This window comes from Phenylobacterium sp. GW821-FHT12F10 (genome assembly GCF_058806695.1).
Map to the genome: position 1 here is coordinate 218906 of NZ_JBXAPY010000004.1, position 110940 is coordinate 329845.

At 69.4% G+C, this 110940-nt stretch carries 104 protein-coding genes and 1 tRNA gene (2 of these 105 only partly in view); 50 read left to right on the top strand and 55 right to left on the bottom strand.

Annotated elements, in window-relative coordinates; genetic code table 11:
• On the bottom strand, nt 1–355 hold the start of the coding sequence (locus AC1RN5_RS20365) for an acyl-CoA dehydrogenase family protein (RefSeq protein WP_493043399.1). Its footprint begins 812 nt before the window's first position; only the first 355 of its 1167 coding nucleotides appear in the window; it begins with the start codon at nt 353–355; its stop codon lies beyond the left edge, outside the window.
• A 172-nt stretch (nt 356–527) separates the two neighbouring features.
• On the opposite strand from AC1RN5_RS20365, the gene AC1RN5_RS20370 reads away from it, so the two are divergent.
• Nucleotides 528–1745 carry a CaiB/BaiF CoA transferase family protein gene (locus AC1RN5_RS20370; protein WP_493043401.1) on the top strand — a complete coding sequence of 406 codons (1218 nt, stop codon included), beginning with the start codon at nt 528–530 and terminating at the stop codon, nt 1743–1745.
• A gap of 32 nt (nt 1746–1777) precedes the next feature.
• On the opposite strand, the gene AC1RN5_RS20375 is transcribed toward AC1RN5_RS20370, so the two are convergent.
• From AC1RN5_RS20375 to AC1RN5_RS20385, 3 genes are all read right to left on the bottom strand, one after another.
• A complete protein-coding gene (locus tag AC1RN5_RS20375) occupies nt 1778–2191 on the bottom strand; it encodes a Zn-ribbon domain-containing OB-fold protein (protein ID WP_421933369.1) in 414 nt (137 codons plus the stop codon).
• Nucleotide 2192: 1 nt separating this feature from the next.
• Nucleotides 2193–3377 carry a thiolase family protein gene (locus AC1RN5_RS20380; protein WP_421933368.1) on the bottom strand — a complete coding sequence of 395 codons (1185 nt, stop codon included), beginning with the start codon at nt 3375–3377 and terminating at the stop codon, nt 2193–2195.
• A gap of 190 nt (nt 3378–3567) precedes the next feature.
• On the bottom strand, nt 3568–5049 hold the full coding sequence (locus AC1RN5_RS20385) for an AMP-binding protein (RefSeq protein WP_493043404.1): 1482 nt from the start codon (nt 5047–5049) through the stop codon (nt 3568–3570).
• Between the two features lie 206 nt (nt 5050–5255).
• On the opposite strand from AC1RN5_RS20385, the gene AC1RN5_RS20390 reads away from it, so the two are divergent.
• From AC1RN5_RS20390 to AC1RN5_RS20400, 3 genes are all read left to right on the top strand, one after another.
• Entirely contained in the window at nt 5256–6806 is a 1551-nt protein-coding gene (locus AC1RN5_RS20390) for a class I adenylate-forming enzyme family protein (protein ID WP_493043405.1), read from the top strand.
• Nucleotides 6803–7300: a ribonuclease E activity regulator RraA gene (gene rraA, locus AC1RN5_RS20395; RefSeq protein WP_493043407.1), complete on the top strand. Its 498-nt coding sequence runs from the start codon at nt 6803–6805 to the stop codon at nt 7298–7300. The genes AC1RN5_RS20390 and rraA overlap by 4 nt, the downstream gene beginning before the upstream one ends.
• Nucleotides 7301–7386: 86 nt before the next feature.
• Nucleotides 7387–7476, top strand: a tRNA-Ser gene (locus AC1RN5_RS20400).
• 284 nt (nt 7477–7760) lie between these two features.
• Here the strand turns inward: AC1RN5_RS20400 and AC1RN5_RS20405 are convergent.
• The 5 genes from AC1RN5_RS20405 to AC1RN5_RS20425 form a co-directional block, all read right to left on the bottom strand.
• Nucleotides 7761–8138 carry a hypothetical protein gene (locus AC1RN5_RS20405; protein ID WP_493043409.1) on the bottom strand — a complete coding sequence of 126 codons (378 nt, stop codon included), beginning with the start codon at nt 8136–8138 and terminating at the stop codon, nt 7761–7763.
• 130 nt (nt 8139–8268) lie between these two features.
• Nucleotides 8269–9138, bottom strand: coding sequence for a hypothetical protein (locus tag AC1RN5_RS20410; RefSeq protein WP_493043412.1), 870 nt, complete (start codon nt 9136–9138; stop codon nt 8269–8271).
• 1414 nt (nt 9139–10552) lie between these two features.
• A complete protein-coding gene (locus AC1RN5_RS20415) occupies nt 10553–10993 on the bottom strand; it encodes a hypothetical protein (protein ID WP_493043415.1) in 441 nt (146 codons plus the stop codon).
• A 392-nt stretch (nt 10994–11385) separates the two neighbouring features.
• Entirely contained in the window at nt 11386–11835 is a 450-nt protein-coding gene (locus AC1RN5_RS20420; protein WP_493043417.1) for a hypothetical protein, read from the bottom strand.
• Complete coding sequence (locus tag AC1RN5_RS20425; protein ID WP_493043419.1) at nt 11825–12361, bottom strand: hypothetical protein; 537 nt, start codon at nt 12359–12361, stop codon at nt 11825–11827. Before AC1RN5_RS20425 ends, AC1RN5_RS20420 begins: the two co-directional genes overlap by 11 nt.
• Nucleotides 12362–12474: 113 nt before the next feature.
• Here AC1RN5_RS20425 and AC1RN5_RS20430 point away from each other — a divergent pair, with 113 nt between their 5' ends.
• From AC1RN5_RS20430 to AC1RN5_RS20445, 4 genes are all read left to right on the top strand, one after another.
• Entirely contained in the window at nt 12475–12966 is a 492-nt protein-coding gene (locus tag AC1RN5_RS20430) for a hypothetical protein (RefSeq protein WP_493043421.1), read from the top strand.
• Between the two features lie 53 nt (nt 12967–13019).
• Nucleotides 13020–13970 (top strand): DUF6454 family protein, encoded by a 951-nt coding sequence (locus AC1RN5_RS20435; protein WP_493043423.1) that lies wholly within the window; start codon nt 13020–13022, stop codon nt 13968–13970.
• 44 nt (nt 13971–14014) lie between these two features.
• Complete coding sequence (locus AC1RN5_RS20440; RefSeq protein WP_421933359.1) at nt 14015–14209, top strand: hypothetical protein; 195 nt, start codon at nt 14015–14017, stop codon at nt 14207–14209.
• A 100-nt stretch (nt 14210–14309) separates the two neighbouring features.
• Nucleotides 14310–14693, top strand: coding sequence for a hypothetical protein (locus AC1RN5_RS20445; protein ID WP_493043425.1), 384 nt, complete (start codon nt 14310–14312; stop codon nt 14691–14693).
• Nucleotides 14694–14776: 83 nt separating this feature from the next.
• On the opposite strand, the gene AC1RN5_RS20450 is transcribed toward AC1RN5_RS20445, so the two are convergent.
• From AC1RN5_RS20450 to AC1RN5_RS20465, 4 genes are all read right to left on the bottom strand, one after another.
• On the bottom strand, nt 14777–14950 hold the full coding sequence (locus AC1RN5_RS20450; RefSeq protein ID WP_421933357.1) for a hypothetical protein: 174 nt from the start codon (nt 14948–14950) through the stop codon (nt 14777–14779).
• 89 nt (nt 14951–15039) lie between these two features.
• Nucleotides 15040–15168: a hypothetical protein gene (locus tag AC1RN5_RS20455; RefSeq protein ID WP_421933356.1), complete on the bottom strand. Its 129-nt coding sequence runs from the start codon at nt 15166–15168 to the stop codon at nt 15040–15042.
• Nucleotides 15169–15221: 53 nt separating this feature from the next.
• Nucleotides 15222–16286 carry a sensor histidine kinase gene (locus AC1RN5_RS20460; RefSeq protein ID WP_493043427.1) on the bottom strand — a complete coding sequence of 355 codons (1065 nt, stop codon included), beginning with the start codon at nt 16284–16286 and terminating at the stop codon, nt 15222–15224.
• 215 nt (nt 16287–16501) lie between these two features.
• Nucleotides 16502–17128 carry an FMN-dependent NADH-azoreductase gene (locus tag AC1RN5_RS20465; protein WP_493043429.1) on the bottom strand — a complete coding sequence of 209 codons (627 nt, stop codon included), beginning with the start codon at nt 17126–17128 and terminating at the stop codon, nt 16502–16504.
• Between the two features lie 103 nt (nt 17129–17231).
• Here AC1RN5_RS20465 and AC1RN5_RS20470 point away from each other — a divergent pair, with 103 nt between their 5' ends.
• Nucleotides 17232–18170, top strand: coding sequence for a LysR family transcriptional regulator (locus AC1RN5_RS20470; protein WP_493043431.1), 939 nt, complete (start codon nt 17232–17234; stop codon nt 18168–18170).
• Here the strand turns inward: AC1RN5_RS20470 and AC1RN5_RS20475 are convergent.
• Nucleotides 18167–18529, bottom strand: a complete 363-nt coding sequence (locus AC1RN5_RS20475; RefSeq protein WP_421933352.1) for a hypothetical protein — start codon at nt 18527–18529, stop codon at nt 18167–18169. The genes AC1RN5_RS20470 and AC1RN5_RS20475 overlap by 4 nt on opposite strands.
• Nucleotides 18530–18646: 117 nt before the next feature.
• Here AC1RN5_RS20475 and AC1RN5_RS20480 point away from each other — a divergent pair, with 117 nt between their 5' ends.
• Both AC1RN5_RS20480 and AC1RN5_RS20485 read left to right on the top strand, forming a co-directional pair.
• Nucleotides 18647–19162 carry an RNase H family protein gene (locus AC1RN5_RS20480; protein WP_493043432.1) on the top strand — a complete coding sequence of 172 codons (516 nt, stop codon included), beginning with the start codon at nt 18647–18649 and terminating at the stop codon, nt 19160–19162.
• Nucleotides 19163–19252: 90 nt separating this feature from the next.
• Entirely contained in the window at nt 19253–22039 is a 2787-nt protein-coding gene (locus AC1RN5_RS20485; protein WP_493043434.1) for a hybrid sensor histidine kinase/response regulator, read from the top strand.
• 67 nt (nt 22040–22106) lie between these two features.
• On the opposite strand, the gene AC1RN5_RS20490 is transcribed toward AC1RN5_RS20485, so the two are convergent.
• Nucleotides 22107–22796, bottom strand: coding sequence for a hypothetical protein (locus tag AC1RN5_RS20490; protein ID WP_493043436.1), 690 nt, complete (start codon nt 22794–22796; stop codon nt 22107–22109).
• A gap of 58 nt (nt 22797–22854) precedes the next feature.
• Nucleotides 22855–23493: a hypothetical protein gene (locus AC1RN5_RS20495; protein ID WP_493043438.1), complete on the bottom strand. Its 639-nt coding sequence runs from the start codon at nt 23491–23493 to the stop codon at nt 22855–22857.
• A gap of 51 nt (nt 23494–23544) precedes the next feature.
• On the opposite strand from AC1RN5_RS20495, the gene ybaK reads away from it, so the two are divergent.
• From ybaK to AC1RN5_RS20555, 12 genes are all read left to right on the top strand, one after another.
• Nucleotides 23545–24015, top strand: a complete 471-nt coding sequence (gene ybaK, locus AC1RN5_RS20500; protein ID WP_493043440.1) for a Cys-tRNA(Pro) deacylase — start codon at nt 23545–23547, stop codon at nt 24013–24015.
• Nucleotides 24016–24106: 91 nt separating this feature from the next.
• A complete protein-coding gene (locus AC1RN5_RS20505; protein ID WP_493043442.1) occupies nt 24107–25801 on the top strand; it encodes a hypothetical protein in 1695 nt (564 codons plus the stop codon).
• Between the two features lie 378 nt (nt 25802–26179).
• Complete coding sequence (locus AC1RN5_RS20510) at nt 26180–28477, top strand: TonB-dependent receptor (RefSeq protein ID WP_493043444.1); 2298 nt, start codon at nt 26180–26182, stop codon at nt 28475–28477.
• Between the two features lie 172 nt (nt 28478–28649).
• Complete coding sequence (locus AC1RN5_RS20515) at nt 28650–30086, top strand: autotransporter domain-containing protein (protein ID WP_493043446.1); 1437 nt, start codon at nt 28650–28652, stop codon at nt 30084–30086.
• Between the two features lie 13 nt (nt 30087–30099).
• The gene (locus AC1RN5_RS20520; protein WP_493043448.1) at nt 30100–30873 is read left to right on the top strand and encodes an alpha/beta hydrolase family protein; all 774 of its coding nucleotides are present in this window, start codon (nt 30100–30102) and stop codon (nt 30871–30873) included.
• 26 nt (nt 30874–30899) lie between these two features.
• Nucleotides 30900–31583: a GDSL-type esterase/lipase family protein gene (locus AC1RN5_RS20525; protein ID WP_493043450.1), complete on the top strand. Its 684-nt coding sequence runs from the start codon at nt 30900–30902 to the stop codon at nt 31581–31583.
• Between the two features lie 87 nt (nt 31584–31670).
• A complete protein-coding gene (locus tag AC1RN5_RS20530) occupies nt 31671–32942 on the top strand; it encodes an LLM class flavin-dependent oxidoreductase (protein ID WP_493043452.1) in 1272 nt (423 codons plus the stop codon).
• A gap of 11 nt (nt 32943–32953) precedes the next feature.
• Nucleotides 32954–33730, top strand: a complete 777-nt coding sequence (locus AC1RN5_RS20535; protein WP_493043454.1) for an alpha/beta fold hydrolase — start codon at nt 32954–32956, stop codon at nt 33728–33730.
• Between the two features lie 65 nt (nt 33731–33795).
• A complete protein-coding gene (locus AC1RN5_RS20540; protein ID WP_493043456.1) occupies nt 33796–35268 on the top strand; it encodes a hypothetical protein in 1473 nt (490 codons plus the stop codon).
• Nucleotides 35265–36035 carry a hypothetical protein gene (locus AC1RN5_RS20545; protein ID WP_493043458.1) on the top strand — a complete coding sequence of 257 codons (771 nt, stop codon included), beginning with the start codon at nt 35265–35267 and terminating at the stop codon, nt 36033–36035. Before AC1RN5_RS20540 ends, AC1RN5_RS20545 begins: the two co-directional genes overlap by 4 nt.
• 196 nt (nt 36036–36231) lie before the next feature.
• Entirely contained in the window at nt 36232–36579 is a 348-nt protein-coding gene (locus tag AC1RN5_RS20550; protein WP_493043460.1) for a c-type cytochrome, read from the top strand.
• Nucleotides 36576–37970 carry a D-arabinono-1,4-lactone oxidase gene (locus AC1RN5_RS20555; RefSeq protein WP_493043462.1) on the top strand — a complete coding sequence of 465 codons (1395 nt, stop codon included), beginning with the start codon at nt 36576–36578 and terminating at the stop codon, nt 37968–37970. The genes AC1RN5_RS20550 and AC1RN5_RS20555 overlap by 4 nt, the downstream gene beginning before the upstream one ends.
• Nucleotides 37971–38096: 126 nt before the next feature.
• Here the strand turns inward: AC1RN5_RS20555 and AC1RN5_RS20560 are convergent, their stop codons facing one another.
• The 3 genes from AC1RN5_RS20560 to AC1RN5_RS20570 all read right to left on the bottom strand — a co-directional run bounded on the left by AC1RN5_RS20560 (nt 38097) and on the right by AC1RN5_RS20570 (nt 42926).
• Nucleotides 38097–39158, bottom strand: coding sequence for a GDSL-type esterase/lipase family protein (locus AC1RN5_RS20560; protein ID WP_493043464.1), 1062 nt, complete (start codon nt 39156–39158; stop codon nt 38097–38099).
• A gap of 370 nt (nt 39159–39528) precedes the next feature.
• Complete coding sequence (locus AC1RN5_RS20565; protein ID WP_493043466.1) at nt 39529–40731, bottom strand: acetyl-CoA C-acyltransferase; 1203 nt, start codon at nt 40729–40731, stop codon at nt 39529–39531.
• Nucleotides 40732–40844: 113 nt separating this feature from the next.
• The gene (locus tag AC1RN5_RS20570; RefSeq protein ID WP_493043468.1) at nt 40845–42926 is read right to left on the bottom strand and encodes a 3-hydroxyacyl-CoA dehydrogenase NAD-binding domain-containing protein; all 2082 of its coding nucleotides are present in this window, start codon (nt 42924–42926) and stop codon (nt 40845–40847) included.
• Nucleotides 42927–43099: 173 nt separating this feature from the next.
• Between AC1RN5_RS20570 and AC1RN5_RS20575 the strand changes: the two genes are divergently transcribed.
• From AC1RN5_RS20575 to AC1RN5_RS20595, 5 genes are all read left to right on the top strand, one after another.
• A complete protein-coding gene (locus tag AC1RN5_RS20575) occupies nt 43100–43876 on the top strand; it encodes an SDR family oxidoreductase (protein WP_304697379.1) in 777 nt (258 codons plus the stop codon).
• 189 nt (nt 43877–44065) lie between these two features.
• A complete protein-coding gene (locus AC1RN5_RS20580) occupies nt 44066–47107 on the top strand; it encodes an intermembrane phospholipid transport protein YdbH family protein (RefSeq protein ID WP_493043470.1) in 3042 nt (1013 codons plus the stop codon).
• Between the two features lie 19 nt (nt 47108–47126).
• Nucleotides 47127–47309 (top strand): YnbE family lipoprotein, encoded by a 183-nt coding sequence (locus AC1RN5_RS20585; RefSeq protein ID WP_421933331.1) that lies wholly within the window; start codon nt 47127–47129, stop codon nt 47307–47309.
• 11 nt (nt 47310–47320) lie between these two features.
• Nucleotides 47321–47674: a YdbL family probable chaperone protein gene (locus tag AC1RN5_RS20590; protein WP_421933330.1), complete on the top strand. Its 354-nt coding sequence runs from the start codon at nt 47321–47323 to the stop codon at nt 47672–47674.
• Nucleotides 47675–47911: 237 nt separating this feature from the next.
• Nucleotides 47912–49141, top strand: coding sequence for a TetR/AcrR family transcriptional regulator (locus AC1RN5_RS20595; protein ID WP_493043473.1), 1230 nt, complete (start codon nt 47912–47914; stop codon nt 49139–49141).
• Between the two features lie 4 nt (nt 49142–49145).
• Here AC1RN5_RS20595 and AC1RN5_RS20600 read toward each other — a convergent pair whose 3' ends face one another.
• The 4 genes from AC1RN5_RS20600 to AC1RN5_RS20615 all read right to left on the bottom strand — a co-directional run bounded on the left by AC1RN5_RS20600 (nt 49146) and on the right by AC1RN5_RS20615 (nt 56686).
• The gene (locus AC1RN5_RS20600; RefSeq protein ID WP_493043475.1) at nt 49146–50633 is read right to left on the bottom strand and encodes an MFS transporter; all 1488 of its coding nucleotides are present in this window, start codon (nt 50631–50633) and stop codon (nt 49146–49148) included.
• A gap of 59 nt (nt 50634–50692) precedes the next feature.
• On the bottom strand, nt 50693–52186 hold the full coding sequence (locus tag AC1RN5_RS20605; protein WP_493043477.1) for an MFS transporter: 1494 nt from the start codon (nt 52184–52186) through the stop codon (nt 50693–50695).
• Between the two features lie 94 nt (nt 52187–52280).
• Complete coding sequence (locus tag AC1RN5_RS20610; protein WP_493043479.1) at nt 52281–53804, bottom strand: MFS transporter; 1524 nt, start codon at nt 53802–53804, stop codon at nt 52281–52283.
• Between the two features lie 272 nt (nt 53805–54076).
• Nucleotides 54077–56686: a TonB-dependent receptor gene (locus AC1RN5_RS20615; RefSeq protein WP_493043481.1), complete on the bottom strand. Its 2610-nt coding sequence runs from the start codon at nt 56684–56686 to the stop codon at nt 54077–54079.
• Between the two features lie 439 nt (nt 56687–57125).
• On the opposite strand from AC1RN5_RS20615, the gene AC1RN5_RS20620 reads away from it, so the two are divergent.
• The 5 genes from AC1RN5_RS20620 (at nt 57126) to AC1RN5_RS20640 (ending at nt 62754) form a co-directional block, all read left to right on the top strand.
• Nucleotides 57126–58004 (top strand): SDR family NAD(P)-dependent oxidoreductase, encoded by an 879-nt coding sequence (locus tag AC1RN5_RS20620; protein ID WP_493043483.1) that lies wholly within the window; start codon nt 57126–57128, stop codon nt 58002–58004.
• Nucleotides 58005–58407: 403 nt separating this feature from the next.
• Entirely contained in the window at nt 58408–59775 is a 1368-nt protein-coding gene (locus AC1RN5_RS20625; RefSeq protein ID WP_493043485.1) for an alginate export family protein, read from the top strand.
• Nucleotides 59776–59789: 14 nt separating this feature from the next.
• Entirely contained in the window at nt 59790–61070 is a 1281-nt protein-coding gene (locus AC1RN5_RS20630; RefSeq protein WP_493043487.1) for a CmpA/NrtA family ABC transporter substrate-binding protein, read from the top strand.
• A gap of 11 nt (nt 61071–61081) precedes the next feature.
• The gene (gene ntrB, locus AC1RN5_RS20635) at nt 61082–61957 is read left to right on the top strand and encodes a nitrate ABC transporter permease (protein WP_493043489.1); all 876 of its coding nucleotides are present in this window, start codon (nt 61082–61084) and stop codon (nt 61955–61957) included.
• 11 nt (nt 61958–61968) lie between these two features.
• The gene (locus tag AC1RN5_RS20640; protein ID WP_493043491.1) at nt 61969–62754 is read left to right on the top strand and encodes an ABC transporter ATP-binding protein; all 786 of its coding nucleotides are present in this window, start codon (nt 61969–61971) and stop codon (nt 62752–62754) included.
• A 6-nt stretch (nt 62755–62760) separates the two neighbouring features.
• Here the strand turns inward: AC1RN5_RS20640 and AC1RN5_RS20645 are convergent, their stop codons facing one another.
• Nucleotides 62761–63738: an NAD(P)H-quinone oxidoreductase gene (locus AC1RN5_RS20645; protein WP_493043493.1), complete on the bottom strand. Its 978-nt coding sequence runs from the start codon at nt 63736–63738 to the stop codon at nt 62761–62763.
• 84 nt (nt 63739–63822) lie between these two features.
• Between AC1RN5_RS20645 and AC1RN5_RS20650 the strand changes: the two genes are divergently transcribed.
• On the top strand, nt 63823–64029 hold the full coding sequence (locus AC1RN5_RS20650) for a DUF1192 domain-containing protein (protein ID WP_493043495.1): 207 nt from the start codon (nt 63823–63825) through the stop codon (nt 64027–64029).
• Nucleotides 64030–64148: 119 nt separating this feature from the next.
• Entirely contained in the window at nt 64149–64661 is a 513-nt protein-coding gene (gene rcdA, locus AC1RN5_RS20655; protein ID WP_421933317.1) for a protease adaptor protein RcdA, read from the top strand.
• Between the two features lie 128 nt (nt 64662–64789).
• On the opposite strand, the gene rpmE is transcribed toward rcdA, so the two are convergent.
• Nucleotides 64790–65014 carry a 50S ribosomal protein L31 gene (gene rpmE, locus AC1RN5_RS20660; protein ID WP_293495507.1) on the bottom strand — a complete coding sequence of 75 codons (225 nt, stop codon included), beginning with the start codon at nt 65012–65014 and terminating at the stop codon, nt 64790–64792.
• A gap of 118 nt (nt 65015–65132) precedes the next feature.
• Between rpmE and AC1RN5_RS20665 the strand changes: the two genes are divergently transcribed.
• The gene (locus tag AC1RN5_RS20665; RefSeq protein WP_493043498.1) at nt 65133–66983 is read left to right on the top strand and encodes an ABC transporter transmembrane domain-containing protein; all 1851 of its coding nucleotides are present in this window, start codon (nt 65133–65135) and stop codon (nt 66981–66983) included.
• On the opposite strand, the gene AC1RN5_RS20670 is transcribed toward AC1RN5_RS20665, so the two are convergent.
• The 5 genes from AC1RN5_RS20670 to AC1RN5_RS20690 form a co-directional block, all read right to left on the bottom strand.
• Nucleotides 66980–67999 (bottom strand): glycerophosphodiester phosphodiesterase, encoded by a 1020-nt coding sequence (locus AC1RN5_RS20670; RefSeq protein ID WP_493043500.1) that lies wholly within the window; start codon nt 67997–67999, stop codon nt 66980–66982. The genes AC1RN5_RS20665 and AC1RN5_RS20670 overlap by 4 nt on opposite strands.
• A gap of 66 nt (nt 68000–68065) precedes the next feature.
• Nucleotides 68066–68860, bottom strand: a complete 795-nt coding sequence (locus AC1RN5_RS20675; RefSeq protein ID WP_493043501.1) for an inositol monophosphatase family protein — start codon at nt 68858–68860, stop codon at nt 68066–68068.
• On the bottom strand, nt 68860–69429 hold the full coding sequence (efp, locus tag AC1RN5_RS20680) for an elongation factor P (RefSeq protein ID WP_493043503.1): 570 nt from the start codon (nt 69427–69429) through the stop codon (nt 68860–68862). Before efp ends, AC1RN5_RS20675 begins: the two co-directional genes overlap by 1 nt.
• Before the next feature lie 67 nt (nt 69430–69496).
• The gene (gene thiE, locus AC1RN5_RS20685) at nt 69497–70144 is read right to left on the bottom strand and encodes a thiamine phosphate synthase (protein ID WP_493043505.1); all 648 of its coding nucleotides are present in this window, start codon (nt 70142–70144) and stop codon (nt 69497–69499) included.
• A 67-nt stretch (nt 70145–70211) separates the two neighbouring features.
• Nucleotides 70212–71330 carry a cytochrome ubiquinol oxidase subunit I gene (locus AC1RN5_RS20690; protein WP_493043507.1) on the bottom strand — a complete coding sequence of 373 codons (1119 nt, stop codon included), beginning with the start codon at nt 71328–71330 and terminating at the stop codon, nt 70212–70214.
• A 208-nt stretch (nt 71331–71538) separates the two neighbouring features.
• Here AC1RN5_RS20690 and AC1RN5_RS20695 point away from each other — a divergent pair, with 208 nt between their 5' ends.
• From AC1RN5_RS20695 to AC1RN5_RS20705, 3 genes are all read left to right on the top strand, one after another.
• The gene (locus tag AC1RN5_RS20695) at nt 71539–71724 is read left to right on the top strand and encodes a (2Fe-2S)-binding protein (protein ID WP_493043509.1); all 186 of its coding nucleotides are present in this window, start codon (nt 71539–71541) and stop codon (nt 71722–71724) included.
• Between the two features lie 111 nt (nt 71725–71835).
• On the top strand, nt 71836–72327 hold the full coding sequence (gene bfr / locus AC1RN5_RS20700) for a bacterioferritin (RefSeq protein ID WP_304697356.1): 492 nt from the start codon (nt 71836–71838) through the stop codon (nt 72325–72327).
• 82 nt (nt 72328–72409) lie between these two features.
• Nucleotides 72410–74047: an MFS transporter gene (locus AC1RN5_RS20705; protein ID WP_493043511.1), complete on the top strand. Its 1638-nt coding sequence runs from the start codon at nt 72410–72412 to the stop codon at nt 74045–74047.
• Between the two features lie 143 nt (nt 74048–74190).
• Here AC1RN5_RS20705 and fba read toward each other — a convergent pair whose 3' ends face one another.
• The 5 genes from fba to tkt form a co-directional block, all read right to left on the bottom strand.
• Nucleotides 74191–75276 (bottom strand): class II fructose-bisphosphate aldolase, encoded by a 1086-nt coding sequence (fba, locus tag AC1RN5_RS20710; protein WP_304697354.1) that lies wholly within the window; start codon nt 75274–75276, stop codon nt 74191–74193.
• 30 nt (nt 75277–75306) lie between these two features.
• Entirely contained in the window at nt 75307–76497 is a 1191-nt protein-coding gene (locus tag AC1RN5_RS20715; RefSeq protein WP_493043513.1) for a phosphoglycerate kinase, read from the bottom strand.
• An 11-nt stretch (nt 76498–76508) separates the two neighbouring features.
• On the bottom strand, nt 76509–77519 hold the full coding sequence (gap, locus tag AC1RN5_RS20720) for a type I glyceraldehyde-3-phosphate dehydrogenase (protein WP_493043515.1): 1011 nt from the start codon (nt 77517–77519) through the stop codon (nt 76509–76511).
• 216 nt (nt 77520–77735) lie between these two features.
• Complete coding sequence (gene purT, locus AC1RN5_RS20725; RefSeq protein ID WP_493043517.1) at nt 77736–78935, bottom strand: formate-dependent phosphoribosylglycinamide formyltransferase; 1200 nt, start codon at nt 78933–78935, stop codon at nt 77736–77738.
• A gap of 178 nt (nt 78936–79113) precedes the next feature.
• Nucleotides 79114–81087: a transketolase gene (gene tkt / locus AC1RN5_RS20730; protein WP_493043519.1), complete on the bottom strand. Its 1974-nt coding sequence runs from the start codon at nt 81085–81087 to the stop codon at nt 79114–79116.
• Nucleotides 81088–81113: 26 nt separating this feature from the next.
• On the opposite strand from tkt, the gene AC1RN5_RS20735 reads away from it, so the two are divergent.
• Nucleotides 81114–81533 (top strand): DUF4164 family protein, encoded by a 420-nt coding sequence (locus AC1RN5_RS20735; protein WP_493043650.1) that lies wholly within the window; start codon nt 81114–81116, stop codon nt 81531–81533.
• Between the two features lie 2 nt (nt 81534–81535).
• Nucleotides 81536–81862 (top strand): cell division protein ZapA, encoded by a 327-nt coding sequence (locus AC1RN5_RS20740; RefSeq protein WP_304697349.1) that lies wholly within the window; start codon nt 81536–81538, stop codon nt 81860–81862.
• A 28-nt stretch (nt 81863–81890) separates the two neighbouring features.
• On the opposite strand, the gene AC1RN5_RS20745 is transcribed toward AC1RN5_RS20740, so the two are convergent.
• Both AC1RN5_RS20745 and mutL read right to left on the bottom strand, forming a co-directional pair.
• Nucleotides 81891–82373: a hypothetical protein gene (locus AC1RN5_RS20745; RefSeq protein WP_493043521.1), complete on the bottom strand. Its 483-nt coding sequence runs from the start codon at nt 82371–82373 to the stop codon at nt 81891–81893.
• 9 nt (nt 82374–82382) lie between these two features.
• Complete coding sequence (gene mutL, locus AC1RN5_RS20750) at nt 82383–84227, bottom strand: DNA mismatch repair endonuclease MutL (RefSeq protein ID WP_493043522.1); 1845 nt, start codon at nt 84225–84227, stop codon at nt 82383–82385.
• A 58-nt stretch (nt 84228–84285) separates the two neighbouring features.
• Here mutL and AC1RN5_RS20755 point away from each other — a divergent pair, with 58 nt between their 5' ends.
• Complete coding sequence (locus AC1RN5_RS20755) at nt 84286–85221, top strand: TraB/GumN family protein (RefSeq protein ID WP_493043524.1); 936 nt, start codon at nt 84286–84288, stop codon at nt 85219–85221.
• 74 nt (nt 85222–85295) lie between these two features.
• Entirely contained in the window at nt 85296–85670 is a 375-nt protein-coding gene (locus tag AC1RN5_RS20760; RefSeq protein ID WP_493043525.1) for a hypothetical protein, read from the top strand.
• Here AC1RN5_RS20760 and AC1RN5_RS20765 read toward each other — a convergent pair.
• From AC1RN5_RS20765 to AC1RN5_RS20790, 6 genes are all read right to left on the bottom strand, one after another.
• The gene (locus AC1RN5_RS20765; RefSeq protein WP_421933291.1) at nt 85651–86208 is read right to left on the bottom strand and encodes a DUF3035 domain-containing protein; all 558 of its coding nucleotides are present in this window, start codon (nt 86206–86208) and stop codon (nt 85651–85653) included. The genes AC1RN5_RS20760 and AC1RN5_RS20765 overlap by 20 nt on opposite strands.
• Before the next feature lie 81 nt (nt 86209–86289).
• Nucleotides 86290–86775: a signal peptidase II gene (gene lspA / locus AC1RN5_RS20770; protein WP_493043527.1), complete on the bottom strand. Its 486-nt coding sequence runs from the start codon at nt 86773–86775 to the stop codon at nt 86290–86292.
• A gap of 5 nt (nt 86776–86780) precedes the next feature.
• The gene (ileS, locus tag AC1RN5_RS20775) at nt 86781–89699 is read right to left on the bottom strand and encodes an isoleucine--tRNA ligase (protein ID WP_493043529.1); all 2919 of its coding nucleotides are present in this window, start codon (nt 89697–89699) and stop codon (nt 86781–86783) included.
• 172 nt (nt 89700–89871) lie between these two features.
• Nucleotides 89872–90963, bottom strand: a complete 1092-nt coding sequence (locus tag AC1RN5_RS20780) for a S1C family serine protease (RefSeq protein WP_493043531.1) — start codon at nt 90961–90963, stop codon at nt 89872–89874.
• Between the two features lie 265 nt (nt 90964–91228).
• The gene (locus AC1RN5_RS20785; protein ID WP_493043533.1) at nt 91229–92164 is read right to left on the bottom strand and encodes a bifunctional riboflavin kinase/FAD synthetase; all 936 of its coding nucleotides are present in this window, start codon (nt 92162–92164) and stop codon (nt 91229–91231) included.
• Nucleotides 92165–92169: 5 nt separating this feature from the next.
• Nucleotides 92170–92592, bottom strand: a complete 423-nt coding sequence (locus AC1RN5_RS20790; protein ID WP_493043534.1) for a MaoC family dehydratase — start codon at nt 92590–92592, stop codon at nt 92170–92172.
• A gap of 109 nt (nt 92593–92701) precedes the next feature.
• Here AC1RN5_RS20790 and AC1RN5_RS20795 point away from each other — a divergent pair, with 109 nt between their 5' ends.
• Complete coding sequence (locus AC1RN5_RS20795) at nt 92702–93181, top strand: copper resistance protein NlpE (protein WP_493043536.1); 480 nt, start codon at nt 92702–92704, stop codon at nt 93179–93181.
• A 6-nt stretch (nt 93182–93187) separates the two neighbouring features.
• On the opposite strand, the gene AC1RN5_RS20800 is transcribed toward AC1RN5_RS20795, so the two are convergent.
• The 6 genes from AC1RN5_RS20800 to AC1RN5_RS20825 all read right to left on the bottom strand — a co-directional run bounded on the left by AC1RN5_RS20800 (nt 93188) and on the right by AC1RN5_RS20825 (nt 100177).
• Entirely contained in the window at nt 93188–94048 is an 861-nt protein-coding gene (locus tag AC1RN5_RS20800; RefSeq protein ID WP_493043538.1) for a TIGR01459 family HAD-type hydrolase, read from the bottom strand.
• 46 nt (nt 94049–94094) lie between these two features.
• Nucleotides 94095–95357: a flagella assembly cyclic-di-GMP phosphodiesterase TipF gene (tipF, locus tag AC1RN5_RS20805; RefSeq protein WP_421933284.1), complete on the bottom strand. Its 1263-nt coding sequence runs from the start codon at nt 95355–95357 to the stop codon at nt 94095–94097.
• Nucleotides 95358–95443: 86 nt separating this feature from the next.
• Nucleotides 95444–97102, bottom strand: a complete 1659-nt coding sequence (locus AC1RN5_RS20810; RefSeq protein ID WP_493043540.1) for a GMC family oxidoreductase — start codon at nt 97100–97102, stop codon at nt 95444–95446.
• A 277-nt stretch (nt 97103–97379) separates the two neighbouring features.
• On the bottom strand, nt 97380–98258 hold the full coding sequence (locus AC1RN5_RS20815; RefSeq protein ID WP_493043542.1) for a 3-hydroxybutyryl-CoA dehydrogenase: 879 nt from the start codon (nt 98256–98258) through the stop codon (nt 97380–97382).
• Between the two features lie 228 nt (nt 98259–98486).
• Nucleotides 98487–99431: an electron transfer flavoprotein subunit alpha/FixB family protein gene (locus tag AC1RN5_RS20820; protein ID WP_493043544.1), complete on the bottom strand. Its 945-nt coding sequence runs from the start codon at nt 99429–99431 to the stop codon at nt 98487–98489.
• A complete protein-coding gene (locus tag AC1RN5_RS20825) occupies nt 99431–100177 on the bottom strand; it encodes an electron transfer flavoprotein subunit beta/FixA family protein (RefSeq protein ID WP_493043546.1) in 747 nt (248 codons plus the stop codon). Before AC1RN5_RS20825 ends, AC1RN5_RS20820 begins: the two co-directional genes overlap by 1 nt.
• A gap of 151 nt (nt 100178–100328) precedes the next feature.
• On the opposite strand from AC1RN5_RS20825, the gene AC1RN5_RS20830 reads away from it, so the two are divergent.
• A complete protein-coding gene (locus AC1RN5_RS20830; RefSeq protein WP_493043548.1) occupies nt 100329–100610 on the top strand; it encodes a hypothetical protein in 282 nt (93 codons plus the stop codon).
• On the opposite strand, the gene AC1RN5_RS20835 is transcribed toward AC1RN5_RS20830, so the two are convergent.
• Together AC1RN5_RS20835 and AC1RN5_RS20840 are read right to left on the bottom strand one after the other, a co-directional pair.
• Complete coding sequence (locus AC1RN5_RS20835) at nt 100607–101179, bottom strand: cob(I)yrinic acid a,c-diamide adenosyltransferase (RefSeq protein WP_493043550.1); 573 nt, start codon at nt 101177–101179, stop codon at nt 100607–100609. The two genes, AC1RN5_RS20830 and AC1RN5_RS20835, sit on opposite strands and share 4 nt — an antisense overlap.
• Nucleotides 101180–101181: 2 nt before the next feature.
• The gene (locus AC1RN5_RS20840; RefSeq protein WP_304697315.1) at nt 101182–101382 is read right to left on the bottom strand and encodes a twin transmembrane helix small protein; all 201 of its coding nucleotides are present in this window, start codon (nt 101380–101382) and stop codon (nt 101182–101184) included.
• A 555-nt stretch (nt 101383–101937) separates the two neighbouring features.
• Between AC1RN5_RS20840 and AC1RN5_RS20845 the strand changes: the two genes are divergently transcribed.
• Together AC1RN5_RS20845 and AC1RN5_RS20850 are read left to right on the top strand one after the other, a co-directional pair.
• A complete protein-coding gene (locus tag AC1RN5_RS20845) occupies nt 101938–102546 on the top strand; it encodes a TetR/AcrR family transcriptional regulator (RefSeq protein WP_421933276.1) in 609 nt (202 codons plus the stop codon).
• Between the two features lie 114 nt (nt 102547–102660).
• Nucleotides 102661–103263 (top strand): TetR/AcrR family transcriptional regulator, encoded by a 603-nt coding sequence (locus AC1RN5_RS20850; RefSeq protein ID WP_493043552.1) that lies wholly within the window; start codon nt 102661–102663, stop codon nt 103261–103263.
• On the opposite strand, the gene AC1RN5_RS20855 is transcribed toward AC1RN5_RS20850, so the two are convergent.
• Entirely contained in the window at nt 103260–104909 is a 1650-nt protein-coding gene (locus tag AC1RN5_RS20855; protein ID WP_493043554.1) for an acyl-CoA dehydrogenase family protein, read from the bottom strand. The two genes, AC1RN5_RS20850 and AC1RN5_RS20855, sit on opposite strands and share 4 nt — an antisense overlap.
• A 67-nt stretch (nt 104910–104976) precedes the next feature.
• On the opposite strand from AC1RN5_RS20855, the gene AC1RN5_RS20860 reads away from it, so the two are divergent.
• Complete coding sequence (locus tag AC1RN5_RS20860) at nt 104977–105615, top strand: glutathione S-transferase family protein (RefSeq protein WP_493043556.1); 639 nt, start codon at nt 104977–104979, stop codon at nt 105613–105615.
• A 152-nt stretch (nt 105616–105767) separates the two neighbouring features.
• On the opposite strand, the gene AC1RN5_RS20865 is transcribed toward AC1RN5_RS20860, so the two are convergent.
• The gene (locus tag AC1RN5_RS20865; protein ID WP_493043558.1) at nt 105768–106553 is read right to left on the bottom strand and encodes an alpha/beta fold hydrolase; all 786 of its coding nucleotides are present in this window, start codon (nt 106551–106553) and stop codon (nt 105768–105770) included.
• A gap of 52 nt (nt 106554–106605) precedes the next feature.
• Nucleotides 106606–107487 carry a D-alanyl-D-alanine carboxypeptidase family protein gene (locus AC1RN5_RS20870; RefSeq protein WP_493043560.1) on the bottom strand — a complete coding sequence of 294 codons (882 nt, stop codon included), beginning with the start codon at nt 107485–107487 and terminating at the stop codon, nt 106606–106608.
• Between the two features lie 38 nt (nt 107488–107525).
• Between AC1RN5_RS20870 and AC1RN5_RS20875 the strand changes: the two genes are divergently transcribed.
• A complete protein-coding gene (locus tag AC1RN5_RS20875) occupies nt 107526–108620 on the top strand; it encodes a L,D-transpeptidase family protein (protein ID WP_493043562.1) in 1095 nt (364 codons plus the stop codon).
• A 138-nt stretch (nt 108621–108758) separates the two neighbouring features.
• Nucleotides 108759–109736: a hypothetical protein gene (locus AC1RN5_RS20880; RefSeq protein ID WP_493043564.1), complete on the top strand. Its 978-nt coding sequence runs from the start codon at nt 108759–108761 to the stop codon at nt 109734–109736.
• Nucleotides 109737–109853: 117 nt separating this feature from the next.
• On the opposite strand, the gene AC1RN5_RS20885 is transcribed toward AC1RN5_RS20880, so the two are convergent.
• A protein-coding gene (locus AC1RN5_RS20885) for a DUF2272 domain-containing protein (protein ID WP_493043565.1) crosses the window boundary here: on the bottom strand, nt 109854–110940 show its 3' portion. 230 nt of this gene lie beyond the right edge of the window; only the last 1087 of its 1317 coding nucleotides appear in the window; its start codon lies beyond the right edge, outside the window; it ends in the stop codon at nt 109854–109856.

A 110940-nucleotide genomic window follows, 5' to 3' on the forward strand; every position in this document is an offset into this window, starting at 1 on the left:
CGAGATAGGCCTCCCGCTGGCGCTCGGTCACCGTGGCCATCAGCATCCGCAGGTTCGGACTGTCCGGCGGCAGGGTGTAGGGGGTCACCGTCGAGCCGAGAGCCTCGTTCACCGCCACCAGGGCCACCTGGGGCAAGTCCGAGCCGCCGACGTCCTCGGGCGCGTCCAGTCCCCAGAGGCCCAGGCGCTTGGAGACCACGTCGATCTTCTCGCGCTCCTCGGTGGTCAGGCCCACGCCCTTGCCCTCGGCCTCACGGGCCAGGACCCGGGGCTCCAGGGGCATCAGTTCGTCACGGACGAATTTCTGCACCAGGTCCTTGAGCATCCGGTGCTCTTCGGAAAGTTCGAAGTCCATAGGTCCGCCCTCGACGCCTGTTGATCTCGCCTTGCGGGGAATTAGCCGGGTTGCCGCTCCGGACGGCAAGCTTCCGCTGAAAATTCCTCAAGGCGGCGCCCCGGCGTGACCTCTTGCGCGCACCCCGGCTTCAATGGTCTTCCAGGGGCAAGAGACGACGGGGAGCTTCGACGTGACCGACACCAAGCAACTGGCGACCAAGGCCACCGGGCCCCTGGCCGGCGTGCGGATCCTGGACCTCACCAGCGTGGTGTTCGGCGCCTACGCCACCCAGATGCTGGGGGACCAGGGCGCCGAGGTCATCAAGCTGGAGGACCCGGGCTCCGGCCGCGGCGACGGCGGCGACATCATGCGCTGGGCTGGCCACGTACCGGAGGACTGTCCCCGCGACCTCGGCCCCATCTTCCTGACCATCAACCGCAACAAGCGCTCGGTGCTGATGGACATGCGCGATCCCGCCTCCCGCCCGCTGCTGGAGGCTCTGATCAAGAGCTGCGACGTCTTCGCCACCTCGGTCCGCTACGACGGGCTCAAGCGTCTGGGCCTGGCCTATGAGGACGTGAAGGCCCTGCGCCCCGATGTGGTCTATGCCCATGCCGCCGGCTACGGCTCGGACGGCCCCTATGCCGGGGAGCCGGCCTATGATGATTTGATCCAGTCGGCCTCGGGCCTGGCCGACCTGCTGCCCCGCACCGATGGCGACCCCACCCCGCGCATCCTGCCGACCCTGGTGGCCGACAAGGTCTCGGGGCTGTTCATGTGTCAGGCGATCACGGCGGGGCTGCTGCACAAGGAGCGCACCGGCCAGGGCCAGTTCATCGAGGTGCCGATGCTGGAATGCGTCACCAGCTTCAACCTGGTGGAGCACCTCTACGACCACACCTTCGAGCCGCCCACCGGCCAGTGGGCCTACCAGCGGGTGGCCAATCCCAACCGCAAGCCCTACCAGACCAAGGACGGCTACATCGGCCTGCTGCCCTACACCGACAAGCAGTGGGACCAGTTCTTCGCCGCCGCCGGCATGGGCGAGACCTTCGGCAAGGACCCGCGCTTCTCCGACTACGCCACCCGCGCCAAGCATATTGGCGAGCTCTATGGCCTGGTGGGGGAGGTGACCCAGACCAAGACCACCCAGGAGTGGCTGGACCTGCTGAAACCGCTGTCGATCCCCATCGTCAAGACCGCCCGCCTGGACGACCTGCCCGAGGATCCGCACCTCAAGGCCGTGGGTTTCTTCGAGCGCTACGACCACCCGCACGCCGGGCCCTACAACGCCATGAAGCCGCCGGTGAAGTTCACCGGCTCGCCCAGCAACATCCGCCGCCACGCGCCACGGCTCGGCGAGGACACGGCCGAGGTGACGGCGGAGATGGGGCTGAAGGCGGACTGACCGGAGGGGCGAACCCCTCCGGTCATCGCGGTCTAGACCGGCGAGAACACCGGGACGGGCGGGCCGCCCTCGGTGGCCTGGAACTTCACCTTCACCTTCTGGCCGATGGCCAGCTTGGACAGGTCGCAGTCCACGAAGTTGGTCAGCACCGCCGGGCCCTCGTTGAGGGTGACGTAGCCGATGGCGTAGGGGCCGGTCGGCGAGCGGTGCATGGTGGAGTAGGTGTAGATCACCCCTTCGCCCGGGCTCTCTTCCCAGACGGTGTCGTCGGAGAAGCAGAAGGGGCAGAGCGCGCGCGGATACCAGTGCGGCTCCTTGCAGGCGTTGCAGCGCTTGATCAGGAACTTGCCCTGTTCGGCCGCGTCCCAGAAGGGCTTGCTCTCGATGGTCACGGCCGGGGCCGGGATCTTGCGGCCCTCGGCCGGCTTGTCTTGAACGTCGCTCATCCTAGGCCTCCCGTTCCATGATGACGGTGCCCGCGCCGTGGCGGGTGCCCAGAGATCCGCCCGTGCCGTGGGCCAGGGCCAGGTCGCAGTTGGGAACCTGGACCTTGGGGTGGGCTTCGCCGCGCAGTTGGCGCACCGCCTCGATCACCTTGGTGATCCCGCCCCGGTTGGTGGGGTGGTTGTTGCACAGCCCGCCGCCGTCGGTGTTGAAGGGCAGCTTGCCGACGCCGGAGATCAGGTTGCCGTCGGAGACGAACTTGCCGCCCTCGCCCTTCTTGCAGAAGCCCAGGTCCTCGAGCTGCATCAGCACCGTGATGGTGAAGCTGTCGTAGATCGAGGCGTACTTCATGTCCTGCGGGGTGACCCCGGCCTCCTCGAAGGCGATGGGGCCGGACCACAGGGCGCCGGAGTGGGTCAGGTCCAGGTCCTTGCCGCCGCGCGGGCCCTTGGGGGACTCGCCGGCGCCGATGACCTTCACCAGGGGCCGCTTCAGGCTCTTGGCGACTTCCGGGCTGGTGACGATCAGGGCGCCGCCGCCGTCGGTGACGACGCAGCAGTCCAGCAGGTGCAGCGGATCGGAGATCATGCGGGAGTTCACCACCTGCTCGACGGTGACCACGTCCTTCAGGAAGGCGTGCTCGTTCCACTGGGCGTGATGGCTGGCGGCCACCTTGATCCAGGCCAGCTGCTCGCTGGTGGTGCCGTACTCGTACATGTGGCGCATGGCGCACATGCCGTAGGTGTTGTGGGTCGAGCCGCCGTAGATGTTCTCGAAGCCGGCTTCCGGCGGTCCGTCGGTGAGCTGGCCCGGTCGGCCGCCGCCGCCGGGGAAGAACTTGTTCTGGCGCGGACGGCCGGCCAGGGTGATGAGCGCCACGGTGCACTTGCCCGCCGCGATCGCCTGGGCCGCGTGACCGACGTGCAGCAGATAGGACGAACCGCCGGTCTCGGTGGAGTCCATGTGGCGGACGTTCTTCAGGCCCATATAGTCGACCATGGACATGCCGCCGAAGCCCGGGGCGTCGCCGGCGCAGAAGTAGCCGTCGATGTCGTCCTTGGTGAGGCCCGCGTCGGCCAGGGCGCCCTTGGCGCACTCGGCGTGCAGCTGCGGCGTGGATTTGTCGGGAGCGTCCCGGGTGGGGTGCTCATAGGCCCCCATGATGTAGGCCTTGCCCTTAATACTCATCGATCCCCTTCCTCGAAATTCGTCTCTAAATGAATGGCGGTTGGCTTAGCCCGCCCCACCCTGGGTGTCATCCCGCATGCAGCGCCGCAGGCGCGGAAGTGCGGGACCCATAGACACCGATCTCTCCGGCAAGACCGGTGCGTCTGGGTCCCGGACAAGCGCTGCGCGCTTTCCGGGATGACAGCTTGAGCTAGGCCGGCTGGCCTTCCTTCAGCTTGGCGATGCGGGCGTCGCGCAGCGCCGTGCGGCGCACCTTGCCGGCGTCGTCGCGCAGGGGCTCGTCCACGAACTCGTAGGTGCGCGGCTGCTTGTAGGTGACGAGTTTGGTCTTCAGGTACTCGCGAAGCGCCGCCTCGTCTCCCGCGCCCTTGGTCTGGACGATGGCGTGGATCTTGTTGCCCAGGTCGTCGTCGGGGATGCCGATGACCGCGACGGACTGGACGCTGTCATGCTCCTCCAGGGCCGCCTCGATCTCGGCGGGATAGACGTTGGAGCCCCCCACCAGGATCATGTCGGTGCGGCGGTCGGCCAGGTAGAGATAGCCGTCCTCGTCGAACCAGCCGATGTCCCCCAGGCTCTCCCAGCCGCCCGGCAGGACCTTGGCCGTGGCGCCCAGGTACTTGTAGCTGGGGGGCATGCCCTCGGGCCGGCGCATGTAGATCTCGCCGATCTCGCGGGGCGGCAGCGGATTGCCGTTGTCGTCGAAGGCGACCATCTCGCCCATGCGGACCTTGCCCACCGAGCCCCGGTGCTCCAGCCACTCGGTCCCGGAGATCACCGTCGAGGCCTGGGCCTCGGTGCCGGCATAGAGCTCCTGGATCACCTCGCCCCCCAGCCAATGGATGAAGGCCTCCTTCAGCCAGGGCGGGCAGGGCGCGGCCAGGTGCCAGAGGGTCTTCAGCGAACTCAGGTCGTACTTGGTGCGAACCTCCTCCGGCAGGTGCCAGATGCGGTTCATCATGGTGGGCACCAGGTAGATCCAGGTCGCCTTGCGCTTCTCGATCTCCGCGAGGGTCGCCTCGGGATCGAAGCGGGGCATGACGATCAGGTGCGCCCCCAGGTTCAGCACGCTCATCATCATGCCGAAGCCGGCGTTGTGGTAGAGTGGCGCCGGCAGGACGGCGACGGATTGCGAGGTCAGCTGCCAGCCGCCGACGGCCGGCGTCTCCTTCGTCGTCACGCCGGGCTGGCCGGCCAGGATCAGCTTGGGACGTCCCGTGGAGCCCCCGGACGTCGGCGCCTTCGAGACGGGCGCGGTGGCGTCGGGCAGGTCGCTCTCGTCGTCGCTCTTGGCCAGCAGGTCGGAAACCTTCAGCAGCGGCCGGTCGATCTTGGCCTCGAACTCGGCGATCACCACCGGGGTCTTGGCCAGCTCCATGATGGCCTCCAGCTCGGCCTGGGGCAGGCGGAAGGCCACCGGCTGCGGCGTCGCGCCGATCTTCCACATGGCCCAGCAGGCCACGGCGAAGTCGGTGGAGTTGGGCAGGCCGAGCGTCACCAGGTCGCCGTGCTTGACCCCATAGGCCAGCAGGCCGCGGGCGGCGCGGTTGGTGAGCCGGTGAAACTCGCCATAGGACAGGGTGGCGTCGCCGCAGCTGACCGCCGGGGCGTCGGGCTGCGATTGGGCGAAGGCTCTCAGCTTCGCGCCGAGGGAAATCATCTCGTCGGCCATAATATCGTCTCGTCCCAAATGGATGCCCGATTGCAGGTTCGGGCGGTTCTGAAAGGCGTCCAGGGCCCCCGCCTATGCTGCGGGGTTGGCCGCCAGTTTCCCTCGCGGAAGACGGGGTCGGCAAGCGGCATATTCGGTTGTCGGGCCCAGCGCCTTGCGGCTAAGACGGCGCGATAAAATTTGAACATTTGGTAGGGAGTGACGCGATGTCCGTCGAACAGATGCTGACCCAGGACTTCGGAACCCTGGCCGAGGTGATCGGCGAGCAGGCCAAGGCGCGCCCGGACAAGCCCGCCCTGGTGGACGCCCGCTCCAGCCTCACCTACCGCCAGCTCGACGCCTTCATGGACCGCATGGCCACGGCCCTGCAGCGGGAGGGTGTGGAGAACGCCGATGTCGCGGCCATCTGCGCCACCTCCTCGGTGGAGTACGGGGCGACCTTCTTCGGCATCCTGCGGGCCGGCGGGGTCGTCGCGCCGCTCGCGCCGTCCTCGACGCCCGAGAGCCTCATCGGCATGCTCAAGGACTGCGGCGCCAAGGTCTTCTTCCTGGACAAGGGCGTCTCCGACGCCCTGGCCGGCGTCGCCGACCAGATCACCGCCCAGCGGGTGGCCCTCGACGGCTCCGACGCCGGAATCCCGCTGCTGGACTGGCTGGCCCCGGAGGGCTCCAAGCCGCGGCCGGTGACCGTGACCCCGCAGCAGGGCTTCAACATCATCTATTCCTCGGGCACCACCGGGACCCCCAAGGGCATCGTCCAGCCTCACGCCATGCGCTGGGGCCAGATCCGCCGCGGGGTCTATCCCGAGAGCGCGGTGACCATGATCTCCACCCCACTCTATTCGAACACCACGCTCGTCTCCTACCTGCCCACCATCTCCAACGGCGGCACGGCGGTGCTGATGCCCAAGTTCGACGCCGAGCAGTTCCTGAAGCTGTCGGAAAAGCACCGCGCCACCCACGCCATGCTGGTGCCGGTGCAGTACCGCCGCCTGATGGAGCGCCCGGACTTCGACTCCTACGACCTCTCCAGCTACGTGATGAAGTTCTCCACCAGCGCCCCCTTCGCCGCGGCCCTGAAGGCCGACGTGCTCAAGCGCTGGCCCGGCGGCCTGATCGAATATTACGGCATGACCGAGGGCGGCGGCTCCTGCGGCCTGCTGGCCCATGAGTTTCCCGACAAGCTGCACACCGTCGGCCGGCCCCTGCCGGGCCACGACATCCGGCTGATCGACGAGGACCTCAAGGAGGTGCCCCAGGGCAAGATCGGCGAGGTGGTGGGCCGCTCGGGCGCCATGATGGTCGGCTACCACAACCAGCCGGGCAAGACCTCCGAGGCCGAGTGGTACAGCCCCGAGGGCCTCCGCTACATCCGCACCGGGGACGTGGGCGTGTTCGACGCCGACGGCTTCCTCACCCTCATGGACCGCAAGAAGGACATGATCATCTCCGGCGGCTTCAACATCTATCCCTCCGACCTCGAGGCCGAGATCATCCAGCATCCGGAGGTGCTGGAGGCCGCGGTGGTCGGCGTGGCCTCGGACAAGTGGGGCGAGACTCCGGTGGCCTTCGTGGCCCTGAAGAAGGACGCCAAGGTCACGGCCGGGGAGCTCAGGGCCTGGACCAACGCCAAGCTCGGCAAGACCCAGCGCCTGGCCGACCTGATCCTGTTGGACAGCTTGCCCCGCAGCCACATCGGCAAGGTTCTGAAGCGCGAACTGCGCGACGATTACAAAGGCATAGCGCTGACCGCATGAGCCATCCCGCCCAAACCCCCGCCAAGAGCGTCGCCGACCTGTGCGACGACCACGAGGACGAGGTCGAGGTCTGCCTCGTCCAGTTCCGCGACTACGGCGCCCGCAAGGCCTTCTCCGGCCCCATCCGCACGGTCCGCTGCCGGGAGGACAACTCCCTCGTCAAGGCCACGCTCGCCGAACCCGGCGAAGGCTGCGTCCTGGTCGTCGACGGCGGCGGCTCCCTGGCCAAGGCCCTGGTGGGCGACGTTCTCGCCGCCGACGGGGTGAAGAACGGCTGGGCCGGGATCGTCGTCTACGGCGCGGTGCGGGACACGCCCATCCTGGCGACCCTGGATATCGGCATCAAGGCCCTGGGCTCGGTGCCGATCCGCAGCGTCAAGCGCGGCGAGGGCGTGGCCGACATGCCGGTGGCCTTCGGCGGGGTGGTCTTCCTGCCCGGCGACATGCTGCACGCCGACGAGGACGGCGTCGTGGTCCTGCCCGCCGAAGACTGAAAGCCCGGGCTTGCGCCGCGAGGGCGCGATGAGTAGGTTCCGCCCTCGCTCGGCGGGCCCCCCTTGGGGAGCCTCCAGACGGCTCCGGAGAGGTGGCTGAGTGGTCGAAAGCACCGCACTCGAAATGCGGCGTACCTTTACCGGTACCGTGGGTTCGAATCCCACCCTCTCCGCCAGCCATAATTACTTGTTTTCATTCAACATTCATGAAGCCGGGAAACCTCCGACATTCCGGGCGGTTGGCATGGATTGCCGATGGTGGCTCCGCGTTCTCTGGCCCGATTTGTGGCGGTCAGCGGTGCTTTCTAGGAGCCCATTCTCCGCCAGTTAGGACCGGAGTGCCCCTGTTCGAGTTCTTTGACCGCAGAGAGCAGTTCGAATCTACCCTGCTTAGCCGCCATATAGGTTTTCCGGGTATCCGACCGCCCCGCAATATTCTGAGCACCTTAGGCGCAGAGGCTCAGTAATACTCCCGCACGTAGCCGTACGCTCTCTCGAAGAGGTCGGCATCCTGGTGCAGCTTGTAGCGGAAGAGGGTCTGCCTCAGCGCCTTCTTCACCTCGCGCTCCCCGGCATGCGTCGCCTGCCAGCCATCGAACCGAACCGCTCGAACGATCTCGTCGATGTCATCGACAATGCGCTTCACCATTACTGGCGTGTCGCCGCTACGTGCTTCTTCGAATAGGTCCGTGAGGGCCGCCTTGCCACGGTCGATCTCTTCTTCGGGCGGTGTCTCGCGCTCAGTCCTCACCACCTCCTGTGCGAGGGCGAGCAGCTCCTTCAGGAACTCGACGGAGAGGAGCAAGCCCTGCTGGTGGCGGTTCTTCAGATCCTCCAACCGCTCGCCAAGCGCCTTGAATTTGGGATTGCCCAGGTGCTTCCGAAGGTGCCCCGTGAGCTTGATCGGGCGCGCTTGCAGCGAAGCTCGGCCAATTCTGAGACAAGCTGCGATTGAATTCCTACTATCCCTATTTCGCCCGAACTTCCGCCTCGCGACGCCGCTCGACCTTGAGCGCCGCACGGGCCGCCAAGCCCATCAGAATGGCGTCCAAGGACTCTTCAAAGGGGTGGCCCTTTCGCTGGGAGTAGGTTCGCCTCAGCCCTGAATAGTCGTTCTCCTCGATGATCAGAGCCAAGCGCCCCGAAGGGCTCAGATCCCAGGTCCGCCAGGGCTGGCTGTCACCGCCCCAGCGGTCGCGGTCCCTCTTGAGCGCGAGCTCCTTAGCGGTCGGCTCATGAGGCGTCTTCGTCGGTTGCTCTTCGAGGCGAGACGCGACCGGCTCGCCTTCGACCATCATGCGCGCTCTGTCCGGCGTGGATTGAAGGCTCCATCCGCGCGCCTCAGCCGCGGATGTCAGCGCGGTGAGGAACGCGAGAGCCGACAGGTGCGATGCCAACCCTGCCTTTATCGGGACGATGCCCTGACCGGAAACGGAGGCGAATCCATCGCCGTCGGGACGGGCTCGCGACAGAGCCCGGCGGGTCGCGGCCAGGTCCTTGTGGTCCGGCGATGCGGTCTTGGCCTCGGCGGCCTTGCGCCGGTCCGTCCTCGAGAGGCGCGACGCTCGGATGGCCGCGGCGACAGCGGGGGGCAAGGGCCGCGCCCCGAGGATCCGGACTTCTTCCAAACGCGGATCGTTGCCGGGGCGAAGCGCCGGACGGGGGAATGTCTTGCCGGCCCGCACTTGGGCCCAATAACCCCGACCGGGCGTGGGAATATCGTGCCGATCACAGATCTTCTTCAGGCCCGTCGAGGTGATGCCGAGGTCATCGGCGATCTCTGTCAGAGGTCGCTTCCAGGCTGCCTCGAACATGGCCTGACGAGACATGACGGTCATGACGAAGGTCCCTGGGTGCGGTTCGTAGCCACATTTCGCGGCCTGCAGACTATGAATTACCCACTCGAACTTCGCCGGCTGTCTAGCGATCGAGTGCGGATCCCACCGGCAGGCATCCAGCCGTGTCTCCGGACCGGTGCGACAGCCAGAGGGCTATTCAGCGAATAACTGCGGCCAGGGTCAGCCTGAAGACAGCTCAAATGTTCCCTTTTTGTTCTTGACGCCCGGGCCGTGCTGTGGGATGATCAACGAGCGTCGATCACTGCGCCGCCACCCGCCGTTTGGCGGACAAGGTTCCGCACCAAGAGCCACGCCCTCCACACCCTAATCGCCGCGCTAGCGCCTATCAGCCCGTGCGCGCACAGCCGTTCAAGGAGAGCAGCATGGCCTTTGGCCAGATCGATCCCGCGCGCCTGGAAGGTGACGCGTTGAAGCAGTGGTATCTTCGATCGCCAGCCCAAATCGAGGAGGAGCGACGCCAGGCAGCCGCCGGCGCGTACGACTCATTCTCCCGACGAACCAAAGGAGGTCAGTCCCCAAGGGCGCCTGCGCAGCAGCAAGAGGACAAGTTTGACGACTATTCACCGGCTTCCTGGGAGGGACGACCGACTGCAGGTCAGTATCAGCTAGCCGCCGCGCCACCTCGGGGCTTTTGGGACTACTGGGGCATTCGAGGGTGCCAGAATTGTCACGGATATACTCCAGGTACGCTGCCTCCCTATGGCGGCGGCTTCCCGTCCGGCTACAGTCCGCGTTCCGGCGGCGGCTCCGGTGGCTCGGCACGACCGGGTGATAAATGGAGTGACAGGCCTCAATGCAATCAACAGTTCGAAGCTGACCGAAAGATATGTCAGACGGCGAAGAGTTCGGAGTGCTGGCAAAACCAAAACAAGCGGCTATGGCACTGCAGCACGACCGGGGAAGTCGGTACGCCCCCGTTGAAGTTTGGCCCGCCCAGAAGGTAGTGGGCCATCATCAACGAGGAGGCAGGCCGTCCGATGAGAATGAGAAGTCTACGAGCCGCATACTTGGACCGTCACCATCGGCTCCCGTCAGCCTGAGATGGCGCCAGACTGTGCTAAGGCAAATAGTGGCTGTGAGCCACGCATCCTTGGGAATGTAGAGCGTGGTCTCCAGGCCGCCCCCTGGAAGCTCTCCCGCCCGATCATAGATGTCACCGATCTGGGGCGGCTCACTTCGGCTGAAGTGCCAGCTCTCCAGTTGGTCTAGCCAGATGCGCATCCGGCGGCCGGCCAAACCTTCAGGCGCAACCACACGACCCTCGATTTCGATCGTTCGAGAGTAGATCAGACCACCTTGAAAACGGTGCGCCTTGGGGACCGATGGCGGGCAAGGCATAAGGCCGAGCCCGCCGTCGTAGCCACGCAGCTCGATGAGAAAGTCTAGCCGCGCTTCAGTCAGCATTTGCCCAGGCATCAAGATTTGGGTGAATGCTGCCGTGGAAGTGGTAGGCGACGATGCTCGTGCTCCCGAGACCGCCGTCGCCGACTCGAATCTGCAGATGCTTCCATGCCAACCCCAAGGACGTCGCGGTGGAGGCGATCGCCTCTTCAGGCAACATGAGCATCGCCTCAAAGTCGAAGTCGGAGCCTGAGGGCAATTCTGCCAGGGCGCCCACCTGCTGCAGACCTCCCTGTCCAAAGCGTACCCTCGGGCCAAACGGCGACAGCGTCACTTTCATCTCCTTGCCGCGAAGTTCGCGGGGTGCGCGGACGCGGCCGTGGATAGTGAAGTCGCGACCGTAGTCCAGGCCTAGGGATCGCCCCTTCGAGCGAGTCACCGGCTGGTTAGTCGCAACGCGCAGGTTCCAATTCCAAGCAAGTATGTCGATCATCAGCCGGCCGTCGAAGAAGCCCGGATCGGAGGCCGCGTTGGGAGGATCTGCGTTTGACACAACGAATCCGTACGCCCTTTGTTCTTGTGCGGCAAGCTTCGCGCCCAGTGGCTGCGCCTCGGCGGCGGGTTGTCGGGGCGGTCGCAGATGTTCTTCTGACTGGTCGAGATGAAGCCCTGCTCTTCCGCCGAAAGATCCCTGTTCCGCGAGCCGAGATTCCCTGTTCTTGGAGCGCTATTTCACCTGTCCCGACGTGGATCCCGACGAGAAAGCGCCATTCTCCGGGGCGAGCGCGGCGAGGCAGCGTCATCCGCGGATAGATAAAATATCAAAACAGGGAAAAGAGAGAATATTTGGCGGCGCACTGCGCCCACCGCCACCGATATTGTCGTCTAGGGACGCGTCGGCTCGCCTGATGAGAACGAGAAATCGACAAGCCTCATCCTCCCGCCGTCATCGTCTGCTCCCGTCATCCTTAGGCGGCGCCAGACTGTGCTCAGGCAACTCATGGCTGTCAGCCAAGCGTCCTTCGGAATGTAGAGCCTAGCTTCCAGTCCGCCGCCGGGAAGCTCTCCGGTGCGGTCGTGGATGTCGCCGATGTGGGGCGGCTCATGTCGGCTGAAGCGCCAGCGCTCCAGTTGATCCAGCCAGATCCGCATCCGTCGGCCCGCCAACGCTTGAGGTGCAAGCACGCGAGCCTCGATTTCAATCATTCGAGAGTAGATCAGGCCGCCTTGAAAGCGGTGCGCCTTCGGGACAGATGGCGGGCAAGGCATGAGGCCGAGCCCGCCGTCGTAGCCCCGCAGCTCGACGAGAAAGTCTTGTCGGGCCTCAGTCGGCATTCGCCCAAGCTTCAAGGTTAGGAGGGATGCGAGCTTGGAAGAAATACGCAGACGCTTTCGCGCCGCCCGGCCCCTCGTCATGGGTTTTGATCTGGAGATGCTTCCAAGTCGACGCCAGAGATGCGGCGGTGGAAGCGATAGCCGCCTCCGGCAACATCAGCACCGCCTCAAGATCGAAGTCGGAGCCTTCCGGACATGCCGTGAGTTTGCCCACCTGCTGGAGGCCTCCGCGTCCGAAACGGACCTTCGGCCCAAACGGCGACAAGGTCACCTTGATGTCCTTGCCGCGGTGCTCGCGGGGCGCGCGCACGCGGCCGTGGATGGTGAAGTCGCGGCCATAGTCCAGGACTAGGGATCGCGCCTTCGACCGAGTCACGGCCTGGTTCGTCGCAACGCGCAGGTTCCAGTCCCAAGCAAGGATGTCGATCATCAACCGGCCGTCGAAGAAGCTCGGATTTGAGGTCGCGTTGGGAGGCTCTAGATCGGACACAACATGATGCGCACCTGATTTGTTCTCTTCCGGCAAGCTCGCGCCGGACGCGTTCACCCCCGCAAATTGGCCTCATCGCCTCTCACGGCCGGGCGTCTCGCCCGGCTAGTCACCGCTCCCGGCCCAATCCAGGGCCCAGGAGAAGATGCATGAAGACGTTTGTTTGGGCCGTGGGGCTCATGTCCCTGTTCGCCGTCGGCGGCGCCACCGCCGGGGTGGCGGCCAATCCGCTGGTGGAGCAGGTCCGCGCCGCCAATGAGCGGTTCAAGGATGTGAAGGTCGCCGTCGCCGAGGGCTATGCGCCGATCCCCTGCACCAGCGGGATCGATGGCGGGGCCATGGGGGTCCACTATGTGAACGCCGAATACCTGAAGGACGAGACGCCGAACGTGAAGCGTCCCCAGGCGGTGATGTATGAGCCCGGCCCCGGCGGCAAGATGAGCCTGGTGGCGGTGGAGTACATCTCCTTCAAGGGCCCGGCCTCCCTGGACGGACACCTGTTCGCCTTCAACGGCGCCCCCAACCGCTACGGGCTCAATCCCTTCTATGAGCTGCACGTCTGGGCCTGGAAGCCCAATCCCAAGGGCGCCTTCGCCGACATGAATCCCAATGTCAGCTGCGAGCACATGCACGGCGGCTAGGATCCGGGGGTCGGCCCGCGGATTTCGGTTGCGGGCGGACCGGAAGGTCGGGCGTGGTGGACGTGACCGCCACCCAGAGGCCCCGGATGATCAAGACCCTCACCCTGCTGATCCTCTCGGGTTTCGGACTGCTCGGGGCGCCGGCCCTCGCCGCCCCGTCCCTGGCCGACCGGCTGATGCAGGTGGACCGCGCCACGGTCTGGACCCAGGCCGCCGCGGTCGCGGTGGTCGGACCGGCCTACCATCCCCAGGGCATGGTCAGGATCGGCCAGGATTTCTTCGTCTCCTCCGTCGAGATCAAGGCCTATCCCTCGCGTCTGGCCGGGGCGCCGGGCGGCCGGAGCCCCGGGGCGGGCGTGGGCCACTTGCTGCGGATCGGGCCCGGCGGTGAGCGCCTGGGGGACCTGGTCCTCGGCGACGGCGACGCCTACCACCCCGGCGGGATCGACTTCGACGGCCGGGATATCTGGGTCCCGGTGGCGGAGTACCGTCCCGACAGCCGCGCGGTCATCTACCGGGTCGATCCGAAGACGCTGCGGTCGGTGGAGATGCTGCGGATCGCCGACCACATCGGGGCGGTGGCCTATGACCGCCAGACGCGGACCCTGCATGGGGTCTCCTGGGGCGGGCGGCGGTTCTACAGCTGGTCGATATCGCGCGCAGGCCGCGCCGGTCCGCCGAAGGTGAGCGCCAATCCCACCAGCTACATCGACTACCAGGACTGCCACGCCCTCGGCGGCGCGAAGATGCTGTGCTCGGGCCTGGCGGACTATCGCAGCCCCAAGGGCGGGAGCCTCGCCCTCGGCGGGCTGGAGATCGTCGACCTGCGCGACCACCGGCCGGTCTGGCAGGCGCCGGTTCCCCTATGGGCGCCGTCGGGCCGGCCCATGACCCAGAACCCGGTCTTCGTCGAGGCGAGCGCCGGGGGGCTGCGCGCCTGGTTCATGCCCGACGACGACCGCGCCACCCTCTTCGCCTACGATGCGGCCCCGCCCCGGAATTGACGCAGCGCATGGCGCGCGGCCAGCGGGGAGCGTAGTTTGCTCCTATGCATCAGAATCTCACCGGCCCCGATCGTGTCCTGCTGGACCGCTATATCGAAAGCGTCCTGCTGCGCTTCAGCGACGGCAAGTACAACCTGCTGGAAGCCACCCAGGAACTGGGCCAGGCCTTCACCCAGGCCTCCCGCGAGGAATTCCTCGCCCATCTGCGGGGCGTGGTGGAAGCCGGCGACGACGCCTGAAGCCCTGACCTCCCGCCGCACTCGGTGACAAGTCCGGAGCGGGCTGCGAAGCTGGCGGCGAGGCCGCGAGGCGCGGCGGACCTGTTGCGGGAGGCGTGGCATGCAGAGGTCATATCGCTGGAGCGCCGCTTGCGCGCTCGGTCTGGCCCTGGTTGGGGCTGAGGCGCCGGCGCGGGCCGAGACCTGGCTGCAGGTCTCCGATTCCCCGATCGAAGGGCTGGAGAGCTGCGTGGACACCGACAGTGTCCACCTCGGTCCCGACGGAAAGACGGCGTTCCGGTTCCGGTTCTGCGGCGTTCCCAAGGGCGTCCGCGATCATCGGGTGGACTGCGCTCAGAACACCTCTGGATGGTCGTCCTATGATCCCGACAAATCCACCTGGGCGGTGATCGAGGAGATGAAGGACGGGGTCTTTCGTGAGACACGCGTGGCCGGCGGCAGCCCCCTTGTCGAGGCCGCCAAGTGGGTGTGCGACCACCGTTAGGATCAGGGTCCGCCGGGCTCCAGATCTTTGAACTTGGAGCCCTTTGGAACGGGTCGGATGAGTCCGTCCGTCCCCAGGGGCCCCTAGCGCGACATCCAGGGCTTGGACTTGGCCGAGGACGAGGCCGCCGCCGCGCGCTCGCGCTGGAAACGGCCGCCGCGGGGCGGCTTGGGCTTGGCGTCCAGGGCCGCCTGTTTCAGGCGCAGAGCCTTCTGGATCGGGGTCTCGGCGGGCGGGTCATCTGTCGGGTCAGCCAAGGGATCGTCCTCCGGAAGCCTTATCCTAGCACGTCACCCCGCCCGGCGGCCCGCGGTAAAGCTTGGCCAGCGGGCCTTTGGCGTGACGATCAGCGCCGCTGCTGTCCATTGGGCAGGGCGGCCTGGACGAGCTTGGGCCGCTCGGCGGTGGGGCCGGTGGAGCGGGGGTCGTTCAGGCCCTTGGGGGCGGTGGGTCGCGTGCTGGGGTAGGTTCGCATGAGAGAGGGTCCTTGCGGCTTGGCCTGGCGGTCCGGGGCGGATCGTCAGTCGTCTAGACCGCCTGCGTCGTCGCCGGGGCGACGCCGTCGAGGACGGGGATGGCCGTGTGCACGATCGAGATCCGCGTCCCGGGATGGGCCTGCGTGGTCTCGACCCCGGCGCTGAGCTGGTTGGCCAGGGCCTCGACGATGCTGGTGCCGAGGCCTGGTTTGGCGGCCTCCAGGTTCGTGGGGATGCCGACCCCGTCATCCTGCACGCAAAGGGTCCAGTTGTCGCCGTCGCGTTGGTAGTCCACCACGATCTTGCCGCGCCGATGGCCGGGGAAGCCGTGTTTCAGGGCGTTGATCACCAGTTCGGTGACGATCAGGCCCAGGCTCACCGACACATTGGCCTCGATGAAGCTGTCGTCGCAGGTCACCGCCAGGGTGATCTGGTTCGGGTCGCGGATCATCGAGGCGCCCAGGCTTTCGCACAGCCGGACCAGATAGGGGCCCAGCCGGACGGCGTCGAGGCTGGTGGCGGAGAGCTGCTGCTGCACCGTGGCGATGGACATCACCCGGTTGTGGGCGTCCTTCAGATAGGCGCGGGTCTCCTCGGACGGAACCTTGCGGGCGGTCTGCAGCAGCACGCTGGCGATGATCTGCAGGCTGTTGGCGACCCGGTGCTGGACCTCCCGCAGCAGGATGGCCTTCTCCCGCAGCAGGTCGTCCTTCTCCTTCAGGGCGTCGGCCCCTTGGCGGTCCCGCAGGCGGACGCCGGTGATGTCGGTGACGGTGAGCAGCAGGCGCGGGGCCTCGGCCTGGCCGTAGTCGAGGCGCCGGGCGTTGAGGATCAGGGTCTGGGGGCCGTCCGGCGCCCCGAGGTCCATCTCGTAGGCGTCGATCTCGGCCCCCGACAGGCTGGCGGCGAGCAGGGACCGAAGCTGCGGCACGTCCCACTCGCCGGCGCCCAGGGCGAAGATCGGACGTCCCGCCACGGCGGGCGGTTCGACCTGGAAGGCGGTCAGGAACGAGGCGCTGGCCGCGATGACCGCGAATTCGCCGTCCAGCAGCAGCAACGGGGCGGTGGAGGACGCCACCATGGCCAGGGCGAGGCTCTGATCCGCGGGGCTGGGCAAGATGGAAGCTCCTTCGCGCGCGGCGGGAGCACGGGCTGTCGCCCAGATCTCTCTGCCGCCGGCGCCAAGAACTCTACCAACGGTAAGTTCATTATTTCACATAACTTGTCGCGTGTCCGACATAATGGGAGATGTCTGAGGCAGTTGGCCGCGAGTACAGTTTAATGCGCCCGGGGAATCTTCCTCCCGGCGAGGGGGGGAGGAAGATTCAAGCGTCAGGCCGCCTGGGGCAGGTCGGCCGCGACGACCTGGGCCAGCCGGACCTTGGCGCCGGCGATGGCGGCGTCGCGAGCGTCGGGGCCATAGCCGATCTTCTCGGCGTGGACGAAGGTGACGTCGGTCAGGCCGATGAAGCCCAGAAGCTGGCGCAGATAGGGCTCCTGGAAGTCCATCGCCTGGGCCGGGCCCTCGCTGTAGAGGCCGCCGCGGCTCTCCACCACGATCACCTTCTTGCCCTCCAGCAGGCCCTTGGGACCGGCCTCGGAATAGCTGAAGGTCTCGCCCGCCCGCAGGACGTGGTCGAACCAGGCTCGCAGGGTGGTGGGAATCGAGAAATTGTACATCGGCGCCCCGATCACGATGGTGTCGGCGGCGCGCAGTTCGGCGATCAGCGCGTCCGACAGCGCCCGGGCCGCGATCTCGGCCGGGGTCGTGGCGGTGGCGCGCACCCCGGCGACGGTCTGGGGCGTCAGGTGCGGAACCGCGGCCTCCGCCAGGTCGCGGATCACCACCTTGGCGGCGGGGTCACGGGCGGTGAGCTGGGCCACGGTTTCGGCCACCAGAATCCGGGAGACCGAGGCTTCGCCGCTGAGGCTGGAATTGAGAACGAGAACTTGGGACATGTCGCCCTCCGGGGCGCTGAGTGATTGACCCGTCCAAGCTGGTGGTTCCAAACTCGCAACAATAGTGAGGGTTGCGGCCCCAGACTGTTGCGGAAACGGGAACATGTTCGATCTCGAGGATATCCAGGCCTTCGTCACCGTGGCCGACGCCGGCGGCTTCGGGCGCGCGGGCCAGAGGCTGGGCCTGTCGAAGTCCATGGTCAGCCGGCGGGTGGCCCGCCTGGAGTCCGAGCTGGGCGCCCAGCTGCTCAGCCGCACCACCCGCGGGGTGGCCATCACCGAGGCGGGGCTGGAGTTCAAGGGCCGGGCCGACCAGGTCCTGGCCGACCTGGAGGCCGCCCGCGACGCCCTGGCTCAGCGTGGCGACGAGGTGGTCGGGACCCTGCGCATCGCCGCGCCGCTGTCCTTCGGCATGACCCACCTGGCGCCGGTCCTGGCCGAACTGGCCATGCGTCATCCCCGGCTGCAGGTGGAGGCGTCCTACAGCGACCGGTTCGTGGACTTGATCGGCGAGCGGTTCGACGTGGCTGTCCGCCTGGGAACCCTGTCGGACTCCAGCCTGATCGCCCGCAAGATCGCGCCGATCCACGGGGTGATGGTGGCCAGCCCCGACTATCTGGCCCGCCGCGGCGAACCCAGGACCCCGGCCGAGCTGGCCGGCCACGACGCGGTGCTGCAGATCAACGAGGTCTGGCGCTTCCGGGACGGCCGGCGCGAGATCACCGTCCAGGGCCACGCCCGCTTCCGGGCCGACAACGGCCAGGCCCTGGTCTATGCGGCGGAGGCCGGGGTCGGGATCGCCATGCTGCCCACCTTCCTCAGCGGCCAGTCCATCGAGAAGGGGACCCTGGTCCCGATCCTGCGCGACTATCCGACCCCGGAGGCCGGCCTCTATGTCGTGCGTCCGCCCCCGGCCAGCCACATGGCCGGCAAGGTTCGGGCGCTCACCGAGCTGCTCCTGGAGCGGTTCGGCGGCGAGCCCTACTGGGACGCCTGCTACGCCCACCGCAAGGCGGCGAAAGCGGCCGACCTCGCGATCTAGTCGTCGTCGAACTCGCCCAGCATCTCGGCCTTGGTGGCCTCCCAGCGGGCGGCGCCCTCACGCAGGGAGGCGCGGATGGTGGCGATGTCCACCGGGGCGTAGGCCTCCTGGTGCACCCCCAGCGCCACCAGGAAGGCGGTGACGAAGTCGCGGTAGTCGACCCAGGTCTTGCCGGCCAACTCCATGGGCCAGGCCAGAAGGCTCTCGTCGGCGCCCTGCCAGCCCTCGCTCAGGCGGATGGCGGCGATCTCATAGGGAAAGGGATCCCCCAGGGTCTCCAGGCCAAAGTCGGTGACGATCCACTGGCGGCCGCGCCAGACGATCTCGCTGGCGCGATCGCCGATCTCTTCTTTACGCATTTCGATATTCCGGCAGGGCCGCGAACGGCCGCGTGAGCCCAGCAGATGATCGCTTTGCGGCGGGCCCGCAAGGCTTAGGGCTTGCGGGTTGGCGCGCGCGCGGGGCAAGAGGCGGCCATGACCGACATCATCACCCTGTGGACCGACGGCGTCTGCACCGACAGCCGTGGCTTTGGCGGCTGGGCCTATGTGCGGACCTGGCGCGGCGAGGCCCGCGGCGCCGCCGGCGGCGAGCGCCAGGCGGTCACCCCGCGCATGGAGCTGACGGCGGTGGTCCGCGCCCTGGCCGAGCTGGAGGGCGCCCCTGCCGCCGCGCCGGTCACCGTCTGTTCCGACAGCGCCCTGGTGATCACGGGCGCCGCCAGCCTCGCCGCCTGGAAGGCCGCCGGCTGGGTTACCGATACGGGCGAGCCGGTCGCCCATCGCGACCTGTGGGAGAAGGTCGCAGCCGTCGCCCTGGCCCGCCCGGTCACCTTCACCCGCGTCACCGCTGCGCCCAGCGGCAAGGAGCCTGCCGGCTTCGTCGCCGCCTGGTCGGACTTCGCCCGGGAGAAGTGCAAGGCCGCGGGCGCCTTCACCTCGCCGATCCCCAAGCCCAACCTCGCCAAGTTCCCCGGGCTTTCGGACGCCTGAATTCCGGCCCGGCGTGCAGCCAATGTGAAGGTTGCGCGTTTAGGGCCGCGAGGGGGCGCCCATCTTGCCAGACAGTCGGCCGCCGCGCGCATGAGCCTGCGGGAAGCACCTGAGTTCCAGTGGCCAAGGGGCGGCGGCGAGACCGGCGCCCTGATCCGCACGTTCGACTGGGCGGCCACCGGCCTCGGCCCCATCGACCTCTGGCCCCAGAGCCTGAAGACCGCCACCGACATCCTGCTGCAGACCCCGGTCCCCATCGTCATGCTGTGGGGCCCCGACGGGGTGATGATCTACAACGACGCCTACTCCATCTTCGCCGGCAAGCGTCACCCCCAGCTCCTGGGCTCCAAGGTGCTGGAGGGCTGGCCAGAGGTGGCCGACTTCAACGCCAATGTCATGAAGGTGGGCCTGGCCGGCGGCACCCTGGCCTATCGCAAGACCCAGCTGGTGCTGTTCCGCAACGGCGCGCCCGAGGAGGTCTTCCTCGACCTCGACTACAGCCCGGTGCTCGACGAGCACGGCGTTCCGGCCGGAGTCCTGGCCATCGTCTTCGACATCACCGAACGGGTCCGCGCCGACGAACGCCTGCAGATCGCCCAGCGGGCCGGCCGGGTCGGCGCCTTCGAATGGTATCCCGACACCGGGCGGGTGGAGGTCTCCGAGGAGTACCGCCGGATCTGGGGCATCGCCCCCGATGTGGAGGTGACCGACAAGCTGCTGGTCAGCCTGGTGGACCCCGTCGACCGGGCGGTCACCGGACCCCACCGCATCCAGTCCGACAAGCCCCTGGAATATGCCGAGTACCGCATCACCCGGCCCGACACCGGCGAGGTCCGCTGGATCGGCCGCCGCGGCGAGGTGCTGCCCGCCGACGAGAACGCGCCTCGCCGCTTCCTGGGGGTCAGCTTCGACATCACCGACATGAAGGCCGCCCAGGCCGCCCTGCGCGAAAGCGAGCAGCGGTTCCGGACCCTGACCGAGGCCATGCCGGGCTTCGCCTGGAGCGCCGGTCCCGACGGGGGGCTCGACTACGCCACCCAGCAGTGGCTGACCTATTCCGGCCTGACCCTGGAGCAGACCATCAGCGACGGTTGGTTCGACGCCATCCATCCCGACGACCTGGCGCGGGTGGGCGGAGTCTGGAGCGCCTGCGTCGCCTCCGGAGAGCCCTACAATGTCGAGTTCCGCCTGCGGCGCCACGACGGCGCCTATCGCTGGTTCCTGGTCCGCGGCCTGCCCCTGCGCGACGAGGCCGGCGCGGTCACCAAGTGGGTCGGCGCCGCGGCCGAGGTGGAGGACATGGTGCTGGCTCGCGAGGCCCAGGCCAGCCACCAGCAGGCCCTGGAGGAGGAGGTCGAGACCCGCACCCGTGAGCGCGACCGCATCTGGAACGTCAGCCGCGACCTGCTGATGGTCACCGACAAGGCCGGTATCGTGCTCAGCGCCAACCCGGCCTGGACCGCCACCCTCGGCTGGCCCGAGGACGAGATGGCCGGCCGCACCACCGGGTGGCTGGAACACCCCGAGGACCGGGCGCGCACCCGCGAGGAGGTCCGCAAGCTGTCGGCGGGCGAGCCCACCCAGCGCTTCGAGAACCGCTTCCAGCACCGCGACGGCGGCTATCGCTGGCTCTCCTGGACCGCCGTCTCCGACGAGGGGCTGAACTACTGCGTGGCCCGCGACGTCACCGCCGACAAGGAGGCCCAGGCCCGGCTGCGGGAGACCGAGGACGCCCTGCGCCAGGCCCAGAAGATGGAGGCCGTCGGCCAGCTCACCGGCGGCATCGCCCACGACTTCAACAACCTGCTCACCGGGATCATCGGCTCCCTGGACCTGATCAAGCGGCGCATCGAGACCGGACGGCTCTCGGAGATCTCGCGGTTCATGGAGGCGGCCTCGACCTCCGCCAGCCGCGCCGCGGCCCTGACCCATCGCCTGCTGGCCTTCGCCCGGCGCCAGTCGCTGGATCCCACCGCCATCGACGTCAACGCCCTGGTGGCCTCCATGGGCGACCTGCTGCAGCGGACCCTCGGCGAGCAGGTGGCGCTGGAGATCGCCCTGGATCCTGGCGTCTGGCCGGCCTTCGGCGACGCCGGCCAGTTGGAGAACGCCGTCCTCAACCTGGCCATCAACGCCCGCGACGCCATGCCGGCCGGCGGCAAGCTGACCATCGAGACCGCCAACACCCATCTGGACGCCCGCTATGTCGCCCGCCACGATGACCTGCAGGTGGGCGACTACACCGTGCTCTCGGTCACCGACACCGGGACCGGCATGACCCCGGAGGTGATCGCCAAGGCCTTCGACCCCTTCTTCACCACCAAGCCCATCGGCCAGGGCACCGGCCTGGGCCTGTCCATGATCTACGGCTTCGCCCGCCAGTCCGGCGGCCATGTCCGCATCTACAGCGAGGTGGGCCAGGGCTCGAGCGTGAAGCTCTTCCTGCCGCGCTTCACCGGCGAGGCCGGCGAGGGCGAGGCCGAGCCCGTCCGCCCCGAGGCGCCCCGCGGGGCCGGCGAGACCGTGCTGGTGGTGGAGGACGACGACGCCGTGCGCCTGCTGGTGGTGGAGGTGCTCTCGGAGCTGGGCTACGCGGCCATCGAGGCCCATGACGGCCAGGCCGCCATCCCGATCCTGCAGTCGGACCAGCGCATCGACCTGATGGTCTCCGACGTCGGCCTGCCCGGACTGAACGGCCGCCAGGTGGCCGAGATCGGGCGCCAGCACCGGCCGGGCCTCAAGGTGCTGTTCGTCACCGGCTACGCCGAGAACGCCGCCGTCCGCTCGGGCTTCCTGGACCCCGAGATGGAGATGATCACCAAGCCCTTCGCCCTCGACCAGCTCGCCGCCAAGATCCGCGAGATGATCGAGCGCTGAGCGGGATGAGGAAAGGGGGCGACCGGTTTTCGGCCCGCACCCCGCGCCAACTCAAGGCCGAGCGGGGTCAGCGGGTCTGGGCGCCCGGGTCGGTGAAGAAGAACAGGGCCAGCGCCATGGCCGCGGCGGCGTCGCGGTCGGGAGACCCCTGGACCGGCAGATAGACCGTCCCCTTGAAGGGGGTGCGGACCATGCCGCCGACCTCCTGGTCGCCCTTCAGGATCACGTAGGACATGGTGCTTCCGCCCCCCAGGGGCATGGAGCCGGGCATCTTCCTGGTCTTGGCCCGCAGGGTGACGCCGCCATAGCGGATCTCCGCGGCCCGCTGCGGCTGGTACAGCTTGTCCATGAACTTGCCGTCGCTCAGCACCAGGGCGAAGGAGGCGTCCGGGGGGCCACCCTCGAAGTTGCAGACATAGGCCAGGTCGTTGCGCTTGAAGTCGATCCAGCTGAAGCCGAAGCGGTTCTGGCCGCCTTCGCAATTGACGGTCATCGGCGCCTTGAGGCGCGGCGAGGCGACGGTGAAGCTGGTCTTCGCATAGTCGCTGGAGAACATGCCGAGCGCCCGGGTCTGCTTGTTCACCGCCTTCACCTGGCCGGAATATTCCCCCAGCTCATAGCCGAACCCCAGCAGCAGGCCCTTCACCCGCTTGGGCTGCAGGCTCAGCTTCTCGGTATGGCTCATGTCCTGGGCCAGGGCGGGCGCTGCGCCCGCCAGGACCGCCGCGGCGAGAACGCTCAAAGCCACTCGTTTCATGGTCGCCACTCCCCGTTGTGGGCGCCACCCTAGGACAACGAGCTTGGCCTTGGAAGACTCAGGGCGGCGCGACCAGGACCTGGTCGGTATAGGTCTCCACCACCAGGCTGAAGGGCGTCCCGTCCGGCGTCGTCAGCACCGCGCGGTGGCGCAGGATCTCGTGCGGCACGGTCAGGGCGCCCGGCCCGGCCGCGGGTAGGGGGCGGCCCTCCCATCCGGCCGGCAGGGGCTGGAACAGCGCCTCGGCCGCCAGGGTCCGGCGGCGGAAGTCCAGCGGCCGCACCACCACCCCGAAGGGGGTCTGGGTGGTGTTCAGGGCGGTGTTCATGGCCGGGGTCAGGCGGGCCGGCAGGTACCAGTTGTCAGCTTCCGACAGCACCTTGTCGCCACAGGCCAGCTCGACCCGCCGATAGGCGACGGGCGCCTCGGCCGAGACCCGCAGGTCGCGCCGTTCGGCCTCGCCCGCGGGCTTGTCGGCCCCGGTGATCCGCCGGGCGACGATCTTCGCCCCGCCGCCGGGCCCGTGGGCGTCGCACCAGCGCTGCAGGGTGGCCGTGGCGCTGTCGCGGCTCAGCAGCTCGGCGTTCAGGCCCTGGACCTGGGCCTGGGCCGACAGGCGGGCCAGGGGCGTGTCGGGCCAGTCGGCCGCCGCGGCGGGACCGGCCAGGAGGACGAGGAGCAGGGGAAGGACGCGCATGGCCCTCGTCTCGCATTCTCAAGCCCGCCGCGTCCAGCTAGCTTGCCGGCCATGGCCAAGACCACTCCCGCGACCCTGGCGCTGCGCAAGGCCGGCGTCGCCTTCACCCTGCACACCTATGACTACGATCCGGAGGCGGGTCGCGTTGGTCTCCAGGCCGCCGAGAGCCTGGGCGCCGATCCCGCCCGGGTGCTCAAGACCCTGATGGGCCAGGTGGACGGCAAGCCGGTCTGCGCCGTCCTGGCCTCCGACCAGGAGGTGGCCATGAAGAAGCTGGCCGCGGCGTTCGGTGGCAAGGCCGCGGCGATGATGAAGCCCGCCGACGCCGAGCGGATCACCGGCTACCGGGTCGGCGGGGTCAGCCCCTTCGGCCAGAAGCGCCCGGCCCCCACCGTGGTGGACGAGGCCGCGCTCGCCCACGCCCAGGTCTTCGTCAACGGCGGCCAGCGGGGCCTGCAGGCGCAGCTCGCGCCCGCCGACCTGGTGGCGGCCCTGGGCGCCAAGGTGGCGGCCATCACCTGACCTGATCCCGCCGCGCCGGGGAGGAAAGGGGATCGACTTGCGCGGGCGCGGTGTAAGCTGGTCCTCCCGGTCTCCTCCCCCAAAGGCCCGAATGTCCGCCGCCCAGTCCAAGGCCAACATCGCCCTCGTCATCGAGACCATGTACGCCGTCGCCGCCGATCCCGAGCGTTGGGAGGAGGTGATCGCGGCCCTGGACGTCCCCGCCCAGGAGGGCGAGCCGCTCCAGGAGACCCGGGGCATGGCCAGCCTGGCGCGGGCCGCGGCGGGCGGCGGGGACCGGGCCGACGTGGGGGTGATCGTGGTCTCCGGCGCCGGCGGCGCGGTGGCCTGCAACCCGGCCGGCGAGAGCCTGTTCAAGCACCGCCTGGGGCGGATCGAGGCGCGCGGCCTCTCCTTCCTCAATCCCTCCAATCACGAGGCCCTGACCCAGGCCCGCAAGCGGCTGCGCGAGACCCGCGGCCGCCAGGTCATCGTCAAGTTCCTCGACGAGGCGGATGAGGGTCCGCACTTCGCCTATGTGACCCCCGCCGTCGCCCTGCCGCCGGGTCTCGCCGCCACCCTTCCGCAGCCCTCGCCGCGGGGGGAGGGAGACATCGCCATCGTCTTCCCGGCCCTGGAGACCACCGACCGGCTGTGGGCCAGCGTGCGGGAAAGCTTCGGCCTGACCCCGGCCGAGACCCGGTTGGCGGCGCGGCTGAAGGACGGCCTCAGCCTGAAGGAAGCCGCCGACGACCTGGCGGTCAGCCTCAACACCGTGCGCAACCAGCTGCGCGCCGTGTTCGACAAGATGGGCCTGAACCGGCAGAGTGAACTGGTCCGGGCCCTGACCCAGCTCGGAACCCTGGCCCAGGCCTTTGAGGACCCCGGCGCCTCGCGCGCCTCCCCCACCATCTTCGCCACCGAGCGCGGCGCCGCCGAGACCGCCCCGCCGGTGCAGCTGTTCAAGCTCGCCGACGGCCGCCGCCTGGCCTGGCGCGACTATGGCGACCCCGCCGGCCGCCCCGTCCTGGTGATCACCCAGGACCTGGCCTCCAGCCTGCTGCCCCGCGGCACCAATGCGCTCGCCCGCGACATGGGCCTTCGGCTCATCGCCACCGAGCGGGCGGGCTCGGGGCGGTCCGATCCGCATCCGGACTTCACCTACGCCAATGTCGCGGCCGACTCCGTGGCGCTCATCCGCCACCTGGGCATCGACGGTCTGCAGATCACCACCAACACCGACGGCGCGGCCTACGCCATGGAGGCGGCGGTGCAGCTGGGGGACTCGGCCACTCGCATCCTGCTGGCGTCCGGGCGGCCGCCGGGCCTGCAGGCCGAGCGGGAGCGCGACAAGGGCCACACGCTGACCCTGTTCTGGCGGCGCATCTACCGGAACCCCTGGCTGTCGGACATGATCTTCGAGATGATGCGGCTCAGCCTAAGCCGCGCCCAGTTCGAGCGCTACGCCCGCGCCGCGGCCTCGGCGCCCGGCGACGCGGCCTATCTGAAGTCCCATCCGGAACTGCTGGAATTCATCATCGACTACACCCGCGAGTCGGTGGCCCTCAGCGCCCGGGGCGCCGCCGACGCCATCCGGTGCGCGGCCAGGCCCGGTGGCCCCGACATCTCCGACCTCGCCTGCCCCGTCACCCTCTGGCACGGCGACCAGGACCCCATGAACGGCGTTGAGGAGGTCCAGGCCTGGTTAGGGGACCATGTGGAGGCGGTGCGGGTGTTCCCCGGCATCGGCCGCTTCCTGGCCCACAAGCACTGGGCCGAGGCCCTGGCCTGGCTGGCCCGCGTCTAATCCCTGGGCTTGAGGGTCAGCTGGACCAGGCCGAACACTAGCGGGATCGGCACCCAGGCGAACGGGGCCGGGCGTGGGCCGCCGAGCTTCAGGGCGATCAGGCCGCGCCGAAGGCCAGGCCCGGGGTCGCCGCCCGCCCGACTCGATACAGCCTCTGGCGGGGGCTCATCCCGCCCGTCAGCCGCCCGCCCCCGCGCCTGGATCCCCGCGACCCGAGGTCTTCCGGGGAACCTCGATCAATATTAGTTTGGCGCCAAACTATTGCGTACGGAACCTTACGATCTACCTAACCAACTGTTTGTTGGACGTTATATTTCTGTTGCCACATCTCATCGACCCGTGTTTTGTAAGCTTAACAAACAATATGGGGAGGACATTATGTTGCATCAGACTGGCGGGACTCGCGCCCGCTTGATGGCCGCCGGCGCGGCCCTCGGCGCCGCGGGATCCCTGTTCGGAGTCGCGCCGCCGGCGTTCGCCCAGGGCGCCGAGGCCGCCCCCGCCCAGGTGGAGGAGGTGGTGGTCACCGCCCGCCGGCGCGAGGAGCGGCTGCAGGACGCCCCTGTCGCCGTCACCGCCTTCGGCGCCGAGGCCCTGGCCGACCGGGGCGTGGACAACGTCGCCGAGATTTCCAAGTTCGCGCCGAACGTCCGCTTCGATGGGGCCGCCCAACTCTCGGGCGGCAACTACAACGCCACCGTCTTCATCCGCGGCGTCGGCCAGAACGACTTCGCGATCTTCTCCGATCCGGGGGTCGGCATCTATGTGGACGGGGTCTATTTCGCCCGCTCCATCGGCGGCATGCTCGACGCCTTCGACGTCGGCCGGATCGAGGTGCTGCGCGGGCCCCAGGGCACCCTGTTTGGCAAGAACACCATCGGCGGCGCGGTGCTGATCACCTCCCAGGCGCCCGGGACCGAGCTGGCCGGGCGGCTGGAGGGAACCGTCGGCAGCTTCAAGCGGCGCGACCTGAAGGGCTATCTCGACCTCCCCCTGGGGGAGAACCTCTACGCCCGTATCTCCGGGGGCAGCCTCAATCGCGACGGCTACGCCCATCGCCTCTCCGACGGCCAGGACCTGGGCAACCGCAACGCCGACGCCGGCCGCGTGCAACTGCGCTGGGCGGCCACCCCCGACCTGACCGTCGACCTCTCGGCCGACTACACCCGGGCCCGGGAGCATTCCGCGCCCCAGACCCTGATCGCGGTGGGCAACCGCCCCGGCTTCACCGGCGCGCCCTTCCTGACCAACTTCAACACCTTCGTGGCGCCGGGTCTCGGGATCACCGCGCCCAACGGCCAGAAGACCCTGAACACCTCCTTCATCACCGGCGACCCCTATACGACCTGGGGCTCGGGCCCCAACGTCAACGATCTCGACCTCTGGGGCGTGTCGGGGACCGTGAACTGGGATCTGGGGGCGATCCAGGCCAAGTCGATCACCGCCTATCGTCATCTGAAGGCTCAGTTCGCCCGCGACGGGGACAACAGTCCCTTCACCTTCCGCGAAACCCGGAACTGGGACAAGCAGCGCCAGTTCAGCCAGGAGTTCCAGTTCAACGGCGAGGGCTTCGACGGCCGGCTGACCTGGGTGGCCGGACTCTACTACTTCAACGAACACGGCTCGGATCGCGGCTACGCCCACCTGGCCCTGGGCCTCCGCCCGCCCGCCACCCCGCCGCCCATCTCGCCCTCGGCCAATGTCTATACGGTGGTGGACGCCACCACCTACGCGGCCTTCGCCCAGGGCTCCTTCAACCTCACCGACCGCCTGAGCCTCACCCTGGGCGGGCGCGCCAACAAGGACGAGAAGACCTACTATCTCGACCATCGGCGCATCGCCGACGGCTTCATCGTGGCCAACACCACGGTGTCGGACTCCTGGTCGGCCTTCACGCCGAAGGTGGGGATCGAGTTCAAGCCCACCTCCGACGTCCTGCTCTACGCCTCGGCCGGAAAGGGCTTCAAGAGCGGCGGCTTCAACGCCCGTCCCCTGGCCGACATCACCGAGGTCACCGCCTATCAGCCGGAGACCATCCGCACCTATGAGCTGGGCGCCAAGACCGCCTGGTTCGACCGCCGGCTGGTGCTCAACGGGGCGGCCTATTTCAGCCAGTACGACGACATCCAGGTCACGGTGAACCAGACGCCGCGCAACTTCGTGGCCAACGCCGCGGCCGGCGAGATCAAGGGCTTCGAGATCGAGGCCGTCGCCCGTCCGGCCCCCGGCTGGGACGTCAACCTGGCCGTCGGCCACACCAAGACCAAGTACACCGAGGTCGGTCAGGGCCTGGGCCCCACCCAGATCCTGCCCATCAAGCTGTCCACCAAGTTCGTGAAGTCGCCGGAATGGACGGTCAACGCCGGGCTGCAGCACCGCGTCGAGCTGGGCGAGCTCGGCTCCCTCACCCTGCGCGGCGACGTCAGCTATTTCGGCAAGTACTACAACGACATCGCCAACGACGAGGACCTGGCCCAGAAGGCCTACAGCCTGGTGGGGGCGCGGATCACCTGGGCCTCGACCGACGAGACCTGGCGGATCGAGGCCTTCGGGACCAACCTCACCGACGAGCAGGTCAAGGTTAGCGGCAACGCCTCGAGCGCCGCCTTCGGCCTGAAAGAGGCCAGCTACGGCCCGCCCATGGAGTGGGGGGTGTCCCTGGCGCACGACTTCTAGGGCGCGACAGCCTGGGGTGGGGCCGGGTTCGGACGCCCCACCTCAAGTGGTGCGCTGAAAGCACAGGCGCGAGCGCGCCGCGCCGCATAGTCCGGATGGATCATGCGGCGCGGCGGGTCCCCGTGGTCGAGGAGACGCGACAGTACGTCATGCCTCCTTGGGGATATTCCACATGCGCTTTCTCGCGGCCGCCTTCGCGGCCTTCCTGCTGACCCTCGGCCTTGGAGCGGGTTCCGCCTGGGCCCAGGCCGCCGGCAGCACGGTCACCCTTCCCGACGGCACCACCATCGTCACCACCGTGGCCGGCCTGAACAATATCACCGTCAGCATCTCGGGCGGGCCCTATACGGCCAACCCGGCCACGGTGCGCTTCACCAGCGTCGTCCCCAGCGCCACCAGCATCTCCTATGCCGGCACCATCAGCGTCGGCGGGACCACCGAGGCCTTCAACTGCGTGGTCAACACCGTGACCCAGGCGGTCACCGGCTCGGGCGCCTGCGCGGTCGCCTTCGGCCAGGCGCCGACGACCACGCCCACGACGCCCACAACATCGACGACGCCGACGACCTCCACGACGCCGACGGCTCCCACAACCACGACGACCACCACCACGACGCCGACCGGAACCACCACCACGATCACCTCCTCCAACGGCACGGTCGTCACCCTGACGGTCCCCGAGCAGGCCCTGATCACCCAGGCGGAGGCCGACCAGCTGTTCCTGGCCCTGGTGGGCACGCGGGTGAACGCCACCAGCATGCAGAGCTTCGTCGCCAGCCGCCTGCAGGGCCTGGCGCTGTCGGGCCTGGCCTCCGGCGTCGGTCCCCAGACCCGCAATGGCCACGTCTACAAGGGCCTGAATGCGGGGTCGTTCGAGCCGCAGACGGGCGTCTGGGTCAACGCCTCGGGCGCCTATCTCGACGACAGCCGCGCGGGGTCGGGCCAGGACGGCTGGGGCGGATCGGCGGCCATCGGCGCCGACGTGATCTTCGACAACACCGTGCTCGGCGGCTATGTGGGCTACGGCTCCATGAGCCTGGACGGCGCGGCGGTGGACTACGAGTCCAAGGGCTGGACGGTCGGCGGCTACGCCAGCTGGTCGGCGAGCCCGGCCTTCCAGATCACCGGCACGATCGGCTACGCCAACGACAAGGTCGAATACGGCCGCACCGCGGGACCCTTGCGCTCCTTCGGCGAGACCGACCGCAACCAGCTGTTCGGGTCGGTGACGATCGGAACCACCCTGGAACTGGGATCCGACTGGGTCCTGACCCCCAGCCTCGGCGTGATCGAGAGCACGTCGGACACCGACGCCTATCTGGACAACGCCGGACGTCCGATCGCCGGCAATTCCACCGACCTGACCATCGCCCAGGCCGGGACGGCGCTGTTCTACACCGGCAGCGCCTGGCTCCCCTATGTCAGCGCCAGCTTCAACAGCCAGACCAACGGCCCGGCCGGCGTGGACAAGGAATATGGCTACGTCGGCGCCGGCTTCGCGGCTCCGCTGTCGGACGACCTGGCCCTGGCCTTCAACATCCAGACCCTGGTCGGCAAGAAGAACGAGGGGGAGACCAGTTTCGGCTTCACCCTCCGCAGGGCGTTCTGAGGAGAGCGTGCTGATGCGGTGGAGAACGGCGCCGGCCCTCGGCCTGGCGCTGCTCTCCCTGCTGACGGCTCCTGCCGGCGCCAGCCCCGCCGGCCGGGGTTGGACATCCTTCGAGGCGGCCTCCCTCGCCGCCGCCTCGAAGGATGATCCGTCGGCCGGCGACCTGCTCACCGTGGTGATCGAGGGGGACGGCGACGCCCATGACAGCCGGGGGCGTCCGTCCGCCGATCCGACCCCCAAGGACCCCCTGGGATTCAAGATCGCCCAAGGCTGGCCGCAGGGTCCGGTGGCCTGGCTCGGCCGCCCCTGCCAGTATGTGAGGGAGCCGGCCTGCACCCCGGCGAGCTGGACGACGGCCCGCTACTCGGAGCATGCGGTGGCCGCCTCCAGCCTCGCCATCGATGAGCTCAAGCGCCGCGCCGGCGCCACGCGGCTGCGGCTGGTGGGCTGGTCCGGCGGCGGCGCCATGGCGACCCTGGTGGCCGCCCGCCGCACCGATGTCGTGGCCCTGATCACCCTGGCCGCGCCCCTGGACCTCGACGCCTGGGCGGAATGGCATGGGGCGAGCCCGCTGACCGGCTCCCTCGACCCCGCCGCCATCACGCTGCCACCAAGGGTGGCTCAGCTCCATGTGCTCGGCCGCTTCGACCAGGTCGTGCCGCCGGCCCTGGGCGAGCCCGCCGCCCGCCGCCTGGGCGGAACGGTCCTGGTCTGGCCCGAGAAGCACACCTGCTGCTGGGCGGCGCGCACCGGGCGTCTCCTGGCGCTTAGTCCACCCGCTGAGTAGTCTCTTCCGAAATCGGGGAGTAGCTTATGTCCAGGACCCTCGCGGCGCTGCTGTCGCTCGCGCTGCTGTCACTCACCGCCGCCGCCGCGCCGCCGGAGACCCGATTCTCGCCCGAGATCGCCCGCTTCGCCGAACTGGACGCCGCGACCCCGCCCAAGCCCTGCGGCTTGCTGTTCACCGGCTCCTCCAGCGTGCGGTTCTGGAAGACCCTGGACCAGGACATGGCGCCCTACCCAGTCATCAACCGCGGCTTCGGCGGCTCGCAGATCGCCGACGTCACCCTCTATTTCGACCAGGTGGTGACCCCCTATCGCCCGCGCGCGATCTTCTTCTATGCCGGCGACAACGACATCCATGCGGGCCGCACCCCCGCCCAGGTGACAGCCGACTTCCAGGCCTTCCTCGACCGCAAGGACAAGGCTCTGGACAAGACCAAGGTCTACTTCATCTCGCTCAAGCCCTCGAAGGCCCGCTGGGCCGAACGGGCCGCGCAAGGACAGGCCAACGCCCAGATCAAGGCCATCGCCGACAGGCGCGCCGACCTCGACTATGTCGACGTGGTCCCCGCCATGCTGGAGAACGGCCAGCCCAAGGAGATCTTCGTCTCCGATGGTCTGCACATGACCCCGGCCGGCTACGTCCTCTGGACCCAGGTCGTCCGCCCGGTGCTGGAACACGAGGCGAAAACCGGCGCGGCCTGCAAGGGCTAGCGCCGCGCAAAGCCCTTGGCGCCGGGCCTCATGGGGTTATCGTCGTTCACATGACCGCCCGAAAGAGGCGGCGCGGAGGAGACCCCGATGAAGTTCACCTGGTTCAACCTGATGCCGTGGCCCTATCTGCCGGACGATTTCCGGGAGAAGAACCGATCCGTCTGGGTCGATATCGACCAGAAGCTGTTCGATCCGGCCAGGAGCCATGAGGTCTACAACACCTATATGGACCTGCTGGAATACGCCGACACCCTGGGGTTCGACGGCGTCGGGGTGAACGAGCACCACCAGAACGGCTACGGCATCATGCCCAGCCCCAACATCATCGCCGCCGGCCTGGCGCGCCGCACCAAGGACGCGGCCATCGTCGTCCTGGGCAACTCCATCGCCCTCTACAACCCGCCGATCCGCGTGGCCGAGGAGTTCGCCATGCTGGACTGCATCTCCGGCGGGCGTCTGGTGGCCGGGTTCCCGGTGGGGACCTCCATGGACACCAACTACTGCTACGGCCAGATCCCGTCCCTGACGCGGGAGAAGTACCAGGAGGCTCATGACCTGATCATCAAGGCCTGGACCACGCGCGAGCCCTTCGCCTGGAACGGCCGCTACAACAAGCTGCGGCACGTCAACATCTGGCCGCGCCCGATCCAGGACGCCCCGCATCCGCCCGTCCATATCCCCGGCGGCGGCTCGGTGGAGACCTACGACTTCTGCATCGACAACACCTACTCCTACTCGTACCTCAGCTTCTCCGGCTACCTGCGGGCCCAGGCCCTGATGGACGGCTACTGGCGCCGGGTCGACGAGCGCGGCGTGGACAAGAGCCCCTACCGGGCGGGCTTCGCCCAGACCATCCTGGTGGCCGACACCGACGAAGAGGCCGAGCGGCTCTATTCCGAGCACGTCAGCTACTTCTACAATCGCTGCCTGCACGTCTATCCGGGCTTCGCCGACGCGCCGGGCTACCGGACCATCAAGACCATCCAGACCGGCGCCCTGTCGCAGTACGCCCCGCCGCGCGGCGGCTACACCCAGCTGACCTGGAAGGAGCTCACCGAGCAGGGCCACGTGATCGCGGGTTCGCCGGAGACCGTGCGCCAGCGGATGGAGGAGCTGATCAAGGGCCTGAACGTCGGCAACATCTTCTGCCTGATGCACGTGGGGAACATGCCCGCCGACAAGTGCATGTATTCCACCAAGCTGTTCGCCGAGAAGGTGATGCCCAAGCTTCGGAACATGTTCCCCGACTGGGACCACGACAACCGCTTCTGGACCAGTCCCCTGGCCAAGCGGGTCACCTCGGGCAGCCTGCCCAAGGAGGCGCCCACCAGCGCCGAACTCGCCAAGACCTACGCGTGAGGGGGATGAGCATGGACCTCAAGACCGTTTCCACCCAGCACGTCCCCGTCCGCTATCTGGAGGGCGGCTCCGGCCCCGACCTCGTCTTCCTGCACGGCGCGGGGGGCGTCACCGCCGAGGATCCCTTCCTCAAGGCGCTGGCGGAAAAGCACCATGTCTACGCTCCGCTGATCCCCGGCTACGGCGACAGCGAGGAGTGCCCCGAGATCCGCGACATGCTGGATTTCACCCTTCACACCTGGGACGTGGTCGAGGCGCTCGGCCTCAAGGATCCGATCCTGGTGGGCCATTCCATGGGGGGCATGATCGCCGCCGAGATGGCCGCCCTCGCCCCCAACGATGTCACCCGCCTGGGACTGATCTGTCCGGCCGGCCTGTGGAACGACGACCACCCGGTGGCCGACATGTTCTCCCTGATGCCCTACGAGATGCCGCAGTACCTGTTCCATGACGCGGCGGCCGGGGCGGCGATCCTGACGGCGGGGCGCAATGTCGAGGACCCCAACTTCCTGCAGACCTATCTGGTGACCAACGCCCGCCAGCTGGGCATGGCCGGCCGCATCCTGTTCCCGATCCCCGAGCGGGGCCTGGCCCAGCGGCTGTACCGGATCAAGGCCAGGACCGTCGTGGTCTGGGGCGACAGCGACCGCATGGTCCCGCCCTTCTACGCCCACGGCTTCAAGAAGGGGATCAAGGGCGCCGAACTGGTCTCCATCCCCGAGGCCGGCCACATGGTGATCCTGGAGAAGACCGCCCAGGTGGTGGACGCCATCGATAGGTTAGGCTGATTATTTAGGAGTCACCCCTTTTCCTGGCCCCCGGCTCATGCTGAGTTGGGGCCAGGGAGAGCGGCATGAGGTGGCGAGGCTTGGCGGGCTTGGGGATGGCGCTGGCGCTCGCCCTGCCGCTCGCCGCCCAGACCCCCGACCGTATCGATGTTCCAGCCAACCGGTCCTGGTGGACCGCCGGCGACGGCCGCCGCATGGCCGCGGCGGCCACCTACGCCAATCCCTACGGCCGGCTTGAGGTGCTGAACGCCGGCGGCGGGTTCGAGACCGCGGGCCATCCCTTCTTCACCCCGCTGGGCGTCAACGGCCGGGCCTGCGTCACCTGCCACCAGCCGGCCGACGGGATGAGCGTCTCCGCGGCCGCCCTGCGCCAGCGCTGGAAGGCCACCCAGGGCAAGGACCCCGTCTTCGCCGCCATCGACGGGTCCAACTGCCCGAGCCTGCCGCAGGCCAGGCGGTCCTCCCATAGCCTGCTGCTGGACCACGGCCTGTTCCGCATCTTCCTGCCCTGGCCCATCAAGGGGGCGGAATTCTCGATCGAGGTGGTTCGCGACCCCACCGGCTGCAACACCGACCCGATCCATGGGCTCTCCAGCCCCAGGCCGACGATCTCGGTCTTCCGCCGTCCGCGCCCGGCGGCCAACCTGAAGTACGTCACGACGCCCGACCCCATCGGCTTCAACGTCAAGACCGGCATGCCCCTGGCCCGTGACCCCGAGACCGGCGCCCCGGTCTCCATGCAGCTGATGGCCGACGCCCGCCAGCCGACCCTGAGGACCCAGGCCGTGGACGCCGCCCTCACCCACCTGCAGGCCGAGGCGCCGCCCACCCGCGACCAGCTCGACCAGATCCTCGCCTTCGAGACCCAGGTCTATGCGGCCCAGTCCGTCCCCGCCGGTTCGCCCCCGGGCCTTGGCGCGCAGGCCCTGGCCCGCGCCCGTCCCGGCCTGCTGGGCAACGACCTGAAGACCCCGGTCTTCCAGCCCTTCGACCTCTGGCGCGCCAAGGCTGGGGAGACGTTGAAGGGGGAGGCGGCCTTCCGCGCCTCGGTGGCCCGGGGCGCCGACGTCTTCCTGACGCGGCCCTTCTGGATCTCCGACACCAGCCACCTCAATACGGTGGGCCTGGGCAACCCGATCAAGCGCACCTGCTCCACCTGCCACAACGCCCAGATGACCGGCATGGACGTGGCCCCGGGCTGGATGGACATCGGGACCAGCAACCAGCCCACCGCCGACCCCCTGCGCCACCTGCCGCTGTTCAAGGTCACCTGCCGCCCGGACGCGCCGCCGCATCCGTTCCTGGGCCGCGTGATCTACACCCACGATCCAGGCCGGGCCCTGATCTCCGGCCTCTGCCGCGATGTGGGCGCCATCACCATGCAGTCGTTCCGGGGCCTGGCGGCGCGGGCCCCCTATTTCGCCAACGGCTCGGCCAAGGACCTGAAGGCCCTGGTCGACTATTACGACCGCCGCTACGCCATCCATTTCACGGCCCAGGAAAAGCGTGACCTGGTCAATTTCATGAGCGTGCTGTGAGGCGCCTGGCCCTGCTCGCCTGTCTGGCGCTCACCGCCGGCGCCCCGCCCCCGGCCCAGCGGAACTTCGTCGCCTGCCCGATGATCCGCGACACCGAGCCGGTGCCCTGCTGGCTCGCCGAGTCTGGGGGCGAGCTCTACTACCTCGGCGTCCAGGGCGACATCAGTGAGGCCTTCCACCCGCCCCAGCTGCGCCACCGCGCCCTGGTGGAGGGAACGGTCCTCGACGGCTCGCGGATCTGCGGCGGCATCGTGCTCAAGCCCGTCACCGTCTCGGCCCTGCCGGAGATCGACGCGGCCTGCGCCAAGGTCCTGCCTCCCGAGGGCTTCAGGATCACCGACTTCCCCCGCGGCCCCGGCCCCGCCAACCGCGGCCGCCAACTGGCCACCGGCCCGGAGGTCCCACGCCCGGTTCCGCCCGCGCCCCAGCCGCCCTATGGCGTGAAGACCTGGGACGTCCGTTTCGGCTTCGAGGGCCTCTACATCAATGTCCACCAGTTCCGCGGCGTGCTCGACGCCGCCGCCTACGCCAAGGCCTCCAGCGGCAAGGTCACCGTCGACGGCTGGCGCGGCGCGACCCTGCTCTCCAACGGCGAGACCCTCGCCGAACCGGCGGGCCTCGCCCAGGCGCGGACCGAGAAGGTGGCCCAGGCGCTGACCGAACTCGGCGCCGCGCCGGTGGCGACGGTCGCCCATGCGGACCTCGAAGCCCCCGACGGCGTCACCGATCCGGAGCGCCGCCGGGTGCGGATCACGGTGCGGCCCTAGGTCGTCCGCCGACAATCGGCCTCATCTCATGTGTCATCCCGCACTTCCGCGCTGCGCGCTCCATGCGGGATGACACTCAGGGGAGCACCACCGCGCGCTTGTTCGTGACGTTCGTGAGGTTCGTGGTTCCAATCTTCCCTGAACCCCGGCTAGGTTCGGCTTCGACAAGAGGGCGATCGCGCCCCGGGGAGGACGCTTGAGACACCTGTTGATCCTGGCCGCATTGCTGAGCCTCGCCGCCTGCGCCAAGCCGGCCGGCCCGCCCGCCGATTTCGCCAGCCTCAAGCCCGCCGATCCGCGCCTGGCCGCTCTCTACGAGGGCGCCTGCAAGACCTGCCACACCAACCCGGCCGCCGGCGCGCCCCTGACCCACGACGCGCGGGCCTGGCTGCCCCGCTGGCATCAGGGCCAGGACGTGCTGTTGGACCACGTGGTCCAGGGCTACCGGGCCATGCCGGCCGGAGGTCAGTGCGCCGCCTGCACCCCGGACGACTACCGGGCGCTCATCGCCTTCCTGGCCGGCCACGAGGGAGACAGGTCATGATCAGCCGCCGCAAGGCCCTGCTGGCCGGCGCCGCCGGCGTGGTCGCCGTGGGCGGCGGGGGCGTCTTCCTGGCCACCCGCGAGAAGCCCGAGCCGGCCGCGCCCCCCAGCGTGAACCCGCAGGGCCGGATGCTCTGGCGCAACTGGTCGGGGATCGAGAGCGCCTATCCCGCGATCCGCAGCGCCCCCAGTTCCGAGGCCGAGGTCGCCCAGACCTTGAAGATCACTCCCGCCCCCGTCCGCCCGGTCGGCGCCGGCCACTCCTTCACCGGCCTGGTCCCCACCTCCGGGACCCTGATGACCCTGGACCAGGTGGCCGGGATCGACCGCTGGGAGGGCGACGAGGCGGTAGTCTGGACCGGCACGCGTCTCGGCGCGCTCGGCCCCGCCCTGGCCGCCAAGGGCCGGGCCATGCCCAACCTGCCCGACATCAACAAGCAGTCCCTGGGGGGCGCCATCGGCACCGGCACCCACGGCACGGGGACCGCCTTCAAGGCCATCCATGGCGACATCACCGCCCTGCGCCTGGCCACGGTGGGCGGCGAGATCCTCGACTGCGACGCGACCCACAACCCCGATGTCTTCAACGCCGCCCGGGTGTCCCTGGGCGGGCTGGGGGTCATCACCCAGGTGCGGCTGAAGACCTCGGCCAATGCGCGCCTGCACCGCCATGTCTGGATCGAGCCCCTGGAACAGACCCTGGCCCAGGCCGAGGCCCGCTGGGCCAAGCACCGCAACTACGAGTTCTACGCCGTCCCCTTCACCGATCTCGCCGCCAACATCACCCACGACGAGACCAACCTGCCGGCGACCCCGCGCACGGCCTCCAGCGACGACGCCTTCCTCGAGGCCTTGAAGCAGCTGCGCAACCTGCTGGGGTTCTCCACCCCCCTGCGCAAGGCCGCGGCCAAGGCGCTCTTGGGCTCCACCAAGCCGGAGGAGGCCGTCGACGAAGGCTGGAAGCTGCTCTCCACCGAGCGTCCGGTGCGCTTCAACGAGATGGAGTTCCACCTGCCGCCGGAGAACCAGTTGGCGGCCCTGAAGGCGGTGGTCGCGGCCCTGGAGACCCATCGCAAGGACGTCTTCTTCCCCATCGAGGCGCGCCGGATCGCCGGCGACGACGCCTGGCTCTCGCCCTTCAATGGCGGGCCGCGCGGCTCGGTGGCCGTCCACTGCTACTACAAGGACGACTACAGGTTCCTGTTCGACCTGATCCAGCCGATCTTCCTGGCCCACGGCGGCCGCCCCCACTGGGGCAAGCTCCACAGCCTCAAGGCGCCGCAGCTCTCCAAGCTCTATCCCGACTGGGCGGCCTTCCAGACGGTCCGCCGTCGGCTGGACCCGCAGGGGAAGATGCTGAACCCCTATCTGCGCGACCTGTTCGGGGCCTGACAAACACCGCTCATCCCGACGAAGACCGGGACCCAGGTCATAGGTCGCGGTCTTGCGCCAAGAAGCCTGACAGCAGCCGATGCATCTGGGTCCCGGCCTTCGCCGGGAGGAGCGGATTTCGGGAAGCTAGACTTTCACCAGCGCCCCATCCCCACTCAGCGCCAGCGCGTGGAACCGCTCCCCCATGAGCCGGTAGCCCTCGGTGTTGGGGTGCAGGTCGTCGGGCAGCAGGGCGGCGTCGGCGGGGCCGAACAGCTCCAGGCCGTCGAGATAGCGGATGGCGGCGTCCCCGCTCTGCACCCGGGCGGCCACCACCGCCTGCAGCAGCTGGCGCATCCGCTGCAGGCTCGGCCCCTCGCCGGTGGTTTCCCGGGGCGGCGACCAGATCGGCGAGACCACGGCGATCGGGGTCGTGGGGTGCTTCTCGCGGATGATGGAGATCATGGCGTGGGCGGCGTCGAGGAAGTTGCGCTCCTTCAGCTGGCCGTCGGTGTGGACGTTGATCCCCAGCTTCAGGACGATGGCGTCGGCCCGCTGGTCGCGGATGATCCGCGCGGCTAGGCCGCTCAGCAGGCAGGAGCCGGCCCAGCCCAGGTTCAGGTGATCGAGGTTCGCCAGCCCGCTGGCCACGGCGGGCCAGTTGGCCGTGGCCCCCTCGGCCTCCATGCCGTGGGTGATGGAGCTGCCGTGGAACAGGATGCGCTTGCGCCATTCGGCGGCGGGCTCCAGGGCCGCGCCGTCGTCGATGAAGAGGCCGGTGATCGCCACCGTCGCCGCCTGGGGTAGCCACAGCTCCACGGTCTTGGTCCTGGCCGGCAGGCCGGTGAATTCGAGGGTGAGGGCCTCGTCCCCGCTCAGCGTGCCGTCGGCCTCCATCACCGCGCCCCCCTCGCCCCAGCCGCGGCCGAAGAACTTCCCGTCCACATAGAGGTCGTAGGCGCCGCGCTTCTCCCCGTCATTGGCCTGGGCCAGCAGGTGCTGGGTGGCGGTCAGCCGCACCGTGGTGCTGTTGGTGGAGAACCTTAGGCGGCAGCCGGTGGCGCAGGAGGCCACCCAGCGGGTGAAGGGGTCGTAGAAGGCCAGCTCCTTCACCGGCAGCCGCATCGGCTGCAGCGATCCCTCGCGGCGGCGGATGTCGATCTGGCCGTCCATCAGGGTCTCGATGGCGGTGAGGGGGACGGCTTGCATGGAGCGCTCCTGGTTGTTGGCGCACCTTAGGACATTCGTCGGGCGTGGGGAGGGCGGGGCGCTCCAAGATTGAACCACGAACGGCACGAACAGACGACGGTGCTCCCCAGGTGTCATCCCGGTTTCCGCGCCAGCGGAAGACCGGGACCCAGAAGCACCGATCTATCCGGCACGCCCCGCGCGTCTGGGTCCCGGACAAGCCCTGCGGGCTTTCCGGGATGACACCTCAGGAGCGCGCTCTTGTTCGTGAGGTTCGTGAGGTTCGTGGTCCGACGTCTTCAACCTCGCCGGCGCACGGCGTCGAAGGACGCGCCCACGAAAAAGGGCCGCCCTCGAGGACGGCCCTTCGTCAGTTCAAAGTCTTTGGGACCTAGAAGATTTCGAACAGGCCCGCGGCGCCCATGCCGCCGCCGACGCACATGGTCACCACGCCGTACTTGTAACCGCGACGCTTGCCCTCGTGCAGGATGTGGCCGGTCGCCCGGGCGCCGGTCATGCCGTAGGGGTGGCCGATGGAGATGGCGCCGCCGGAGATGTTGTACTTGGCCGGGTCGATGCCCAGCTTGTCGCGGCAGTAGAGGCACTGCGAGGCGAAGGCCTCGTTGAGCTCCCACATGTCGATGTCGTCGATCTTCAGGCCGTTACGCTCCAGCAGCTTGGGGATGGCGAAGACCGGGCCGATGCCCATTTCCTCCGGGCCGCAGCCGGCCACGGCCATGCCGCGATAGGCGCCCAGCGGGGTGAGGCCGAGCCGCTCGGCTTCCTTCCGCTCCATCAGCACCACGGCGGCGGCGCCGTCGGAGAGCTGGGAGGCGTTGCCGGCGGTGACGTACTTGCCTTCCTTGACATAGATGCCGCCCTTGAAGACCGGGGCCAGCTTCTGCAGGTCGGCCAGGGTGGTCGACGGACGGTTGCCCTCGTCCTGGGTGAGGGTGACCTCCTTTTCGGAGAACTCGCCGGTCTCCTTGTTCTGGACCATCATGATCGAGGTCAGCGGCGCGATCTCGGCGTTGAACACCCCGGCGGCCTGGGCCGCGGCGGTGCGCTGCTGCGACTGGAAGGCGTATTCGTCCTGGGCTTCGCGGCTGACGCCGTAGCGCTCGGCCACGATCTCGGCGGTCTCCAGCATCGAGGTGTGGATTTCCGGCACGTGCTCGTTGAGCCACTTATCGCTGGTGCGGTAGCGGTTCATCTTGTCGTTCTGGACGAGGGAGATCGACTCCAGCCCGCCGCCGACCGCGACATTGGCGCCGTCGTTGATGATGTACTTGGCGGCCGTGGCGATGCCCATCAGGCCCGAGGAGCACTGGCGGTCCAGGGTCATGCCCGAGACGGTGTTGGGCAGGCCCGCGCGCAGGGCGGCCTGGCGGGCGATGTTGTTGCCGGTGGAGCCCTGCTGCAGGGCCGCGCCCATCACCACGTCGTCGATGGTGGCCGGATCGATGCCGGCGCGCTTGACGGCCTCGGCGATCACGTGGCCGCCCAGCTCGGCGCCGGAGGTGTTGTTGAACGCGCCGCGATAGGCCTTGCCGATCGGCGTGCGGGCGGTGGAGACGATGACGGCTTCACGCATGAAGAGGTCCTTAGATTAAGGGGAGGGTCGAAAATTTGAGCGAGTGGAATGTCACAGGTCGCCGAAGAACCCCACCGAAATAGTGACTTTCCGGTGGGGTTTCGAGAGGCGGTCTAGAGGTCGGAGAACTTCTTGCCCTCGGCCACCAGCTTTTCCAGCAGCGGCGCGGGCTTGAAGGTATCGCCCATGGTGGCCTGGAATTCCTTCATCTTGGCCAGCACCTTGGCCGGGCCGACCTGGTCGCCGTACCACATGGGGCCGCCGCGATAGACCGGCCAGCCGTAGCCGTTCTGCCAGACCACATCGATGTCGGAGGACCGAATGGCCTTGCCCTCCTCGAGGATCTTCACGCCTTCGTTGATCATCGGGAAGATGCAGCGCTCCAGGATCTCCTCGTCGCTGATCTTGCGGGGATTGGCGCCCGACTTGACGATGAAGTCGTGGATCACCTTCTCGGTGAAGGGGCTCGGCTTGGCGTTGCGGTTCTCGTCGTAGTCGTAATAGCCGGCGCCGGTCTTCTGGCCACGGCGGTCGGCTTCGCAGAGCACGTCGCGGATGCTCTCGCCGTTGGACTTCTCCTTCACCCAGCCGATGTCGAGGCCGGCCAGGTCGCTCATGGCGAACGGGCCCATCGGGAAGCCGAAGTCGTAGAGCACGCGGTCGATGTCCCAGGGCATCGCCCCTTCCATCACCAGCTTCTGGGCCTCGCGCTGGCGCTGGCCGAGGATGCGGTTGCCCACGAATCCGGGGCAGACCCCCACCAGGACCGCGACCTTGCCGATCTGCTTGGCCAGCTTCATCGAGGTGGCGATGACGCTGTCGGAGGTGTGGTCGGCGCGGACGATCTCCAGCAGCTTCATGACGTTGGCCGGCGAGAAGAAGTGCAGGCCGATGACGCTCTCGGGACGCTTGGTCACCGAGGCGATCTCGTCGATGTTCAGGCCCGAGGTGTTGGTGGCCAGGATCGCGCCGGGTTTGCAGATGGCGTCCAGCTTGGCGAAGATGTCCTTCTTGATGTCCATCCGCTCGAACACCGCCTCGATCACCAGGTCGACGTCCTTGAAGCTGTCCTCCATCGACAGCGAGCCGGTGATCAGGCCGCAGCGCTCCTCGACCTGGGCCGGGGTGATGCCGCCGCGCGAGGCGGTCCGCTCATAGTTCTTGCGGATGATGGCCAGGCCCTTGTCCAGGGGCTCCTGCTTCTGCTCGACGATCACCACCGGGATGCCGGCGTTGGCGAAGTTCATGGCGATGCCGCCGCCCATGGTGCCGGCGCCGATCACGCCCACCTTCTTGATGGGGATCAGCGGGACATCGTCGGCGATGCCGGGAATCTTCTGGGCCTGACGCTCGGCGAAGAAGGAATAGCGCTGGGCGGCCGACTGGCTGCCGCTCATCAGTTCGCCAAACAGCTTGCGTTCGACGGCCAGCCCCTCCTCGAAGGGCAGGTTCACCGCGGCCTCGATGGTCTGGATGTTGTATTCCGGGGCCAGGAAGCCGCGGAACTTGCGCGCATTGGCCTTGCGGAAGTCGGCGAAGATCTCGGGCTTGCCGCGGGCGGCCTCGACCTTGGCGTTCTGGTCGCGGATGCGGGTCAGGGGCCGGCCCTCGGCCACCACCTTGCGGGCGAAGGCCAGCGCGCCCTCGCGCAGCTTGCCCTCTTCCACCAGCTCGTCGGCCAGGCCGCCGGCCAGGGCCTCCTTGGCCGGCACGTGACGGCCGCTAGTCATCATCTCCAGGGCGCGCTCGGGACCCACCACGCGGGGCAGGCGCTGGGTGCCGCCGGCGCCGGGCAGCAGGCCCAGGTTCACTTCGGGCAGACCGAACTTCGCCGAGGGGACCGCGACGCGGAAGTGGGCGCAGAGCGCCACTTCCAGGCCGCCGCCCAGGACCGTGCCGTGGATGGCGGCGATCACCGGCTTGGGCGAGTTCTCCATCATGTCCTGCACGTCGGTCAGGCTGGGGCCGGCCATGGCGCCGCCGAACTCGGTGATGTCGGCGCCGGCGATGAAGGTGCGGCCTTCGCAGATCAGCACGATGGCCTTGGCGGCCGGATCGGCGCCGGCGGCCTTGAAGCCCTCGAACAGGCCCTCGCGCACCTTGGCCGACAGGGCGTTCACCGGCGGCGAATTCAGGGTGATGACGGCGATGTCGCCATCGAGCGTGAGGTCGGTCACGGAGTTGACGGCGGTCATGGGCGCATCCTCGGCTTGTCGTTTCAGGGCCGCTTCTAGGCAGGGCGGCTGGAGAGATTCAAACGGGTGTTACAGGCCACGCCGACCCGGTGCGAGTCAAATGTGCGTAGGGTTTTCGTGACGGAAACACGGGTCTATGACCCAGCTTCAACGCTGAAAAAGGGACGCGCCTGATGGCTCTGGATCTGTTCTCTCTGAAGGGCCGCGTGGCCCTGGTCACCGGCGGCTCGCGCGGGATCGGCAAGATGATCGCCGCCGGCTTCATCGAGCAAGGCGCCAAGGTTTATATCTCCTCGCGCAAGCCCGGCGCCTGCGACGAGACCGCCGCCGAGCTCGGCCCCAACTGCATCTCCCTGCCGCAGGACGTCTCGACGGTGGAGGGCTGCCAGGCGCTGGCCAAGCGCTTCGGCGAGCATGAGGCCAAGCTCGACATCCTGGTGAACAACGCCGGCGCCGCCTGGGGCGCGCCCTTCGACGAGTTCCCCGAGAGCGGTTGGGACAAGGTGATGAACCTGAACCTGAAGTCGCCCTTCTTCCTCACCCAGGCCCTGCACGGCGCGCTCAAGGCCGCCGCCAGCCACGAGCAGCCCGCCAAGGTGATCAACATCTGCTCGATCGACGGCATCCGCCTCAATCCGCAGGAGACCTATTCCTACCATGCGAGCAAGTCGGGCCTGATCTACCTGACCCGCCGGATGGCCGCGACGCTGATCGAGGACAGCATCAACGTCACCGGCATCGCGCCCGGCGCCTTCGCCTCGGAGATGAACCGGGTGGCCCGCGACCAGGGCGACGAGATCGCCAAGCGCATCCCCTCGCGGCGCATCGGCCGCGACGAGGACATGGCCGCGGCCGCCATCTACCTGGCCTCGCGAGCTGGTGACTACGTGGTGGGCGAAACCATCGCCGTCGATGGGGGCGTGGCGCTCGCCAGTCTCGGCGGCCTGTGAAGGAGAGAGGCTAGTAAAATCATATAGTTACGAGATTTGTTCGCCCCGACGGTCGCAGGACTCGTCGGGGCGGCGCCCGTCAAATAGGGGGTTTGGTCTCTCACGGCCGACCGACATGTTGACGGAACGGCCCTGCCCGCGCCGCTTTTGCGCTAGAGTTTTCGCTTCCCGCGGCAGCAACGGCGCCCCTTGACCGACCCAGCGATCATTCCCCGGCGAACCTGGCGCACCGTCCTGGTCCTGGCCGTCATCGCCCTGGTCCTGGTCATGGCCCTGGCCTATGCCGGCCGCCGGATCATCGCCCGCGAGGCCCTGACCGGCTGGCTGCGGTCCCAGGGGGTGGAGTCGCAGGTGGCCTTCTCCACCTTCGGCCCCGGTGGTTTCACCGGGACCCTGCGCATCGGTCCGGCCGCCCACCCCGATCTCACCGCCCAGGTGGCCGAGGTCCGCTACGGCCTCACCGGCTGGTGGGCGGGCAAGCCCTTCGGGGTGACGGTCACCTCGATCCGCCTGGTGAGCCCGGTGATCCACGGCCGCTGGAAGGCCGGCCGCCTCAGCCTTGGCGAGCTCGACCCCCTGATCGAGACCCTGCGCAAGCGCCCCCCGCGCCCCGACACCCGCCAGCCGGCCATAACCATCGAGAACGCCCGCCTGCGCCTGGACACCGACTACGGCCCGCTGCTGGCTAGGGCCGACGCCCGGCTGGACGACGGCCGCCTGCTGCGGCTGGACGCCACCTTCGCCCCCACCGAGCTCAAGGGCGCCGACCGGGCGGTTCGTCTGGGGCCCGGCGAGCTGCACCTGGTGACCACCGGCGATCAGGTGGTCTCGGCCCTCGAGGTCAGCGTCCGCGACCTGACCCTGGGCCAGATCGCGGCCCGGGACGCCACGATCCGCCTCACCGCCCGCACCGCCTATCCCGACCTGAAACGGAAGCGTGGCGACGGCGGCCTGACCCAGACCCTGAAGGTCCAGGCCCGCCAGGTCAGCTACGGCGCGACGCGGCTGCGGGACGCCAGCCTGCAGGCCAGCTTCACCGGCCAGTCCGCCGGCTGGATCGACACCCTCTCGGTGACCGGCGACGGCGCCGCGGTGCTGGGGGCCGCCCGCGCCGAGTTGGCCGGCGCCCAGGTCCGGGCCCTGCGCGTCGCCGCCGACGTGAAGGGCCTCAACTGGACCCGGCGCGGCGGGGACCGGGTCGCCGCCGGACTCGCCGCCCGGATCACCGCCGAGGCCCTGACCCGCGACAAGCTCGCCCTGACGCGGCTCGCCGGCGACCTGCGCGGCTCGGCGGTCCTGGCCGCCAAGGGCGGGGACCTGGCCCTGGCCGGCGCCGTCTCCACCCACGGCGACTGGTCGGGCCTGGGCCCCGCCAGCGACAAGGACGCCCCGGAGATCGCCGCCCTGAAGCGCGCCGCCCGCAGCTTCGGCGCCGCCACCCAGGGCCTGTCCCTGACCGCGGGCGACGGCGGCCTGACCCTGGCCCTGACCTCGCCCCTCGCCGTGCGTCCCGCCGCGGGCGGCCAGGCGGTGGTCCAGGCCCTGGGTCGCGCGCCCCTCTACGCCAAGGGCGCCGGCGCCCTGGCCCTGAAGGTCGGCGGCGGCGGCCTGCCGCAGCTGGATCTCGCGGTCGACCGCTATCGCCTGAGCCCTGGCGGCCTCATCGCCCAGACCCGGCTGAGCGCCGTCACCGGGATCGGACCTGTGCGCGACGGCCATGTCGCCACCCAGGGCGAGCTGCGGCTGGCGGGCGGGGCCCTGGCCTTCGCCGCCAGCCGCTGCGCCGCGGTCTCCGGCCGCCTGGAGCTGGGGACCAACGACGTCGAAGCCATCGCCGGCGAGCTCTGCCCGACGGCCGCCCCGTTGTTCACCCTGGCCCACGGCGACTGGCGCATCCGGGCCGCCGCCAAGGGCCTGTCGGCCAAGGTCCCCTTCCTGCAGGCCGCGCTCAGCGCGGGCGTCGGCGGCCTGGACCTGGGGACCACCAACGGCCGTCTGGCCGGAACCCTGGACCTCGCCGCCGGCGAGCTGGCCGACACCAGTCCCGACCGCCGCTTCCATCCGGTCCGCGCCACCGCCGCCGCCCGGGTGGCCGGGGAGGTCTGGCGCGCCCAGATCGCCGCCACAGGTCCCGCCGGCCATGCCCTGGGCCGGGGCGACCTGACCCATGACGGCGCCACGGGGGCCGGCGCGCTCACCTTCGACACCGGGACCCTGGTCTTCGCCGAGGGCGGCCTGCAGCCGGCGTCCCTCTCCCCCCGCGCCGCCCTGGTGGGCCCACCCGCCGTGGGTCAGGCCCGCTTCCGCGGCGAGGTGGCCTGGACCAAGGCCGGTTCCACCAGCGGCGGGGTTCTGGACATCCCGGGTCTCGATTTCCGCAGTCCGGCCGGCCAGGTCACCGGCCTGGCCGGCCAGGTGGTCTTCACCAGCCTGGCGCCCCTCACCGCCGCCCCCGGCCAGCACCTGACCGCCCGCAGGATCGACGCCCTGGCTGGCCTGACGGAGGCGGAGGTGACCTTCGGCATCGCGGGCGAGGCGGTGAACGTGTCGGCGCTGGACCTGGCGCTCGGCGGCGGCCAGGTGCGGCTGGAGCCCTTCAGCCTGCCCTTCGCCGGCGGCCAGACCTGGAAGGGGGTGATCGCCTTCACCAACGTCCAGCTGTCGGACCTGGTGGAGGCCTCGCCCTTCGCCGCCCGCATGGACCTCACCGCCAAGGCCAGCGGGACCATCCCCTTCCTGGTCACCCCCGACGGGGTGCGTGTCTCCGGCGGCGCCCTGCACGCGGTCGGTCCCGGCCGCCTGTCGATCCGCCGCGACGCTCTGAGCGCGGTGGCCGCCGACGGCGCCGTGGCCGCCGGTCCGCTGGGGGACAAGACCCCGCCGCCCACCACCGACACCTTCACCGACTTCGCCTACCAGGCCATGGAGAACCTGGCCTTCCAGAGCCTGGACGCCCAGATCAACAGCCTGCCAAAGGGTCGGCTGGGGGTGCTGTTCCATATCAAGGGGGAGAACGCGCCCCCGACCCACCAGGAGATCTGGCTGACCCCGCAGGAGGTGCTGACCCGCAGCTTCCTGAAGAAGAAACTGCCCCTGCCTTCGGGCACCAAGGTCGACCTGACCCTGGACAGTTCGCTGAACCTGGATCAACTGCTGGGCGACTTCGCCGAGTATCAGAAGCTGCGCGGTTCAGACCCCGTTCAGCCGCCGACTGGGAAAACCCCCAAATGACGCCCCGGAGATGACGCCCATGCCACCTCGATCCCTCGCCGCCCTGGCGTTCGCCGGCCTCGCCCTGACCATGGGTGGGTGCGCGACGGTGCATGTGGATGTGAAGCCGATCACGATCTACGCCAAGCTCGACGCCGATGTCCGCCTGCGGCTGGACGACGACGTCAAGGCGCTGATCAAGCAGAATCCGGACCTGTTCTAGGGGCCATGACCATGACCTTTCAAAAGATGCTGATCCCCGTCGCCGCCATTGTCGGGACGATCATCGCCGGGCCGGCGTTCGCCGCCGGCGCCAAGGCCACTGTCGACGCCGCCAAGTCCGCGGGCGTCGTCGGCGAGCAGAACGACGGCTTCCTGGGCTTCGTCCAGGGCGAGGGCGATCCCGCCGTCCAGGCCGCCGTGGCCGAGATCAACGCCGGCCGCGCCCAGCTCTACCGCCAGGCCGCCGCCAAGAACGGCGTGACCCCCGAAGCCGCCGGCGCCGCGGCCTATGCCAGCGTCGTCCAGCTCAAGCTGCGCCCCGGCGACTACTACCAGACCCCCGAAGGCGCCTGGGTGCAGAAGTAGCCGGCGCCGCTCTCGCGGCGGGGTGACGCTCAGAGCACGTCAGGCGGAAGTGGACACGGGTCGCGCCGCCCGGCGTGCTCTAATATTTTGAATCTAGACCCTTCTTGCCGTTTCGGATGAGTCCGTCTGAAACGGTCAGGGTCTACGGAAACATGCCGCTTGGCGTGGCGGCGGCCGTTCCGATAGAGAGGGAAGTTCGCGCCGCGCCGGAACCGGCCGCGCGAGGCTGGAGGGGAGATGGCTGACCGCAACGTCGCCCGGTCGACGGACCGCTTTGAGAAGAAGCGCGACGCTATCCTCGACGCCTCCACCGTCATCCTCAACACCCAGGGGGTGAAGGGCCTGACCCTCGGCGTGGCCGCCGCCGCCGTGGGCCTGTCCACCACCAGCGTCACCTACTACTTCAAGCGCAAGGACGACCTGGCCGCCGCCTGCCTGATGCGCGGGGTCGAGTGGCTGACCCAGGCCGCCGAGACCGCCCTGCAGGAGCCCACCCCCACCCAGCGCCTGCGCCGCCTGCTGGACCTCTATCTGGAGCGCCTGCGGCTGACCGCCACCGGGGAACTGCCGCCCCTGCCGGTGATGTCGGACATCCGGGCCTTGAACAATCCGCGCCGCACCGAGGTGTTCGACGCCTTCATGAAGCTGTTCCGCAAGGTGCGGAACCTGTTCGAGGCGCCGGAGCTGGCCTGGCTCGGCCGCGGCCGCCGCACGGCCCGCACCCACATGCTGATGGAGCAGCTGTTCTGGGCCGCGGCCTGGCTGCCGAAATACGACCCCGAGGACTATGGCCGCATCGGCGACCGGATGTTCGACATCCTCACCGGCGGCCTGGCCATGCCCGGCGCCGAGTGGGCCCCGGCGCCGGCGCCCCTGGCCGAGCTGGCCGCCCCCGACTCCGGCGAGCTGGGCCGGGAGACCTTCCTGCTGGCCGCCACCCGCCTGATCAACAGCCGCGGCTACAAGGGCGCCTCGGTGGACAAGATCTCCGCCGAACTCAACGTCACCAAGGGCAGCTTCTACCATCACCACGAGGCCAAGGATGACCTGGTGGTGGCCTGCTTCGACCGCACCTTCGAGGTTATGCGCCGGGTCCAGCGCCTGGCCATGAGCCTGCCGGGGGACCAGTGGGCCAAGCTCTCGAGCGCCGCCGCCGCCCTGGCCGAATACCAGCTGTCCGAATACGGTCCGCTGTTGCGCACCTCGGCCCTCTCGGCCCTGCCCGAGGCCATGCGCGAGGAGCAGGTCGCCCACTCCAACCGCGTCTCCGACCGCTTCGCCTCGATGATCTCCGACGGCATCGCCGAGGGGTCGATCCGCCCGGTGGATCCCTTCATCGCCGCCCAGATGCTCAACGCCACCCTGAACGCCGGCGCCGAGCTGGGCTTCTGGGTTCCCGGGGTCACCCAGAAGGCCGCGCCCTCGGTCTTCGCCCGGCCGCTGCTGATGGGGATCTTCGCGCGATAGGGCCCTAGGACAGCTTGCCGGTCTCGCTGGCCGGCTCGCCCTCGTTCACCAGGTCGGCGGCCGCCGCCAGCTGGCGCAGGGATTCGGCGTGGCTCTCGCGGGTGATGCGGTAGCCGTTCATGAAGATCACGCACAGGCCGTAGAGCACCACCAGGACCGGAACGTAGATCATCCCCAGGCGGGCGATGATCGCCGGGTCCACCTCGCCGGGCTTGGCGCCCTGCGGGAAGGCGGCGGCCTTGAGCAGCATGGCCGAGGTGAAGATGCCGATGCCGGTCACCGCCTTGGCCACGAAGGCCGAGGCCGCGAAGAACAGGCCCTCCGACCGGCGGCCGGTGCGCAGCTCGCTGTCCTCCACCACGTCGGCGATCATCGAGGAGGTCAGGATGTTGGCGGTGATGGTGGCGCCGGTGGAGATCACGTTCTGGGCGAACAGCAGCGGGAACAGCAGCGGACTGCCGTTCTGCGGGAACAGCCCCAGCAGGCGCAGGACGATCGGCGTGCAGCCGACGGTGAGCCCGATCAGCAGCAGGGTCATGGCCGAGCGCTTCTTGCCGAACTTCCGCGAGAAGGCCGGCGCCGCGGCGAAGGCGAACAGGGCCGAGGTCAGGCTGGCGAAGGTGAACAGCGCGATCTGGGCCGAGCTGAACTCCCAGAAGAAGGTCGTGAAATAGAGGCTGATGGAGAGCGTCAGGCCGCCGGCCATGGCGGCGAACAGGTTGGCCACCAGGATGCGCAGGAAGGAGCGGTGGGACAGGGTGCCGAACATCTCCCGGGCCAGAGTCGGCAGGGAGAGCTTGCGGTGCGGCGCCTCGCGCAGGAACGGGATCTGGCTATGGGTGCCGCCGGCCGAGACCAGGATGGCCAGCAGCATCAGCAGGGCCGCGGCGATCCCGTAGTGGGCGTAGCCCTCGACATTGAGCTGGCCCACCTTGTGGCCCGCGTCGGGGCGCAGGAAGATCTTCAGGGCGGCGAAGTACATCACCAGGCCGCCGATCCAGCCGAACAGGAAGCGGTAGCTGAGCAGCTTGGTGCGCTCGTCGTAGCCGGTGGTCAGCTCGGCGGCGAGCGCCGAGGACGGGATCTCGTAGCAGGTGATGAAGCTGCGGATCAGGATGGCCGTGCCGATCAGATAGAAGAACAGCCCCTGGTGATCCAGCGACTTGGGCGGGTTCCACAGCAGCAGGTAGGAGACCGCCACGGGGATCGCCGCGGCGTACATGAACGGGTGCCGGCGGCCCCACTTGGACCGCAGATTGTCGGAAAGCTGGCCGACGATGGGATCGAGGAAGGCGTCGACGAACAGGGCGATCATGATCGCCAGCCCCACCGTCTGGGCGGGCAGGCCCATGACCTGGTTGTAGAAGATCAGCAGGAAGTAGGAGAAGCCGTTGTCCTTCACCCCGAAGGCCACCGAGCCGAAGCCGTAGAACAGCTTGGTGGGCAGGCTCAGCCGGCGATCGGTTTGAGCTCCTGGTACGGCCTGCGTCATTGTTCCTCCGGGATTTCTGTTCTGTTCTGCAAACCTAGCCCGGTTCTGGGGAGGCGTCTCTAGACGCTGGAGGCTCCGTCGACGACCGGCCGCGCCTCCTCGATCCGCGCCCGCTCGGCCACCGCCGCGGCCGCCTCGAGGGTGGCGACATTGGAGGCGTGGCGGGTCTCGTCGATCTTGTAGGGCAGCAGGACGGCGATGGAGAGCAGGCTCATGCCGGTGTTGATGGGCAGGAAGATCAGGGCCAGGCGGCGCATGATCTCCGGGTCCACGGTCCCGGCCGCGGCATGGGTGGGGAAGGCCACCACGGTGAGCAGCACACCCGAGAGGAAGACCCCGATGCCGCCGGTGAACTTGGGCAACAGGCCGTTCGCGGCCAGCAGCAGGCCCTCGGACCGGACCCCGGTCTTCACCGCGGCGTCCTCCACCACGTCGGCGATCATCGAGGAGATGATGATGAAGCCAGAGATGGCCAGGGTGGTGGCGATGAAATAGTCCACCAGCAGCAGGGTCAGCACCAGGCCGCTGTCGGTGGGCGCCAGGTTCAGCAGCTTCAGCGACAGGGGCACGGCCGAGGTGAAGACCGAGCAGACGAACAGCACCAGCATCGCCCGCTTCTTGCCCCAGATCCGCGCCGCCGGGCCGGCCACGGCGACGCCGGAGACCGAGGCCAGGACCCCGGCCATGGAGATGAAGGAGATCGAGGCGGCGCTGACACCCCAGAGCTCGATGTAGAAGTACTGGCTGAGCGCGCCCGACAGGCCGCCGGCCACCCCCGAGCACAGACCCGAGATCATCACCACCACCAGGGAGCGGTTGCCGATGGTGCCCAGCACCTCCTTGACCACCTGGCTCAGGGGGACCTGGCGGACCGGCGGCTGGTAGAGGCCCTTGATGTGGCGGTGGGTGCCGAGCGCCGAGACGATGATGGAGAGCGCCATCACCCCGCCGGCCAGGATGCCGAAGTGGGCGTAGCCGGTGCGGTTGAGGATCCCGCCGGCCGCCGGCGACAGGAAGACCTGGTAGAGCACCACGTTCATGCCCAGGCCGCCGACGACCCCGAAGAAGAAGCGGTAGCTGAACAGGGTGGTGCGCTGGTGGTAGTCGCTGGTGAGCTCGGGGGCCAGCGCCGCCGAGGGGATCTCGTAGAGGCTGACGCACAGCCGCAGCAGCACCAGCATGCCGATGACGAACACCCCGGTGGTGGCGGGCGGCCAGGTGGCCGGCGAGTTCCAGAAGGCGATGCAGGCCGCCGCGATCAGGGGCGCCGAGGCGTACATCAGCGGGTGCCGGCGGCCCCACTTGGTGCGCAGCTTGTCCGACCACTGGCCGATGGCCGGATCGATGATCGCGTCCAGCATCAGGGTCAGCATGATCGCCGTCCCCACCCACATCGCCGGCAGGCCGATGACCCGGTTCAGATAGGGCTGCAGCAGGGAGGAGGAGAGGCCGAGGGTGGCCACCCCGACGGCGATGGAGCCCACCCCATAGGAGAGCTTGGTGGACAGGCCGAGCCTCGGCGCTTCTCGAAGGGTCGGTATGTCGTCTGACAAGGTGGCGCTCTTGGGCTTGAGGGGCGGAGGGCTAGGCGGTGCGAATCGGCGGCAGGTTGGGGCGGGAACGCCGTGCGTCGATCATGACCTCACCTCACCCGCGCGGGGCGATCGGCGCCGCGCCGCCGGCCACGCCGGGCAGGCCGCCGATCTGGTCGTCGGCGCCGGACAGCTCGGCCAGGGCCGCGGCGTCCTTCAGCTTGGTGAGGTTGGACTCGTGGGTCGCCTTGTCGATCTTGAAGGCGAACAGGCAGAGGATGGCCGAGCCGTACAGGGCGGTGGCGAGGGGCAGGTAGATCAGGGCCAGTTCCCGCAGGATGTCCGGATCGACCTGGCCGCGCTTGGCGTTGGCGGGGAAGTTGACGAAGGCCAGCAGGCTGCCGGAGACGAAGATCCCCATGCCCGAGACGATCTTCTTGAACAGGTTGTCGGCCGAGAACAGCAGGCCCTCGGAGCGGCGTCCGGTCTTGACCTCGGCGTCCTCCACCACGTCGGCGATCATCGAGGAGAGCAGCACCCCGGTGGCCACGGCCATGGCGCCGTTGAAGAAGGTCTCCACGAAGATGATGTAGAACATCGCGTCCGAGCCGGGGGGCGGGGCGATCCCCATCAGGGTGATGGTCAGCGGGGTGATGCCGGTGGCCAGGGCCCCGGTGAACAGGGTGATCGCCGCGCGCTTCTTGCCGAACAGGGCGCCCGCCCGGGGCGCCAGCATGACGCCGGCGACGCTGGCGGCCACGCCGACGATGGTCAGGATCGAGAGCTGGCCCTGGGTCAGCTGGAAGAAGTAGAGGGCGAAATAGAGCTCCAGCCCGTTCTTCAGGCCCATGGCGACGGCGATGAACATGCCGGCCACCGCGGCCACAACGAAGGAGCGGTTGTTGAGGGTGGCGGCCACTTCGCGGGCCATCAGCCGGAAGCCGATCTTCCGGACCGGCGGCTGGCGCAGATAGGGGATCTGCCTGAAGGTGCCGGTGGTGGAGACGATGATCACCGTGAAGATCAGCAGGGCCGCGAACAGCGAATAGCCGAAATAGCCCGCCCGCTCGGTGATGCCGCCCGAGCCGTCCGGCCCCTCCTTCATGAACACCTGGTAGACCATCAGGGTCATGCCCAGGCCGCCCAGCACCGTGAACAGACCGCGGATGGCGATCAGGCTGGTGCGCTCGTTGTAGTCATGGGCCAGTTCCGGCGCGAGGGCCGAGGAGGGCAGTTCGAAGAAGGTGTCGAACAGCCGGATCACCAGCAGGCAGGCCAGCATGTAGCCGAACAGCTCGCCCTGGCTCCAGCCGCTGGGCGGGTTCCAGATCAGGAAGAAGGCCAGGCTGACCGGCAGGGCCGCGGCGTACATGAACGGGTGGCGCCGGCCCCAGGGTGAGCGGAAATTGTCGGAGATCTGCCCCACCAGGGGGTCGCAGAAGGCGTCGAAGATCAGCGCGATGAAGATGGCCGTGGAGACCATCTGTGGCGGCAGGCCGATCACCTGGTTGTAGAAGATCAGCAGGAAGGTCGACAGGCCGCGCGCCTTCACCGCATTGGCCACGGCCCCCAGGCCGTAGAGCACCTTGGTGGTCATGCCCACCGGAGGCCGCGCCCCCGACGGGAGACCGCGCGTCATCGGCGCAGGAGAGCCGCGATCCACCTTGTTCCTCCCGCCGCGTGGCGACGCCCGCGGCCTTGTTATCATCTTGCTTGGAACGAACCGTGCGGGAGGGCCGCCATGCCGTCAACGGCTTTGATCTTACAGTTCTGACACATTGCAAGCCCTTGCCCGCCAAGGGTTTGGCGCCCTCTCCGACGGCGCGCCGGCCGCGTTCGCGACCTGTTCCGGCGGCCGCCTTTCGACGACCGGGAATGGCGGGCGCGCCGCGCGCGGCGCGCCCGATCGCCCTACCAGCGGTACTGCAGCTCCACCCCGTAGGTCCGCGGCGGGACCAGGACATAGGTGCGGTTCAGGTTGTAGACGCCGCTGGCGTTGAAGCCGGTCTGGCGGGTCGCCGACAGGGTGTCGAAGTCCTGCTCGTCGGTCAGGTTCTTGCCGTAGAGGATCACGGTGTAGCGGTCGGCCGCGTCCTTCCAGGCCAGGCGCGCGTCGATCTGGCTGCGGGCCGGCGCCTCGTAATAGGGGCGGTCGAAGATCGAGGAATAGACCTTGTCGCGCCAGACATAGCTCACCGAGCCGGTGATGGAGCCCGGCTCGAACGCCCAGGTGTAGTTGGCGTTGAAGCTGATCTTGTTGCGCGGCGCCACCGGCAGGTGGTTGCCCGAGAGGTCCTGGCCCCGGGAGTTGGGGGCGCCGGTGATCGGATCGACGGCGGGCAGGGCGCCGGCCGGCTTGGCGCCGGGCTGGGCCGCGGCCGGGTCGGCCCCGTCCTGGATGCAGCAGGACTCCCGGATCGTGGCGTCCAGGTAGGAATAGTTGAACAGGATCTGCAGGTTGGCGATCGGCTGCCAGATGGTCTCCAGTTCGATCCCCATGCTGCGGGCCTTGGGGATGTTGTAGAAGATCGAGGTCAGCGGCCCCACCGCCGGCTGGGTGCTCACCGGCACCTGGGCGTCCTGGTAGTCGTAGTAGAAGGCCGAGACATTGGTCTGCAGCGAACCGCTCCAGTCCTTCTTCAGGCCCAGCTCATAGGCGTTCACATGCTCGGAGTCGGTCTCCGGGAAGGCGGTGATGGTGCCGGAGTTGAAGCCGCCGGCCTTATAGCCGCGGCTGTACTTGGCGTAGCCGAGGGTGTTGCTGTCGGGCTGCCACTCCAGGCCGAGCGTCCCGGTCCAGGCGTTCCAGGTGTCGTAGAGTCCCCGCCGGCGGATGCCGGTGGCCGTGTCGGTGACGGCCGGGCCGACGACGCCCTTCTGCGGATCGGTCACCCCGGCCGGCCGGACGCCGGAGAAGGTGGAGGTGGTGATGTCCAGCACCGGGGTGAAGGAGCCCAGGATGCGGGGGTCCACCGCCGCCGAGCAGCCGAAGCAGAACAGCCGGCCAGCCTCCACCCCCTTCTTCTTGTCGGCGGTGTAGCGCAGGCCCGCCGTCAGTTTCAGGGTGTCGGTGAACTGCCAGTCGACCTGGCCGAAGGCCGCCTGGGACCAGGCCTCCATCGACTGGTCGGTGTAGTAGATGATCCGCTTGGGATTGGCCGCCGCGCCCGACGGCGTGGCCAGCTCGGCCTGGTCGGGCAGGGTGATCTGGTAGGGCTGCTTGTATTTCTCATTGTAGAGATAGGCGCCGAGGATCCACTGCACCGGCCCCTCGCTCGTCGAGGCCAGGTTCAGCTCGTGGCTGAACCACTCCTTGTTTTCCTTGTAGAGGCTGACGACGTTGGGGCGCGCCACCAGCGGCCGGCAGATCCCCGCGGCCACATAGCCCGGGTTGCAGGCGGCCGGCGAGGTGATCCCCGGGTTCAGGGGGATCGTGTAGGAGAGCAGGGCGGTGCCGTCGAAGTCGCTCTGCAGGGCGTACTTGTAGTGCTGGAATCCGCCGATGTACTTCAGGTCCGCCCCGTCGAAATGATAGGTGAGGTTGGCCTGGAGCTGGCTCGAATAGTCCTCCAGCTTGTTGAAGGTCTGGGCGTTGGTGGAAAACGCGGTCAGGTCGCCGGTGGTGACGAACGATCCGTTCCGCGCCGGGCCCAGGGCCACGAGGTTCTGGCCGAAGGCGAAACCGTAGCCGACGCCCGGCGACAGGCTGCCCGGTGTGATCAGGGCGGTGTCCAGCGGGGTCAGGCTGCCGCCGGTGCGCCCGCCGGGCGCCGAGCGGTTGTCATACTTGCTCTTGGCCGCCTTCAGCCAGAAGTCGGCGTGTTCGCCCAGGTCGCCCTCGAGCTGGAGCTCGTAATAGCTCTCGTCGCGGACGTCGCCCTCGTCGGGCCCGCCGGCGATATTGTGGAACCAGCCCTTGTCCTGCTTGGTCACTGAGGCCCCGAGGCGGTAGCGCAGGCCCTCGGTGATCGGGCCCGAGACCGTGCCCTCCAGGACCCGGCGATCGTAATTGCCGTAGCTGCCGCGGATCTCGCCGGAGAAGTCGTCGGTGGGACGCTTGGAAATGGCGTTGATCGCCCCGCCGATGGAGTTGCGGCCATAGAGGGTGCCCTGCGGCCCACGCAGCACCTCGACCCGGTCCACGAACAGCGGCGAGCGGCCCACCTCGACGGTGGAGGAGGTGTAGACCCCGTCCACATAGGTGGCGACGCCGGGCTCGGAGGCCAGGTTGTTGGTCAGGCGGCCGATGCCCCGCAGGCTGATGCGGTCATTGCCGGCCGAATAGGCCAGGCCCGGGGTGAAGTTGGTGATGTCCTGGACGCTGCTGATCCCGATCAGGTCGCGCCGCTCCGAGGTGAAGGCCGAGACCGCAACCGGCACGTCCTGCAGGCTCTGTTCGCGCTTCTCGGCGGTGACCACCAGCTCCTCGATGGTGGTGGAGCCGCTCTGGGCCCGGGCCGCGCCGGCCATGGCGACGGACACCAGGGCGGTGGCCGCCAACAATTGGAATCTACGATACATCCTAGGAATCCTCCCCCTGTGGCTCTTCGGCCTGACGCGGTGTCCGCGTCGTCTTCGAACTTGCGGTACGCATTCCGCTCCGTCAATCTCTGACGTCGACGTCAATTCAAGAGGGGCCGTGAGTCGATCCAGCTCATGAAGCTGGAATCTTTCGAAGTTCGGGTCCGTGGGCTCTGGTGACGGATAACCTGTTACGCCTTACGAATCCTAGGATTGGGTACTGTCAAGGTGAGCTCGGCGCGCCCGCGAACAAGTCCGTCGGCGTGGCGTGCGGGCGGTTCAAAAAAACCGGCGTTACGCGAAATCCCGACGTCGTGGCGGCGCCGCGCCGGGCCTGGGAGAGGCCCCGCCATTCTTCGAAGAATGGGTTTGCGCGGGCGAGAGGGGAAGCCCATTCTGGATCCGGGGAGCGCCCGATCGGGCCCGTGGGGAAACGCATATGGACCGCCTGAAGACCAAGATCGCCGTCATCACCGGCGGCTGCTCCGGCATCGGCCTGGGGACGGTGGAACGCTTCGTGGCGGAGGGCGCCAAGGTGATGGTGGGCGACATCGACGACGCGGCCGGCGCGGCCCTGGAGGCCCGCTTCGACGGCCAGGTCGCCTACCGCCACTGCGACGTGACCCAGGAGCGCCAGATCGAGGCCCTGATGGCCGCCTGCGCGGAGACGTTCGGCGGCCTGGACATCCTGTTCAACAACGCCGGCGCCGGCGGCTCCCCCGCCCGGCTGGAGGACATGACCGGCGAGGCCTGGGATCTCAGCCAGACCCTGCTGCTGCGCTCGGTGGCGCTCGGCATGCGCTACGCCCTGCCGCACATGAAGGCCCGGGGCGGCGGGGCCATCGTCAACACCGCCTCCATCGCCGGGACCCAGGCCGGCGCCGGGCCCATCGCCTATTCCGTGGCCAAGGCCGGCGTCATCCACCTGACCAAGGTCGCCGCCGCCGAGCTGGCCCGCGACGGGGTCCGCGTGAACGCCATCTGCCCGGGCCTGATCCTCACCAACATCTTCACCCCCAGCTCGGTGATGCCCGCGGGCCTGGCCGTGATGGTCAAGCAGGGCATGGCCCAGACCGCCCCGGACGCCCAGCCCATCGCCAAGCCGGGTCTCCCGGAGGATATCGCCAACGCCGCCCTGTTCTTCGCCAGCGACGAGAGCGCCTTCGTCACCGGCGTCTCCATGCTGGTGGACGGCGGCATGCATGTGGGCCCCCGCACCGCCTGGGATCCCGCCCTGCGCGCCGAGCGCATGGCCCAGATGGAGGCCCGCCGCGCGGCCTTCGAGGCCGGCCAGGCCGAGGCCGCCCCGCCGGGGTGAGCCTTCGCAGGTGCGGTGAACGCGAGGCTCGCCGCCCTTGGAACAAGCCCCGCCGTGCGGCCTCCGGCGCGCTCCGGATCGGTCACAAGCCCCGCGCCCACGGCCTCGCAGCCGACCTCAGGCGTCGGAAACGCGCGAAATGCGGGCAGAGGCGCCGGTCATCCTGCTTTGCTGCTGTGCAATATGACGCCGATCGCGGGCCATCCCCCCAGATAGCGCTGTTTTCCGATTGCCGAGCTGATCGGGCGGCCCCCTCCTGAGGGCGACACGCGGGACAACGAGGTTCCGCGAGGGCCCGAGAGGGCCGCCGACGGTGATCGTCGGATGGATGGACAACGACGTCCGGAGAGGCCGCCCAGCGGCTTCGCCGGGCGTCTTTTTTTTGGCCTTGGGGGATTGAGGCATGACGAGAACCAAGACGAGGCTGGCCCTGGGAACGGGTGTCGCGGCCCTGCTCTGGGCGGGGCTGGCCCAGGCGCAGACCGCCGAACCACCGCCTACGCCGGATCCGGCGGCCGAGGCGCCCGCCGAGCCGCCGGCCCCGCCGGCGCCGGAGCCGACGCTGAGCGACCAGATCGCGGCCGGCAGACTGCTGCTGGAGGTGCGCGCCCGTTACGAGACCGTCGACCAGACCCGCACCGCCACGCTGCGCGACGAGGGCCAGGCCTTCACCGTCCGCACCCGGCTGGGCTGGGAGACCGCCGACTTCAAGGGCCTCAAGGGCCTGATCGAGTTCGAGGATGTCCGCCAGATCGGGCCCGAGCATTTCGCGGTCAACGTCCCCGGGGCGGCGACCCCGCCCCTGAATGGCGCGGACAAGGCCCGCTATCCCATCATCAACGACCCCGACGTTACGGAGTTGAACCGCGCCCAGCTCACCTGGACCCCCAGCGCCGCCCTGCAGGTGACCGCCGGGCGCCAGCGCATCCTGCTGGACGACCAGCGCTTCGTCGGCAATGTCGGCTGGCGTCAGGACGAGCAGACCTTCGACAGCGTCCGCGCCGACGTCGCGCTCGGCCGGGTCAAGGCGACCTACGCCTATGTCACCCACATCAATCGCATCCTCGGCGAGCTGAAGGACTGGGACAGCGACAGCCACCTGCTGAATGTCACCTGGTCCCCGGCCGAGGCCCTGCGCCTGCAGGGCTTCGTCTACGCCCTCGACTTCGGCGACTCGGCGATCAATTCCTCCATCACCAAGGGGGTGAAGGCCTCGGGCAAGACCTGGCTCGGCCTGTACCAGGTCGCCTACAACGCCACCTACGCCGTGCAGAGCGACTATCACGGGAACACCGCGCCCTTCGACCTGGCCTATGTCGGCGCCGACCTGGCCGGAACCTTCGACATCTACACACTGAAGGTCGGCTACGAGTCGCTGGAGGGGGACGGGGTCCGAGGCTTCACCACCCCGCTGGCCACCGTGCACGCCTTCCAGGGCTGGTCGGACGCCTTCGTCTCGGCCGGCGGCAACAAGAGCTTCGCCGACGGGATCGAGGACAAGAACCTCAGCTTCAACGCCAAGCCGCGGTTCAAGAAGACCTACCTGTTCAACAGCGACATCCTGGTCCGCTACCACGACTTCGACGACCAGAGGACCGGGGCCGACCTCGGTCACGAGTGGGATGTGCAGGTCACCGCCGCCATCACGCCCAAGCTGTCGATCCAGCTGAAATACGCCGACTTCCAGCGCGAGGCGACGGTCCCGGCCGGCACGCTGGCGCCGCCGCCCTCGCGCGCCAAGGCGTGGCTCACCCTCGAATACAAGCTCTAGGGGACTTGCAGATCATGACCCACAAGACCGACGCCGGCCTCACCCGCCGCAACGCCATCCTGGCCGCCACCGCCACCCTGGCGGCCGCCAGGGCCGCCTTCCCCTCCGGGGCGCATGCCGCCGGGGCCGGGCCCGAGGTGGCCAAGGCTCGCCTGGGCTTCATCGCTCTGACCGACTCCTCGCCGATCATCATCGCCAAGGAGCGGGGCCTGTTCGCCAAGCACGGCCTGCCCGACGTGGAGGTGGTGAAACAGGCCTCCTGGGCCGCGACCCGCGACAACCTGGTGCTGGGCTCCGGCGGCGGGGGCATCGACGGCGCCCACATCCTGTCGCCCATGCCCCTGCAGTTCACCCTGGGGGTCCAGACCGGCGGCAAGCCCCTGCCGATGTACATCCTGGCCCGCCTCAACACGAACGGGCAGGCCATCTCGGTGGGCAACGACCTCAAGGCCGTGAAGGTCGGGCTCAACGCCGCGGGGGCTCGGGCCAAGTTCGCCCAGCTGAAGGCCGCCAAGAACCCGGCCAAGATCGCCATGACCTTCCGGGGCGGGACCCATGACCTGTGGATCCGCTACTGGCTGGCGGCGGCGGGCATCAATCCCGAGACCGACGTCTCCACCATCGTCATCCCCCCGCCCCAGATGGTGGCCAACCTCAAGGCCGGCACCCAGGACGCCTTCTGCGTCGGCGAACCCTGGAACGGCCAGACCGTGAACCAGAAGATCGGCTACACGGCGACCACCACCAGCGAGATCTGGATGAACCACCCGGAGAAGGCGCTGGGCATGCGCGCCGACTGGGTCGACCGCTATCCGCGCGCGGCCCGGGCGCTCACCGCCGCGGTGCTGGAGGCCCAGATCTGGTGCGACAAGATGGGCAACCGCCCGGCCATGTGCTCCATCGTCTCGGGCCGCCAGTACGTCAATGTGCCCATGGGCGACATCCTGCCCCGGCTGCAGGGGACCATCGACTATGGCGACGGCCGCAAGGTCACGGGGTCGCCCCACACCATGAAGTTCTGGGCCGACAACGCCAGCTTCCCCTTCAAGTCCCACGACCTGTGGTTCGCCACCGAGAACGTCCGCTGGGGCGTCCTGCCCCAGGCCACCAACACCAAGGCCCTGGTCAACAAGGTCAACCGCGCCGACATCTGGCGCGCGGCCGCGGCCTCCATCGGCCAGGCCGCTCCGGCCGCCGACAGCCGGGGGGTGGAGAGGTTCTTCGACGGCAAGGTCTTCGACCCCGCCAACCCGGCCGCCTACCTGGCCAGCCAGCCGATCAAGAAGCTGGTCTAGGGAGTGATGCGATGAGTTTCCCCAAGCCCGCCTTCACCCCCAGCGAGCCGATCGCCATGGACCTTCGCGAGCCTCCGCCCAGGCCCTTCGCCGGCCTTGCCCGCCGCGCTGGCGCCACGGCGGCGGCCGTCCTGCCGCCGGCCCTGACCCTGCTGATCATCATGGTGGTCTGGCAGCTGCTGTGCGGTGACTCCTACGAGGGCCTGCCCTCGCCCTCGCGCATCTGGTCGGAGTCCCGCGAGCTGATCGTCGATCCGTTCTTCGACCGGGGCGGCGTCGACAAGGGCCTGTTCTGGCACATCGCCACCAGCCTCAAGAGGGTGGCGCTCGGCTTCTCCATCTCGGCGGTCTGCGGGGTGCTGCTGGGGGTGCTGATCGGCGCCAACCGCTGGGCCCACCGCGGCCTGGACCCGATCTTCCAGGTGCTGCGGACCGTGCCGCCGCTCGCCTGGCTGCCGATCTCGCTGGCGGCCTTCCACGAGGCCAATCCCTCGGCCCTGTTCGTGATCTTCGTGACCTCGATCTGGCCCATCGTCATCAACACCGCCGTGGGCGTGCGCAACATCCCCGACGACTACGTCAACGTCGCCCGCGTCCTGCGGCTGTCGCCGGTGGAGTCCTTCTTCAAGATCCTGCTGCCGGCCACCACGCCCTACATCTTCACCGGTCTGCGCATCGGGGTCGGCATGAGCTGGCTGGCCATCGTCGCCTCCGAGATGCTGCTGGGGGGCGTCGGCGTCGGCTTCTTCATCTGGGACCAGTACAACGCGTCCCGGATCTCCGACATCGTCGTGGCCCTGGCCTGGGTGGGCCTCACCGGCTTCTTCCTCGACCGGGTGGTGGCGCTGGCCGGCCGCATCGTCTCGCGCGGCAGCGCGCTCAGCTAGGGAATCCGACCATGGCCAAGGCCTATCTTTCCATCGAGGGCGTCGGCGTCACCTTCCAGAAGGGGGCGAGCCGGTCCGAGGTGCTGCGCGACATCAACCTGCAGGTGGACCAGGGGGAGTTCGTCTCCCTCATCGGCCACTCCGGCTGCGGGAAATCCACCCTGCTCAATGTGGTGGCCGGCCTGATCCCGGCGACCACCGGGGCGGTGATCCTGGACCGCGAGGCCGTCGAGGCGCCGGGGCCCGAGCGGGCGGTGGTGTTCCAGAACCACTCCCTGCTGCCCTGGTTGTCGGTGCAGGAGAATGTCCGCCTGGCGGTGGACAAGGTGTTCGCCGGCAAGAAGTCCGCCGCCGAGCGCCGCGACTGGACCCTGCACAACCTGGACCTGGTGAAGATGACGGAGGCCCGGGACAAGCGGCCCTCTGAAATCTCCGGCGGCATGAAGCAGCGGGTCGGCATCGCCCGGGCGCTCGCCATGCAGCCCAAGGTCCTGCTGTTGGACGAGCCCTTCGGCGCCCTCGACGCCCTGACCCGCGCCCACCTGCAGGACAGCGTCATGGAGATCCAGACCGTGCTGAAGAACACCGTCCTGATGATCACCCACGACGTCGACGAGGCGGTGTTGCTGTCGGACCGCATCGTGATGATGACCAACGGCCCGCGGGCGACCATCGGCGACATCCTCGCCGTCGACCTGGCCCGGCCCCGCGACCGCCTCGCCGTGGCCGGGAACCCGACCTATATCGGGGCCCGGGCCTCGGTGATCGAGTTCCTCTACGCCCGGCGGGCGGCCTGACGGGCGTCAGGCCGTCAGCATCACCTTGCCCACGTGGGCGCCGCCCTCCAGGTGGGCGTGGGCCTTGCCGGCCTCGGCGAGCGGGAAGGTGGCGTCGATGCGGGGGCGGATCTTGCCGGCCTCGATCCAGGGCCAGACCGTCGCCTCCACGGCGGCGGCCAGGCGGGCCTTCTCGTCGGGCGCCCGGGGCCGCAGGGTGGAGCCGGTGATCACCGCGCGCTTCATCATCATCCGCCCGATGGGCAGGGTGACTTCGCCGCCCCCCTGGCTGGCGATGAAGACGATGCGGCCGCCGGTCTTCAGGGCGTCCAGGTCCTTGGCGAAATAGTCGCCGCCGACCATGTCCAGGATGACGTCGCAGCCGCCCTCGCGCTTGGCCACCTCGGCGAAGTCCTCGGCCGTGGCGTCCACCGCCACGTCGGCCCCCAGGGCCTTGGCGGTGGCGGCCTTGTCGGCCCCGCGGGCGGTGGCGATCACCTTGGCGCCGGCGGCCTTGCCCATCTGGATGGCCATGACCCCGATCCCCGAGGTGGCGCCGTGCACCATCAGGGTCTCTCCGGCCTTCAGGCCGCCGTGCTCGAACACATTGGCGAAGACGGTGAAGACCGTCTCGGGCAGGGCCGCGGCCTCCAGCAGGGAGAGCCCCTTGGGGATGGGCAAGGCGTGCCTAGCATCCGCCACCGCGTACTCCGCATAGCCGCCGCCGCCCAGCAGGGCGGTGACCTGGTCGCCGGCCTTCCAGCGGCCCGCGCCGACGACCACCTCGCCGGCGACCTCCAGGCCCATGGTGTCGGGAGAGCCGGGGGGCGGCGGATAGAAGCCCATGCGCTGGATCAGGTCGGGGCGGTTCACGCCGGCGGCCGCCACCTTGATCAGGATCTGGCCGGGGCCGGGTTCGGGGCGGGGAATCTGCACGGCCTTCATGTCGGCCGCCGATCCCTTGCCACCCTCGACGGCGATCGCCGTCATGCTCGATTGGCTCATGGTGTGGCCTCCCCGGTCTTGCGCGCTGATGTCGTTGGGGGTTCAGATAGGCGCAGAAACGGAACCGGCAAAGGGAGGTCTTCAATGGAAGAACCCGCAGAGGTTCGGATCGGCCTTGGCCAGGGGCTGGCCGATGCGGTTCGCGAGGACCTGGAGCTCTATGGCGTGGCCGAGCTCGAGGAGCGGATCGAGACGCTGCAGGGCGAGATCGCCCGCTGCCAGGCGCAGATCCAGAAGAAACGGGCCGGGCGGGAAGCCGCCGACGCCCTGTTCGGGACGAAGTCAGGTTAGGTCGAATTCGGGGTGGGGGCGTTCTGTCGCACGCGTTTGGCTCTTGGCACGGCGGTTGCAACGGCTAGGAGCAGACGGCGCATCTGTGCGCAGACGAATTTGTCAGGGACTATAGGTTCATGAGCGACGGAACTTTGCCGGCGGGAGCCTGGCGGGCGGACGTGATCCAGGACTTCGCCCGTTCGGAACTCTTCGACCGCACCTTCCAGGAGGGCATGGACCTCGTGGAGGAGACCGCCGGCTATCTGGACGGCTCCGGCCGACAGGAATCCAAGCTGCTGGGCCGCAACGCGGCGCTGGCCTATGCGGGCGAGAGCATGCGGCTCACCACCCGGCTGATGCAGGTGGCCTCCTGGCTGCTGGTGCAGCGGGCCGTGCGCGAGGGCGACATGCCCCCCGAGGGCGCCTGCGACGAACGCTATCGCCTGGGGGCCGAGGATGTCTGCCGCGCCCCGCCGGAGACCAACGAGGATCTGCCCAGCGGCCTGCTGCTGCTGCTGGACCGCTCCGAGCGCCTCTATGAGCGGGTCCGTCACCTGGACCGCCGCATGTATGTCGAGGACACCGACGTCGAGACGCCGAACCCGGTCCAGACCCAGTTCGACCGCCTGCGCACCGCCTTCGGCGGCTAGATATTCTCTGGTGAGGCCTCCGCCCTGCGGAGGCCTCTTCCCGATCAACGGACAGCAAAAAACGCCGCGTGATCCACGCGGCGTTTTTCTTGACCCAAGTCGCGCGCCGGCGAGCCGGCGCGGCGCTCTTACTTGCGGGTGAAGGCGCCGAACTTGGCGTTGAAGCGCGAGACGCGGCCGCCACGGTCCAGCAGCTGCTGGTTGCCGCCGGTCCAGGCCGGGTGCGTCTTCGGATCGATGTCCAGGTTCAGGGTCGCGCCTTCCTTCCCGTAGGTGGAGCGCGTGCGGTAGGTGGTGCCGTCGACCATCACCACATTGATGAAGTGGTAGTCGGGGTGGGTGTCTTGTTTCATCGCGCGGGCATCCGACGTAAAGGAGCGGCCATAGAATAATCGCTCCGCCGGCAGGCGGATCGAACGGAGCCGCGCCTATACAGGAAAAGGCGGGGCAAGAGCAAGGGCGCGGGTTTTCATGAGTGATTTTGGGTCCGGGCCGGCTGTCGATGGCCGACCGACCGTGGGTGCGTCTCTCGCCCAGGATATCTCCGAGGCCGCCGAGCGCCGGCCCAAGAGCCGCAACATCAAACCCCTGGCGGCCCTGACGCCCTTTCTGAAGGCCCACCTGGGCGATGTCGCCCTGGCCGGGGTCTTCCTGATCACCGCGGCGGCCTCGACCCTGGGCCTCTCCGGCGCCGTGCGGCTGCTGGTGGATCACCTCACCAAGGCGCGGACCACCGGGGCCTCGGTGGACCAGTGGTTCTGGCTGATGGGCGTGGTGGCCGTCGCCTTGGCCGTCTCCTCGGCCATGCGCTACTTCTTCGTCACCAAGCTGGGCGAGCGGATCGTGGCCGACCTGCGCAAGGCCACCTACGCCCACATCCTGACCCTGGATCCGGCCTTCTTCCTGCACATGCGCACCGGCGAGGTGCTCTCGCGCCTGACCACCGACATCCAGATCGTCGAGAGCCTGATCGGCACCTCCATCTCGGTGGCCCTGCGCAACCTGCTGATGCTGATCGGCGCCCTGATCCTGATGGTGATCGTCAGTCCGCACCTCACCGGCATGGTGGTGGTGCTGATCCCCGTGGTCCTGGCGCCGCTCTTCCTGTTCGGCCGCAAGGTGCGCAAGCTGACCGCCTCGACCCAGGACCAGTTCGCCCAGGCCGTGGGCCACGCCGGCGAGACCCTCGACGCCCTGGAGACCGTCCAGGCCTTCGGGCGCGAGGCGGCGGGCGCGGCGGTGTTCGGCGGGGCCGTGGAGGCCTCCTTCCGCACCTCCCTGCGCCGCATGACCGCCCGGGCCGGGATGATCGCCGCGGTGATCACCCTGGTGTTCGGCGGGGTGGTGGGAATCTTCTGGCTCGGCGTCCACGCCGGCCTGCGCGGCGACATGACCTGGGGCGCCCTCTTCCAGTTCGCCTTCCTCTCGGTGATGGCCGCGGGCTCCGTGGGGGCCCTGGGCGAGACCTGGGGCGACGTCCAGAAGGCCGCCGGCGCCATGGAGCGCATCACCGACCTGCTCTCGGCCCGTCCCGGCATCGCCGCGCCCGCCGTGCCCAAGCACCTGCCGGCCCCGCCGCGCGGCGAGATCGAGTTCTCCAACATCACCTTCGCCTATCCCGGCCGCGCCGACCTGCCGGCCCTGCAGGGCTTCGACCTGCGGGTGGCGCCCGGCGAGCGGGTGGCCCTGGTGGGCCCCTCCGGCGCCGGCAAGAGCACCGTCTTCCGCCTGCTGCTGCGCTTCTATGATCCCCAGTTCGGCACGGTGAAGGTGGACGGCGTCGATGTCCGCGAGGCCGACCCCGCCGAGGTGCGCGCCCGGATGGCCCTGGTGGCCCAGGACTCGCCGCTGTTCTCGGGTTCGGCCCTGGACAACATCCGCTTCGGCCGCGACGGCGCCGACCTTGAGGCGGTCCGCGCCGTGGCCCGCGCCGCCCAGGCCGACGGCTTCCTCGACGCCCTGCCCCAGGGCTTCGACACCCCGCTGGGGGAACGGGCCCGCAGCCTCTCCGGCGGCCAGCGCCAGCGCCTGGCCATCGCCCGGGCCCTGATCCGCGAGACCCCCATCCTGCTGCTGGACGAGGCCACCAGCGCGCTGGACGCGGAGAACGAGCGCCTGGTCCAGAAGGCGCTGGAGGAGGCCATGGAGGGCCACACGACCCTGGTCATCGCCCACCGCCTGGCCACCGTGCTCAAGGCCGACCGCATCGTGGTCATGGACAAGGGCCGGGTGGTGGAACAGGGCTCCCACCACGAGCTGCTCGGCCGCGGCGGCCTCTACGCGCGGCTGGCCTCCCTGCAGTTCGGCAACGCCGCGGCCTAGCCTCGGGCCTTGACCGCCAGGCCTGGGAAGTCGCTGAACAGGCCGTCGACGCCGGCGGCGAACAGGGCCCGGTAGACGGCGCCCACGTCGCCGTGGGCGGCCGGGTCGGCGCCGGCGCGGAGCTTCTCGGGCAGGAAGCGGTTCTCGGCCCGCACGGTCCAGGGATGCACCGCCAGGCCCACGGCATGGGCGTCGGCCACCAGGCCCGTGGGCGGGCCAAGGGCGCCCTCGAGCGTCGGGACCACCAGCGACCAGTCGGGCCCCACGCCGTCGGCATAGGTCGCGATGTCCTTGAGGCCCGCCGCCGTCACCAGGTCCTTGGCGTCCCCGGCCACCAGCCGCACCCGGCGGGCCTGGGACAGCTTGGCGAAGGTCTTCAGGGGGGCGGTCTCGAAGCACTGGACGAAGACCGGCGCCGTGCGGCTGTCCAGGCCGTTGGCCTTCAGCGCGTCGGCCAGGCGCGGCTCGATGAGCAGGCCGAGGCTGGCCAGGAAGCTCGGATGCTTCATCTCCGGATAGACGCCGATCGTCCGGCCCACCCGCTTGGTCTCGGCCTTGGCCAGGTCCACCACCTCCTGGAAGGTGGCGATGGCCTCGCGGCCGTCGAAGGCGGCGCTGGCCGGCCGCAGCTGCGGCAGGCGCTCGCGGGCCCGCAGGGTCTTCAGTTCGGACAGTGTGAAGTCCTCGGCGAACCAGCCCTCGACCTGCTCGCCGTCCACCACCTTGCGGGTCCTGCGCGCCGCGAACTCCGGACGGGCGGCCACGTCGGTGGTCCCGCCGATCTCGTTCTCGTGGCGGACCACCAGGTGGCCGTCCTTGGTGAGCACCAGGTCCGGCTCGATGAAGTCGCAGCCCTCCTCCACGGCCAGCCGATAGGCCATGGGGGTGTGCTCGGGCCGCTCGCCGCTGGCGCCGCGATGGGCGATCACGATGGGGCGGCGGGTCGCCGCGGCGAGGGCCGGGGTGGCGGCGAGGGCCGCGGCGGCGGCGGAGAAGGCGCGTCGGGTCAGGGTCATGGCTCCGATCTAGCCGGCGCCTGTGACGGTATCGTCAAGCCTCGACCGGGACGAGTCCCAGGTCGGTCAGGCCGCGGCGCGCAGGCGCTGCAGGATCAGGGGATGCAGTTCCAGGTTCGAGGCGCAGATGCTTCCCGAACCCAGCACATCCTCGTCGCCCTCCGCGCTGGTCACCTTGCCGCCGGCCTCGCTGACCAGCAGCAGGCCCGCCGCCAGGTCCCAGGGCTTCAGGTCCCGCTCCCAGTAGCCGTCGAAGCGGCCGGCGGCCACGAAGGCCAGGTCCAGGGCCGCGGCGCCGAACCGGCGGACGCCGGCCACCCGCTGGCTGATCTGGTGCAGCTCCTTCAGGAAGGTGGCGTGCTGGCCGTGGCCCAGGAACGGGATCCCGGTGGCCAGCACGCTCTCGGCCAGGTGCTGGCGCGCGGCGACCCGCAGGCGCTTGTCGTTGACGAAGCAGCCCTTGCCCTTCTCGGCCCAGAACAGCTCGTTGGTCACCGGGTTGTAGGTCACCGCCGCCACGACGGCGCCCTCGCGCTGCAGGGCGATGTTGATGGCGAAGTGGGGGATGGCGTGCAGGAAGTTGGTGGTGCCGTCCAGCGGGTCGACGATCCAGGTGTGGGTCTTGTCGGTGCCCTCGATCAGGCCGCGTTCCTCGCCGAGGAAGCCGTAGCCGGGACGGGCCTTCGACAGCATCTCGAAGATGGTCTGCTCGGCCTTCAGGTCGGCGGCCGAGACGAAGTCGGCGGCCCCCTTCTTGGAGACCTGCAGCTCGGTCAGTTCGCCGAAGTCGCGGTTGAGGCCGCGGGCCGCCTTGCGGGCGGCGTCGGACATGACCTTCAGGAGGGCGGTTTGGGTGGACATCAGTCGGCCCTGCGCACGTATTCGCCGGTTTCGGTGGAGACCAGGACGCGTTCGCCGGCCTCCATATAGGGCGGGATCAGGATGCGCATGCCGTTGTCCGCCTTGGCCGGCTTGTAGGAGGAGGACGCCGTCTGGTTCTTCACCACGGCGTCGGCCTCGACGATGGTCAGGACCACCTGCTCGGGCAGGGTGATGCTGATGGGGCGTTCCTCGAAGAGCTGCAGCTTCACCACCATGCCGTCCTGCAGGAAGCGGACCTGGTCGTCGCCGACGAAGTCCTTGGCCAGCTCGATCTGCTCGTAGGTCTCCTGGTCCATGAAGACCAGCATGTCGCCCTGTTCGTAGAGGAAGGAATAGTCCTTCTGGTCGAGGTGGATCTGCTCGACCGTGTCGGAGGTGCGCCAGCGTTCGTTGAGCTTGCGGCCGTCCTCGATGTTCTTCAGTTCGCACTGGGCGAAGGCGCCGCCCTTGCCGGGCTTCACGTGCACGACCTTCACGGCCACCCACAGTCCCCCGTCATGCTGCAGGATATTCCCCGGCTTGATCGAGACGGCGTTGATTTTGGACATGAGGTTCTTTGCGAAATTTGAGGCGCGGAACCTAGTGGGCGCAGGCCCCTAAGGCAAGGCGAGGGGGTTAGGCCCTGTCGGCGACGCCGAGCGCGATCTGCTCGTTCAGGGCCTTCACCGCCGCCGCCGGCCCCTCCGGATGGCTCCACACCCCGGCCGAGACCGCCAGGAAGTCCGCTCCGGCGGCGGCCAGGCCCCGGGCGTTCTCCACCGTGATCCCGCCGATGGCGACGCAGGGGGTCTCCATCACCTCCTGCCAGATGGACAGGATCTCCGGTTCGGCCCGCGTGGGCGCCTCCTTGGTGGTGGTGGGGAAGAAGGCGCCGAAGGCCACATAGTCGGCCCCGGCCTCTGCGGCCTCCATGGCCAGATGCCGGCTGTCGTGACAGGTCACCCCGATCATCGCGTCCGGCCCCATGACCTTGCGGGCCTGGGGGAGCGGCATGTCGTCCTGGCCGATATGGACCCCGTCGCATTTCAGTTTCGCCGCCAGGACGGGATCGTCGTTGAGGATCACCACCGCGCCGCGGGCCTGGATGATCGGCGACAGCACGTCCACCGCCGCGGCGATCACCTCTTCGGGCTGGTCCTTCAGCCGGATCTGCACGGCCGCGACGTCCCCGGCGTCCATGGCGTGGGCCAGGGTCCTGCCGAAGGCGACCAGGTCGTCGATGCGGGGCGGGGTGATCAGGTAGAGGCGGCAGGACGGGGTCATGGACTGTCCAATACCCCATCCCGTCCCATCCTGGGGAGGGGCAGATCGCCGAAGGCCCGGCGTCCGCTCAGGGACGGGCCGCGTCGGGGGGCTCGCTCACCGGGCCGCGGCCGATCAGGCGCAGGAGGTAGAGGGCGCCGAGGCCGAGAACCAGGCCGTGCAGGGCCAGGACGGCCAGCAGGGAGACCGGCGCCGTCACCGAGGCGGCGCCGTCGGCGGCGCGCAGCAGGTCGTGAACGGCGAAGGCCGGGAGTCCTCGCCCGGTGAGCGTCCAGCCGGCGACCGTGCTGACAAATCCCGTCGGCCCCATGGCCATCGCCGCGATCAGATAGACCGGTGTCCGCGCCAGGCTGTTGCGCCAGGAAAGCCAGGCGCCCCAGACGCCCAGGCCGATCATCGCGACGCCGAGCCCGACCATCACCTGATAGGCCCGGGACATTTCGAGGACCGCTGCGTCGACGGTCCAGCCGCCGCCGGTCACCAGCTGCAGGGGGGCGGCGATGGCCACCAGCCCCACCCCCATGCGCAGGGCGGTGGCGGACTCGGCCTCCTCCGGGTCCCTCAGCGCGCGCCAGGCCGAGGCCGCCCCGACCACCAGGGCCGTGGTCAGGTAGGAGGCCAGCGCCAGATGGGCGAAGCGGGACGGGAACCCCGGCGACAGCACCGCCGCCCGCCAGCCGCTCGCCGTCGGCCCGGCCTCGGTCAGCCTCGGTAGGTCGATCGGATGGCGCACCCAGCCGGCGGCCGAGACGAGCCAGAAGGAGAGCAGCAGGGCCCCGAGGGCCGCCAGGAGAGTGGCGGCCAGATGCAGCCGCGGGTCCAGCCTCCGCCACCCCAGCAGCATGACCGCCAGCAGCCCCGTCTCCAGGACGACGGCGGTGATCAGGGCCGTGGCCGGTCGCGGCGCCAGCAGCGGGGTGAGGGGCGTGGAGAGCAGGCTCCAGTTGGCGGCGATCTCGCAGGCCAGCCCCGCCAGGGTCACCCCGCACATCGCCAGGGAGACGGCGAAGATCTTCAGCCAGAAGGCGTAGAGCGTCTCGAAGACCCGGTTGCCGGACCCCAGCCACAGGCCCTCCAGCACCGCCAGATAGCCGGCCAGCCCCACGGTGAGGCTGGGAAAGGTGATATGGGCGGCGGTCAGGGCGGCGGCCTGCAGCCGCGACAGCAAGAGGGCGTCGACCTCCATGTCCGCGGCCCTTTTCGCGAGGTGGCCGGTGACAGGTGCCCACCGACCAGGGGCGTCACTCTCATCCCGGATAACGTGTGACGCCAAGCGTGGGTTTAGCGACAAACCGTCGCGCCTATTCCGCGAGCCCTGAAACCCAGATGATAATGAGTTGCAACGGCGTTCGCATCTGGTAGAGATGGAGGCGTAGTCGGAGGGAAGAGGCCCCGTGTACGTCTGTAACTGCAACGGCATCCGCGAACGCGACGTCCGCGCCGCCATCGAGGGGGGCGCCCAGCGTCCCGCCGAGATCTTCCGCGCCTGCGGGGCCCGGCCCCAGTGCGCCCGCTGCGTCTGCGACATGAAGCAGATGGTCGATGAACAGGGCGAGGCCCTGCGCTACGCCGCCGAATAGCCTCCGCCGGCGTCGGCGAGGCCGGGCGGGCTTGTTTCCAACATAGGCTTTGACAGGTCCCGCGCTCCGCCGGAGGTTGCGCGCCTGACGGGCGCATTCACGGAGGCTCACATGCAGGGCGACAAGGCGATCATCCAGCTGCTCAACGCGGTCCTGACCAATGAGCTGACCGCAGTGAACCAGTACTTCCTGCACGCGCGGATGTACCAGAACTGGGGCCTGGCCCGCCTGGGCGCGGTGACCTACGAGGAGTCGATCGGCGAGATGAAGCACGCCGACAAGCTCATCAAGCGCATCCTGTTCCTGGACGGCCTGCCCAACCTGCAGGACCTGCACAAGCTGAAGATCGGCGAGACCGTGCCCGAGTGCCTGGCCGCCGACCTGGCGGTCGAGGTCGGCGGCCGCGCCGACCAGGTGCGCGGCATCAAGCTCTGCGAGGACTCGGCCGACTATGTCAGTCGCCAGATCCTGCGCGAGATCCTCACCGACACCGAGGAGCACATCGACTTCCTCGAGACCCAGATCAGTCTGGTCCGCCAACTGGGTGAGCAGAACTACCTGCAGAGCGCCATGGGTGAGCTCGCCGGAGGCGAAGGCCACTAAGTCGGTCCAGGCTCTCCCGGAAGGTCGACACCCGCGCAATTGAAGCTAGGCTCTTGTCTCGAAACTTCGGGGGGAGGGCGGCATGGCTCAGGAAAAGCGCGCGAGCGGCAACGGCATGGTGATCGCCGGGGCCTCGGTGGGCACGGTGTTCGAGTGGTACGACTTCTACCTCTACGGCTCCCTCGCCGGCTTCATCACCCAGCACTTCTTCTCAGGCGTCAACGAGACCACCGGCTACATCTTCGCCCTGCTGGCCTTCGCCGCGGGCTTCGCGGTGCGCCCCTTCGGCGCCCTGGTCTTCGGGCGCCTGGGCGACCTCTGGGGCCGCAAGAACACCTTCTTGGTCACCATGCTGCTGATGGGGCTCTCGACCTTCGCCGTCGGCCTGCTGCCCGGCTATGACCAGATCGGCGTCGCCGCCCCCGTGGCCCTGATCGTCATGCGCCTGATCCAGGGCCTGGCCCTTGGGGGCGAGTACGGCGGGGCGGCCACCTACGTCGCCGAGCACGCGCCCCCGGGCAAGCGCGGCCTCTATACGAGCTGGATCCAGACCACCGCGACGCTGGGCCTCTTCCTCAGCCTGATCGTCATCCTGGCGGTCCGCACCAGCCTGGGGGAAGAGGTCTTCAAGGCCTGGGCCTGGCGCATCCCCTTCCTGGTCTCGGCCCTGCTGCTGGCGGTCTCCCTGTGGATCCGCCTGCGCCTGCACGAGAGCCCCGTCTTCCAGAAGATGATCGACGAGGGGACCACCTCGAAGAAGCCGCTCACCGAGGCCTTCGGCGAATGGGGCAACCTCAAGCTGGTGCTCCTGGCCCTGGGGGGGCTGACCGCCGGCCAGGCGGTGGTCTGGTACACCGGCCAGTTCTACGCCCTGTTCTTCCTGGAGAAGATGCTCAAGCTGGACGGGGCGCTGGCCAACACCCTGGTGGCCTTCGCCCTGATCCTGGGCGTGCCCTTCTTCGTGGTGTTCGGCTGGCTGTCGGACAGGATCGGCCGCAAGCCGATCATCCTGCTGGGCTGCCTGCTGGCGGCGCTGACCTATTTCCCGATCTTCAAGGCCCTGACGGCGGCGGCGAATCCCGCCCTGGCGGCCGCCACCGCCAGCGCCCCCGTCACCGTGATCGCCGACCCGGCCGACTGCGCCTTCCAGTTCGATCCGGTGGGCAAGACCGCCTTCACCTCCTCCTGCGATGTGGCCAAGTCGGCCCTGGCCACCGCCGGGGTCTCCTATTCGAACCAGGCCGCCCCGGCCGGGACCCTGGCCGTCGTGCGGATCGGCGCCGTCGAGGTCGCGAGCCTGGACGGGACCAGCCTGCCCAAGGCGGAGTTCACCGCCGCCAAGACCGCCTGGGCCAAGACCCTCACCGCCGCCCTCTCGGAGGCCGGCTACCCGGCCAAGGCCGATAGCGCCCTGGTCCACAAGCCCGCCGTGGTGGGGCTGCTGTTCCTGCTGATGTTCTACGTGACCATGGTCTATGGCCCGATCGCCGCGGCCCTGGTGGAGATGTTCCCGGCCAAGATCCGCTACACCTCGATGTCGCTGCCCTACCACATCGGCAACGGCTGGTTCGGCGGCTTCCTGCCCACCACGGCCTTCGCCATGGTCGCCGCCACCGGCGATATCTATTACGGCCTCTGGTACCCCATCGTCATCGCCGCCGTGACGGTGGTGGTGGGCGCCGTCTTCGTGAAGGAGATGCGCGGGGCCAATATCGACTGAAGCGGCGACGCGCCCTCCCTCCCCTTTATGGGGAGGGGTAGATCGCGAAGCGAGCGGGGTGGGGGAGCGTGGCCTCTATTCCCCACCCGTCCGAAGCTTCGCTTCGTCCACCCTCCCCATGAAGGGGAGGGAGACAGCTTTGCCTATTCGGCCGCCTGGCGCGTGACGCCGATCTTCGGGGCCAGTTCGCCCGAGGCGTAGCGCTTGGCCATGTCCGAGAGCGGGATCGCCTTGATGCTCGAGGCGTGGCCGGCGGTGCCGAACTCCTCGAAGCGCTGGACGCAGACCTTGCGCATGGCTTCCTTGGCGGGCTTCAGGTAGCTGCGCGGATCGAACTCGCCGGGTTTCTCGGCGAACACCTTGCGGATCGCGCCGGTGATGGCCATCCGGTTGTCGGTGTCGATGTTGATCTTGCGGACGCCGTGCTTGATGCCGCGCTGGATCTCCTCCACCGGCACGCCCCAGGTCTGGGGCATCTCGCCGCCGTACTGGTTGATGATGTCCTGCAGGTCCTGCGGCACCGAGGAGGAGCCGTGCATCACCAGGTGGGTGTTGGGCAGGCGGCGGTGGATCTCCTCGATCACCCCCATGGCCAGGACGTCGCCGTCCGGCTTGCGGGTGAACTTGTAGGCGCCGTGGCTGGTGCCCATGGCGATGGCCAGCGCGTCGACCTCGGTGGCCTTCACGAACTCGACGGCCTGGTCGGGATCGGTGAGCAGCTGGTCGTGGCCGAGCTTGCCCTCGAAGCCGTGGCCGTCCTCCTTGTCGCCCATGCCGGTCTCGAGGCTGCCCAGCACGCCCAGCTCGCCCTCGACGCTGGCGCCGACCCAGTGGGCCATGTCCACCACGTTGCGGGTGACCTTGACGTTGTAGTCGTAGTCGGCGGGCGTCTTGCCGTCGGCCTTGAGCGAGCCGTCCATCATCACCGAGGTGAAGCCGTACTGGATCGCCGTGGCGCAGGTGGCCTCGTTGTTCCCGTGGTCCTGGTGCATGCAGATCGGGATGTGCGGGTACATCTCGGCCATGGCGTCGATCAGGTGCTTGAGCACGATGTCGTTCGCATAGGACCGGGCGCCGCGCGACGCCTGCATGATCACCGGCGAGTCGGTGGCCTCCGCGGCCTCCATGATCGCCAGCGCCTGTTCCATGTTGTTGATATTGAACGCCGGCACGCCGTAGCCATGCTCGGCGGCGTGATCGAGAAGTTGTCTCAGTGTGACCCGGGCCATGTGTCCCCGCGCTCCATCAAAATCGTTAGTCTAATTGGCGAGAGCCGCCACGCCGGGCAGCTCCTTGCCTTCCATCCATTCAAGAAACGCGCCGCCCGCGGTGGAGACAAAAGTAAAGTCATCCGCGCAGCCGGCTGCATTCAGAGCCGCCACAGTATCACCGCCGCCGGCCACCGCCACCAACTTGCCGGCCTTGGCCAGACCCGCCGCGTAGCGCGCCGCGCTCACCGTGCCCTTGTCGAAGGGCGGCATCTCGAACACGCCCAGCGGACCGTTCCAGATCAGGGTCTTGGAGTTGTCCATGGCCCGGCACAGCCGTTCCACGGTCTCGGGACCGGCGTCCAGGATGCGCTCGTGCTCGTCCACCTCCCCCAGGCCGCGCACCCGGGCCGCGGCGCCGGGGGCCAGGGCCTCGGCCACCACGATGTCCAGGGGCAGGAAGAGCTTGCAGTTGTTCTGGCCGGCCAGGCGGATGATGTCCCGCGCCGTCTCGGCGAGATCCTTCTCGCAATAGGACAGGCCCACGTCATGGCCCTGGGCGTAGAGGAAGGTGTTGGCCATGCCGCCGCCGATGGCCAGCTTGTCCAGCCGGGTCACCAGGTTGCGCAGCAGGTCGAGCTTGCTGGAGACCTTCGAGCCGCCAACGATACCCATCACCGGCCGCTCGGGATGGCCCAGCGCCTTGTCCAGGGCGGTCAGCTCCAGCCGCATCTGCTCGCCCGCATAGGCCGGCAGCAGGTGGGCCAGGGCCGCCGTGGAGGCGTGCGCCCGGTGGGCGGCGGAGAAGGCGTCGTTCACATAGAGATCGCCGTTGGCGGCCAGGGCCTTGGCGAAGTCGGGATCGTTGCTTTCCTCGCCCGCATGGAAGCGGACGTTCTCCAGCAGCAGGACGTCCCCGGCCTTCATCGCCGCGACGGCCGAGGCGGCCGCCGGACCCACGCAGTCGGGGCCGAAGGCGACGGGCGCGCCGAGCACCTTGGCGAGCGCCGGCGCGATGGGCTCCAGGCTCATGGAGGGGACCACCTTGCCCTTGGGCCGGTCGAAGTGGGCCAGCAGGATCACCTTGGCCCCGCCGGCCCGCAGCTTCTCGATGGTGGGGACCGCGGCGCGCAGGCGGGTGTCGTCCGACACCGCGCCGTCGTGCATCGGCACATTGAAGTCCACGCGAACCAGGGCGCGTCGGCCCTTCAGGTCGGCGTCGTCGAGGGTCCGGAAGGTCATGATCTGATCTCTTAGATCAGTTTCGCCATGGCCACGGCGGTGTCGCTCATGCGGGTCGAGAAGCCCCACTCGTTGTCGTACCAGGACAGCACCCGGCACAGGCCGCCGTCGACGATCTGGGTCTGGGGCAGGGCCACGGTCGAGGAGGCCGGAGCGTGGTTGAAGTCGATGGAGACCAGCGGGTCCTTGGTGACGGCCAGGACGCCCTTGAGCTGGCCCGAGGCGGCGGCGGCCTCGAAGGCGGCGTTGATGGCCTCGACCGTGGTGGTCCTGCTGGGCACGAAGGTCAGGTCCACCACCGAGACGTTGGGGGTCGGCACGCGGATGGAGGAGCCGTCCAGCTTGCCCTTCAGGGCCGGGATCACCAGGCCCAGCGCCTTGGCCGCGCCGGTGGAGGTGGGGATCATCGACATCGCCGCGGCGCGCGCGCGGTACAGGTCGGAGTGCATCGTATCCAGGGTCGGCTGGTCGCCGGTGTAGGAGTGGATCGTGGTCATGTAGCCACGCTCGATGCCGCACAGGGCCTGCAGCACGTGGGCCACCGGCGCCAGGCAGTTGGTGGTGCAGGACGCGTTGGAGACGATGAGGTCCTCGGCGGTCAGGGTGTCGTGGTTCACGCCGTAGACGATGGTCTTGTCGGCGTCGGTGCAGGGGGCCGAGACCAGGACGCGCTTGGCGCCGGCGGTCAGGTGGGCGGCGGCCTTCTCCTTGGTGGTGAAGAGGCCGGTGCACTCGAAGGCGATGTCGACGCCGAGGTCCTTGTGCGGCAGCTCGGCCGGATTGCGGATCGCGGTGACCTTGATCTTGCCGTGGCCCAGATCGATCGTGTCGCCGTCGACGGTCACCGTGCCCGGGAACCGGCCGTGCACGCTGTCGTAGCGCAGCAGGTGGGCGTTGGTCTCCACCGGGCCCAGGTCATTGATGGCCACGACCTCGATGTCCGTGCGGCCATGTTCGACGAGCGAGCGCAGGACGTTCCTGCCGATGCGGCCGAACCCATTGATGGCGACGCGGACGGTCATGGAGATCTCCTCGAGTGCTGAACCGATACTTGGATTTGGGCGCGGTTTTTCGGGTTGGGGGCGCTTGAGTCAACCCCTGGACCGATCAAGTCTTGCCGCAAAGTGTGTCTGACCCTGGATTTCCGGCCGCGCGTGCGCGAACAGCGTCCCCGCGACGGCCGATCCGGCTAATTATATGATCTTCAGGGGTTTCCTCCGCGGAAGGCCGCGGCGGGGTCAGCCCTGGACCACCGCCACCCGGTCGGCGGCCAGCTTGGCGTTGGCGCGCGCGGTGTCGGTGTCGGCGGCGCGGGCGAGCGCCACCCCCATGCGGCGGCGCTCGAAGGCCTCGGGCTTGCCGAACAGGCGCAGGTCCGCGCCGGGCACGCCGAGGGCCTGGGCGACCCCCTCATAGGCCACGCCCCGGGCCTCCATCCCGCCATAGATCACCGCGCTGGCCCCGGGCTCGCGCAGGCTGACATCCACCGGCAGGCCGAGAATGGCGCGGGCATGCAGGGCGAACTCGCTCTGCACCTGGGTGGCCAGGGTCACCAGGCCGGTGTCGTGGGGCCGGGGGCTGACCTCGGAGAACCACACCTCGTCGCCCTTCACGAACAGCTCGACGCCGAACAGGCCAAGGCCCCCCAGCGATCCGGTGACCACCTCGGCGATCTCCCGGGACCGCGCCAGGGCGGCGGGGCTCATGGCCTGGGGCTGCCAGCTCTCCACATAGTCGCCCTTTACCTGGCGGTGGCCGATGGGGGCGCAGAAGGCGGTCTCGATGGTCCCCTCGGGCCCGCGATAGCGGACGGTGAGCTGGGTGATCTCGAAGTCGAAGGCGACCCGGCCCTCGACGATCACGCGGGGCTGCTCCACCCGGCCGCCCTCCAGGGCGTATTTCCAGGCGGCGGGAATGTCCTCGGGCTTCTCCACATAGGACTGGCCCTTGCCCGAAGAGCTCATCACCGGCTTCACGAAGCACGGGTAGCCGGTGACGCCGTTGGCGGCCGCCGTCAGTTCGGCCTCCGTCGAGGCGAAGGCGTAGGCGCTGGTGGGCAGGCCCAGTTCCTCGGCGGCCAGCCGGCGGATGCCCTCGCGGTTCATGGTCAGCTGGGCGGCCCGCGCGGTGGGGATGACGGTGGCCAGGCCCTCGGCCTCGATCCGCACCAGCTCGTCGGTGGCGATGGCCTCGATCTCCGGCACGATCAGGTGCGGGCGCTCCAGCTCCACCACGGCGCGCAGGGCGGCCGCGTCGGTCATGGCGATCACGTGGGACCGGTGGGCCACCTGCATGGCGGGCGCGTCGGCGTAGCGGTCCACCCCGATCACCTCGCAGCCCAGGCGCTGCAGCTCGATCGCCACCTCCTTGCCCAACTCCCCGCAGCCGAGCAGCATGACCTTGACGGCGGAGGGCGAGAGCGGCGTGCCGAGGCGCATGGGAGGGCTCCTGGTGAGTCAGTCTGGGATTAAACCACGAACCACACGAACAAGGGTGTCATCCCGGAAGCCGCGTCAGCGGCTGTCCGGGACCCAGACGCGCGGGGCGTGCCGGAGAGATCGGTGCTTCTGGGTCCCGCACTTCCGCGCTGCGCGCTCCATGCGGGATGACACTGTTCTAGAGCTTCGACTTCGCCGCGGCCGCGACGGCCTCGGCGGTGATGCCGAATTCCTTGTAGAGGCGGTCGGCCGGGGCGCTGGCGCCGAAGCCGTGCATGCCGACGAACACCCCGTCCTCGCCGATGAAGCGCTCCCAGCCGAAGCTGGCGGCGGCCTCGACGGCGACGCGGACGGTATTCTTCGCCAAGACGCTCTCGCGATAGGCGGCGGGCTGGGCGGCGAACAGCTCCCAGCAGGGGGTGGAGACCACCCGCGTGGCGATCCCCTCGGCCTGCAGCAGATCCCGCGCCGCCATGGCGACGCCCACCTCGGTGCCCGAGGAGAAGATGGTCACCTTGGCCGCGCCGCCCTCGGCGGCCGCCAATTCATAGGCGCCCTTGGCCGACAGGTTCTCCGACGAGGCGACGGTGCGCGCCGCCGGGGTCTTCTGTCGCGACAGCGCCATCAGCGATGGGCCATCCTTGCGGGCGACGGCCAGCTTCCAGCACTCGGCGGTCTCCACCAGGTCGGCGGGGCGGAACACGTTGAGGTTCGGCATGGCGCGCAGGGCGGCCAGGTGCTCGATCGGCTGGTGGGTGGGCCCATCCTCGCCGACCCCGATGGAGTCGTGGGTCATGACGTGGATCACCCGCGCCCCCATGATCGCCCCCAGGCGGATCGCCGGACGGCTGTAGTCTGAGAACACCATGAAGGTGCCGGCATAGGGGATGACCCCGCCGTGCAGGGCCATGCCGTTCATGGCCGCGGCCATGCCGAACTCGCGGATGCCGAAATTGATGTAGCGGCCCTCATAGGAAGGCGCATCGAAGGCCAGGGTGCCCTTCACCAGGGTGTTGTTGGAGCCGGTGAGGTCGGCCGAGCCCCCCACCATCTCCGGGATGTTGGGGAACAGGGCGGCGATCGCCGCGCCGGAGTGCTGGCGGGTGGCCGCGCCCGGCTTGGTCTCGACCGCCTCGGCGATCAGGGCGTCGATCTTCTCGAAGGCGTCGGCCGGCAGGTCGCCGGCGACGGCGCGGACGAAGTCGTCGCGATAGTTGGAGGCCGCGAGCGTCTGCTCCCACTTCCGGCGCTGCTTGCCGCCGCGGCGGCCGGCGGCGCGCCAGGGCTTGTAGACCTCCTCGGGCACCACGAAGGGCTCGTGCGCCCAGCCCAGCTTCTCGCGGGTGGCGGCCACCTCGGCCTTGCCCAGCGCGTTGCCGTGGGTGGCGTGGCTGCCTTCGAGCGTGCCCGCGCCCTTGCCGATCTTGGTGGCGCAGGCGATCAGGCTCGGCCTGTCCTGCTTGATCGCCCAGGCCATGGCCCGGCGGATCTGGCCCAGGTCGTGGCCGTCGATGGACTTCACCGCCCAGCCGGCGGCCTTGAAGCGGGCCACCTGGTCGGTGGCGTCCGACAGGGCGACCGCGCCGTCGATTGTGATGGAATTGTTGTCCCACAGGACGGTGAGCTTGGAGAGCTTCAGGCGGCCGGCGATGCTGATTGCCTCATGGCTGACGCCCTCCATCAGGTCGCCGTCGCCGCATTCGACCCAGGTGCGGTGGTCCACCAGGTCCTCGCCGAAGCGGGCGGCCATGCGGCGCTCGGCGATGGCCATGCCCACGGCGGTGGCCAGGCCCTGGCCCAGGGGCCCGGTGGTGGTCTCGACGCCCGGGGTGTGACCCACTTCCGGGTGGCCGGGGGTCTTGGAGCCCCACTGACGCAGGTTGCGCAGCTCGTCCATGCTGACGGCCTTGAAGCCCGACAGGTGCAGCAGGCTGTAGAGCAGCATCGATCCGTGCCCGCCCGACAGCACGAAACGGTCGCGGTCGGCCCAGTCGGGCTTGGTGGCGTCATATTTGAGGAACTTGGTCCAGAGCACCGTGGCCACGTCGGCCATGCCCATGGGCATGCCGGGGTGACCGTTGGAGGCCTGTTCGACGGCGTCCATGGAAAGGACGCGGATCGCGTCGGCCATGGTCTGGAGCGGTGCGGGCATGGGGCTTCCGGTGAGTCTGAACGGGAATTGCGGGCGGGGTCGCACGCACGCAACATCGGGTCAAGGAACGTGACGGGTTCCGGGGGCCGCCCGGCCCGGTCTATAGATTAACAGTCACACCTTCGGAGCGTCGAATGAACCGGGAGTCTGCGGGCGATAGCGCCCTCGACCAGGCCGCAAAACGGCTGGATCGCGCGGTCGCCCAGCTGGAACAGCGTCTGGCGGCCCGCGCGCCCCAGGCGGGCGAGGAGCCGGGCGGCCTGTTCGACCAGGACCGCGCCCAGCTCGCCGACCAGCTCGACCGGGCCCGCGCCCGCGAGCGCGCCCTGGAGGAGGCCGGCGCCGAGGCGTCTGCGGCGCTGGGTCGCGCCATCGCCGAGATCCAGGCGGCGCTGACGCAGGCGCCGCAGGATCAAGTCCCCGCCTCCGAGAGCGAGGAAGCCTAGCCATGGCCCAGATGATCATCGAGGTGAACGGTCGGCCCTATTCGGTGGGCTGCGAGGACGGCCAGGAACAGCACCTGCTCGAATTGGCGAGGCTGTTCGACCGCCAGGTTCGCCAGGTCTCCCAGGACATGGGGCAACTCGGCGACACCCGGCTGTTCCTGATGGGCGCCCTGCTGCTGGCCGACGAACTGTCCGACGTGAAGGCCCGGCTCGCCACCGTCCAGGCCGACCTGGCCCGCATGCAGTCCGATCAGGCCCGCATCGAGGTCCGCGCCACCCTGGCCCTCGACAACGCCGCCAAGCGCATCGAGAAGCTGGCGGCGGAATAATAGGCGGGGCCTGTGGCGTCGCCCTGGTTCAATACCAGGCGACGAACCGCTCATCGGGGTCATCGGGCAGACCCGACTCCCGGATGCGGTCCCAGGGACTGGTCAGCTTGCAGGTCCGCGAGGCGATGATCCTGTCGCCCTGCAGGATGGTCAGCACCGACCACGTCTTGCCGGGAGAGTCGTGCAGCGAGCCCTGCTCGCCCGACGACACGATGTAGTTGAAGCCCTTGTTGCTGAAGCGCAGGCTGGTCTGGCTCCCGCCGCCGCCGCCGATGACCACGCTCTGGAAGGCGCGCCCCTCGCCGCTGGCGATCTCCATCTCCGGCGATCCCGGACGCCCATAGCGGTAGGTCGCCTGGCCCGGCGTGGCGCAGACCGACGCCACCTTGCCCTTGAGCGTACAGGAGAAGATGAGCTGTTCGCCCTTGCGGCAGTCACGGGCGGCGGCCGCGGCAGGGCCGAACGCGACGATCGCCAGCCCAAGGGCGGCGAGGGCGAGTGTGTGTCGCATGGTCTGTCCCTATCGCCGCCCGAACAGCCGCTCGATGTCGGCCAGCTTCAGCTCCACATAGGTCGGCCGCCCGTGGTTGCACTGGCCCGAGTGGGGCGTGGCCTCCATCTGGCGCAGCAGGGCGTTCATTTCCGGGGCCGACAGCCGCCGTCCGGCCCGAACCGAGCCGTGGCAGGCCATGGTGGAGCAGACCTCCGCCAGCCGTTCCTTCAGCGCCAGGGCCTGGCCGTTCTCCGAGAGATCGTCGGCGATGTCGCGGATCAGGCCGGCCACGTCGGTCTCCCCCAGCAGGGCGGGCGTCTCGCGCACCAGCACCGCGCCGGGGCCGAAGGCCTCGACGGAAAGGCCAAGCGCCATCAGCTCGTCGGCCCGGGCCACCACCCGCTCGGCCTCGGCGGGATCGAGCTCCACCACCTCGGGCAGCAGCAGGGCCTGGCGGGTCACCCCGCCCTCGTCCATCTCCACCTTCATCCGCTCATAGACCAGGCGCTCGTGGGCGGCGTGCTGATCGACGATGACGACGCCGTCGCGGGTCTGGGCGACGATATAGGTCTCGTGCACCTGGGCCCGGGCCGCGCCGAGCGGAAAGTCCACGGGATCGAATACCACCGAGGCGGCCGGGGCCTCCCGAAGGCCGGGGCCGGGGACGTAGCTGGAGGGCTCATAAGCGACCTCGGCGCGGGCCGAGACCTCGGTCAGGCCGGGGATCGCCTGGGCCGCCGCCTGCGCCCAGCCGCCCATGCGCCAGGCCGAGAACCCCTCCGCCGAGGGTTGGGGCGAATAGCCGGGGCGGAAGCCCGACAGCGCCTCGCTGGCCACGGAGGTCGAGGCCCGGTGCCCGGCGCCGGCCAGGACGTGGCGCAGGCCGCTGACGATCAGGCCGCGCACCATGGCGGGATCGCGGAACCGCACCTCGGCCTTGGCGGGGTGGACATTGACGTCCACCTGGCTGGGATCGAGCTCCAGATACAGCGCCACCAGGGGGTGGCGGTCGCGGGCCAGGAAATCGGCATAGGCGCCGCGCAGGGCGCCCTGGAGCAGGCGGTCGCGCACCGGGCGGCCGTTGACGAACAGGTACTGATGGGCGGCGTTGCCGCGATTGTAGGTGGGCAGGCCGGCGAACCCCGACAGCCGGATGCCGTCCCGCTCCTGGTCGATGGCGAGCGCATTGTCCTGGAACTCGCGGCCCATGATCGAGGCCAGGCGGGCCAGGCGGCCTTCGGGGCCCTTGCGCTCGGCGGGCAGGCGCAGGGTGCGGCGGCCGTCGAGATCCAGGGCGAAGCTGACCGCCTCGTGGGCCATGGCCTGGCGCTTGATCTCCTCGGCGATCGCCATGGCCTCAGAGCGCTCGGACTTCATGAACTTCAGCCGCGCCGGCGTGGCGTAGAACAGGTCGCGCACCTCGACCCGCGCCCCGTGCGGTCCGGGGAAGGCCGAGGGGGAGACCGCCCCCATGGCGCCGCCCTCCACCAGGATGGCGTGGGCGTCGGCCGAGCCCCGGGCGCGCGACGAGATGGACAGCCGCGCCACCGAGCCGATGGAGGGCAGGGCCTCGCCCCGGAAGCCCAGGGTGTGGATGTGCAGCAGGTCATAGTCCCCGGCGTCGTCGGGGCTGAGCTTGGAGGTGGCGTGGCGCTCCACCGCCAGCGGCAGCTCCAGGGGCGAGAGGCCCGAGCCGTCGTCGGCCACCAGGATGCGGGTCAGACCCCCGCCGTCGGCCTGGACCTCCACCTGGGTGGCTCCGGCGTCGAGGGCGTTCTCCACCAGCTCCTTGACCGCGCTGGCAGGCCGCTCCACCACCTCGCCGGCGGCGATGCGGTTGACGGTCTCGGGCGGCAGGCGGCGGATGGTCATTTTAGGGTCTAGGTCCTCGGACTGGATATATAGGACGATTCCAGCCGGCATGAGGCCCATGACCTTCGCAAGACTCCTGGCCCTCGCCGTCCTGGTGCTGGCGGCCCCCGCCGGCGCCCAGACGCCGGACCCCGACGCGACCTTGGTGGAGGAGCTGGTGGTCACCGGCCGCCTGCCGGGGCCGGCCTGGTGGCGGGTCTCCGACGCCGACACCATCGTCTATGTCCTGGGCGCCCCCTCGGTCATGCCCAAGTCCCTGCCCTGGGATGAGAGCGTGCTCCTGCGTCGGCTGGAGGGGGCCAACCGGGTGATCCTGCCGTTCAACCAGGTCAGCGTCAGCCTGCTCACCGTCCCTGGCGCGGCCTTCAACCTGCTGCGGCTGAGATCGAAGACCCCCTATGAAGAGACCCTGGCGCCGGCCCTGCGGGCCCGGTTCGCCGCCGTGCGGACCCAGGCCGGCAAGCCCGCCGACCGTTACCGGGTCAAGAACGGCCTGGCGGCCGGCCTGATCCTGGTGGACGACTACCGCCAGGCCGCCCAGCTCACCGCCGCCGATCCCGCCAAGACCGTGCGGCGCCTGGCCAAGGCCCGCCGGCTGAAGGTGGAGGAGAAATCCTACGACGGCGGAGCCCTGCTGGGGCAGGTGGTCAAAACGCCCCAGGCCGCCCAGCGGGCCTGTCTGGACGACGCGCTGACCGAGGCCGAGGCCGGTCCCGGCGGCGCCCGCCGGGCCGCCCAGGCCTGGGCCCAGGGCGATGTCCGCGGCGCCTTGACCGCCGAACGCGGCTTCGAGAAATGCCTGGCCGCCGCGCCGGGAGCCCTGTCCCTCGACACCCGCTTCAAGGCCGACCAGGCCGCCGCCATCGCCAAGGCCCTGAAGACCCCGGGCCACGCCGTGGCCGTCGTGCCCCTGCGCCCCCTGCTGGCCCAGGGCGGGGTGCTGGACCAGCTTCGGTCCCAGGGGTTCGAGGTGAAGACGCCGGGGGAGGAATAGGCGGCTTGATCGGCATCAAGGCGGGCGGCGCGCAAGCTGGCGCTTGATCGGCCCTCCAGAGCCCGGAGACCGAGATGGCCGATCCTAGACATATCGCCGGCCTGGCGGGCCCCACCCTCATGGTGATGACCCTCTCCGAGGCGCTTAACCTGGAGATCTGGAGCGGGGTCAGCCCCGCCCTGGTCTATCTCAACGGGCTGCTGCTGTTCGTGGGAGGGCTGGCCGTTGTGCGGGCGCACAATAGCTGGGCCTGGCGCTGGCCCCTGCTGGTGACGCTTCTGGGTTGGGCGGCCCTCGTGGTCGGCCTGCTGCGCATGTTCGCGCCGACGGCCCCGCAGCTTGGCGCGAGCGCGTCGACCTATGCGGTCATCGGCCTATTGTTCACCCTGGGGGCGGTCCTGACCTTCCAGGCCTACCGCCGTCCGGGTCCTACAGACCGGGAAGCTTGATCCGCGAGCTCTTCTCGCGGGCGATGATCACCGGCTTGTCGCCGGTCACTTCGCGGATCTTGGCGGCTTCGGCGGCGGGATCGATCGGGGCGGCGACATTGTCGCCCGCGCCGGCGGCGGCCGCGGCGTTGGCCTTGTTGTCCTTCCAGAACATCACCTTGTCGGCGAAGCTCTTTTCCTTGTGGGCCAGGTCGCCGCCCTCGTCGTCGACGACGTAGCGGATCAGCGGGTCGGCCTTGTCGGCGCCGGCCTTGGCCACCAGCAGCTTCTCGCCCTCGGTGCGGGCCTCGGCGTCGCGGCGGCCCAGCAGGGCGGTGCGCGCGGCGCTCTCGGGCTGCAGTTCCTGCGGACGGGGCTCACCCGGCGCCGGCGGGCGCAGGGAATAGTCGGGCGGCACCACCAGGGGCGCCTTGGAGACCACGCGGAACTCGTCGGGGGTCACCTTGGTCATGCCCAGGGCCTTGCGGCTCGAGGCGCAGCCGGTGAGACCCACCATCCCGATCAGGGCGGTCGCGACGATCACTCGGTTCAAGCTCATCAACTATAGGCTCCGATAGGCCGCCCCCGGCCGGGATGGATAGGTGAGATACCGCAAACGGCGATTAGCGCCAACGCGCTTTCAGGCCGCAGCTTCCTTGCGCGCGGAATCGAGCAAAAGGAAGACCACCCCCACGGTGATGGCCGCGTCGGCCACGTTGAACACCCAGGGGAAGAAGCCCAGGCGCTGGAAGTCCAGGAAATCCACGACCGCGCCGAAGCGGATGCGGTCGATGGCGTTGCCGATGGCCCCGCCGATCACCAGGCCCAGGCCCAGCCCCATGGCCAGGCGCTCGGTACGCCGCGCCCAGCCGCTGAGCAGGACCGCGACGATCAGGGAGAAGGCCACCAGCAGCCAGCGCACCAGGTCGTGCTCGGCGCGGAAGAGGCCAAAGCTCACCCCCTGGTTCCACACCAGGGTCAGGCTGAAGGGCCCGCCCACCGGCACGCTGGAGCCCGCCTGGGTTCCCAGCAGGTTGAGGATCGCGGCCTTGGCGATCTGGTCCAGCACGATGACCGTGGCGGCCAGGCCATAGGCCAGCCAGCCCAGCTTGGAGACAGATTTCACAGGCCTCACGCCCCTTCGTGCTGCGCGTCCCAGGCGGCCACCGCCTCGGCGTCGCGCAGGGAGAGCTCCGGATAGCGGGGATCGCTCCCCACCTCCGGCAGGATACGCCAGGAGCGGGCGCACTTCTTGCCCTGCGCCTTCAGGGGTTCGACGGCCACGCCAGAGGTCTCGGGCAGCCGGAAGGCGCCGGCCGGGCCGTCGCCGGCCACCAGGGTCGCCTGGCTGGTGCGGAACAGTTCGGCGGCGTCCAGGCCCTCGAAGGCGGCCATCAGGGCGGGATCGGCCAGATGGACGCGCGGGGCGGCCTCCAGGGCGGCGCCCATGCGCTTCTCGCGGCGTTCGACCTCCAGGGCGCCGGTGACCACCGAGGTGACCGACTGGATCTTCGCCCAGCGTTCGGCCTCCGCCGGATTGGCCCAGGACGCCGGCGTCTCGGGGAAGACCCGCAGGCAGTTGGAGGTCGAGTCGGGGAACCGGGTGGTCCAGGCCTCTTCCATGGTGAAGGGGATCAGCGGGGCCAGCCAGATGGTCAGGCGCTCGAACACGGCGTCCATCACCGTGCGGGCGGCCCGGCGGCGGAGGGACGAGGGCTGATCGCAATAGAGGGCGTCGCGGCGGATGTCGAAGAACAGCTGCGACAGCTCCACCTGGCAGAACTCGGTGATCGGCCGGCTGACGTCCTGGAACAGATAGGCCGCGTAGGCGTCGCGGATCTGGCCGTCCAGCTCGTGCAGGCGGTGCAGGATGAACCGCTCCAGCGGCGGCATGTCCTCCAGGGCCACGCGCTCGCTCTCCTCGAAGCCGGCGAGCGCCCCCAACAGATAGCGGACGGTGTTGCGCAGCTTGCGATAGGCGTCGGTGGTGGTGGCCAGGATGGTCTTGCCGATCCGGCCGTCGTCGGAATAGTCGATCATCGAGGCCCAGAGCCGGATGATCTCGGCGCCGGACTCGCGGATCACCACCTCGGGGTCGACGGTGTTGCCCTTGGACTTGCTCATCTTCTCGCCGTTCTCGTCCATGGTGAACCCATGGGTGAGGATGGCGTCGTAGGGCGCGCGGCCGCGGGTGCCGGAGCTTTCCAGCAGCGAGGACTGGAACCAGCCGCGGTGCTGGTCGGAGCCCTCGAGATAGAGGTCGGCGGGCCAGCGGGTGTGCTCGCGGTTTTCCAGGGTGAAGGCGTGGGTCGAGCCGGAATCGAACCAGACGTCGAGGATGTCCTCGACCTTCTCGAAGCGCTCGGGATCGTGCTCGCCCAGGAAATCGCTCACCGGCCGGGTGAACCAGGCGTCGGCGCCCTCGGCGGCGATCAGGTCGACGATCCGCTTGTTGATGTCTGCGTCCACCAGGGGCTGGCTGGTTTCCTTGTCGACGAACATTGCCAGGGGCGCGCCCCAGGCGCGCTGGCGGCTGATCAGCCAGTCGGGACGGCTCTCCACCATGGCGCGGATGCGGTTCTTGCCCCCGGCCGGATAGAATGTGGTGGCCTCGATGGCGTCGAGGGCGGTTTCGCGCAGGGTCTTGCCGTCGTGGACCTTGTCCTCGATGGGCTCGTCCATGCGGATGAACCACTGCGGGGTGTTGCGGAAGATCACCGGCGCCTTGGAGCGCCAGGAGTGGGGATAGGAGTGCTCCACCCGCCCGCGCGCCAGCAGGCGGCCGGCCTCGATCAGCTTGTCCTGCACCGCGGCGTTGGCGGGGCCGAACCTGCCGACCTTCTTGCCCTCGGTCTCCAGCACCTTGAGGCCGGCGAACAGGGCGACGTGGTCGTAATAGGCCCCGTCGGGATCGACGGTCTCGGGGATCTCGCGGTGGCCGTGGGCCAGCCAGACCAGGTAGTCGTCGGCCCCGTGGCCCGGGGCGGTATGGACAAAGCCGGTGCCGGCGTCGTCGGTGACGTGGTCGCCGTCCAGCAGCGGCACGGCGAACTGGTAATAGCTGTCCAGCCCCGCCAGCGGATGCTCGGCGGTGACGCCCTGCGGATCGAAGGTCTCGATCCGGCGGGTCGCGCTGATCTTGGCGGCCTTGAAGACGTCCTCGGCCAGCTTGTCGGCCACGATCAGCTTGTCGCCGGCCTTGGCCCAGGGCTCGAACTCCAGGCCCTCTTCCATGGCCTCGACGAGATAGACGCCATAGGCGATGTCGTTGTTGTAGCTGATCGCCCGGTTGGCGGGGATGGTCCAGGGCGTGGTCGTCCAGATGACGATGCTGGCGCCGCGGGCGGCCTCGCTGCCGTCGACCACCGGGAACTTCACCCAGATGGTCGGCGAGTTCACATCGGCGTATTCCACCTCGGCGTCGGCGAGCGCCGTGCGCTCCACCGGGCTCCACATCACCGGCTTGGAGCCGCGATAGAGCTGGCCGGAGGTGACGAACTTGTGGAACTCAGCGACGATGGCGGCCTCGGACGAATAGTCCATGGTGGCGTAGCGGTTCTCCCAGTCGCCCACCACGCCCAGGCGCTTGAAGCCCTCGCGCTGGACGTCGATCCACTGGGCGGCGTAGGCGCGGCAGCGCTCGCGGAACTCGGCCTTGGAGACCTCGTCCTTGCGGCGGCCCTGGCCGCGCAGCTCCTCCTCGATCTTCCACTCAATGGGCAGGCCGTGGCAGTCCCAGCCGGGCACGTAGTCGACGTCGTAGCCCATGGCGAACCGCGAACGGACCACGAAGTCCTTCAGGGTCTTCTGCAGGGCGTGGCCGATGTGGATGGCGCCGTTGGCGTAGGGCGGGCCGTCGTGCAGCACGAACAGCGGGGCCTTGGCCGCCTGCCGGTCTTTGCGCATGGTGTTGTAGAGATCGAGCTTCGCCCAGCGGGCCAGGATCTCGGGCTCCTTGACCGGCAGGCCCGCCCGCATCGGGAACGGGGTGTCGGGGAGGAAGACGGTTTCGCGATAGTCGCGCGCGGGCTTGTCAGCGTCGTCGGCCATGGGGCTTTCCAGCAGGGTTCGGAACGAGTGTGCGGGTGATCCCGGCGCGCGCTGGAGCTTCGTCCGGCGGCGTCACGCCGGGCGGGTAATTCGCGACATTGTCCGAACCAGAGTCATAGCGGGCGGCAATAGCAGAGGGCGCCGCGTGGGGCGAGCCCTTTGGTTTGCTCGACTAGCGTCGGCGTTCCCGTGGCGTGACGGTGACGGTCATCCGCCGGCCCTGGCGGATGACCTCGAAGGCCATGGCCCGGCCGATGGTGTCGGTCCCCAGCACCCGCATCAGGTCGTCCAATCCGGTCAGGGGCGCCCCCTCGGCGGCCACCAGCAGGTCGCCGGGCAGCAGGCCCGCGCGCGCCGCCGGGCCGTTCACCTCGCAGGTGGCGATCCAGACGCCGAAGGGTTGGTCTAGGCCCACGGCGCGGGCCAGGTCGCGGGGGATCGGCGCCTGCTGGGCGATGACCCCGATGGAGCCCCGCCGCACCCGCCCGTGCTTGATCAGCTCGCCCACCACCAGGGCCGCGGTGTTGGCCGCCACGGCGAAGCAGAGGCCCTGGGCGCCGGAGATCACCGCGGTGGCGATCCCCACCACCTCGCCGGCGGAATTGACCAGGGGGCCGCCGGAGGAGCCGGGATTGAGCGAGGCGTCGGTCTGGATGAGGTCCTCGATCAGCCGCCCCCGCTCGCCGCGCAGGGAGCGGCCGAGCGCCGAGACGATGCCGGCCGTCACCGTGGCCTCGAACCCCAGGGGCGCGCCGATGGCGATCACCAGCTGGCCCCGGCGCATGGCCTTGGAGTCCCCCAGCCTGGCGTAGGGCAGGGTGACCCCGCCCTCGATGCGCAGCAGGGCGAGATCGGTGTCGGGGTCGTCGCCGATCAGCCGGGCGCGGAACACCCGCCCGTCGAGGCCGACGATCTCGGCCAGGGTCGAGCCGCGCACCACGTGGCTGTTGGTGAGGATCAGGCCGTCCGGGGCGATGACCACGCCCGAGCCCACCCCCTCGGGTCCCTCGGGGCTGCGCCAGGGATGGACGCTGACCACGGCGGGGCCCACCCGTTCGACGGCGCTCACCACGGCGTGGGAATAGGCGTCCAGCAGGCCCGCATCGCCCCCCGGCGTCGCCAGGTGGGTCGGGGGCTGCGGCGGCAGCTCCGAATAGGTGAAGGTGGCCCCCGGCGCGAAGGCGTAGGACGGCGGCCGCTTGCGGCGGGGCCGGCGCGCCGCGGCGAAGGCGGCGTATTTGAAGCCCTTGATCTGGGTCGGCATCGGCCCCTCGCAGTCCTGGCCCCTAGGAAAAGCCAGCTGTTAACCAAGAGTCCAGGGGTGTCGCGCGTGGGGAGAGGTGGGCTGGGCGGCGCCTCCCCTCCGTGTCATCCCGCATGCAGCGGCGAAGCCGCGGAAGTGCGGGACCCAGACGCGCCGACCTCTCCTGCACGACCCGTGCGTTTGGGTCCCGGACAAGCGCTGCGCGCTTTCCGGGATGACACCCTTGCCTATCGGGAAGCCCTGCGCCTTGAAGGGGCGAGAGAGGTCAGATCTCCGGCAGCAGCATCGCCCGGGCCAGGGCGGCGTCGGCCATGATCTGGGCGGTCATGGCGTCCATGCTCTCGAACTTGGCCTCGTCGCGCAGGAAGGCGATCAGGTCGGTCTCGATGACCTGGTCGTAGATGTCCTCGTCGAAGTCGAACAGCCAGACCTCCAGCAGCGGGGCGGTGATCCCGTCCACCGTGGGATTGATCCCGATATTGGCCACCCCGGCGATCTCGCGGCCGTCGGGCAGGCGGGTGCGGGTGGCGTAGACCCCGAACCGGGGCTGCACATAGTCCTTCAGGGCCACATTGGCGGTGGGATAGCCGAGCGTGCGGCCGAGCTGGCGGCCGTGCTGCACCATGCCCTCGATGGCGAAGGGCCGGCCCAGGATCGCCGCGGCGTCTTGCGGCCTCCCCTCGCGCAGGGCGTCCCGCACCCCGGTGGAGGAGAACTTGCTGACTCCGTCCCCCACCGCCTGGGCCACCGAGACGCCGAAGCCCAGCTCCTGGCCGTAGCGGGTCATGGTCTCTGGACTGCCGGTGCGGTCCTTGCCGAAGGAGATGTCGAACCCCAGGGCCACGTCGCGGACGCCCAGGCCCTGGTGCAGCACGTCGATGGCGAACTCGCGGTCGGTCATCTGGGCCAGCTCGGGGGTGAAGGGCAGGATGTAGAAGATATCGACCCCCAGGCCGGCCAGCGCCCGGGCCTGCTGCTCGGCGTTCATCAGCCGGAAGGACGGCGCGTTGGGCTGGAAGATGCGGCGCGGATGCGGCTCGAAACTGATCACCCCCAGGGACGCCTTGAGTCGGCCCGCGGCCTTGGCGGCCAGGGCGATGACGCTCTGGTGGCCGCGATGCACGCCGTCGAAATTGCCCAGCGCCACGGCCGCGCCGCGGTCGCTCTCCGCCAGGTCCTTCCAGCCGTCGACGATACGCATGGGGCTCAGGCGCCCTTCCGGGGGACCATGATCACCGCCTCGCCGTCCACCACGGTCTTGCCGTTCACCTGGCAGACGGTGGCGAGCGTCGCGTGGCCGCGGGCCTCGTCCAGGGCCTGGATCGTCACCCGGGTCACCACCGCGTCCCCCAGCTTCACCGGCCGGCGGAAGCGCATCGACTGCGACAGGTAGATGGAGCCCGGGCCCGGCAGCTTCGTGCCGATCACCGCCGAGATATAGGCGCCCGACAGCATGCCGTGGGCGATGCGGGTCTGAAAGGTCGTGGTCTTGGCGTAGTCCTCGTCCAGATGGACGGGATTGGTGTCGCCCGAGACGGCCGCGAAGGCCTCCACGTCGCTGGCGGTGACGACCCTGGTGGTCTCGGCCGACTGGCCGAGGCTCAGATCTTCGAAGAACAGTCCCTGCACGCGCGGTTCCTTCAGCCCCGGCTTCCTTAGCCGCCTTGGGCGCTCAAGCGAAGCCCTGGACGAGATCGGGCGTCCGGGGCAGGCTGGCAAGTCTGATTGGGAGGCGATGATGAGAAACCTGGCCCTGGCCTTGGCCCTGACCACGCTCGCGGCCTGTTCCCCGCCCGCCGCCAAGGCCCCCGCGGCGCCCGCGCAGGCCGCAGCGCCCGCGCCGGCGCCCGCCGCCGCGGCCCCGGCCGCCGAGCCCCTGACCATGAGCTTCTCGGGCCTGCTGCCCTGCGCCGATTGTCCCGGGCTGAAGACCGAGCTCACCCTCACCCGTGACGCCCCCTATTCCGGCGACGGGACCTACCGGCTGGTGGAGACCTATCTGGAGCGCGGCGCGCCCCTCACCACCACCGGCAAGTGGGGGACCCTGCGCGGCGACGCCGTCGATCCCGACGCCACGGTCTACGAACTCGACCCCGACAAGCCCGACGGGGCCCGTCACTTCCTGCGCGTCGGCAATGACGAGGCGCTGAAGGCCCTGGACGGCGACATGAAGCCCCTGCCCGACGCCCTGCCGAGCACGCTCAAGCGGGTGAAGTAGGCGCCGCTACCAGACCAGGTCGGCGATGGCGTAGGTGGCGGTGAGGCCGTCGGCGGCCAGCAGGTCCTCCACGGCCTTGGCGTCGAGGCCGTCGGGGCCGATGGTTTCGGCGCCGTGGATGCCGCTGGCGACGAACAGCACGTCCAGGCCCTGGTCGTTGGCGCCCTTGACGTCGGTGGGCAGGCCGTCGCCGATGCAGAGCACCCGCGAACGGTCCACCGGCCGGCCCAGCAGGCGCTGCGCCTCGATCAGGCACAGGTCGTAGATCGGCGCATAGGGCTTGCCGGCCATCAGCACCTCGCCGCCGAGGCTGGCATAGAGCTGGGCCAGAGCCCCGCCGCAATAGATCAGCCGGTCACCCCGCTGCACCACGATGTCGGGATTGGCGCAGGTCATCACCAGGCCGCGCGCGGCGCAGGCCTCGAAACGGTCCTGATAGTCGCCGGGGCCCTCCACCTCGTCGTCATAGGGGCCGGTCACCGAGATGAAGGCGGCCTTGTCATAGTCGGCGTAGTCGAGGTCCAGCCCCTCATAGAGCGGCGCGTCCCGGTCGGGCCCGACCCGCCAGGCGGGACCGGGCGCCAGTTCGCTCAACAGCACCCGGGTGGCGTCGCCCGACGTGACGAAGGCCTGCCAGGTCGCGCGCGGCACGCCGAGTTCGTCCAGCTGCGGGATCACCGAGTGCGAGGGCCGCGGCGAGTTGGAGATCAGCACCACCGGCTTGGCCTCGCCCCAGCGGGCCAGGGCGCCGCAGGCGGCGGGGAAGCTCTCGCGCCCGTTGTGGATCACCCCCCAGACGTCGGAGAGGATCACGTCGTAGCGGTCGGTGAGGGCGGAGAGTCCGGAGACGATCTGGGGCGCGGTCATGGGGCCGGGCGGTACCGGGCCGAACCCGCCCGGTCAAACGGTTTGGCTAGTGCCGTCCGCCGCCCGCGCGGCGGCGCATGGTGCTGCGCAGGAACTCGGCGGGGGGATCGGTCTCGGCCAGGACGGCGTCCTTGATCGGCCGCGGCTCGCCGAACAGGTGGCCCTGGCCATAGGCGATGTCGAGTTCGAGGATGTCGACGATCTGGCGCTCCTCCTCGACCTTCTCGGCGATGATCTCCACCCCGTAGCGGCGGGTGAGGGTCGCGAAGTCCTGGGCGGCCAGGTCGGGCATGGACTTCAGCACCAGGCCCTCGTCGGTCTCCATCAGCTGGCTCAGCAGGAACTGGGCGCCGATCTTCAGGAACTTCACGTCGGAACGGGCCAGGTCCTGGAAGTCCAGGTCCAGGTCCACGACCTTGTCGAGGCTGAAGCGGAAGCCGAGGTCGGCCAGCTTGCCCATGTTGCGCGCCTCGGTGGCGCCGCGGGCGTCGAAGGCGGCCTGGCCCAGCTCGAAGATCAGGGCGCCGGCCAAGTCGCGGTTGGCGGCCAGCAGGTCGAGGAACTGCGGGAAGAAGCTCTCGTCGGCCAGGCTGGAGGTGGAGATGTTGCAGAAGATGCCGATCTTCTTGTCGGTCTTGGCCAGCCGGCGCACGATCTGCACGCAGCGGAACAGCAGCAGGTTGTCGATGGAGGTGACCAGGCCCTCGGGCTCGGCCACGGCCAGGTATTCGGCGGGCATCATCACCCGGCCGGTGGCGTCGCGCAGGCGCGAGAAGCTCTCGTAGAACACCGTCCGGCGCTGGGGCAGGCCGACGACCGGCTGCAGGTAGAGGTCGACGCGGTTTTCGGCGAGCGCCTCGCGGATGGTCTCCAGCAGGGCGGCGGACTGGCGGTGCTGCGGGGCGTGGCGGGCGGTCAGCGGGGCCTGGACCATCCGCTCCTCCAGCCTCTGGCCCATGCGCTGGACCAGGTCCTCCAGCATGTGGACCTCGCCGGTCAGCTCCTCGGAGCGGCGCAGGGCGTCGTCGGTGACGGTGGAGACCACCTCCACCACCCGGGCGTCCATGCGCTCCATCTGGTCGATGAGGATCCGCTGGGCCTCCCGCACGGTCTCGAGCTCGCGGCGCAGGGCGGCGTTCTCCAGGCTGTGCATAATCAGGCCGTGGAAGGTGTAGCAAAGGGCGAACCCGGCCGCGAGCATGGCCAGGCCGGCCGCCCAGCCTCCCCCGTTACGCCACAGGAGGAGGGCGAAGATCAGTGCAACACAGAGATAGGCGCCCGAAAGCAGCGCCAATGTGAGCCGTCGCATGGTCCCGCCTGCCCGAATCGCTTCTGAGTATCCGATGCGCCGCCGGTGCAAGTCGAACAGATTAACGATTGCGCGAGCGCCTCGCGCTAATTGGACGCGGCGACCTTGCCCAGCACCATGTCGGCCGCCTTCTCCGCGATCATGATCGTGGGCGCGTTGGTGTTGCCCGAGACCAGGCGCGGCATCACCGAGGCGTCAACCACCCGCAGGCCCTCGACCCCCCGCACCCGCAGCTGGGCGTCCACCACCGCCATCGGCCCCGAGCCCATCTGGCAGGTGCCCACCGGGTGATAGATGGTCGAGCCGGCCATGCGGGCGTAGCCCAGCAGGGCCTCGTCGTTGTTGAAGTCCGGGCCCGGCAGCATCTCGTGGTCGATATAGGGGGCGAGCGCCGGCTGGGCGGCGATCTTGCGGCCCCACTTCAGGCCGGCCACCGCCACCTCCTGGTCCAGGGGATCGGAGAGGTAGTTGGGCGCGATGGCGGGATAGACGCTCGGGTCGGCCGACTTGATGCGGATCGTCCCGCGGCTTTCGGGGCGCACCTGGCACGGCGCGATGGTCAGGCCCGGCGCGCCGTCCAGCTCCATCTTGCCGCTCATGGCCTTTTCCAGGTTCTGCGAGGCCGGCAGGATATGGAACTGGATGTCCGGTCCGGCGAGATCGGGCCGCGACTTGCAGAACGCCGCCACGTGCGCCGCCGACAGGGTCAGCAGCCCCTTGCGCTGGAAGGCGTATTTCAGGACCTCGCCGAGGAAGCGCGGGCCCTTGGTCAGCTCGTTGACCGAGATCGTGCCGGCCTTCAGGCGGTAGGTGACCGCCATGACGTAGTGGTCCTGCAGGTTCTCGCCGACGCCGGGCAGGTCGGCCACCACCTCGATCCCATGGTCGCGCAGCAATTCACCGGGGCCAACGCCGGAGAGCTGCAGCAGTTGCGGGGAATTGATCGCCCCGCCCGCCAGGATCACCTCGCGCCGGGCCTTGGCGATCTTGCGGACGCCGTTCTGGAGATACTCCACCCCCACCGCCCGCTTGCCCTCGAAGATCACCTTGGTGGTGAGGGCGTGGGTCTCGACCTTGAGGTTGGCGCGGCCCATGGCCGGGTGCAGATAGGCCACCGCCGCCGAGCAGCGCTGTCCGTTCTTCACGGTCAGCTGGTAGTAGCTGACGCCTTCCTGGTCCTCGCCGTTGACGTCGGCGTTGCGCGGAATGCCGGCCTCGACGCAGGCCTCCACCACGGCGTCGGACACCGGGTGCTTGGTGGTGACGTCCGAAACGTTGAGCGGGCCGCCCACGCCGTGATGGGCGCTGGCCCCGCGTTCCTGGTGCTCGGAGCGCTTGAAATAGGGGGCGACATCGTCCCAGCCCCAGCCCTCGCAGCCCAGCTGCCGCCAGCCGTCATAGTCGGCCTGCTGGCCGCGGATGTAGAGCAGGCCGTTGATGGAGGAGGAGCCCCCCAGCACCTTGCCGCGCGGCCAGGTGTGCACCCGGCCGCCGGTGCCGGGATCGGGTTCGGTGGGATAGAGCCAGTTGACCTTGGGGTCCTTCAGCGTCTGGGCGTAGCCCACGGGCACGTGGATCATGACGTTGGAGAAGAACTGGCCCGGCTCCTTGGTGGGCCGGTCGTCGCCGCCGGCCTCCAGCAAGAGCACGGCGTTGGCGCTGTCCGCGCTCAGGCGGTTGGCCAGCACGCATCCGGCCGAACCCGCGCCGACGATGATGTAGTCCGCGGTGGGGGTGTCGGGCATCGGGGCGGCTCCTGCGTGGTGGGTTGCAGGGTTCGTTGTGTCGGTTCGAAGCGCCGCCGTAAACGGCCGATTGTGGTCGCCCTGTGCGGAGGGTCTGTACCGCCAAGATGCTCCCTTCTTGGGGGAGCTGGCGCGAAGCGCCTGAGGGGGACTTTGACTCTTGTTTGGCTGTTTGGCGCGGTGGGTGTCGACTACGTCGATCCCCCTCCGACCCGCCGCTTCGCGACGGCCCACCTCCCCCACATCGGCGCTGCGCGCCTGGGGGAGGATCCAGGCTCTACCGCGTCGGAACGGGCACGTCGCCGCGGTAGTCGTAGAAGCCGCGGTCGGTCTTGCGGCCGAGCCAGCCGGCCTCGACATACTTCACCAGCAGGGGGCAGGGCCGGTACTTGGAGTCGGCCAGGCCCTCGTAGAGGACGTTCATGATCGACAGGACGGTGTCCAGGCCGATGAAGTCGCCCAGCTCCAGCGGGCCCATCGGGTGGTTGGCGCCCAGCTTCATGGCCGTGTCGATGGCCTCCACCGTGCCGACGCCTTCATAGAGGGTGTAGATCGCCTCGTTGATCATCGGCACCAGCACGCGGTTGACGATGAAGGCGGGGAAGTCCTCGGCGTTGGCGGTGGTCTTGCCCAGCGACTTGGCGAAGTTGACGGCGGTCTCGTAGGTGGGCGCGTCGGTGGCGATGCCGCGGATGATCTCCACGAGGTTCATCAGCGGCACGGGGTTCATGAAGTGCAGGCCGATGAACCGGCCGGGCCGGTCCGACGCCGCCCCCAGGCGGGTGATGGAGATCGACGAGGTGTTCGACGCCAGCAGGGTGTTGGGCCCGAGGTGCGGGGTGAGCGCCTTGAAGATCGACTTCTTGACCTCTTCGTTCTCGGTGGCCGCCTCGATGGCCAGGTCCGTGGTCCCGATGGACTGCAGCTCCGGCGCGGCCTTGATGCGGGCGATGGCGGCGTCCATCGCCTCCTGGGTGATGATGCCGCGGCCGACCTGGCGGGTCATGTTCTTGCGGATCTGGGCCAAGCCCGTCTCGATCCGTTCGGCGCTCACATCGTGCAGCAGCACGTCGTAGCCGCCCAGGGCGACCACGTGGGCGATGCCCGAACCCATCTGACCAGCGCCGATGACGCCGACCGATTTGATATCCACCATGCCGACAAAGCCTCGATCATGCGGGGCGGTATCCCCTGTCCGCCGCCGCTTGTGACGAGTTTCTAACATGGGCATGTGCGGCGCCGCCAAGGCTTTTGCTGCGCCGCAGCGCGAGGAGGCCCGGCGACTGTGGCGCGGACGCCGCGATCGGACCCGCCTGAGCGCAACGAAAAGGGGCGGTCCCTCGCGGAACCGCCCCTGGTCGTATCGGCCTTGATCGGGCCGGGATTACTTCCCGGCGGCGGTCAGGGCGTCCATCAGTTCCGGCACGGCGGTCTTGTAGTCGGCCACCAGACCGAAGTCGGCGACCTGGAAGATCGGCGCGTCGGCGTCCTTGTTGATCGCCACGATGATCTTGGAGTCCTTCATCCCGGCCAGGTGCTGGATGGCGCCGGAGATGCCGATGGCGACATACAGTTCCGGGGCCACGACCTTGCCGGTCTGGCCGACCTGGTAGTCGTTGGGGGCGTAGCCCGCATCGACCGCCGCGCGGCTGGCGCCGATGGCGGCCCCGAGCTTGTCGGCCAGGGGGTCGATGACCCGCTGGAACTCCTCGGCCGAGCCCATGGCCCGACCGCCGGAGACGACGATCTTGGCGCCGGCGAGTTCGGGACGGGCCGACTTCACCAGCTGCTGATCGACGAACTTGGTCTTGGGGGCGCCGTCGCCGGCGGCGACGTTCTCGACCGGGGCCGAGCCGCCCTCACCGGCCGCCTTGAAGGCGGTGGCGCGGACGGTGATCACCTTCTTGGCGTCGGAGGACTGGACGGTCTCCAGCGCGTTGCCGGCGTAGATCGGCCGCACGAAGGTGGAGCCGTCGACGACCTCGACGATTTCCGAGATCTGGGCGACGTCCAGCTTGGCCGCGATGCGGGGGCTGAAGTTCTTGCCCTGCGAGGTGGCCGGGGTCAGGACGGCGTCATAGTTCGCCATCAGGGGGACGACGGCGGCGGTGACCGCCTCGGCCAGGCCTTGGCCCAGGGCGTCGCTCTCGGCCAGCAGCACCTTGCGGACGCCGGCGATCTTGCCGGCGGCCTCGGCGACGGCCTTGGCGCCGGACCCGGCCACCAGGATGTCGACGTCGGACGACAGGGCGAGCGCCGCGGTCACGGTCTTGTGGGTGCTGTCCTTCAGGGACGCGTTGTCATGATCGGCGATAACGAGAACGGCCATTAGAGCACCCCCGCGGTCTTGAGGTTGGTGACCAGGTCGGCGGCGCTTTCCACCTTGATGCCGCCGCCGCGCTTCGGCGGTTCGGTGACCTTGACGACCTTGAGGCGCGGGGCGGTGTCGACGCCGAGCGAGGCGGCTTCCTTCACGTCCAGCGGCTTCTTCTTGGCCTTCATGATGTTGGGCAGCGAGGCGTAGCGCGGCTCGTTGAGACGCAGGTCGGCGGTGATGATCGCCGGCAGGGTCACGTCGATGGTCTGGATGCCGCCGTCGACCTCGCGGCCCACCTTGGCGTCGCCCGCGTTGAGCTCGATGGAGTTGGCGAAGGTCGCCTGCGGCCAGTCGAGCAGGGCCGCCAGCATCTGGCCGGTGGCGTTGTTGTCGCCGTCGATGGCCTGCTTGCCCATGATCACCACGTCGGGGCTCTCTTCGGCGATGATCGCCGCGAGCAGCTTGGCGACGGCCAGGGGTTCGGGGTCCTGGTCGGTCTGGATCAGGATCGCGCGGTCTGCGCCCATGGCCAGGGCCGTGCGCAGGGTTTCCTGCGCCTGGGCCGGGCCGATGGACACGGCCACCACCTCCGTGGCGACGCCCTTTTCCTTCTGGCGCACGGCTTCTTCGACCGCGATCTCGCAGAAGGGGTTCATGGACATCTTCACATTGGCGAGGTCCACACCGGATTGGTCCGGCTTGACCCGGGCCTTGACGTTGTAGTCGATCACCCGCTTCACGGGGACGAGCACCTTCATGGCTTCGCTAACGCCTCAAATTGCTAAAAATTGAACGGTTGGGGCATAACGGTTCCGACGCGCAATGCAAGCCGGGCGCGGGTCACACTGCGCCGCAATTTTGTCCGGGCGGCCAGATAGGCCGCTCAAAACCCCTGCCAAGACGAAGATCATGAACCGAACGATCAAGCGCCTGATGTTGATTTTCGTGGGCGCCTTCGCCCTCTCCACCGTGGCGGTCATCGTCTATCAGGTGGGTTGGGTGATCCCCGGACAGCGGTGTGAATCCAACGGCGACTGGTGGGACTGGCGCGGCCGCACCTGCGCCCACCCGGTGCTGATCTCCGACATCACCGGCCGGGTGATCGACAATGACGCCCAACGCAAGGCCGCCAAGGCCGCCGCCGCCAAGGCCCGGGGCGAGGCCGTTCCGGCTCCCGCGCCCGCTCCCTAACGGGTGGCGCCCGAGCGCCAGAAGACGTCGGCCCGGCCCTGGTCGTTGGCCGCGCGGGCGGCGACGAACAGCAGGTCCGACAGCCGGTTGAGATAGCGGAAGGCCGGGCCGGAGACCTCCTCGCCGGACTCCATCAGGGCCACGGCCACGCGCTCGGCGCGGCGGGCCACGGTGCGCGCCAGGTGCAGGGCCGCCGCGGCCGGCGACCCGCCGGGCAGGACGAAGGAGGTCAGGGCGGGCAGGGCGCCGTTCAGGTGGTCGATCTCCTGTTCCAGCCGCGCCACCTGCGAATCGAGGATGCGCAGCACCTGCCCCTCGATCTCGTCGGGCTTGGCCGGGGTCGCGAGGTCGGCGCCCAGATCGAAGAGTTCGTTCTGGATGCGGGCCAGGATGTCGTCCAGCGGCCCGCCGGCCGTGTGCAGCCGGGCCAGGCCGATACAGGCGTTGGTCTCGTCCACCGCCCCATAGGTCTCAACCCGCAGCGAGGCCTTGCTCACCGTGGCCCCGCTGGCCAGGCGGGTGGCGCCCTTGTCGCCGGCCCGCGTGTAGATCTTGTTCAGGGTCACCATGGCTAGCCCCGGTGCCGCCACCAGACCGCGGTCACCAGCAGGGCCACGGCGATGGCCTGCAGCAGGACCCGCAGCCGCATCAGCTTGTTCGAATAGGAGCGGCCGAAGTCGCCCCCTCGGAACAGGGCGTAGAGCCCGATGAACAGGGTCACGGTCACCGCCAGCAGGGCGAGGGGAATCAGAATGTCGAAAGCGCGTTCCATCCGGCCAATCTAGAGCGGGGCGGGCGATGAAACCATCCGGCGAATCCGACGTTGAAACGTGGTTACACGAGCACGCTCAATGATCGACGGTATGCTCGGGCGTCGTGTTTCCGACCTGCAACAGTGGGAAAGGCCTCGAAATGGCGAGTGCGACGCTGCGCCACACAGTCCAGGCTCAACCTATGGGCTAAGCCCCGCCCTCTGCTCGTATCGCGGAACGAGTTAGATGAACTTGATCAAATGACGCCCTTTCGCTTGGACGCGCCGCGGCGAACGGGTTAGAGAACGGACACCTGTCATGCCGCCTCCCCAGGCCAGTGACCCGGGCGCCTCCCCGCGCCCAGATTCTGAAGTTGAAATGTGCGAGCTCATCGCTGACCTGCGCGACGCCGCCCGGGATGGACGCCGCCTTGCGCGGCGCGACCCCGGGCCGCTTGAGAAGGTCGCCGGCGAGTCCCGCCAATGGTTCGAACACTCCGCGGAGGCGGCCCTTTCGAGGCTGGACGCTCAATGAAACACGTTCCCGGTACTCTCCACGGCGCCCAGGAAGCCGAAATGCGCGTGCCCACCCGCCGCGCGCTCGCCAAGCAGCAGACCCGCGCCAAGGTGCTGGCCGCCGCCCGCCGGCTGTTCTCCGAAGAGGGCTATGAGGGCGCCACCATCCGCGACATCGCCGCCGCGGCGGGCATGTCCACCGGCGCGGTGTTCGCCAACTTCTCCGACAAGTCCGACCTGTTCCGCGAGATCATGCTCGCCGACATGGCCGACGTGGCCGAGACCATGCGCGAAGCCGCCCTGCGCGGCCGCAATGTGGACGACGCCCTGCTGAAGGCCTTCGCCGCCGGCTACGCCTTCTACAAGACCCAGCTGCCGCTCGCCCGGGCCGCCTTCTCCATCTCCTGGTCCCCCGACCAGGGCCAGGAGCTGCGCAACATGCCCCCGGTCCAGGCCCTGCACGACCTGATCAACGAACAGCTGGTGCTGGGCGTCGAGCGGGGCGAACTCAGCCAGGAGGCGGAGGTCAAGCTGCGCACCCAGATGCTGTTCGACTGCTACCTGGCCAACTATCCCGAGGCGATCTTCCAGGGCTGGAGCATCGATGCGCTCCAGGCCAAGGCCAAGGATCAGATCCGCGTCATCCTGGCCGGCGCGCGCCGCGGCTGACCCGAGAGGGTGCGACGTACTGTCGCACCTTCCTGTGGGCGGCGCCCGGCCGCGTGGTTTCACCCTAACCATGGGTCAAGCCGCGCGTGAGACGTGGCCTTAGGGGGACACCATTTGAGCGTAAGACAGTCTCAGAAGGAGGCGACCCGTAAACGCGTGCTCGACGCCGCGCGCGATCTCTTCGAGAGCCGCGGCTACGAGGAGACCACCGTCCGCGAGATCGCTCGTGTCGCCGGGGTTTCGGTGGGCAGCGTCTTCACCACCTTCTCCTCCAAGGGCGACATCCTTAGCCAGGTCATGGCCGACCGGCTGGACGCCCTCTACGCCGAGCTCGATCGCGTGGTGCCGCATCTGCGGGGCTCCACCGCCGACCGCCTGGCCTCGATGTTCGCCATCCACTACGCCTTCGAGACCCGGCGCACGAAGCTGTTCCTGGCCCACATCGCCGCGGCCTACGACTGGACCCTGGAGGCCAGCTCCCGGCCCTTCGGCCGCAACCCCCATCTGATGCAGGTGGTGCGCGACTGCCTGGCCGAGGGGGTCGCCCGCGGCGACGTCGATCCGGCCACGGACCTGGACATCGCCGTCGACGCCCTGATGGCCTCCTACGCCTGGACCTATCGGCTGGCGGCCTGGAACGGCTCCGACGCCGACGCCATGAGCGCCGTCTTCGACCGCCATATCGGCCTGATCTGCCAGGGCTTCGCGCCCCGCTAGTTGGCGCCCTCCAGGAGACGCCGGGCGATCACCTGGGCCTGGATCTCCCCGGCGCCCTCGAAGATGTTGAGGATGCGGGCGTCGGCCAGCAGGCGGCTCACCGGCTGCTCCACGGCGAACCCCGTCCCCCCATGGATCTGGACGGCGTTGTCGGCGCAGGCCCAGGCGATGCGGGCGGCGACCAGCTTGGCCATGCCCGCCTCCAGGTCGCAGCGGCGGCCCTCGTCCTTGGCGCGCGCGGCGAACCAGGCCAGCCGCCGGGCCCCCAGCAGTTCGGCGGCCATCATGGCCAGCTTGTTGGTCACCCGCGGGAAGTCGGCGATCGGTTGGCCGAACTGGCGGCGCGCCAGGGCGTAGTCCAGGGCGATGTCCAGGGCCGCCTGGCCCACCCCGATGGCGCGGGCCGCGGTCTGGATGCGGGCGCTCTCGAAGGTGGCCATCAGCTGGGAAAAGCCCTGGCCCTCCTGGCCCCCCAGCAGGTTGGCGTGGGGGACCGCAAACCCGTCGAAGGCCAGCTCGTACTCCTTCATGCCGCGATAGCCGATCACCCCGATCTCGCCGCCGCTCATGCCGGGCGCGGGGAACGGATCGGCGTCCGTCCCGCGCGGCTTCTCCGCCAGGAACATCGACAGGCCCCGGTGGTCCTTGCTGGCCGGATCGGTGCGCACCAGCAGGGTCATCAGGTCGGCGCGGGCCGCGTGGGTGATCCAGGTCTTGGCGCCGCTGATCCTCCAGACATCCCCCTCCCGCACCGCGCGCGTTCGCAGGGAGCCCAGGTCCGAGCCCGCCTCCGGCTCGGTGAAGACCGCGGTGGGGATGATCTCGCCCGAGGCGATGGCCGGCAGCAGGCGGGCCTTCTGGTCGGGAGTCCCGTGGGCCAGGATCAGCTCGGCGGCGATCTCCGAGCGCGTGCCCAGCGACCCGGTCCCGATCCAGCCCCGCGACAGGGCCTCGGAGACCACGCACATGGCGATCTTGCCCAGGCCCGACCCGCCATGGGCCTCCGGCACGGTCAGGCCGAACACCCCCAGATCGGCCAGCTCCTTCAGCAGCGCCAGGGGGATCAGCTCGTCGCGCAGGTGCCAGCCGTGGGCGAAAGGGGCGATCTTCTCCGCCGCGAAGGCCTGGAACTGGTCGCGCACCATATCCAGCGTGGCGTCCAGCCCGCTGGCCTCCAGGGAGGGCCGGCCGCGGGCGGCCTCCAGCAGGGCCACGATCCGGGTCTTCACCGCCTGGCCGGCGCCGGGCCGCAGGCGGTCGATCACCCCGCGCAGCCGGTCGTCGATCAGCCCCAGGTCGGTCAAGCGGAAGGTCTCCCCCTGGTTCATGGGAATCCCGCCGGCCAGCTGGCTCAGATACTCGAAGGCCAGCAGCTGGGCCGGCAGGGCCTCGGACTCGGTGAAGGCGCCGTCGGCCGCCAGGGCTCCGGCCCAGGCCGCCGTCTGGCGCAGGGTCTCGGCATAGGCCGCCGCCCAGGCCAGGCCGTGGGCCACGTGCTGCTCGGCGTCCAGGGCGGCCCGATCCAGCCGGCCCTCCACCGTCACCCGGGCGGAGACGGCGGCCCTCGCCTCGGCCACGATCGCCTCCGCATGGTCGGCGGCCTCGGCCAGGAGTTGGGGAAGATGGGACAGGATCAGCGGGGTCATCCGGCGACTATAGGCGCCCGCCGCAGGGTGAGCCTATACGTCGCAGACAGCTTCAGGAGCGCGCCAGATGATCGTCGTCCACCACCTCAATGACTCGCGCTCGCAGCGCATCCTGTGGCTGCTGGAGGAGCTGAAGCTCCCCTACGAGATCAAGCACTACGCCCGCGACGCCGCGACTCGCCTGGCGCCGCCGGAGCTGAAGGCCGTCCACCCCCTCGGCAAGTCCCCGGTGGTCACCGATGGCGACATGACCGTCATCGAGAGCGGCGCCATCATCGACTACATCATCCGCCGCCACGCCGGCGGCCGGCTGCAGCCCGATCCCGCCACGCCCGCCTATGACTACTACCAGCAGTGGATGCACTATGCCGAGGGTTCGGCCATGCTGCCCCTGATGCTGTTCATGTATGTCGGCCGCCTGGGGGAGGCCGGCGCCCCGCTGCATCCGCGGATGGAGAGCGAGATCGCCAACCACCTCGGCTATGTCGACGGGGCGCTCTCCGGCAAGGACTGGATCATGGGCGCCGAGTTCTCCGGCGCCGACGTCCAGATGAGCTTCGTCGGCGAGGTCACAGGCGCCTTCGGCCGCCTGGCGACCTATCCCAACATCGCCGCCTGGCTCGAACGCTTCCAGGCCCGCCCCGCCTACCAGGCCGCCCTCGCCAAGGGCGGCCCCTACAACATGGGCCCCAAGGCCAAGGCTTAGAACCTTCTCCTCGCCCCCTTCAGGGGGAGAGGATGGGTGAGGGGGCCTCCGCGCAGCGGAGGTCTTACGGCGCGCGGAGCGACCGCCGAACGGCGGAAAGAGTCCTCACCCTACCCTCTCCCGCAAGCGGGAGAGGGGGATGCGGCGATGGCCTAACGGCTCGGATAGTCCAGCTCCCCGTCCAGGAAGTCGAACACCGCGGCCTTGGTGAGCGCGTGGGGAATGGCCGAGAAGTGGTCGCAGCCGGGCACGGTGATCCCGTGGGCGTGCGGGAAGATCGCCGCCAGCTCGGCGGGGTCCCCCGCGCCGGTGTCGCCCTGGCCCGCCACCACCAGGACCGGCATGGGCAGGGCCGCCATGGCGTCGCGGTCGAAGGCCGGGTTCTGCGCGCCGGTCATGGCCGCCAGCGCCTGGCGATCCTCCCCCTGCTCGTCGGCGAACTGACGGAAGCTCCTTAGCATCGGCTCGGTGATGGTCTCGGGGGCCTCGGCCAGCATGGCCTCGGCCATGGGATTTCCGCCGGGCAGGGCGCGCTCGCCGATCAGCTTGCCGCCGACCCCGCCGAGCATCAGGCTGGAAATGCGGTCTGGCGCCTTTAGCGCGGTGGCCAGGGCCGTGCGCGAGCCCATGGAATAGCCGAACAGATCGACCCGGTTCAGCCCCAGGTGATCCAGCAGGGCGATGACGTCGCCGGCCAGTCTGTCGCGGGTATAGGCCTCGGGCTCGTGCGGCTTGGCGCTCTCCCCGTGGCCACGCTGATCGAGCGCGATGCAGCGGATCCGCCGGCGGTCGAAGGCGGTGTACCAGCCCGTGCGCTTCCAGCCTTCGTTACGGTTGGACGAAAAGCCGTGGACCAGGACGATGGTGCGCTCGCCGCCGCCGGGCGGGACATTGTCGTCATAGGCCAGGGTCAGGCCGTCGGAGGTGAAGGTCGGCATGGCGTTTCCATCTCAAGCGCGGCTCTGCGGCCGTGTCGAGCGCCACAATGGCCTAGGGCGCCTGGCCGATCCACTCCCAGTGCCAGGGTTCGAAGGGATAGTTCACGAAGCCGTACCGCCCGGCGTTGGCCAGCAGCCAGGCATAGGTGGGGGTCTTGGTCATGAACAGGCGGTTGGGGTCGGCGCTGGAGTCCGGCTTGAAGCCCGGCGCCTCCCCCACATAGAGGTCGAAGGCCAGGCCGGTGCGGTGGGCCGAGCAGGTGGCCCGCGCCACCCCGTCGCAATTGCCTTCGGTCAGGCAGCGGATGTCGTCGGCGTCCGGCGCGCGGAAGCCGGAGAAGATGGTCAGGTTGCGCGCATCGGCGCGGATGGCCGGCGACTCCCGCCGCGCCGCCGCGGCCATCCTGCGATAGGCGTCCAGGGCGCCGGGACGCGCCGGGATCGTCTTGCCGCCATAGCTCTCGGCCGGGGCGGCGATGGCCAGGGTCGCCGGGTCCGGCGGGTCGGGGCAGATCCCCTTGACGTTGACCATCACGAAGGGCCGGCGCTCCTGCCAGACCCCCTTGAAGTGGTTGAAGGTGTCCACGTCCATCTCGCCAGTGCCCTTCATCCGCGCCTGCCTCTGGTAGCCGGCCAGCAGCTGGGCGAAGCGCGAGGTGGTGGGGCCGCAGCGGGTGCGCAGGTCCCGGGCCACCAGGGGGGCGTAGACCTCCCACCCGGTCTCCGCCCGGCGGAAGGGCGCCCAGACCAGGGTGTTGAGGGAGGCCGCGTTGATCCGCGCGGCCTCCTCGAAGGCCGGAACCCGGCACGCCGCCGCCGTCGGCGGCGCGGCAGGGGTCTGGGCGCAGGCGCCGGCGCCCCCGAGCGCGAGGCCCAGGGCCGCGGCGCCGGCCCATCGCCGGAACCGGCGCGAGGTTGGAGGCTTCCAGGTCACGGCCCGCATTGTGCGCGGGTCAGCCCGGAGGTCCACTGATGAACTGGTCTGCATCGATCCTTGTCCTGACCTTCGCCCTGGCCGCCTGCTCCGAACCGCCGCCGGGCGGCCGCGCCGCCAAGGAGGCGAACGCGCAGACCGCCCCGGCGCTCCAACCGGCCGCCGCCGCGCCCGTGGCCGTCCCCGCCACCGGCTCGGCCACCGCCCAGGGTCAGGCCATCGACGCCGCCGTCCTGCCGGGCGCGGAGGTCAAGGACCCGGCCCTGCTCAAGCCCGCCCTGATCCGGGCCCAGGTCCTGCTGGACCGCGCCCACCTGTCCCCCGGGGTCATCGACGGCGCCAAGGGGGAGAACCTCCGCCAGGCGGTCTCGGCCTTCCAGACCGCCAAGGGCCTCCCCGACACCGGCGAGCTGGACACGGCCACCTGGGACGCCCTGATCGCCGGCGCCGCCCCGGTCACCGCCGACTATGTGATCACCGCCGAGGACCTGACGGGCCCCTTCGTCGCCATACCGGCCAAGAGCGAGGACCAGGCCAAGCTCGACCACATGGGCTACGCCAGCCCCGCCGAGATGTTCGCCGAGCGGTTCCACATGGACGAGAAGCTGCTCAAGGCCCTCAACCCCGACGCCGACTTCGCCGTGGCCGGGACCTCCATCCTGGTGGTCGCCCCCGGCTCCGACACCCTGGGCGGCCAGGTCGCCCGCATCGAGGTGGACAAGGCCGAGCGCGAGGTCCGCGCCTATGGCGAGGGCGACGTGCTGCTGGCGGTCTATCCCGCCTCGGTGGGCTCGGCCGACCGGCCCGCGCCGTCGGGCGAGTGGGCGGTCCGCACCATCGCCCCCAATCCCACCTGGATCTACGACCCCAAGCGCCTGACCTTCGGCGACGGCAAGAAGGGCAAGTTCACCATCGCCGCGGGCCCCAACAATCCGGTGGGCTCCATGTGGATCGACCTCACCAAGGACACCTACGGCATCCACGGCGGCCCCGATCCGAACCACATCGGCAAGACCGACAGCCACGGCTGCGTGCGCCTGACCAACTGGGACGCCCAGGAACTCGGCGCCGCCGTCAAAAAAGGCGCGAAGGTGGTGTTTGTGGGATCTGAAACCAAGGCGGGAAAAACCTAGCGGGATCAATCCCCTGCTCCGATTTTAACTTGCCGGTCAGAAAACAGGGTTACTTCTCAGGAACCCCAAAATGGGTGTGACGATGAGTCTCGGAGCGGCGAAATGTCAGGGGAAACGGCGAAGACCGTAATCGCGACGATGAACCGGATCGACCGGGCGACCAAGCGCACGCTGCGGGAGCGCGAGCGCAAGGAGCGCGTGGCCGCCCGCGTGAAGAAGCCCGAGACCACCGCGGCGGCCGCCGCGGCCTATGACAAGCTCATCGAACGCCTGACCCGGGCCCACTGCATCAAGTACGCCCGCAAGAACTGGACCGAGATCGCCGCCCGCGGTCTGGTGGAGCCGGCGCCCCGCACCCACACCAAGGAACAGATCGCCCGCAAGAAGCTGGCCCGCTACGAGCCGGGGATCATCGACGCCCTGTTCGGCCTCGGCGCCGACCGCCGCCGCGCCCTGGCCGAGGCGGTGCTGACCGCCGCCAAGGAGGACGCCGACCTCTACAACCGCGGCAAGCGCGCCGCCGAGGCGCACAATCTCGACGTCAACCTGGCCGCCAGCGTGCTGGCCCGCGACCTCTCGGCCATCGAGCAGACCCTGAGGATCAACCTCGACCTCGACGCCATCACCCCGGCCCTGGAGGGCTTCGCCGTGGTCCAGCCCGGGCCCGGCCGGTTCATCGTCTATATCGACGCCCTGGAGTTCGACGCCCTGCCCGACGAGGCGGTGGTGGCCATTGACGGCGAACGCGCCGGCTATGTCCCCGTGCCTTTCGCCAATCTCCAGGAGCTGCACATCTCCAATGTCTGCTCCATCTCCCTGCGTATCGGGACCGAGGTGCTGTCGGTGGTGGGCGGCGACGAGGTGGAGGTGATCACCCGCTGCCACCTAGCCCAGCGCCAGGGCGGCGAGCTCGAACAGCATCCGGTGCTCTATGTCCGCCTGCCCCACGCGGCCCTGACGCGGATGGATCTGACCCGCCTGGAGCCGGTCTCCACCGTCACCGCCCTCGGCGGCCGGCTGGACTGGGACTCCACCCGCGGCTTCGCCCCCATCCGCATCGACGACCTGCGCCTCACCGACCCCGCCCCGGCCGCCGCGCCGCGCAAGGTGGCCTAGGGGCCAGGGGCTGCATTCAATCCCCTTGGGTCCCGGATCGGCCTATCGGCCGTCCGGGATGACGATGTTTGGACTGAGAGCGGAGCGCGACACTCCGCCCATCCCGGAAATCTGCATCTAGGTCGGGGCCGGCGCGGGCGCTGACTCGTCGGCCGGCTCGTCCGGCTCATCCGGCTTTGCAGGATCGACGGCGGGCGGCGGCTCGGGCGTCGGCGTCGCTATGGGAGTCGGCTCCGGCGGTGGCGCGGGGGGCGGCGGCGCGGGTTCGGGCGCGGGCGCGGGCGCGGGTGGCGGGCTTGGCGCGGGGGCGGGCTCCGGCGGGGGCGGCGCGGGCGGTTCAGACACCGGCGGCGGCGCTGGCGGCGGTTCCGGGGCCGGAGGAACCGGCGCGGGCGCGGGGGCAGGCTCTGGCGCAGGTGGCGTGGGCGTGGGCGCGGGCGGTGGCGGCGCGGGCGGGGTCGGCTCGGGGGGCGCGACCGGCGGCGGCGCGGCGCCCGGCTCCGGCTTCAGGACCAGGACCGCGATCCAGGCGATGGGCCGCCCCGTGGTGATGGGCCCGCCGGCCAGCGCCCGCTCGGTCTTGGTGACCGTGTCGCCGACATTGCCGCCGATGGAATGGACGATGTGCCGGGGCGCCCGGGCCACCTGGCTGACGATGTCGCAGTGGCTCTCATAGGCGTACTGGCCGCGCTTGGCCGAGACGCTCTCCACCCCGGCCAGGACCTGCGGGAAGGAGCGCACCGGGCTGGCGTTGCGGGAATAGCAGATCACGTCGCCCACCCGCGGCTCGATCCAGCTCGGATCGCAGGGCAGGTAGGCGTAGGCGCTGCGGCCGAAGCCATAGGCGTCGATGGCCGCCTGGATGTAGCCAGCGTGGGCCGCGGCCGAGCGGAACTGGTCTGTGGTCAGTCCCGCCCGCTTCATCACCGAGGAGACGAACACCGCCGACCAGGGCAGGGACGAGGTGCTGGAGCGCTTGATGGCGCCGGCGATGGCCCGGGCCGGGGGCGTGCCCACCCCGAACTTGGCGTTGGCGGCCTCGATATTGGCCTTGCTGTTGGCCTTCAGGATCTGCGGGGAGGCGCCGTTCAGCACCACCTCGTAGGGGAAGGTCAGCATGTTGTCGTAGCCGGTGAAGGCCCAGAACTGCCAGACCGCGTCCCAGGACAGCGAGCCGGCCAGCGCCCCGTCCCCCTGCTTCTCG

What these genes read in the sequence shown, in the direction of transcription:
- AC1RN5_RS20555 (WP_493043462.1), top strand. Translation starts at nt 36,576, where the DNA reads ATGATCAGCCGCCGCAAGGCCCTGCTGGCCGGCGCCGCCGGCGTGGTC.
- AC1RN5_RS20430 (WP_493043421.1), top strand. Translation starts at nt 12,475, where the DNA reads ATGAAGACGTTTGTTTGGGCCGTGGGGCTCATGTCCCTGTTCGCCGTC.
- AC1RN5_RS20760 (WP_493043525.1), top strand. Translation starts at nt 85,296, where the DNA reads ATGGCCGATCCTAGACATATCGCCGGCCTGGCGGGCCCCACCCTCATG.
- AC1RN5_RS20585 (WP_421933331.1), top strand. Translation starts at nt 47,127, where the DNA reads ATGCCACCTCGATCCCTCGCCGCCCTGGCGTTCGCCGGCCTCGCCCTG.
- AC1RN5_RS20600 (WP_493043475.1), bottom strand. Translation starts at nt 50,633, where the DNA reads ATGACGCAGGCCGTACCAGGAGCTCAAACCGATCGCCGGCTGAGCCTG.
- AC1RN5_RS20745 (WP_493043521.1), bottom strand. Translation starts at nt 82,373, where the DNA reads ATGCGACACACACTCGCCCTCGCCGCCCTTGGGCTGGCGATCGTCGCG.
- AC1RN5_RS20455 (WP_421933356.1), bottom strand. Translation starts at nt 15,168, where the DNA reads ATGCGAACCTACCCCAGCACGCGACCCACCGCCCCCAAGGGCCTGAAC.
- purT (WP_493043517.1), bottom strand. Translation starts at nt 78,935, where the DNA reads ATGCGCCTCGGCACGCCGCTCTCGCCCTCCGCCGTCAAGGTCATGCTG.
- AC1RN5_RS20795 (WP_493043536.1), top strand. Translation starts at nt 92,702, where the DNA reads ATGAGAAACCTGGCCCTGGCCTTGGCCCTGACCACGCTCGCGGCCTGT.
- gap (WP_493043515.1), bottom strand. Translation starts at nt 77,519, where the DNA reads ATGACCGTCCGCGTCGCCATCAATGGGTTCGGCCGCATCGGCAGGAAC.
- efp (WP_493043503.1), bottom strand. Translation starts at nt 69,429, where the DNA reads ATGTCCAAAATCAACGCCGTCTCGATCAAGCCGGGGAATATCCTGCAG.
- AC1RN5_RS20390 (WP_493043405.1), top strand. Translation starts at nt 5,256, where the DNA reads ATGTCCGTCGAACAGATGCTGACCCAGGACTTCGGAACCCTGGCCGAG.
- AC1RN5_RS20380 (WP_421933368.1), bottom strand. Translation starts at nt 3,377, where the DNA reads ATGAGTATTAAGGGCAAGGCCTACATCATGGGGGCCTATGAGCACCCC.
- AC1RN5_RS20515 (WP_493043446.1), top strand. Translation starts at nt 28,650, where the DNA reads ATGCGCTTTCTCGCGGCCGCCTTCGCGGCCTTCCTGCTGACCCTCGGC.
- AC1RN5_RS20420 (WP_493043417.1), bottom strand. Translation starts at nt 11,835, where the DNA reads ATGCCGACTGAGGCCCGACAAGACTTTCTCGTCGAGCTGCGGGGCTAC.
- AC1RN5_RS20820 (WP_493043544.1), bottom strand. Translation starts at nt 99,431, where the DNA reads ATGGCCGTTCTCGTTATCGCCGATCATGACAACGCGTCCCTGAAGGAC.
- AC1RN5_RS20800 (WP_493043538.1), bottom strand. Translation starts at nt 94,048, where the DNA reads ATGACCGCGCCCCAGATCGTCTCCGGACTCTCCGCCCTCACCGACCGC.
- AC1RN5_RS20385 (WP_493043404.1), bottom strand. Translation starts at nt 5,049, where the DNA reads ATGGCCGACGAGATGATTTCCCTCGGCGCGAAGCTGAGAGCCTTCGCC.
- AC1RN5_RS20645 (WP_493043493.1), bottom strand. Translation starts at nt 63,738, where the DNA reads ATGAGCCAATCGAGCATGACGGCGATCGCCGTCGAGGGTGGCAAGGGA.
- AC1RN5_RS20535 (WP_493043454.1), top strand. Translation starts at nt 32,954, where the DNA reads ATGGACCTCAAGACCGTTTCCACCCAGCACGTCCCCGTCCGCTATCTG.
- AC1RN5_RS20490 (WP_493043436.1), bottom strand. Translation starts at nt 22,796, where the DNA reads ATGAAACGAGTGGCTTTGAGCGTTCTCGCCGCGGCGGTCCTGGCGGGC.
- AC1RN5_RS20825 (WP_493043546.1), bottom strand. Translation starts at nt 100,177, where the DNA reads ATGAAGGTGCTCGTCCCCGTGAAGCGGGTGATCGACTACAACGTCAAG.
- AC1RN5_RS20815 (WP_493043542.1), bottom strand. Translation starts at nt 98,258, where the DNA reads ATGGTGGATATCAAATCGGTCGGCGTCATCGGCGCTGGTCAGATGGGT.
- AC1RN5_RS20415 (WP_493043415.1), bottom strand. Translation starts at nt 10,993, where the DNA reads ATGATCGACATACTTGCTTGGAATTGGAACCTGCGCGTTGCGACTAAC.
- ybaK (WP_493043440.1), top strand. Translation starts at nt 23,545, where the DNA reads ATGGCCAAGACCACTCCCGCGACCCTGGCGCTGCGCAAGGCCGGCGTC.
- AC1RN5_RS20665 (WP_493043498.1), top strand. Translation starts at nt 65,133, where the DNA reads ATGAGTGATTTTGGGTCCGGGCCGGCTGTCGATGGCCGACCGACCGTG.
- AC1RN5_RS20465 (WP_493043429.1), bottom strand. Translation starts at nt 17,128, where the DNA reads ATGTCCCAAGTTCTCGTTCTCAATTCCAGCCTCAGCGGCGAAGCCTCG.
- AC1RN5_RS20615 (WP_493043481.1), bottom strand. Translation starts at nt 56,686, where the DNA reads ATGTATCGTAGATTCCAATTGTTGGCGGCCACCGCCCTGGTGTCCGTC.
- AC1RN5_RS20480 (WP_493043432.1), top strand. Translation starts at nt 18,647, where the DNA reads ATGACCGACATCATCACCCTGTGGACCGACGGCGTCTGCACCGACAGC.
- AC1RN5_RS20610 (WP_493043479.1), bottom strand. Translation starts at nt 53,804, where the DNA reads ATGACGCGCGGTCTCCCGTCGGGGGCGCGGCCTCCGGTGGGCATGACC.
- AC1RN5_RS20765 (WP_421933291.1), bottom strand. Translation starts at nt 86,208, where the DNA reads ATGAGCTTGAACCGAGTGATCGTCGCGACCGCCCTGATCGGGATGGTG.
- AC1RN5_RS20840 (WP_304697315.1), bottom strand. Translation starts at nt 101,382, where the DNA reads ATGGAACGCGCTTTCGACATTCTGATTCCCCTCGCCCTGCTGGCGGTG.
- AC1RN5_RS20475 (WP_421933352.1), bottom strand. Translation starts at nt 18,529, where the DNA reads ATGCGTAAAGAAGAGATCGGCGATCGCGCCAGCGAGATCGTCTGGCGC.
- rcdA (WP_421933317.1), top strand. Translation starts at nt 64,149, where the DNA reads ATGAGCGACGGAACTTTGCCGGCGGGAGCCTGGCGGGCGGACGTGATC.
- AC1RN5_RS20575 (WP_304697379.1), top strand. Translation starts at nt 43,100, where the DNA reads ATGGCTCTGGATCTGTTCTCTCTGAAGGGCCGCGTGGCCCTGGTCACC.
- AC1RN5_RS20530 (WP_493043452.1), top strand. Translation starts at nt 31,671, where the DNA reads ATGAAGTTCACCTGGTTCAACCTGATGCCGTGGCCCTATCTGCCGGAC.
- AC1RN5_RS20860 (WP_493043556.1), top strand. Translation starts at nt 104,977, where the DNA reads ATGATCGTCGTCCACCACCTCAATGACTCGCGCTCGCAGCGCATCCTG.
- rraA (WP_493043407.1), top strand. Translation starts at nt 6,803, where the DNA reads ATGAGCCATCCCGCCCAAACCCCCGCCAAGAGCGTCGCCGACCTGTGC.
- AC1RN5_RS20410 (WP_493043412.1), bottom strand. Translation starts at nt 9,138, where the DNA reads ATGACCGTCATGTCTCGTCAGGCCATGTTCGAGGCAGCCTGGAAGCGA.
- AC1RN5_RS20855 (WP_493043554.1), bottom strand. Translation starts at nt 104,909, where the DNA reads ATGACCCCGCTGATCCTGTCCCATCTTCCCCAACTCCTGGCCGAGGCC.
- AC1RN5_RS20485 (WP_493043434.1), top strand. Translation starts at nt 19,253, where the DNA reads ATGAGCCTGCGGGAAGCACCTGAGTTCCAGTGGCCAAGGGGCGGCGGC.
- AC1RN5_RS20755 (WP_493043524.1), top strand. Translation starts at nt 84,286, where the DNA reads ATGACCTTCGCAAGACTCCTGGCCCTCGCCGTCCTGGTGCTGGCGGCC.
- AC1RN5_RS20780 (WP_493043531.1), bottom strand. Translation starts at nt 90,963, where the DNA reads ATGCCGACCCAGATCAAGGGCTTCAAATACGCCGCCTTCGCCGCGGCG.
- AC1RN5_RS20690 (WP_493043507.1), bottom strand. Translation starts at nt 71,330, where the DNA reads ATGGAGGTCGACGCCCTCTTGCTGTCGCGGCTGCAGGCCGCCGCCCTG.
- AC1RN5_RS20505 (WP_493043442.1), top strand. Translation starts at nt 24,107, where the DNA reads ATGTCCGCCGCCCAGTCCAAGGCCAACATCGCCCTCGTCATCGAGACC.
- AC1RN5_RS20525 (WP_493043450.1), top strand. Translation starts at nt 30,900, where the DNA reads ATGTCCAGGACCCTCGCGGCGCTGCTGTCGCTCGCGCTGCTGTCACTC.
- AC1RN5_RS20470 (WP_493043431.1), top strand. Translation starts at nt 17,232, where the DNA reads ATGTTCGATCTCGAGGATATCCAGGCCTTCGTCACCGTGGCCGACGCC.
- bfr (WP_304697356.1), top strand. Translation starts at nt 71,836, where the DNA reads ATGCAGGGCGACAAGGCGATCATCCAGCTGCTCAACGCGGTCCTGACC.
- AC1RN5_RS20670 (WP_493043500.1), bottom strand. Translation starts at nt 67,999, where the DNA reads ATGACCCTGACCCGACGCGCCTTCTCCGCCGCCGCCGCGGCCCTCGCC.
- AC1RN5_RS20510 (WP_493043444.1), top strand. Translation starts at nt 26,180, where the DNA reads ATGTTGCATCAGACTGGCGGGACTCGCGCCCGCTTGATGGCCGCCGGC.
- AC1RN5_RS20590 (WP_421933330.1), top strand. Translation starts at nt 47,321, where the DNA reads ATGACCTTTCAAAAGATGCTGATCCCCGTCGCCGCCATTGTCGGGACG.
- AC1RN5_RS20785 (WP_493043533.1), bottom strand. Translation starts at nt 92,164, where the DNA reads ATGCGTATCGTCGACGGCTGGAAGGACCTGGCGGAGAGCGACCGCGGC.
- AC1RN5_RS20540 (WP_493043456.1), top strand. Translation starts at nt 33,796, where the DNA reads ATGAGGTGGCGAGGCTTGGCGGGCTTGGGGATGGCGCTGGCGCTCGCC.
- AC1RN5_RS20375 (WP_421933369.1), bottom strand. Translation starts at nt 2,191, where the DNA reads ATGAGCGACGTTCAAGACAAGCCGGCCGAGGGCCGCAAGATCCCGGCC.
- AC1RN5_RS20495 (WP_493043438.1), bottom strand. Translation starts at nt 23,493, where the DNA reads ATGCGCGTCCTTCCCCTGCTCCTCGTCCTCCTGGCCGGTCCCGCCGCG.
- AC1RN5_RS20620 (WP_493043483.1), top strand. Translation starts at nt 57,126, where the DNA reads ATGGACCGCCTGAAGACCAAGATCGCCGTCATCACCGGCGGCTGCTCC.
- AC1RN5_RS20650 (WP_493043495.1), top strand. Translation starts at nt 63,823, where the DNA reads ATGGAAGAACCCGCAGAGGTTCGGATCGGCCTTGGCCAGGGGCTGGCC.
- AC1RN5_RS20740 (WP_304697349.1), top strand. Translation starts at nt 81,536, where the DNA reads ATGGCCCAGATGATCATCGAGGTGAACGGTCGGCCCTATTCGGTGGGC.
- ileS (WP_493043529.1), bottom strand. Translation starts at nt 89,699, where the DNA reads ATGGCCGACGACGCTGACAAGCCCGCGCGCGACTATCGCGAAACCGTC.
- AC1RN5_RS20705 (WP_493043511.1), top strand. Translation starts at nt 72,410, where the DNA reads ATGGCTCAGGAAAAGCGCGCGAGCGGCAACGGCATGGTGATCGCCGGG.
- AC1RN5_RS20675 (WP_493043501.1), bottom strand. Translation starts at nt 68,860, where the DNA reads ATGTCCACCCAAACCGCCCTCCTGAAGGTCATGTCCGACGCCGCCCGC.
- AC1RN5_RS20845 (WP_421933276.1), top strand. Translation starts at nt 101,938, where the DNA reads ATGCGCGTGCCCACCCGCCGCGCGCTCGCCAAGCAGCAGACCCGCGCC.
- ntrB (WP_493043489.1), top strand. Translation starts at nt 61,082, where the DNA reads ATGAGTTTCCCCAAGCCCGCCTTCACCCCCAGCGAGCCGATCGCCATG.
- AC1RN5_RS20445 (WP_493043425.1), top strand. Translation starts at nt 14,310, where the DNA reads ATGCAGAGGTCATATCGCTGGAGCGCCGCTTGCGCGCTCGGTCTGGCC.
- AC1RN5_RS20835 (WP_493043550.1), bottom strand. Translation starts at nt 101,179, where the DNA reads ATGGTGACCCTGAACAAGATCTACACGCGGGCCGGCGACAAGGGCGCC.
- AC1RN5_RS20865 (WP_493043558.1), bottom strand. Translation starts at nt 106,553, where the DNA reads ATGCCGACCTTCACCTCCGACGGCCTGACCCTGGCCTATGACGACAAT.
- AC1RN5_RS20625 (WP_493043485.1), top strand. Translation starts at nt 58,408, where the DNA reads ATGACGAGAACCAAGACGAGGCTGGCCCTGGGAACGGGTGTCGCGGCC.
- AC1RN5_RS20565 (WP_493043466.1), bottom strand. Translation starts at nt 40,731, where the DNA reads ATGCGTGAAGCCGTCATCGTCTCCACCGCCCGCACGCCGATCGGCAAG.
- AC1RN5_RS20810 (WP_493043540.1), bottom strand. Translation starts at nt 97,102, where the DNA reads ATGCCCGACACCCCCACCGCGGACTACATCATCGTCGGCGCGGGTTCG.
- AC1RN5_RS20830 (WP_493043548.1), top strand. Translation starts at nt 100,329, where the DNA reads ATGAACCGAACGATCAAGCGCCTGATGTTGATTTTCGTGGGCGCCTTC.
- AC1RN5_RS20875 (WP_493043562.1), top strand. Translation starts at nt 107,526, where the DNA reads ATGAACTGGTCTGCATCGATCCTTGTCCTGACCTTCGCCCTGGCCGCC.
- mutL (WP_493043522.1), bottom strand. Translation starts at nt 84,227, where the DNA reads ATGACCATCCGCCGCCTGCCGCCCGAGACCGTCAACCGCATCGCCGCC.
- rpmE (WP_293495507.1), bottom strand. Translation starts at nt 65,014, where the DNA reads ATGAAACAAGACACCCACCCCGACTACCACTTCATCAATGTGGTGATG.
- AC1RN5_RS20880 (WP_493043564.1), top strand. Translation starts at nt 108,759, where the DNA reads ATGAACCGGATCGACCGGGCGACCAAGCGCACGCTGCGGGAGCGCGAG.
- AC1RN5_RS20570 (WP_493043468.1), bottom strand. Translation starts at nt 42,926, where the DNA reads ATGACCGCCGTCAACTCCGTGACCGACCTCACGCTCGATGGCGACATC.
- fba (WP_304697354.1), bottom strand. Translation starts at nt 75,276, where the DNA reads ATGGCCCGGGTCACACTGAGACAACTTCTCGATCACGCCGCCGAGCAT.
- thiE (WP_493043505.1), bottom strand. Translation starts at nt 70,144, where the DNA reads ATGACCCCGTCCTGCCGCCTCTACCTGATCACCCCGCCCCGCATCGAC.
- AC1RN5_RS20630 (WP_493043487.1), top strand. Translation starts at nt 59,790, where the DNA reads ATGACCCACAAGACCGACGCCGGCCTCACCCGCCGCAACGCCATCCTG.
- tipF (WP_421933284.1), bottom strand. Translation starts at nt 95,357, where the DNA reads ATGCGACGGCTCACATTGGCGCTGCTTTCGGGCGCCTATCTCTGTGTT.
- AC1RN5_RS20440 (WP_421933359.1), top strand. Translation starts at nt 14,015, where the DNA reads ATGCATCAGAATCTCACCGGCCCCGATCGTGTCCTGCTGGACCGCTAT.
- tkt (WP_493043519.1), bottom strand. Translation starts at nt 81,087, where the DNA reads ATGCCCGCACCGCTCCAGACCATGGCCGACGCGATCCGCGTCCTTTCC.
- AC1RN5_RS20595 (WP_493043473.1), top strand. Translation starts at nt 47,912, where the DNA reads ATGGCTGACCGCAACGTCGCCCGGTCGACGGACCGCTTTGAGAAGAAG.
- AC1RN5_RS20715 (WP_493043513.1), bottom strand. Translation starts at nt 76,497, where the DNA reads ATGACCTTCCGGACCCTCGACGACGCCGACCTGAAGGGCCGACGCGCC.
- AC1RN5_RS20520 (WP_493043448.1), top strand. Translation starts at nt 30,100, where the DNA reads ATGCGGTGGAGAACGGCGCCGGCCCTCGGCCTGGCGCTGCTCTCCCTG.
- AC1RN5_RS20640 (WP_493043491.1), top strand. Translation starts at nt 61,969, where the DNA reads ATGGCCAAGGCCTATCTTTCCATCGAGGGCGTCGGCGTCACCTTCCAG.
- AC1RN5_RS20560 (WP_493043464.1), bottom strand. Translation starts at nt 39,158, where the DNA reads ATGCAAGCCGTCCCCCTCACCGCCATCGAGACCCTGATGGACGGCCAG.